The organism is Marinobacter shengliensis (genome assembly GCF_003007715.1).
Classification (GTDB): Bacteria; Pseudomonadota; Gammaproteobacteria; order Pseudomonadales; family Oleiphilaceae; genus Marinobacter; species Marinobacter shengliensis.
The window spans coordinates 1-90,000 of the sequence record NZ_PXNO01000001.1 but is presented as its reverse complement, the minus strand read 5'-3'; the positions used below and the strand labels follow the sequence as shown (position 1 = coordinate 90,000).

General features: G+C 56.9%; 73 protein-coding genes, 1 rRNA gene and 1 pseudogene (1 of these 75 only partly in view). 20 read left to right on the top strand and 55 right to left on the bottom strand.

Annotation, left to right across the window (positions count from 1 at the left end):
• The 7 genes from C7H10_RS00375 to C7H10_RS00345 form a co-directional block, all read right to left on the bottom strand.
• Positions 1-425, bottom strand: a 16S ribosomal RNA gene (locus C7H10_RS00375) (it extends 1,116 nt beyond the left edge of the window).
• A 413-nt stretch (positions 426-838) separates the two neighbouring features.
• Entirely contained in the window at positions 839-1,426 is a 588-nt protein-coding gene (locus C7H10_RS00370) for a protein-methionine-sulfoxide reductase heme-binding subunit MsrQ (RefSeq protein WP_244178146.1), read from the bottom strand.
• 35 nt (positions 1,427-1,461) lie between these two features.
• Positions 1,462-2,433 carry a protein-methionine-sulfoxide reductase catalytic subunit MsrP gene (msrP, locus tag C7H10_RS00365; protein ID WP_106693214.1) on the bottom strand — a complete coding sequence of 324 codons (972 nt, stop codon included), beginning with the start codon at positions 2,431-2,433 and terminating at the stop codon, positions 1,462-1,464.
• Between the two features lie 92 nt (positions 2,434-2,525).
• On the bottom strand, positions 2,526-3,338 hold the full coding sequence (gene pssA, locus C7H10_RS00360; protein ID WP_106693213.1) for a CDP-diacylglycerol--serine O-phosphatidyltransferase: 813 nt from the start codon (positions 3,336-3,338) through the stop codon (positions 2,526-2,528).
• Between the two features lie 90 nt (positions 3,339-3,428).
• The gene (gene ilvC / locus C7H10_RS00355; RefSeq protein WP_061332343.1) at positions 3,429-4,445 is read right to left on the bottom strand and encodes a ketol-acid reductoisomerase; all 1,017 of its coding nucleotides are present in this window, start codon (positions 4,443-4,445) and stop codon (positions 3,429-3,431) included.
• Positions 4,446-4,508: 63 nt separating this feature from the next.
• Positions 4,509-5,000 carry an acetolactate synthase small subunit gene (gene ilvN / locus C7H10_RS00350; RefSeq protein ID WP_058091315.1) on the bottom strand — a complete coding sequence of 164 codons (492 nt, stop codon included), beginning with the start codon at positions 4,998-5,000 and terminating at the stop codon, positions 4,509-4,511.
• Positions 5,001-5,002: 2 nt separating this feature from the next.
• Positions 5,003-6,721: an acetolactate synthase 3 large subunit gene (locus tag C7H10_RS00345; protein WP_061332345.1), complete on the bottom strand. Its 1,719-nt coding sequence runs from the start codon at positions 6,719-6,721 to the stop codon at positions 5,003-5,005.
• Positions 6,722-7,191: 470 nt separating this feature from the next.
• On the opposite strand from C7H10_RS00345, the gene C7H10_RS00340 reads away from it, so the two are divergent.
• Positions 7,192-7,671 (top strand): DUF4124 domain-containing protein, encoded by a 480-nt coding sequence (locus tag C7H10_RS00340; protein ID WP_061332346.1) that lies wholly within the window; start codon positions 7,192-7,194, stop codon positions 7,669-7,671.
• A gap of 74 nt (positions 7,672-7,745) precedes the next feature.
• On the opposite strand, the gene clpB is transcribed toward C7H10_RS00340, so the two are convergent.
• The 3 genes from clpB to rluD all read right to left on the bottom strand — a co-directional run bounded on the left by clpB (position 7,746) and on the right by rluD (position 12,389).
• Positions 7,746-10,322, bottom strand: a complete 2,577-nt coding sequence (gene clpB / locus C7H10_RS00335) for an ATP-dependent chaperone ClpB (RefSeq protein WP_106693212.1) — start codon at positions 10,320-10,322, stop codon at positions 7,746-7,748.
• A gap of 341 nt (positions 10,323-10,663) precedes the next feature.
• Positions 10,664-11,422, bottom strand: a complete 759-nt coding sequence (pgeF, locus tag C7H10_RS00330) for a peptidoglycan editing factor PgeF (RefSeq protein WP_106693211.1) — start codon at positions 11,420-11,422, stop codon at positions 10,664-10,666.
• Positions 11,412-12,389, bottom strand: a complete 978-nt coding sequence (gene rluD, locus C7H10_RS00325) for a 23S rRNA pseudouridine(1911/1915/1917) synthase RluD (protein ID WP_072678289.1) — start codon at positions 12,387-12,389, stop codon at positions 11,412-11,414. The genes pgeF and rluD overlap by 11 nt, the downstream gene beginning before the upstream one ends.
• Positions 12,390-12,452: 63 nt before the next feature.
• On the opposite strand from rluD, the gene C7H10_RS00320 reads away from it, so the two are divergent.
• A complete protein-coding gene (locus tag C7H10_RS00320) occupies positions 12,453-13,286 on the top strand; it encodes an outer membrane protein assembly factor BamD (protein WP_106693210.1) in 834 nt (277 codons plus the stop codon).
• Between the two features lie 66 nt (positions 13,287-13,352).
• On the opposite strand, the gene C7H10_RS00315 is transcribed toward C7H10_RS00320, so the two are convergent.
• The gene (locus tag C7H10_RS00315) at positions 13,353-15,017 is read right to left on the bottom strand and encodes an NAD+ synthase (RefSeq protein ID WP_106693209.1); all 1,665 of its coding nucleotides are present in this window, start codon (positions 15,015-15,017) and stop codon (positions 13,353-13,355) included.
• Positions 15,018-15,110: 93 nt separating this feature from the next.
• Between C7H10_RS00315 and C7H10_RS00310 the strand changes: the two genes are divergently transcribed.
• From C7H10_RS00310 to C7H10_RS00300, 3 genes and pseudogenes are all read left to right on the top strand, one after another.
• Positions 15,111-16,757, top strand: coding sequence for a sensor histidine kinase (locus C7H10_RS00310; protein WP_106693208.1), 1,647 nt, complete (start codon positions 15,111-15,113; stop codon positions 16,755-16,757).
• A gap of 54 nt (positions 16,758-16,811) precedes the next feature.
• A pseudogene (locus tag C7H10_RS00305) lies at positions 16,812-18,192 on the top strand (sigma-54-dependent transcriptional regulator).
• 98 nt (positions 18,193-18,290) lie between these two features.
• Positions 18,291-18,854 carry a GspH/FimT family pseudopilin gene (locus C7H10_RS00300; protein WP_167392860.1) on the top strand — a complete coding sequence of 188 codons (564 nt, stop codon included), beginning with the start codon at positions 18,291-18,293 and terminating at the stop codon, positions 18,852-18,854.
• 2 nt (positions 18,855-18,856) lie between these two features.
• On the opposite strand, the gene C7H10_RS19390 is transcribed toward C7H10_RS00300, so the two are convergent.
• The 12 genes from C7H10_RS19390 to murJ all read right to left on the bottom strand — a co-directional run bounded on the left by C7H10_RS19390 (position 18,857) and on the right by murJ (position 33,348).
• Positions 18,857-19,249: a type IV pilin protein gene (locus C7H10_RS19390; RefSeq protein ID WP_106693206.1), complete on the bottom strand. Its 393-nt coding sequence runs from the start codon at positions 19,247-19,249 to the stop codon at positions 18,857-18,859.
• 45 nt (positions 19,250-19,294) lie between these two features.
• Complete coding sequence (locus C7H10_RS00290; protein WP_106693205.1) at positions 19,295-23,029, bottom strand: pilus assembly protein; 3,735 nt, start codon at positions 23,027-23,029, stop codon at positions 19,295-19,297.
• A 9-nt stretch (positions 23,030-23,038) separates the two neighbouring features.
• Positions 23,039-23,554, bottom strand: a complete 516-nt coding sequence (locus C7H10_RS00285; RefSeq protein WP_106693204.1) for a pilus assembly PilX family protein — start codon at positions 23,552-23,554, stop codon at positions 23,039-23,041.
• A gap of 6 nt (positions 23,555-23,560) precedes the next feature.
• Complete coding sequence (locus C7H10_RS00280) at positions 23,561-24,622, bottom strand: PilW family protein (RefSeq protein WP_106693217.1); 1,062 nt, start codon at positions 24,620-24,622, stop codon at positions 23,561-23,563.
• Positions 24,619-25,017, bottom strand: a complete 399-nt coding sequence (gene pilV / locus C7H10_RS00275; protein WP_106693203.1) for a type IV pilus modification protein PilV — start codon at positions 25,015-25,017, stop codon at positions 24,619-24,621. The genes C7H10_RS00280 and pilV overlap by 4 nt, the downstream gene beginning before the upstream one ends.
• A gap of 26 nt (positions 25,018-25,043) precedes the next feature.
• A complete protein-coding gene (locus C7H10_RS00270) occupies positions 25,044-25,505 on the bottom strand; it encodes a GspH/FimT family pseudopilin (RefSeq protein WP_106693216.1) in 462 nt (153 codons plus the stop codon).
• Between the two features lie 182 nt (positions 25,506-25,687).
• Positions 25,688-26,641: a 4-hydroxy-3-methylbut-2-enyl diphosphate reductase gene (ispH, locus tag C7H10_RS00265; RefSeq protein WP_106693202.1), complete on the bottom strand. Its 954-nt coding sequence runs from the start codon at positions 26,639-26,641 to the stop codon at positions 25,688-25,690.
• A 190-nt stretch (positions 26,642-26,831) separates the two neighbouring features.
• On the bottom strand, positions 26,832-27,284 hold the full coding sequence (gene fkpB / locus C7H10_RS00260; RefSeq protein ID WP_106693201.1) for an FKBP-type peptidyl-prolyl cis-trans isomerase: 453 nt from the start codon (positions 27,282-27,284) through the stop codon (positions 26,832-26,834).
• A gap of 5 nt (positions 27,285-27,289) precedes the next feature.
• Positions 27,290-27,814 (bottom strand): signal peptidase II, encoded by a 525-nt coding sequence (gene lspA / locus C7H10_RS00255; protein WP_106693200.1) that lies wholly within the window; start codon positions 27,812-27,814, stop codon positions 27,290-27,292.
• Positions 27,814-30,633, bottom strand: a complete 2,820-nt coding sequence (gene ileS / locus C7H10_RS00250; protein ID WP_106693199.1) for an isoleucine--tRNA ligase — start codon at positions 30,631-30,633, stop codon at positions 27,814-27,816. The genes lspA and ileS overlap by 1 nt, the downstream gene beginning before the upstream one ends.
• 34 nt (positions 30,634-30,667) lie before the next feature.
• Positions 30,668-31,636, bottom strand: coding sequence for a bifunctional riboflavin kinase/FAD synthetase (gene ribF / locus C7H10_RS00245; protein ID WP_106693198.1), 969 nt, complete (start codon positions 31,634-31,636; stop codon positions 30,668-30,670).
• A gap of 122 nt (positions 31,637-31,758) precedes the next feature.
• Positions 31,759-33,348 carry a murein biosynthesis integral membrane protein MurJ gene (gene murJ / locus C7H10_RS00240; protein ID WP_106693197.1) on the bottom strand — a complete coding sequence of 530 codons (1,590 nt, stop codon included), beginning with the start codon at positions 33,346-33,348 and terminating at the stop codon, positions 31,759-31,761.
• Between the two features lie 270 nt (positions 33,349-33,618).
• Between murJ and rpsT the strand changes: the two genes are divergently transcribed.
• Positions 33,619-33,888, top strand: coding sequence for a 30S ribosomal protein S20 (gene rpsT, locus C7H10_RS00235; RefSeq protein WP_058091292.1), 270 nt, complete (start codon positions 33,619-33,621; stop codon positions 33,886-33,888).
• A gap of 72 nt (positions 33,889-33,960) precedes the next feature.
• Here the strand turns inward: rpsT and proB are convergent, their stop codons facing one another.
• From proB to rplU, 4 genes are all read right to left on the bottom strand, one after another.
• Positions 33,961-35,085: a glutamate 5-kinase gene (gene proB / locus C7H10_RS00230; RefSeq protein ID WP_106693196.1), complete on the bottom strand. Its 1,125-nt coding sequence runs from the start codon at positions 35,083-35,085 to the stop codon at positions 33,961-33,963.
• A gap of 30 nt (positions 35,086-35,115) precedes the next feature.
• The gene (cgtA, locus tag C7H10_RS00225; RefSeq protein WP_106693195.1) at positions 35,116-36,309 is read right to left on the bottom strand and encodes an Obg family GTPase CgtA; all 1,194 of its coding nucleotides are present in this window, start codon (positions 36,307-36,309) and stop codon (positions 35,116-35,118) included.
• A gap of 136 nt (positions 36,310-36,445) precedes the next feature.
• Positions 36,446-36,706 (bottom strand): 50S ribosomal protein L27, encoded by a 261-nt coding sequence (rpmA, locus tag C7H10_RS00220; protein ID WP_022987754.1) that lies wholly within the window; start codon positions 36,704-36,706, stop codon positions 36,446-36,448.
• Between the two features lie 35 nt (positions 36,707-36,741).
• Positions 36,742-37,053 (bottom strand): 50S ribosomal protein L21, encoded by a 312-nt coding sequence (gene rplU / locus C7H10_RS00215; RefSeq protein WP_061332366.1) that lies wholly within the window; start codon positions 37,051-37,053, stop codon positions 36,742-36,744.
• Positions 37,054-37,294: 241 nt separating this feature from the next.
• Here rplU and ispB point away from each other — a divergent pair, with 241 nt between their 5' ends.
• The gene (ispB, locus tag C7H10_RS00210; protein WP_106693194.1) at positions 37,295-38,263 is read left to right on the top strand and encodes an octaprenyl diphosphate synthase; all 969 of its coding nucleotides are present in this window, start codon (positions 37,295-37,297) and stop codon (positions 38,261-38,263) included.
• A 47-nt stretch (positions 38,264-38,310) separates the two neighbouring features.
• On the opposite strand, the gene C7H10_RS00205 is transcribed toward ispB, so the two are convergent.
• Positions 38,311-39,297: a glutathione S-transferase family protein gene (locus C7H10_RS00205; protein WP_106693193.1), complete on the bottom strand. Its 987-nt coding sequence runs from the start codon at positions 39,295-39,297 to the stop codon at positions 38,311-38,313.
• A gap of 189 nt (positions 39,298-39,486) precedes the next feature.
• On the opposite strand from C7H10_RS00205, the gene C7H10_RS00200 reads away from it, so the two are divergent.
• Both C7H10_RS00200 and C7H10_RS00195 read left to right on the top strand, forming a co-directional pair.
• A complete protein-coding gene (locus tag C7H10_RS00200; RefSeq protein WP_106693192.1) occupies positions 39,487-40,401 on the top strand; it encodes a LysR substrate-binding domain-containing protein in 915 nt (304 codons plus the stop codon).
• A 93-nt stretch (positions 40,402-40,494) separates the two neighbouring features.
• On the top strand, positions 40,495-42,021 hold the full coding sequence (locus C7H10_RS00195; RefSeq protein WP_106693191.1) for a WS/DGAT/MGAT family O-acyltransferase: 1,527 nt from the start codon (positions 40,495-40,497) through the stop codon (positions 42,019-42,021).
• 38 nt (positions 42,022-42,059) lie between these two features.
• On the opposite strand, the gene C7H10_RS00190 is transcribed toward C7H10_RS00195, so the two are convergent.
• Positions 42,060-42,710 carry a DUF2057 family protein gene (locus tag C7H10_RS00190; RefSeq protein ID WP_106693190.1) on the bottom strand — a complete coding sequence of 217 codons (651 nt, stop codon included), beginning with the start codon at positions 42,708-42,710 and terminating at the stop codon, positions 42,060-42,062.
• Between the two features lie 262 nt (positions 42,711-42,972).
• Between C7H10_RS00190 and C7H10_RS00185 the strand changes: the two genes are divergently transcribed.
• Positions 42,973-43,176, top strand: coding sequence for a DUF6316 family protein (locus C7H10_RS00185; RefSeq protein ID WP_058091282.1), 204 nt, complete (start codon positions 42,973-42,975; stop codon positions 43,174-43,176).
• A gap of 49 nt (positions 43,177-43,225) precedes the next feature.
• Here the strand turns inward: C7H10_RS00185 and C7H10_RS00180 are convergent, their stop codons facing one another.
• From C7H10_RS00180 to glyA, 8 genes are all read right to left on the bottom strand, one after another.
• The gene (locus tag C7H10_RS00180) at positions 43,226-43,735 is read right to left on the bottom strand and encodes a phosphatidylglycerophosphatase A family protein (protein WP_061332431.1); all 510 of its coding nucleotides are present in this window, start codon (positions 43,733-43,735) and stop codon (positions 43,226-43,228) included.
• Between the two features lie 14 nt (positions 43,736-43,749).
• A complete protein-coding gene (gene thiL, locus C7H10_RS00175) occupies positions 43,750-44,700 on the bottom strand; it encodes a thiamine-phosphate kinase (protein WP_106693189.1) in 951 nt (316 codons plus the stop codon).
• A gap of 3 nt (positions 44,701-44,703) precedes the next feature.
• Positions 44,704-45,180, bottom strand: a complete 477-nt coding sequence (gene nusB / locus C7H10_RS00170) for a transcription antitermination factor NusB (protein ID WP_072678316.1) — start codon at positions 45,178-45,180, stop codon at positions 44,704-44,706.
• A complete protein-coding gene (gene ribH, locus C7H10_RS00165) occupies positions 45,180-45,656 on the bottom strand; it encodes a 6,7-dimethyl-8-ribityllumazine synthase (RefSeq protein WP_106693188.1) in 477 nt (158 codons plus the stop codon). The genes nusB and ribH overlap by 1 nt, the downstream gene beginning before the upstream one ends.
• Before the next feature lie 48 nt (positions 45,657-45,704).
• On the bottom strand, positions 45,705-46,820 hold the full coding sequence (ribBA, locus tag C7H10_RS00160) for a bifunctional 3,4-dihydroxy-2-butanone-4-phosphate synthase/GTP cyclohydrolase II (RefSeq protein WP_072678407.1): 1,116 nt from the start codon (positions 46,818-46,820) through the stop codon (positions 45,705-45,707).
• A gap of 63 nt (positions 46,821-46,883) precedes the next feature.
• Complete coding sequence (gene ribD, locus C7H10_RS00155; protein ID WP_106693187.1) at positions 46,884-47,999, bottom strand: bifunctional diaminohydroxyphosphoribosylaminopyrimidine deaminase/5-amino-6-(5-phosphoribosylamino)uracil reductase RibD; 1,116 nt, start codon at positions 47,997-47,999, stop codon at positions 46,884-46,886.
• Complete coding sequence (gene nrdR / locus C7H10_RS00150; RefSeq protein ID WP_058091276.1) at positions 47,996-48,514, bottom strand: transcriptional regulator NrdR; 519 nt, start codon at positions 48,512-48,514, stop codon at positions 47,996-47,998. Before nrdR ends, ribD begins: the two co-directional genes overlap by 4 nt.
• Positions 48,515-48,587: 73 nt before the next feature.
• Complete coding sequence (gene glyA, locus C7H10_RS00145; RefSeq protein WP_061332376.1) at positions 48,588-49,841, bottom strand: serine hydroxymethyltransferase; 1,254 nt, start codon at positions 49,839-49,841, stop codon at positions 48,588-48,590.
• Between the two features lie 396 nt (positions 49,842-50,237).
• On the opposite strand from glyA, the gene ettA reads away from it, so the two are divergent.
• Both ettA and radA read left to right on the top strand, forming a co-directional pair.
• Positions 50,238-51,899 (top strand): energy-dependent translational throttle protein EttA, encoded by a 1,662-nt coding sequence (gene ettA, locus C7H10_RS00140; protein WP_061332377.1) that lies wholly within the window; start codon positions 50,238-50,240, stop codon positions 51,897-51,899.
• Positions 51,899-53,275 (top strand): DNA repair protein RadA, encoded by a 1,377-nt coding sequence (gene radA / locus C7H10_RS00135; protein WP_061332378.1) that lies wholly within the window; start codon positions 51,899-51,901, stop codon positions 53,273-53,275. The genes ettA and radA overlap by 1 nt, the downstream gene beginning before the upstream one ends.
• A 197-nt stretch (positions 53,276-53,472) precedes the next feature.
• Here radA and C7H10_RS00130 read toward each other — a convergent pair whose 3' ends face one another.
• The 12 genes from C7H10_RS00130 to C7H10_RS00075 all read right to left on the bottom strand — a co-directional run bounded on the left by C7H10_RS00130 (position 53,473) and on the right by C7H10_RS00075 (position 69,672).
• A complete protein-coding gene (locus C7H10_RS00130) occupies positions 53,473-53,841 on the bottom strand; it encodes a PilZ domain-containing protein (RefSeq protein ID WP_106693186.1) in 369 nt (122 codons plus the stop codon).
• A gap of 286 nt (positions 53,842-54,127) precedes the next feature.
• The gene (hemE, locus tag C7H10_RS00125) at positions 54,128-55,192 is read right to left on the bottom strand and encodes a uroporphyrinogen decarboxylase (RefSeq protein ID WP_106693185.1); all 1,065 of its coding nucleotides are present in this window, start codon (positions 55,190-55,192) and stop codon (positions 54,128-54,130) included.
• 125 nt (positions 55,193-55,317) lie between these two features.
• Positions 55,318-56,736 carry an FAD-dependent oxidoreductase gene (locus tag C7H10_RS00120; RefSeq protein WP_106693184.1) on the bottom strand — a complete coding sequence of 473 codons (1,419 nt, stop codon included), beginning with the start codon at positions 56,734-56,736 and terminating at the stop codon, positions 55,318-55,320.
• Between the two features lie 78 nt (positions 56,737-56,814).
• Positions 56,815-61,263 carry a glutamate synthase large subunit gene (gene gltB / locus C7H10_RS00115; protein ID WP_106693183.1) on the bottom strand — a complete coding sequence of 1,483 codons (4,449 nt, stop codon included), beginning with the start codon at positions 61,261-61,263 and terminating at the stop codon, positions 56,815-56,817.
• Positions 61,264-61,441: 178 nt separating this feature from the next.
• Positions 61,442-62,941, bottom strand: a complete 1,500-nt coding sequence (locus C7H10_RS00110) for an AAA family ATPase (protein ID WP_106693182.1) — start codon at positions 62,939-62,941, stop codon at positions 61,442-61,444.
• Positions 62,942-62,984: 43 nt separating this feature from the next.
• Positions 62,985-64,073, bottom strand: a complete 1,089-nt coding sequence (gene aroB, locus C7H10_RS00105; RefSeq protein WP_106693181.1) for a 3-dehydroquinate synthase — start codon at positions 64,071-64,073, stop codon at positions 62,985-62,987.
• Entirely contained in the window at positions 64,048-64,632 is a 585-nt protein-coding gene (gene aroK / locus C7H10_RS00100; protein ID WP_106693180.1) for a shikimate kinase AroK, read from the bottom strand. The genes aroB and aroK overlap by 26 nt, the downstream gene beginning before the upstream one ends.
• Before the next feature lie 123 nt (positions 64,633-64,755).
• Complete coding sequence (locus C7H10_RS00095) at positions 64,756-66,819, bottom strand: type IV pilus secretin PilQ (RefSeq protein ID WP_425269095.1); 2,064 nt, start codon at positions 66,817-66,819, stop codon at positions 64,756-64,758.
• A 69-nt stretch (positions 66,820-66,888) separates the two neighbouring features.
• Positions 66,889-67,431, bottom strand: a complete 543-nt coding sequence (locus tag C7H10_RS00090; RefSeq protein ID WP_061332384.1) for a pilus assembly protein PilP — start codon at positions 67,429-67,431, stop codon at positions 66,889-66,891.
• A gap of 2 nt (positions 67,432-67,433) precedes the next feature.
• Positions 67,434-68,045: a type IV pilus inner membrane component PilO gene (locus C7H10_RS00085; RefSeq protein WP_061332385.1), complete on the bottom strand. Its 612-nt coding sequence runs from the start codon at positions 68,043-68,045 to the stop codon at positions 67,434-67,436.
• Positions 68,045-68,608 carry a PilN domain-containing protein gene (locus C7H10_RS00080; protein WP_106693178.1) on the bottom strand — a complete coding sequence of 188 codons (564 nt, stop codon included), beginning with the start codon at positions 68,606-68,608 and terminating at the stop codon, positions 68,045-68,047. The genes C7H10_RS00085 and C7H10_RS00080 overlap by 1 nt, the downstream gene beginning before the upstream one ends.
• Positions 68,608-69,672 (bottom strand): pilus assembly protein PilM, encoded by a 1,065-nt coding sequence (locus C7H10_RS00075; protein ID WP_106693177.1) that lies wholly within the window; start codon positions 69,670-69,672, stop codon positions 68,608-68,610. The genes C7H10_RS00080 and C7H10_RS00075 overlap by 1 nt, the downstream gene beginning before the upstream one ends.
• Positions 69,673-69,910: 238 nt before the next feature.
• On the opposite strand from C7H10_RS00075, the gene C7H10_RS00070 reads away from it, so the two are divergent.
• Positions 69,911-72,439, top strand: a complete 2,529-nt coding sequence (locus C7H10_RS00070; protein WP_106693176.1) for a penicillin-binding protein 1A — start codon at positions 69,911-69,913, stop codon at positions 72,437-72,439.
• Between the two features lie 90 nt (positions 72,440-72,529).
• On the opposite strand, the gene C7H10_RS00065 is transcribed toward C7H10_RS00070, so the two are convergent.
• On the bottom strand, positions 72,530-73,795 hold the full coding sequence (locus C7H10_RS00065) for a malic enzyme-like NAD(P)-binding protein (protein WP_061332389.1): 1,266 nt from the start codon (positions 73,793-73,795) through the stop codon (positions 72,530-72,532).
• A 216-nt stretch (positions 73,796-74,011) separates the two neighbouring features.
• Positions 74,012-74,233 carry a 50S ribosomal protein L31 gene (rpmE, locus tag C7H10_RS00060; RefSeq protein WP_061332390.1) on the bottom strand — a complete coding sequence of 74 codons (222 nt, stop codon included), beginning with the start codon at positions 74,231-74,233 and terminating at the stop codon, positions 74,012-74,014.
• Positions 74,234-74,465: 232 nt separating this feature from the next.
• On the opposite strand from rpmE, the gene C7H10_RS00055 reads away from it, so the two are divergent.
• The 6 genes from C7H10_RS00055 (at position 74,466) to hslU (ending at position 83,366) form a co-directional block, all read left to right on the top strand.
• Positions 74,466-76,631, top strand: coding sequence for a primosomal protein N' (locus C7H10_RS00055; RefSeq protein WP_106693175.1), 2,166 nt, complete (start codon positions 74,466-74,468; stop codon positions 76,629-76,631).
• A gap of 104 nt (positions 76,632-76,735) precedes the next feature.
• The gene (locus tag C7H10_RS00050; RefSeq protein WP_244178145.1) at positions 76,736-78,673 is read left to right on the top strand and encodes an Ig-like domain-containing protein; all 1,938 of its coding nucleotides are present in this window, start codon (positions 76,736-76,738) and stop codon (positions 78,671-78,673) included.
• 217 nt (positions 78,674-78,890) lie between these two features.
• Entirely contained in the window at positions 78,891-80,576 is a 1,686-nt protein-coding gene (argS, locus tag C7H10_RS00045) for an arginine--tRNA ligase (RefSeq protein ID WP_106693173.1), read from the top strand.
• Between the two features lie 7 nt (positions 80,577-80,583).
• Positions 80,584-81,231, top strand: a complete 648-nt coding sequence (locus C7H10_RS00040) for an SPOR domain-containing protein (RefSeq protein ID WP_106693172.1) — start codon at positions 80,584-80,586, stop codon at positions 81,229-81,231.
• A 261-nt stretch (positions 81,232-81,492) separates the two neighbouring features.
• A complete protein-coding gene (gene hslV / locus C7H10_RS00035; RefSeq protein ID WP_058090075.1) occupies positions 81,493-82,023 on the top strand; it encodes an ATP-dependent protease subunit HslV in 531 nt (176 codons plus the stop codon).
• A gap of 11 nt (positions 82,024-82,034) precedes the next feature.
• Positions 82,035-83,366 carry an HslU--HslV peptidase ATPase subunit gene (gene hslU / locus C7H10_RS00030; RefSeq protein WP_061332394.1) on the top strand — a complete coding sequence of 444 codons (1,332 nt, stop codon included), beginning with the start codon at positions 82,035-82,037 and terminating at the stop codon, positions 83,364-83,366.
• A gap of 72 nt (positions 83,367-83,438) precedes the next feature.
• Here hslU and C7H10_RS00025 read toward each other — a convergent pair whose 3' ends face one another.
• The 3 genes from C7H10_RS00025 to C7H10_RS00015 form a co-directional block, all read right to left on the bottom strand.
• On the bottom strand, positions 83,439-84,680 hold the full coding sequence (locus C7H10_RS00025; protein ID WP_061332395.1) for a patatin-like phospholipase family protein: 1,242 nt from the start codon (positions 84,678-84,680) through the stop codon (positions 83,439-83,441).
• A 90-nt stretch (positions 84,681-84,770) separates the two neighbouring features.
• Positions 84,771-87,077, bottom strand: a complete 2,307-nt coding sequence (ptsP, locus tag C7H10_RS00020; protein ID WP_061332396.1) for a phosphoenolpyruvate--protein phosphotransferase — start codon at positions 87,075-87,077, stop codon at positions 84,771-84,773.
• 12 nt (positions 87,078-87,089) lie between these two features.
• Positions 87,090-87,620: an RNA pyrophosphohydrolase gene (locus tag C7H10_RS00015; RefSeq protein WP_061332397.1), complete on the bottom strand. Its 531-nt coding sequence runs from the start codon at positions 87,618-87,620 to the stop codon at positions 87,090-87,092.
• A 170-nt stretch (positions 87,621-87,790) separates the two neighbouring features.
• On the opposite strand from C7H10_RS00015, the gene C7H10_RS00010 reads away from it, so the two are divergent.
• Positions 87,791-88,447: a histidinol-phosphatase gene (locus C7H10_RS00010; protein ID WP_106693171.1), complete on the top strand. Its 657-nt coding sequence runs from the start codon at positions 87,791-87,793 to the stop codon at positions 88,445-88,447.
• Between the two features lie 218 nt (positions 88,448-88,665).
• On the opposite strand, the gene C7H10_RS00005 is transcribed toward C7H10_RS00010, so the two are convergent.
• A complete protein-coding gene (locus C7H10_RS00005; RefSeq protein ID WP_106693170.1) occupies positions 88,666-89,862 on the bottom strand; it encodes a class I SAM-dependent rRNA methyltransferase in 1,197 nt (398 codons plus the stop codon).
• Between the last annotated feature and the right edge of the window lie 138 nt (positions 89,863-90,000).

The following is a 90,000-nucleotide window of genomic DNA, read 5'->3' as shown; positions in this document are numbered from 1 at the left end:
AACCCGAAAGCCTTCTTCACACACGCGGCATGGCTGGATCAGGGTTGCCCCCATTGTCCAATATTCCCCACTGCTGCCTCCCGTAGGAGTTCGGGCCGTGTCTCAGTCCCGATGTGGCTGATCATCCTCTCAGACCAGCTACGGATCGTCGCCTTGGTAGGCCTTTACCCCACCAACTAGCTAATCCGACTTAGGCTCATCCAGTAGCGCAAGGTCCGAAGATCCCCTGCTTTCTCCCGTAGGACGTATGCGGTATTAATCCGGGTTTCCCCGGGCTATCCCCCACTACTGGGCAGATTCCTAAGCATTACTCACCCGTCCGCCGCTCGTCAGCGGGGTGCAAGCACCCCCTGTTACCGCTCGACTTGCATGTGTTAAGCCTGCCGCCAGCGTTCAATCTGAGCCATGATCAAACTCTTCAGTTTAAATCATACAAGAACTCGAAAGTTCTTAATTCTTGCTCAAGACAAAACTCAATTTCGACGAGTCACTGTCCTGATATTTCGTATCCGAAATACCTCGGCCAGCGCCCACACGAATTACTTGGTTAACTTTTTAAAGAGCGTTTGAGCTGTTGCTCAATCAAGGCCGCGTATTCTACATCGTTCCGCTGCCCTGTCAACCGTTTATTTCGAAGAATCTTCAGATCAAATTTTCGAATACTTTCAAACAGTTGCTTTCGTCTGGGAGGTTGCCGTCAGCGGCTTGTCCCTCAGAAGTGGTGCGCATTCTACAGGCGCCACGAAAACTGTCAACGCCCTTTTTCGAAAAACTTTCCCCTCATTCGGTTTCCACCTATGCCACTGGTCAATACGCCACCAAAATGCTTACTTTCCAATCAAGCTCTGGACTTTCGCAAGGGAACCAACGAAGAAACACCAAACCAGTATGCCCTGATAAACAGCAAAGCCAGAAGCAACAGCCCGTATACCACCATTTCGGTCACATCGCTCCTTGCCTGCCACAAAAAATGCAGCCAGGCGAAAACTGCCGACAGGTAGATCAAGCGGTGGACCGGTTTCCATCGACGACCCATCCGCTTCATCATCGCTTTTGTTGACGTTAATGCGAGAGGAATCATCAGGAGGAAGGCGACTGCCCCCAGGGCGATGTAGGGCCGGCGTGTGAAAGTCGCCCACAAATCGCCCCAACCGAGAATCAGCTGCAAGAACGCAAACACATGCAACACTGCGTAAAAGAAGGCAAACAAACCCAGCATGCGCCGATGGCGTAACCAACCAGGCCAGCCGGTCATTTTCTTCAAAGGCGTTATCAGAAGCGTCACAAGCAATAACTGAAAGGCCGCAATACCCAGCCGCTCTGTTATCTCCTGGCCAGGATCCGGCCCTATTCGGCCAAGCACAACATCGGTCACCAGCCATATCAGCGGCATCAAGGCGACGCAAAAGACGATAACTTTTGCCACAACGCTCGACACCATTCGTTCGGCTGCAGGCAACATCAGTAGAACTTGGCCAGGTCCATCCCTTTGTAGAGATGGGCAACCTGCTCTTCGTAACCATTAAACATCCGGGTTTCCATCCAATTCGGACGGAGTACACCAGAGGGTAAACGCCGCTCTCTCTTCTGACTCCAACGCGGATGATCCACCTCAGGGTTTACGTTGGCATAGAATCCGTACTCACTTGGCGCAAGCAATTCCCAGGTCGTTTTAGGCTGCTCTTCCAGAAACCGAATCCGAACTATCGATTTAATACTCTTGAATCCGTACTTCCAGGGAACCACGAGGCGGATCGGAGCGCCATTCTGATTAGGCAGGGTTTCGCCGTAGAGACCAATCGCCAGGAAAGAAAGCTCGTTCATCGCCTCATCCATACGTAGCCCCTCCCTGTACGGCCAATCTATGGTACTGAACAGGGAGCGCTGCCCTCGCATCTGTTTTGGGTCATGCAGGGTTTCGAAGTACACGTACTTCGCTCGCGAATTCGGCTCCAGGCGGCTTAATACTGTCGCTAACGGCACGCCAACCCAGGGAATCACCATAGACCAAGCCTCAACACAGCGGAGCCGGTAGATTCGCTCTTCATAGTCGTGGGGCTTCAGCAGATCTTCCAGAGCGTAACGACCTGGCCGGGCACACTCGCCATCAACCTCCACAGACCAGGGGTCCACAGACATCTCGTGGGCATACTTGGCAGGGTCGCCCTTGCCGGTGCCAAACTCATAGAAATTATTGTACTTGGCTACTGCATCAAAGGGCGTTTTCTTCTCGTCGGTCGAGTACTCCGGCGCTTCACGGAAGGTCAACGGTGTGGTTGTCGGGCTGCCACCTGCCCGCAAAAGGCCGGGCGCAGCGAGGGCTGCAGCAGAGGCAATAGCTCCGGTCATGAATTTACGTCGGTTCAGATAGACAGACCGGGGAGTGACTTCGGATTCGGGCAAAGACCATGAAGGACGCCGTTTGATGAGCATGGGCTGACTCCAGAGGAAGCGGTTTAAATAAGTGACCGTAGATTCCCGGAGAAATTCCCGCCCGGACTTCCCCGGGCGGGTGCACTATAGCATCAGGCGCGTTTTGCCTTTTGTCTAAACAAGGCGCGCACCGGACCAGACAGTGCATATATCAGGAATGCCGTAAACAATACGGTTGCCGGGTCAAGGGCGATCACCACAAGAATCAGCACTACCAGCAGGATGGCCGCGAATGGCACCCGCCCCCGCATATCGAGATCCTTGAAACTGCGGTAAAGCACATTGCTGACCATCAATAGGCCGGTGCCGCCGACAACGATAATCGAAAGCAGGGTCAACCAGGTGGCTGGCTCATACTGATGGAAGCACCAGACCAGACCCGCCACACACGCTGCAGCTGCCGGGCTTGGCAGCCCCACAAAGTACTTTTTGTCCACCGATCCAATCTGGGTGTTGAAACGAGCGAGGCGCAGGGCAGCTCCGGCAACGTAGATGAATGTAATAGCCCAGCCAACCTTGTCGAGGCCGTTCAGAGCCCAGAAAAAAGCCACCATTCCGGGCGCAACGCCGAACGCCACCATGTCGGCAAGGCTATCGTATTCTTCCCCGAACTTGCTCTGGGTATTGGTCATCCGCGCTACCCGGCCATCAAGGCCGTCGAGAATCATGGAAACAAATATCGCGATGGCGGCATTATCGAAAACACCATTGGCCGCCGAGACAATGGCATAGAACCCCGAAAACAGGGAGGCCGTTGTCAGCGCATTGGGCAGGAGATAGATACCTTTACGGCGCACCTTGGCACCCTCAACCACCTCTTCTTCAACCACTTCACCCGCCGCAATATCTGGCTCGGGACCACCTTGTGACTCGGGCTTGTCGACAGTTTTTTTATCTTCAGTCATTCCATAAACTCCGGAAAGCATTTGGGCGGAGTATATACGAAAAACGCGGCCACTAGGGCCGCGCTTTCAAACCGTACCGGAAATTCCGGATCAGTTCTTTTCTTTGTCTACGATCTTGTTCGCGGAAATCCACGGCATCATGGAGCGCAGCTTCTCGCCTACAGTCTCGATCTCGTGCGCCGCGTTCTGGCGACGACGAGCGGTCATGGACGGATAGTTCAGGGCGCCCTCAGAGATGAACATCTTGGCGTATTCGCCACTCTGAATGCGCTTCAGTGCGTTGCGCATGGCTTCACGGGACTGCTCGTTAATCACCTCCGGGCCGGTTACGTACTCACCGTACTCGGCGTTGTTGGAGATGGAGTAGTTCATGTTGGCGATGCCACCTTCGTACATCAGGTCAACAATCAGCTTCAGCTCGTGTAGACACTCGAAGTAAGCCATTTCCGGAGCGTAGCCTGCCTCAGTCAGGGTTTCGAAGCCAGCTTTAACCAGCTCAACCGCGCCGCCACACAGAACCGCCTGCTCACCGAACAGGTCGGTTTCGGTTTCGTCTTTGAAGGTGGTTTCGATGATACCGGTGCGGCCGCCGCCTACGCCGCTGGCGTAGGACAGAGCAACGTTCTTGGCGTTGCCGGAAGCGTCCTGGAAGATGGCGATCAGATCAGGAATACCACCGCCCTTGGTGAACTCGGTGCGCACCGTGTGGCCCGGTGCCTTCGGGGCAACCATGATCACGTCCAGATCTTTACGGGGAACGATCTGGTTGTAGTGGATCGCGAAGCCGTGAGCGAAGGCCAGGGTAGCGCCCTGCTTCAGGTTCGGCTCGATTTCCTCGCGGTACAGCTGGGCCTGGAACTCATCCGGAGTCAGCACCATGACAACGTCGGCGGAAGCAACGGCCGAAGCCACGTCGCTGGTCTTCAGGCCATAGGCTTCGGCCTTGGCGATGGAGGAAGAGCCGGCGCGCAGGCCAACCACTACGTCAACGCCAGAGTCTTTCAGGTTGCACGCGTGGGCGTGGCCCTGAGAACCGAAACCCAGAATGGCAACTTTCTTGCCCTGGATGATAGAAAGATCACAATCCTTATCGTAATAAACCTGCATGAGAAACCTCTATTATATGTAATGGCCCTGCCGGGCCATGATGTTCAAATTTGCAAAGCAGCCTCAGAGGCTGAGCACCTTTTCGCCACGAGCGATACCTGACACGCCGGTACGCACCACTTCAAGGATTCCGGAGGTACCTACCGCCTGGATAAAGCCATCCAGCTTTTCGCTGTCACCCGCCAACTGCACCGTGTACACGGAACTGGTCACGTCCACGATCTGGCCTCGGAAGATATCCACCGTGCGCTTGATTTCCGCACGCTGGGAGCCGGTCGCCTTGAGCTTCACCAGCATCAGTTCGCGTTCAATGTGCGAACCTTCGGTGAGGTCGACCAGCTTGACCACTTCAATCAGCTTGTTCAGCTGTTTGGTGATCTGTTCGATGACCTTATCAGAGCCGGTGGTGGTGACGGTCAGGCGGGACAGAGTCTCATCCTCCGTCGGGGCCACGGTCAGGGTCTCGATGTTGTAGTTGCGCTGCGAGAACAGACCAACTACCCGAGACAAGGCACCGGGTTCGTTTTCAAGCAAAACAGAAATGATTCGACGCATGATCACACCCTCTCCGTTTTGCTGAGCCACATGTCTTTCATGGAACCACGGGCAACCTGCATAGGGTACACATGCTCGAAGCGGTCAACGTAGATGTCCACAAACACCAGCTTGTCTTTCATCGCCAGAACTTCCTTGAGCTTGGGCTCGAGATCTTCCTTGCGCTCGATGCGAACACCGACATGACCGTAGGCTTCCGCCAGCTTGATGAAATCGGGCAATGACTCCATGTAGGATTCAGCGTGCCGGGACTCATAGTTCATGTCCTGCCATTGCTTGACCATACCCAGTGCCTGGTTGTTCAGGTTGATGATCTTCACAGGCAGATTGTATTGCTTGCAGGTAGACAGCTCCTGAATGTTCATCTGGATACTACCCTCACCGGTGAAGCACAGCACTTCGTCATCCGGGTGAGTCAGCTTGATGCCCATAGCTGCCGGCAAGCCGAAGCCCATGGTGCCAAGGCCCCCGGAGTTGATCCAGCGGTTGGGCTTATCAAACTTGTAATACTGGGCCGCGAACATCTGGTGCTGACCAACATCGCTGGTCACAAAGGCGTCGCCGTTGGTGAGCTTCCAGAGCATCTCAACCACTTCCTGCGGCTTGATGACGTCCGGACTGGTCTCGTAACGCATCCCGTGGAATGCTCGCCACTCTTCAATCTGCTTCCACCAGGCCGCGAGCGCATCCGCATCCGGCTTGTCTTTGGACTCTTTGACCAGTGAGAGCATTTCTTTCAGAACCGCATCCACCGGGCCCACAATCGGCACATCGGCATCAATCGTTTTGGAAATAGACGCGGGGTCAATGTCGATATGGATGATGCGAGCGCCAGGGCAGAATTTCTCGGTGGCATTGGTTACCCGGTCATCAAAACGCGCACCGACGCAGAGAATCAAGTCTGAGTGGTGCATCGCCATGTTGGCTTCGTAGGTGCCGTGCATGCCCAGCCAGCCAAGGTGCTGTTTGTCAGTCGCCGGATAACAACCAATGCCCATCAGGGTATTGGTGATCGGGAATCCCAGTGTCTTGGTCAGCTCAGTCAACTGGCTGGAGGCCTTACCCAGAATCACCCCACCACCGGCGTAAATCATCGGGCGCTTGGCTGCCATCAGCATATCCACGGCTTTCTTGATCTGGCCTGCGTGGCCACGAACCGCCGGGTTATAGGAGCGCAGTTTCACTTTCTTGGGATAGGAATACTCATAGCGCTCGTTCGGGGTGGTCATATCCTTGGGGATATCCACCACCACCGGGCCTGGGCGGCCGGTCGCGGCAATGTAGTAAGCCTTGCGAATGACTTCGGGAATCTCTTCCGGATGGCGCACACTGAGGTTGTGCTTAACCACCGGGCGGGAAACACCCATCATATCGGTTTCCTGGAAAGCATCTTCACCAATCAGGGTGGATGCAACCTGGCCGCACAGAACCACCATGGGGATGGAATCCATAAAGGCGGTGGCAATGCCGGTAATAGTGTTGGTGGCTCCAGGACCCGAGGTCACCAGTACGGTACCTGGTTTTCCGGTTGCACGGGCGTAGCCGTCGGCCATGTGGACCGCCGCCTGCTCGTGCCGAACCAGAATATGCTTGACTTTGTCCTGCCTGAACAGCGCATCATAAATATGAAGGGCTGCACCACCCGGATAGCCGTATATGTATTCGATCCCTTCATCTTGCAGGGAGCGGATCAGCATATCGGCGCCAGACAATAACTCCACGATTTTCTACCCTCTTCTACGAGTGAATGAGCCGGGTTTCGCCCCGGTTGCCTGGATTTTCGGTTTCCCTGCTTCTTTTGAAAGCGGAACCGGCACTCCTCCACACCATGAATAAGAGGTTGTCTCCTGGCCAGCCGCCCTCCTGAGGGTTGCGGAGAACGACCAATCAACGGGTTGCACGTAAGCAACAACCAGCGCCCGCCAGCGCGTGGCGAACTCAGTGTGGTGATTAACGGGGGATACTCGCTCGGGATTGCCTGCCGTATTGACCCCAGTCTTCAGGCAATCGGTAATTCTGACAGCGGGAAACTCACTGTCAATAGGCGCTGTGGCTTAATTGCGACCATTTTCCTCTACACTCTGCCATACTGACCGGATATAACGTGCAAGAGATTTGAACCAGGCAAGGGAAAATCCATCGTTTCGGTGGCATGATATCCCCAGGCAGTAGACAAGAAACGGGCAGAGACATGAATCGAAAAATCCTGATGCTGACACTTCTGATGGCGATGACACCGGGCCTTGTGGCCGGCGCTTCAGTGTATAAATGGACAGATGAGAACGGGGTAACCCACTTTGGCGACCGCCAGCCAACGGGCGCGAACTCGGAGCAGGTGAATGTCCGCTCCGGCACGACCAGCAGAAGCCAGTCCGGCCAGCGCCAAAGTGCCCAGGAACAGCTGGGAGAACTGCAGGAGCAGCAGCGCTCCCAGGAACAGCGCCGTCAGGAGACCGCTGTTGAGGAAGCGCGCCGCAAGCAGCGGGAAGCCAATTGTGCCACCGCCCGGTCAAACCTGGACGTGCTGAACAGCAACGCGCGGATCCGGGTTGAGGAGAACGGCGAGATGCGCTACCTGGCGCCGGACGAAATCGAAGAGCAACGTCGCCGGTTCCGGGAGATTATGGAAGAAAACTGCGGGCCGGAAGGCTCTGCACCCGCCCAACGCTAGTTTTCTCACCACAAAAAGGCCGGGCAACCACGTTTGGTTGCCCGGCCTTTTTTATTGGCTGACGCCCGGCTTTGTCAGGCCTTCGAGAACACCAACTGGTCGTTCTCTACAGCGGCACGAATAGTGTCGCCGGGCACAAAGCCGCCCTGCAGTAGCTTCTGCGCCAACGGGTTTTCAATCATCCGCTGAATCGCCCGCTTGAGAGGACGTGCACCGTAGACCGGGTCGTAGCCCACTTCCGCCAGCAGTTGCATAACCGCATCGTCCAGTTCAAGCTTCATATCCTGATCTTTCAGTCGCCGCGCCAGATTCTCGATCTGGATACGGGCAATACCTTGAATCTGGCTTTCCGCCAGCGGATGGAACACCACCACTTCGTCTACCCGGTTGATGAACTCAGGGCGGAAGTGCGTTCCAACCTCCTCCATGACTGCCGCCTTCATGGCGTCGTAGTTTTCCTCACCCGCCTTTTCCTGAATGATGTGAGAGCCCAGGTTTGAGGTCATCACGATCACGGTATTCCGGAAGTCGACCGTACGGCCCTGGCCGTCGGTCAGGCGACCATCATCCAGCACCTGCAGCAGGATATTGAACACATCAGGATGGGCCTTTTCGACCTCATCCAGCAGCAGCACCGAATACGGCCGGCGGCGCACCGCCTCGGTCAAGTATCCACCCTCTTCGTAGCCCACGTAACCGGGAGGCGCACCGATCAGACGAGCGACGGAGTGCTTCTCCATGAACTCGGACATATCGATCCGCACCATAGCCTCTTCGGTATCAAACAGGAACGATGCCAGGGCCTTACACAGCTCGGTCTTGCCCACACCGGTCGGCCCGAGGAACAGGAACGAGCCATTCGGCCGGTTGGGATCAGACAACCCGGCCCGGGACCTACGCACCGCATTGGAGACCGCCTCGACCGCTTCATGCTGGCCGATCACCCGGTCATGGAGGGCGTCTTCCATCCGCATCAGTTTATCCCGCTCGCCCTCAAGCATCTTCGATACCGGAATGCCGGTCCACTTGGAGACAATTTCGGCAATTTCCTCGTCGGTTACCCGGTTGCGCAGCAACTTCATTTCCATCATTTCAGCCTGGCTGGCCATATCCAGCTGGCGCTCCAGTTCCGGGATGGTGCCATACTGAAGCTCGGACATTTTGCCCAGATCGCCAGCGCGGCGGGCGTTTTCCAGGTCAATCCGGGCCTGCTCCAGCTGGCTCTTGATCTTCTGGGAGCCGTGGAGTGCCGCTTTCTCGGTATTCCAGACTTCTTCCAGATCGGCGTATTCACGTTCGACATTGCCGATCACCGAGGACAACTCTTCCAACCGCTTTTTGGAGGCCGCATCGGTTTCTTTCTTCAGGGCCTCACGTTCGATCTTGAGCTGAATCAGGCGGCGCTCCAGACGATCCAACGCCTCGGGTTTGGAATCCATTTCCATGCGAATCTGGCTGGCTGCTTCATCCACCAGGTCAATGGCCTTGTCCGGCAGCTGGCGATCGGTGATGTAACGGTGGGACAGTTTCGCGGCGGCGATGATCGCGCCATCGGTCACTTCCACACCGTGGTGAACTTCGTAACGCTCTTTCAGGCCACGAAGAATCGCAATGGTGTCTTCCTCACTGGGCTCGGTCACCAGTACTTTCTGGAAACGGCGCTCGAGCGCTGCGTCTTTCTCGATGTTTTCCCGGTATTCGTTCAGGGTGGTGGCACCTACACAGTGCAACTCTCCCCGTGCCAGCGCGGGCTTGAGCATGTTGCCGGCGTCCATGGAGCCTTCGGCTTTGCCGGCGCCGACCATGGTATGGATCTCATCGATGAACAGGATGATCTGACCTTCCTGTTTGGACAGTTCGTTAAGCACGGCTTTCAGGCGCTCCTCGAACTCACCGCGGAACTTGGCGCCGGCGATGAGTGAACCCATGTCCAGAGACAGCACCTTTTTATCCTTGAGGCCGTCCGGCACTTCACCGTTGACGATGCGTTGGGCCAGGCCTTCAACGATGGCAGTTTTACCCACACCCGGCTCACCAATCAGCACGGGGTTGTTCTTGCGGCGGCGCTGGAGTACCTGGATGGTGCGGCGGATTTCGTCATCGCGGCCGATGACCGGGTCCAGTTTGCCGGCTTCGGCGCGCTCGGTGAGGTCGATGGTGTATTTGGACAACGCCTGACGATTTTCTTCGGCACTGGCGTCGTTGACGGTTTCGCCGCCGCGCACGGCATCAATGGCTTTTTCCAGGGCAGCCTTGTCCACGCCCTGTTCTCTCAGCACACGGCCGAGGGAGCCGCGGTCTTCGACGGCTGCCAGCAGAATCAGCTCACTGGAAATGAACTGGTCGCCGCGCTTCTGGGCCAGTTTGTCGGCCATGTTGAACAGCCGGCCCATGTCGTTTGACATGGACACGTCGCCGGCGTTGCCCTGCACTTCCGGCAGGTTTTCAATTTCTTTGGCGATGGCCTGGCGCACGCGGCCGGGCTCTACACTTACCTGCTGAAGGAGGGGTTTGATCGAGCCACCCTGCTGGTCGAGCAGGGCCTGCATCAGGTGGACGGGCTCGATGAAGTTGTGGTCTTTGCCGACGGCAATGGACTGGGCATCGGCCAGGGCGCTTTGCAGTTTGCTGGTGAGTTTGTCGATTCTCATGTGTTCGTTTCCCCGAATTTTGTGCGAATACCGGTTGGTGGTTGGTGAAGGGTATTCGTGTTGCTTTGAGAATTAATGTAGGGGCAACCTGGGGGACTTCAAGTTGGCTTGGGGCTATTTCGTCAGAAATTTGACGGCGGTCAGTCTTGGCGTGGAGTTTGGTTCGTTACGGGCATGCTATTACGTCGTCGGGGCTGGAACAGGGAGCGCTTTCCAGAACACGCCGTAAATACTTCCCTGTAGGCTTGACTGCAGCATCCCTGCTGCAGACAGTTCTGGAAAGCGCTCCCTGCCCCAGCCCGATGCTTCGGAGTTTTTCGCCCGAGACGTCTTGGGTTTGATTATGATTTCATCCAGATCAACGTCGCCATTCTTCCGGTTTCACCGTCTCTTCGATACGAGAAGAACCAGTCGCTGTCGTTGACGGTGCACAAACTGCCGCCTGAGATGGACGTAACGCCGGCTGCTTTCAAACGCTGACTTGCGAGTTGGTAGATGTTAGCCAAGTAGTGGCCGGGGCGTTGTTTGGAGGGGGTGAATGCCTGATCGGCTTCAGGGTTGTGGTCGAGGAAGGCCTGCCGGACTTCGGGGCCGACTTCGAAGCTGTCGGGGCCTATGGCGGGGCCGAGCCAGGCCTGGAGGTTGGATGGGGGTACGGCCATGGCGGTGATCAGGTTTTCGAGTACGCCACCGCACAGGCTGCGCCAGCCGGCGTGGGCGGCGCCTATGATGGTGCCGTCGGTGTCTGTCAGGATGACGGGCAGGCAGTCAGCGGTGAGTATGGCGCAGGCGATGCCGGGGTGGCGGGTGTAGCTGGCATCGGCTTCGGGTATTGAATCTACGTTGTCTGGCGTGAGTTCTAGCACACCGGTGCCATGAACCTGGTTGAGCCAGCCGATGTTGGTGGCATCCAGACCGGTGAAGGCGGCCAGGCGGTTGCGGTTTTCCGCTACGTGGTCCGGGTTGTCGTTGACGTGCCCGCCCAGGTTCAGGGCTTCCCAGGGCGGCAGGCTTATGCCACCTTTTCGGGTTGTGCACAGGGCCCGCACATGAGCTGGCGCGCGCCAGCTCGGGGTCAGGGTGTTGTTATCAGAAATCACTGTTTTCCAGCTCCCGGGCGTGTTTGCGCAGGGCTTCGATGAGTTGGACCATATCGTCCGGCAAGGGCACTTCCCAACTGAGGGTTTCGCCGGTTGCCGGATGTTCCAGAGTCAGCCTTCTGGCATGCAGGGCCTGTCGGTTGAATGCTGCCAGGGCCTGGCGAAGCTCTTCCGTGGTGCCTTTGGGCAGGCGCAGGCGACCGCCGTAGGCAGGGTCACCCACCAGAGGGTGGCGCACGTGGGTCATGTGCACGCGGATCTGGTGGGTTCGGCCGCTTTCCAGTTTGCACTGGATATGGGTGTGGGCGGCGAAACGTTCCAGCAAACGGTAATGGGTAACTGCCGGTTTACCGGAGGAAACCACCGCCATGCGCTTGCGGTCCTGGGGGTGCCGGCCGATGGGTGCGTCTACGGTGGCGCCGCCGGTCAATGAGCCGACCACAACCGCTTCGTACTCCCGCCCCATCGTGCGGGTTTGCAGCTGGTCCACCAGGGAGGTGTGAGCAATCAGGCTTCGGGCCACCACCATGATGCCGGAAGTGTCCTTATCCAGGCGGTGAACAATGCCGGCCCGGGGCAGGTTCTCTACTTCTGGCGCATGATTGAGCAGTGCGTTGACCAGGGTGCCATCGGCGTGGCCGGCGGCAGGATGTACTACCAGGCCCGCGGGCTTGTTGATCACCAGCAGGTGCTCATCTTCGTAGACAATGTCCAGACTGATGGGCTCAGCTTCCCAGGTCACCTGTACTTCCGGTTCAGCGTCCAGGTCGAGAACGTCATCCAGCATCACCTTGTCTCTGGGCTTGCGAACGGTGCCGTTAACGGTCAAGGCGCCGCTTTTGATCCAGGACTGCAGGCGCGAGCGGGAATGCTCGGGCATCAACTCGGCGGCGGCCTGGTCCAGGCGCTTGTCGCTGAGCTGCGGGGGTACTATGTAATGTCCGGTAATCCGGTTATTGGAAGACATTCAGCCTCTTTTTGCTACAATGCGAAATTCATTCAAGTTGTGACCATTATACGGGATTCCGGCATGAGATCAGTTGTCCGATTACTGCTACTTTCCACAATGATAGCGCTGGCCACGGGCTGCGCTTCCAAAAAAGACGTGGAAGTGCTGCCGGAGAAGACCTATTACGACAATGCCCGCAAGGCGATGAACTCCGGCAACTTCAATGAAGCCGAGCAGAACCTGGATGCCCTGGAAACCTACTACCCGTTCGGCCGCTATGCCGAGCAGGCCCAGTTGGACCTGATCTACGCCCGTTACCAGAATCTTGATCTTGAGGGGTCCCGGGCAGCGGCGGATCGTTTCATGCGGTTGAATCCGCAGAGCGAGCACCTGGACTACGCCCTCTACATGCGTGGCCTTGCTTCCTATAATCTCGATATCGGTCTGGCGGCGCGATACTTCGCCATTGATGTTGCCGCCCGAAACCCTGGCGAGCAACTGCAGGCCTTCCGGGATTTTTCTCAGCTTCTGAACCGCTACCCGGACAGCGAATACGCCCCGGATGCCCGCCAACGTATGATCGCTGTGCGCAACCGGATGGCGGAACTGGAACTGCACGCTGCCCGCTATTACATCAAGCGTGAGGCATACATCGCGGCAAACAACCGGGCCCGCTATGTTGTCGAGAATTACCCGTCTTCACCGTCCGTGGAAGAAGCGTTGATTCTACTGGCCGATACCTTCCGGTTAATGGACCTGAAAAAAGGCGCCAGCGACGCCATAGCCACCCTGCGCACCAACTTTCCCAACAGCGAGGCGTTTGATGAGAACGGCGAATTCCAGTCTGACCGCCTGCGCCGCCAGAATCGTTCGCTCACCAATGTGGTCACCTTTGGCCTGATTGGCGACGAATAACCATCCAGATGTCAAAAGGGCCGGGAGCATTCGCCACCGGCCCTTATTTCTTTCAAGGGGAAGCAATCAGAAACCAAGCTTCCATCCATTGGTGATCGGATAGCGACGATCCTTACCGAAACCCCGCTCGGTAATACGCACGCCAATCGGCGCCTGGCGCCGCTTATACTCATTGATATCCACCAGGCGCACCACCCGCTCTACATCCGCACGGGCAAACCCCTCCGCGACAATCGCCTCGGCACTGTAATCCCGCTCCACGTAAAAATGCAGAATCTGGTCAAGGATGTCGTAGCCGGGCAAGCTGTCTTCGTCTTTCTGGTCGGGCGCCAGTTCGGCCGACGGCGGACGGGTAATCACCCGCTCGGGAATAACCGGTGCCAAGCTGTTGCGGTACCAGGCCAGGCGGAACACCAGTGTTTTCGGCACGTCTTTCAGCACATCGAAGCCGCCGGCCATATCGCCATAGAGCGTGGAGTAGCCCACCGCCATCTCACTCTTGTTACCGGTGGTCAGTACCAGAGAGCCAAACTTGTTGGACAGGGACATCAGCAACACGCCGCGCAGGCGAGCCTGGAGGTTTTCTTCCGTGGTGTCTGAAAGTGTACCTTCAAAGGGTTTCGCCAGAGTCGCCATAAAGGTGTCGTACATGGGCTCAATGGAGAACACATCGTACTGAACGCCCATAGCCCTCGCCTGAGCTTCCGCGTCTTCCAGGCTGGCGCTTGACGTATAACGGAATGGCATCATCACCGCCCGCACCCGCTCCTTGCCCAGGGCATCCGCCGCCACTGCGAGAGTGACCGCAGAATCAATGCCGCCGGACAAGCCAAGTACCACAGACTTGAAACCGTTTTTATTAACGTAGTCCCGAACACCGGTGACTAGCGCGTTGTAGACATTCGCTTCCAGTGACGGCTCCGGAGGTAGTGGCTGAGACACCGGCTGGCAGTGGTGTTCACACAGAAAATCCACCGGAAACAGGCCGTTGGTGAACTGGGGAATCTCTACTTTTAAGGTGCCGGAGTGGTCATAAACCATCGAACCTCCATCAAACACCAGTTCGTCCTGCCCACCCACCAGGTTGACATAAACGATACTGACACGATTTTCCGTGGCTTTGCGCTCCAGCAACGCCTTGCGACGGGCCTGCTTGTCGATGTCGTAGGGAGACGCGTTCAGGTTCAGGACCAACTGGGCGCCAGCGGCCGCCGCATCTTCCAGGGGGCCATCTTTCCAGAGGTCTTCACACACGGTGATACCCACCGGAACTCCTTTGATGTCGACCACCAGGGTCTGCGAACCTTCGGCAAAGTAGCGCTTCTCATCGAACACCTGGTAGTTCGGTGGGCAGCGTTTGAAATACCGGCCCCGGGTTTCCCCGGCCTCGATGATCACTGCCGCGTTATAGAGCAAGCCCGCCGAGCGGAGAGGCGCACCAATGATCATGGCTGGGGCCAGGTTCGCCTGCTTCAAACGCTCAAGCGCTTCTTGCACTCGCAAATCCAGGCTCGGCCGAAGCAACAGGTCTTCCGGCGGGTACCCTGTCAGGCAAAGCTCTGGAAACAGCACGATATCGGCCTGATGCTGCTCCTCTGCCTCACGGGTGGCCTGAACGATCAAGTCGGTATTGCCAGGAATATCCCCCACCAGAAAATCCAGCTGGGCCATCACCACCCGTAGCTTACGGGGCGCAGCAGTGTCTGCGGTGGTTGTACCGGTTACCGTCATGATCAGGGCTCCTGTAACTTATTGCCGTTAAAAGGCTATTATAACCCTCCATAGACAAGGATTTCTCCTGACCAAAGGCAGATAACCATACCCATGGTAACCGACGCATCTTCAGCCACAGCCGCGCGCTCTCCTTTCGGGCCACGAGCACACCATCAGCAGGTGAGGCTGTTCCGCATCTACAATCATTACCGGCTGGTGATCAGCCTGATGCTGGTCGGCCTGCTGTTTGTGGACCCATTCACCACCGATTCCAAATTTCGCTGGCTGGATTATTACCAGGCAGGCGCGGTGTCTTATCTCGCCATCAACGCCTTTGTTGGTCTAATGCTGCTGGCCGGGCTGCAGCCACGGCAGCGGCACATTACCCTGTCTATTCTGATCGATATCCTGATAATGCATGGGCTGTTGCTGGCCAGCACCGGCATCACCAACGGCCTTGCCAATCTGGTCATTGTCTCCGTTGCCGCTGGGAACATCCTCAATCCCAGCCGCATGGGCACTTTCTACGCTGCGCTCGCAGCCATCTGTTCCCTGGGCATCTCCGGCTGGGCGGTGCTGGTGATCAACGAATCCGCGGACGATATTGTTCGCGCCGGCTCACTGGGCATCCTCTATTTTGCCGCTGCCTTCGTTTTGCAAGGCATCTCGAAGCGTATGATGCGCAGCGAGGCGCTTGCCACCAGCCGGGCCCGAAGCATTGCGGAGCTGGAGCAGATCAACCAGCAGATCATCCAGCGCATGCGAACGGGCATTCTGGTACTGGACCGTTTTGGCCAGGTCCGACTGGCTAACGCAGCGGCGGAGGAGCTGCTTTTCGGTTCGGTCACCAGCCAAAGTAGCGCAGAGCACCACAACCGATTACTGCCCAAACCGTTGCGCAAAGGTTTGGAGACCTGGCTGAAAAACCCCAACATGCGCATCGAACCGTTTCAGGCGTCGCCCACCTCCCCCCTGCTACAGGCCAACTTTACCCAACTGGATCAGGAGCGGGGTGACCAGATTCTGGTGTTCATCGAGGATATGAGCAAAGTCACCCAGCAAGCCCAGCAAATGAAGCTGGCGTCGCTAGGGCGCCTGACCGCCGGCATCGCCCATGAGATCCGCAACCCCCTCGGGGCCATCAGCCACGCAGCACAACTGATGGAGGAGTCGCCCAACCTGGACAAAGGCGACAAACAGATGCTGGATATCATTCGCCGACACTCGAAGCGGGTGAACGGCATTATTGAGAACGTGCTCGACCTGTCCCGGCGCAGGGCCGCCAACTCAGAGCAAGTGAACGTGAGGGACTGGCTTAGCGAATTCACCCAGGACTTTCAACAAACCCGAGACGACGGCTCCAAAGCCATTATTGAGTTACTGGCAGACGACGCGGTGCCGCCCGCTCGCTTTGACAAGAGCCAGATTGAGCAGGTCATGGTGAATCTGTGTGACAATGGTTTGCGCTACAGCAAACAGCAGACCGGCCAAAACAGGATACAATTAGTGGTTGGCGCCACCGCCGATGGCGAGCGGGCTTACGTGGATGTCCGGGATTTCGGCCCCGGCATTGCACGGGAACACCGACACTCGGTATTTGAGCCCTTCTTCACCACCGACAAGAGCGGCACCGGCCTTGGCCTGTACCTGGCCCGGGAACTTTGCGAGGCCAACCAGGCGCATTTGTCGCTGGTGGAGAATGAACAGCCGGGCTGTCGCTTTCGCATTACCTTCGCGCATCCCGGGCGGATGATCTGAACCGGGCGCGGGGCATCGGGCGTTTGAAATTCAACAGGGAACCGAACACAAATAATGACACACCAAACAGCGCTGATTGTTGACGACGAACCGGATATCCGGGACTTGCTGGAAATCACCCTCACCCGCATGGGGATTACCACCTACACCGCACCTGACCACAGCCCGGGCCTTACTTGAACAACACAAGCCCCAACTGTGCCTCACCGACATGAACCTGCCCGATGGCAACGGTATAGACCTCGTGCATTGGATTCAGCAGCACACACCCTGCACGCCGGTGGCGGTGATCACCGCTTACGGCAATATGGACACGGCTATCGAATCCCTGAAAGCCGGCGCTTTCGACTTTGTCTCAAAACCCGTGGAACTGCCCCGCTTGAGGGAACTGGTGAACAGTGCCCTGAAGCTGAGTGAACCGAAAATCCAGGACACTGCAGATGCCGATGAACCCGGCCTTCTGCTCGGCGAGTCCCCACAAATTCGCAAGCTGCGAAACCAGACCCGAAAACTGGCCCGAAGCCAGGCACCGGTGTTTATCAGCGGCGAATCCGGCAGTGGTAAAGAGCTGGTCGCCCGCATGATCCACATGCAGGGGCCAAGGGCCGATGGCCCCTTTATTGCCGTTAACTGCGGCGCCATCCCTTCGGAACTGATGGAAAGCGAGTTCTTTGGCCACAAGAAAGGCAGCTTTACCGGTGCGGTCGAAAACAAGGAGGGCCTGTTCCGAAGCGCCAACGGCGGCACCCTGTTCCTGGACGAAGTCGCCGACCTGCCCCTGGCCATGCAGGTAAAGCTGCTGCGCGCCATTCAGGAAAAAGCCGTGCGACCCGTGGGCGACACCAAGGAAGTGCCGGTGGATATCCGCGTACTCAGCGCCACCCACAAAAACCTGCCGGAACTGGTGCAGGAAGGCAGCTTCCGCCAGGATCTGTTCTACCGGATTAACGTGATTGAACTGGCAGTACCGCCTCTGCGCGAGCGAGCGGAAGACATTTCCCTGCTGGCCGACCATATTCTGCAGCGCATCGCCCGAGAGTACGAATGCGATCCGGCCAAACTAACGCCAGCCGCAATAGATCGCCTGCAGGGATACGATTTCCCGGGCAACGTGCGGGAACTGGAAAATATTTTGGAGCGGGCGTTTACGCTGTGTGATGAAGATTTGATTGATGCGGCTGATTTGCATCTAGGAGGTGGTGCTATCCCCGGAACCCCGGTATCGGAGCGCAGCTCTGACACCGGCACATCGGAGGCTCCTGCTCCTGTGCCCGAGGGGGAGATAGACCTGGAGGGCTTCCTGGAGAACATCGAGCGGCAGGCGATTGAGAAGGCGCTGGAGGCAACCCGATGGAACAAGACGGCGGCGGCTAAGAGATTGGGGATCAGTTTTCGGGCGTTGCGGTATCGGTTGAAGAAGTTGGGGATGGAGTGACAGAAATGTGGCCCGATTATCAGAATCCCGACTGATAACCCGTAAACTTGCTCACGCTGCGGCCAGGACGGCCGCATATCAACATGAAAGGAATCACTATGACTGCCCGACGCAATCAGTCAGGGGTGACGCTACTCGAGCTCCTGATTACCTTAGCTATCCTATCCATCATCGCAGCTTTTGCCGTTCCATCTTTAAACTCTCTGGTTACACGCTCAGCACACCAAAGCAATCAAATGGATCTGCTGGGAATCATCAACCTAGCACGAACAACAGCGATTATGGAGAGCACGAACGTTACGCTTTGCCCCCTAGATGAAAACGGAAAATGCAGCAAGGACTGGAGCCTTGACCTTGTGGCCTTCAGGGATCCCAAGCGCGCCAGACAACTGGTTGACTCGTCCCAGGTGATTAGAGTGTTACAAGCCAAGAATAATGGCAAACTCAAAGGGAATGCCGGAATCCGAAGCTACTTCGGCTTCCGGCCCAGTGGCGCTGCCCGGGAAGCTATCGGCAACATAATCTGGTGCCCCAATAGCAATGACCCCAGAGATGCCTTTCAGATCAGGATCAACATGGGTGGGCGGCCTATGGTGGCCAAGGACACCAATGAACATGAGATTGTCAAAGGCGCGGATGGACGCGCTATTTCCTGCTCATGACCTCATTGCCAGTTAGTTCGCAACCCGGTCGAGTCCAAACTGATGTTGCCTCCCCCTTGTCCGTTTTTGGGAACCGCTCGCAACTCATAAGCCGTAACGGTGGCTGAGACTATTTCTAGATCATAAAACTTATTGTTACCGTCGAGAGGTGCCTCAGCTGGGAAAATTCCACCTGCGCCAACGGTAGCCCCATCGTAGGTGCCATTCTGAGTGTGGAACCGCTCCATTGCGTTAGCCAACGACATCAGGGCTGCTTGAGCATCCCCAGCTCTCGTTCGCTCAACGTGACCCTGATAAGACGGCAGCGCAATCGCGGCGATGATTGCAATGATCGCAACCACAATCATCAGCTCAATCAACGTGAAGCCCACCTGTTTTCTCTGCATAGATAGCATGGTTACTCCTCGTAATGCGGCTGCAATACAGCCGCACCCATAACATTAATCGTAAATTTCTTGCCAACTTACCCGACCAGTCCGACCACCAGGACCAAGATCAATTTCATCTTCCATGAAAGTATTGTCGGAAAGCGGCGTAATCATGTAATCGCCAATGAAACCACTCACGTTTGGCATGCTACCCTCAACACGGTAACCGACGACGGGCTCGCCAAATCTGGTAAACACCGCACGATCTGGGGTTCGTCCATCCAGGCCGAAGGCCATTATCCAACCGTCACCACCCGCAGCACAGGGATCTGATGTCGGTATGGTCGAGTTTACAAATGCATACTTACCGCGAATCCGAGTACGCTGCACGATACGCTCTCCTACGTCAGACGCACGGTCAAAGTCCACGTACCAACCTGCCTCGCTTGTCCACTCAGTCCCACTAGATTCGCGAACTTTATAATCCACCCCGTCAACATTTACATCACTATGGCTCAGGGTCCTCGGTAAAAGATCATCTCGAGTAAGTGTAGTATTCCGCCGCCCCTGATCAGTAATACCGTAATAAGACTGGATCGCAGTTCTGAACGGGTCATCGGATGTCAAATACTGACCGGTCCCGAACAATACAAGAAGGTTTGGCTCATTGCCTGGCTGGGGGCTTCGAACGACAGCGGGCGGAACCGTTATCGGTTGCACGACGCCATCTCTAACTGCAGTAAATAGGGCGCGCGGCGAAGTCCCCTGGCGAACGATAGAACTCCAGGAATTACTTGAGTATTCCGCACCCCACATATTGCCTTTGAGATCTCCGCCGTAAATTCTATCTACGATGCGATTCCCCGTGAGGTCAACGGCTGTCACGGCAGACAAGCCGGTCCCGCCAGAATTCTCAAAATTGATAAAGCGATAATCTGTGCCTGATGTCCAGGAACCGTCCAAACCACCTTCAAGATCAATCATGAAGATCCCAGTTTTACCAGACCCGGAGTTGTAGCCATTTCCTACCAGAGCAGTCCACCGGTAATCACCATTACCCCACGGAGCCATTACGATCAGAGGAGGTTCAGTGATGTATCCCAAGTCGGGGTGCGTAAATTCCCAGAGAACCATATTGGACGCATTGGTCTCGGAGAAATTGGTAGGGTTTGTTACGTCCAAGGCAAATAGTCCCCGCGCTCCGGCTCTCGATCCACCGATTAAGACGGTACGCCATGCACGAGACGCCCCTCCGGTGCCACTGATATAAACATCAGAGGTGGCGGGAGTTAAATCAACATAATACTTATGCGTATAGTTTGGGTCCGTTAGATAATGCAACCCGCTCTGAGCTTGGTCAGAGAAGACGAAGCTCGGTATATATGCAAATAGCTCCTGGCCTCCGCCACTCGCAACCAACTCTTCTGCAGAGAACGCGTGTAACATGCCATCATTAGCACCTACGTATACTACTGGATCACGATTGGCCTGATTCGCTTTAAAACTGTTGTAAGTGGACCCCGAAACCCCAAACGGCTCGCCATTCGGCCAGTTAAGGGCCGGCTTACCCACATATATCGGAGAAGAGTTCACAATATCTCCAAGACGCGAAGTACGAGATCTCATTCCCGCTATATCTTCACCCCTTAAATAGGCGATACGCTCCGCCGCAAGATCAGAATCTCCTCCGTATGAAAGATCAGCACGCTGCGTTGCATTCAGCATATTGAATTCAGCTGTTGTAAAAGGCAATCCGTCGCTGCCGTTAAAGGTAATTATCTGGCGCGGGTTAGAAATCAAGTCACGATTTGTTAGCAGGCGTCCCGCTTCCCAAATATCAGCGCCATCAACGCTCGGCACTCCCTGGGCATCTCGCGTTAAGCCACGGGCGAAAAATTCACCACTCCAGTTCGTTGAGTCAAACCGAGCGCCAAACAAAAGACTGTCCGTCTCCAGCGATGTGGTGTTGAAGCTGACACTGGTTGAGGAACCCCGAGATATTTCCGAGCCGGCAGCTTCAAATGCAGATTCCAGTGCCCGAATCATTTGAGCGGCCTCCCCGGCCAAAAAGTAATTGTCTGGTCTCGGGAAGGTACTACCAGAATTCGGCGTTAAGATCTCGCCATTTGTATGCCATTGATCAAGGGTAAGTCCTGTCATTGTGTCAGGGTCAAAACCCTCGGGTTTAACAAATCCACCATACTTAGTCGCCAGGTAATACTGGTTCCGCGCAACCCGTTCCAGGACTCGGTTTTCCAGAACGTCGACCCAATAAGTCGAAGCCGTCTGTACCCCTGCGAGATCCGATCTCATGTCACGCGTGTGATTGTGGAACGCCAGGCCCGCGAGGTAAGCCGAGTTACTACGACCGGAAAATGCGTTTGTGTTGGCTATATCACCAAGCCCCTCGAAACCTCCAATTCGGTTAGTTTCTGTCAAAACATTTACAGTATTGTCAGCCGCGACCTCCGCCGGCATGCTTGGTTCATTGGATCTGTAAGCGTCGTTACCAGGGAGGTTTTTATCTCTGTGGGTGTTTGCGTCTCCAATCCCTAACAAAACGTTGGGCTGGCACTCATATTGGATGGGGTCATCCCAGTCTTCTATCACGGGAAAAAAGTCACGCCAGCGTGCCGCAGTAGTCGCGTCGGCATTCCCCATAGCACTGTACGCTGCAACATTCCCTTGATTCTTCAGGTACCGGGTAGCTGCGTAATAGAGCTCACTCACAGGGTCGATTGACTTAAGGTTACCGGTACCCAGTTGGCCGAACTTGTTGATGTAGTTGATTACGCCACTATTCTGGATGCTCGAATGAGTGGCCGCTGCATCGTCTGCGTCGGGGTTCTGCAAAAACACACCCGTACTTGGGTTCCACTCCTTTCTCGGATTATCTACGAAGCCTTGGCCTTCCACATAACGTCTTGGTCCCACGTATTTTTGCCGGGCCCTCAAAACGCCGCCGTCACGGAGGCCATCACTATCATTTAAATAACCGAATACGCTAAAACGAATCTGTTCTGCATTTTTCTGAATCACCCCCTCCGGTTTGTAGTTACTCCCATACGCTACACAGTTATCCTCCGGGAACTGGGGATCACAAACCTTGACCCGCACATGAACGTTATAGGCTCCCGAATTCCAGTCGGTAGAGGTTGAAGATGGATTATAAGATGTACCGCTCTCTCCAAGAGAGCCGTCATCAAGCCGGAAGCGCATTTGCACCCCTAAACCATTTATTCTGGTCCTGACGCTGCTTGCTGAATTAAAGGGAGTTGCCCCGGCCACTTCAGAGCCAGACACTTGTCTATCAGGAAATAGACTACCTTCACCACTCTGGCGAGCTTTCTCCAACCAGGTTTCCGTTACAGTGTCACGATAACGGTATCCACCGGTGAGCACCTTTCGGAATGGGTCAATCGTTTGCGTGGTTGCCCAGTTGAGATAGTTCCCGCTCCATTGACCAGGACCAGTACAGCGACGGTTATTGGTCGTCGCGGTAGGATAAAAGTGGCGCTCGGCCGAACTCGCGTCGTAGTTGTAGACGTAACACTTACCCGGATCGAAATACCCTTCAAAAGTGTTGTCACTCGAATAATTGTTGCTGAGGTTCGCCACACTGTTAACGGTTGGATATTCCACAGATGGCACCAATACCATATTTCCAGGCACATCTCCGCCACCGAGGAAAAGTGGCTGGGTAGCCAATTCTCCCGGGGCACTATACCCTTGCGTTGGCAAAATCAGACTTAATGAAATTCCGATGTTCCGGGCAGCTCGCTTAAAGCCGTTAGTTACATTTTTCATAACAAATCCTCAAAAGCCCTGCCGAATATAAAAAGATTCAATAACCCGCTGGGATTCCCCGGATACACCGGGACTCCAAGCCACGATTCGAAATGCCTGGGCATCCTGCGGAGGCGGCGCACCATAACCATCTCCGATCATGATGTCTTCCGCTTGTCTGGCTTCGCCCTCATGGACGATGAAGTAACGAGGAGTTACGCCAACTCCAGTTACAACATCTCCCTCTACCACGCCGGTTCCCGACCAGGTATCAGGATCAATGGGGTCTGGCCCGGCTTCACCAATAGGATATAAACCGTTCGTTCCGTTGAACCCCGCAAGACTGGTAAGGGCGTCAATAAATATCTCAGCATCTCGGATTGCGGACTCTGCAATCTCAAGGGAGATCATTCCCTCTCGTTCCGCTGAGACCATCCGCTCCTGCAGAACGGTGTTCTGCATACTGGAAATAGCCAACAGCGTCAGGACCAGCAGGAGGAGTAAAGATAGAATTAACGCTGCGCCACGTTGGTAATAATTCATCATGTGCCCTTACCCCCCCACTCTATTGCGCAGAGACGTTGTAGTGGTGTAGACCCGATAGAGAAAAGTGTCTGCTGCAGTAGTCAGCAGTGAGGCATCATCTTCGCAATCAAGCCACCCAGGAAAGCAAAATGATTGAGAACCATCGGTAAGACCGTCCCGATCGGAACGAATCAGGAAACTTGTCCTTATCGCAATCGCCCTATCTGCTTGCTGGCGACCGGCGGCAGTCAAACCAATTGGGTCTTCCCACACATTGACTCGCCCATTCCCATTTGTGTCGACACCAAACTGCAGCTGAAAATTCACGACATTTGACATAAGCGCGGAAGCGCCCGTAATGGTTCCAGAGGTAGCTCCAGCCCTCACGTTTACACCGTCGGTAATCAGCTCGCGACGCCCATCAGTTGCATTATCAACAAGATAAAAACGTTGCTGCCTGGGCCTAAAGATGCCACCACCTCCAGGGTCTTGATTGTAATCAAGACTCAGAGTCTGGGTTGCGTTGCCTGGCCCGCCCGATGAAACAGTTCCCGTGTTGTGTACAACCTGAACCGATGAACTGGACGACGGCCCGGTCATCTGAAAAATGTCGCCCGCTTTACAGTTGGTGACTATCAGGATATCTCCAACTGTCAATGATGATGAGTCATCTACAGCCATGGTCGCAGCTCCAGGGCTAGGAACGAAGGTGACCTTTGCTTCAGCGCCTCCAGCAACGCCTCCCAGATACAACATATCCGAGCCACCGGGTCCGACATTATTCTCCGCGTCCACTCCTCTCATTAACGCTTCAACATTGAACGATGAACCCGTATTCAACATATTATTCAAATCGGAAGTATCCTGAAGACACCCCCAGTAATCAGCGTTTCGGATCTCTCTGGACAGTATGCCGAGGGCCATGCGTCCACTTTCCTGAATTCTGGAGCTCGCTTCGGCCAAACGAAAACTTTGGCTGTTTGAAGTAAAAATGTGCACCAACCCCAATGTCAGTATCAAAGACAGCGTCAAAGCAACCATTATTTCGATAAGCGACAAACCACTTTGTCGACGTATGAGCTTTCTCATTGACTTAACCTCGCCCTAAAAGTGAAGACTTGGGCAGCTGCCTCAGCTCCATATTCCCGCTCCGTCCAGGAAACTTCTATATCAACAAAGCCATCGTCTGTCGAAATGTCAGCAGTTGCCCCTGGCACCGCTCGGTTTAGTGTTGCCAACCAATGCGCCTCGTCGTCAGCCCCCACCAGCTGACCATTATTGGCCCTGATCATCTCAACCATTTCTGCAGCGTGGTGATTAACTTGAGAGCGCAAGTTTGCATTGCTCACTTGCTGAAGCGACAGTAGCTGGGTACTCGCGACACCTAACAAACCTATCAGCAGAATCAATAGTGCAATCAGCACTTCTATCAGGGTATAACCCCGTGCAGTTTTGTGTTTTGGAACAGCTATAGTTCTTTTCATGCAAACTTCCTGACGATCAACCATAACTAGCAATCCACCTCAATGGTTGAGGTTTTACCCGCTCGCTCCACTGAAATTCGACGCCCTTCAGCACCAGAACATACGGTAAAAGTCACTGGTGCCGCGGCCAAACCCAACGTCGTCAATCCACTAGCACGGAACGTCACGGTCGCATTCGAAATGGTGGTATTCCCCGAGGAAGGCTCGATTCGCCGGAGGATGGTTGCATCTGACGCCAGCTCGGCGGTCATGACGTTTCCATCGGCTTTAACCGTTACAGACTGCCCTCTACGGACAGCCTCACTTCGTCCAAAATTTACCAAGCCAACCGCCGAGTTAGTTGTGGAAACAACCCGATTATTTTCAATTAGCCGTGTAAAGCTGGGAACCGCGATACCAGCAATGACCGCAATCAACGCAATCACGATCATCAACTCAATTAGCGTAAAACCTTTTGAAGACTGCATAGGGCGATCATCTACATCCATTAACGTAGTTTCATAATAGAAAAGCCGGCGGTTAAACTCTCCGCATCGACGACGAGTGGTCTCGAATCATGGATTAGTGGCCATACACGCTAAAAAAACGTGATGGCCATCAGGAAATGGGAGTTTTGAGAGCTGAAGGAGGGAATAAAAAACGATGCTCCGCATGAGGTGAAACTGGAGAATTACGTCACCTCAACCACATCAATCCGCAATTCCTTAGGCATGGAAAACACAATATTCTCCTCCCTGCCCGCCACTTCCTGCGGCTCTTCCCCACCCAGCTCCTTCAGCCGGCTGATTACATCCGCTACCAGCACTTCCGGGGCAGAAGCACCCGCCGTTACACCGACGGCCTGTTTACCTTCCAGCCATTGCGGATCAATCTGGGCAGCTTCGTCGATCAGGTAGGCTGGGGTACCCATGCGTTCGGCCAGTTCCCGCAGGCGGTTGGAGTTGGAGCTGTTCGGTGAACCGACAACCAGCATCAGGTCGCAGTCGCCGGCCAGTTGTTTGACGGCATCCTGGCGGTTCTGAGTTGCGTAGCAGATGTCGTCTTTGCGGGGGCCTTCGATTTCCGGAAATTTGGCGCGCAGGGCGTCGATGACACGGGCGGTGTCGTCCATGGAAAGGGTGGTCTGGGTGACGTAGGCGAGGCGGCTGGGGTCTTTCACTTCCAGCTTTTGTACGTCCGCTTCGTCTTCTACCAGGTAGATGTCGCCGCCGTTGCTGTGGTCGTACTGGCCCATGGTTCCTTCGACTTCCGGGTGGCCATGGTGGCCGATGAGGATGCACTCGCGGCCGTCGCGGCTGTAGCGCATGACTTCCATGTGGACTTTGGTGACCAGTGGGCAGGTGGCGTCGAAGACCTTCAGGCCACGGCGGGCGGCTTCGTTCTGTACTGCCTGGGACACGCCGTGGGCGCTGAAGATGACCAACTTGTCGTCTGGCACTTCGTGCAGTTCGTCGACAAAGATCGCCCCGCGGTTGCGGAGGTTGTCGACGACGAATTTGTTGTGGACGACTTCGTGGCGCACGTAGATGGGGGCGCCGAATACGTCGAGGGCGCGGTTTACGATTTCTATGGCGCGGTCTACGCCGGCACAGAAGCCACGGGGGTTAGCGAGTCGGATTTGCATCATCTTGCCTTTGGAGTTTCCGCCTGGTGGAGTTGGTCGCCCGCGTGCTGCGGGGAGGAGCTTTCAGGGACACGCTGTGAATACGTCCGTGTACGCTTGACTGCAGCACCCCTGCTGCAGACAGTCCCTGAAAGTACCTCCCCGCACCCCGCTATATTCGGATCAGGTGTTCAAGGCTCAATTCGAGCCTTCAATGAGTCGGGCCGGCCGGCTCCACGTCAATAATCTTCACTTCAAAGCTCAGTGTATGCCCTGCCAGCGGGTGATTAAAGTCCACATCCACTTGATCACCTTCCACCCGTTTGATCACACCGGGCAGCTCCTGCTGGCGCGCATCGGCGAAAGACACCACCACGCCGGGCTCCAGCACCATGTCGGCGCTGAATTCGTGGCGTTTGAAGGTCTGTACGTTGCTGGGGTTGTGCTGGCCGAAGGCTTTTTCCGGTGGCACCTGGAAGGTTTGGTGGTCGCCGGCTTTCAGGCCCATTAAATAGGCCTCGAAGTTTTCCGGCAGGTTTTCGTCGCCGATTTCCAGGGTGGCCGGTTCTTTATCGAAGGTGGAGTCCACGGTTTCGCCATCCTCAAATTTGAGGGCGAAGTGGAGTTTTACGCGGGTTCCCTTGTCGATAGGTAGGTCTTTCATGGGAATCAGTTGCTCCGGTTGGCATCGCCGCTGTCGTCAGCGGGTTTGCGGAATGCGTCGAGTATCATCATGGCGGCACCGATGGTGATGGCGGTGTCGGCCAGGTTGAAGGCCGGGAAATGCCAGTCCTGCCAGTAGAAGTGCAGGAAGTCCACCACGTAGCCATGCACTACCCGGTCGTAGACGTTACCAAGGGCGCCACCGAGGATGAGTACGATGGCGATGGCCATCCAGGTTTCGTGGCTCTGGAGTTTTCTGAGCCAGCCTACCAGTACCACGCTGACCACGATGGCCAGGGTTACGAAGAACCAGCGCTGCCAGCCGGCGGCATCCGCCAGGAAGCTGAAAGCAGCGCCCGTGTTGTGCAGCAGGGTCAGGTTGAAGCTGGGCATCACCGGTACGGGGTTGCCGTAGGTGAGCATGGCGGTGGCGAGGGCTTTGGTGCCCAGGTCCAGGGCTATCACCAGCACCGCCAGCCACAACCATTTTAACTTGCTACCCACACGGGCTTCAGTCATCACAGCGTCCATCAGGCGTAGGCGCGGGTTTCGCCCGGGCCTTCCACGTTGGTAACGCAGCGGCCGCACAGGTCGCTGTGCTGCTCATTGGCACCCACATCTTCGCGGTGGTGCCAGCAGCGTTCGCACTTGGCGTGGGCAGCCGGCTGCACTTTCACCAGCAGGCCTTCCAGGTTGGTTTGCTCGGCGCCCGCCGCTTCGCTCACCGGTTTCACGGTAGCTTCTGAGGTAATCAGCACAAAGCGCAACTCTTCGCCCAGGTGGTTCAGGCGCTCAGCCAGGCTACCTTCACAGTACAAAGTGACTTCCGCACTGAGGGAGCCTTTGATTTCGCCACGAGCACGGGCTTCTTCCAGGCATTTGTTGACGGCTTCTTTCACCGCGTAGATCTCGCGCCAGTAATCGCGGCCTAGCTTGAAGTCGTCCGGCAGTGCGGTCAGGCCTTCGTACCAGGTTTCGTAGAACACGGTGTCGCCGCGCTTGCCTGGCAGGTGCTGCCAGATTTCATCGGCGGTGAAGCTCAGGATCGGCGCAATCCAGCGCACCAGCGCTTCGGCCACATGATAGAGCGCCGTCTGGCAGGATCGCCGGGCCAGGCTGTCGGCCTGGGTGGTGTACTGGCGGTCTTTGATGATGTCCAGGTAGAAACCGCCCAGGGTGGCCTCACAGAAGTTGTACACTTTCTGGTAAATTTTCAGGAAGGCGTAGTTGCCGTAGTCTTCGTGCAGTTCGTTCTGCAGCTGCAGGGCACGGTCCACCATCCAGCGGTCCAGGGCAATCATGTCTTCCGGCGCTACCATGTGCTGCTCCGGATCAAACCCGGTCAGGTTGCTCAGCAGGAAGCGGGCGGTGTTACGGATACGGCGATAGCCGTCTGCCGTCTGGCGCAGGATGTCCTTAGAGACGCTCATCTCACCGCTGTAGTCGGTGGCGGATACCCACAAGCGCAGGATGTCGGCACCCAGTTCGTTCATCACTTCCTGTGGCGCGATCACGTTGCCCATGGATTTGGACATCTTGTAACCTTTGGCGTCCACGGTGAAGCCGTGGGTCAGCACCTGCTTGTACGGGGCCACGCCGTTCATGGCGATGGAGGTTTTCAGGGACGACTGGAACCAGCCACGGTGCTGGTCAGAGCCTTCCAGGTACATATCGGCAGGGAACTGGCCCAGCTCTTCACGTACCCGCAAAACCGAGTCGTGGGTGACGCCAGAATCGAACCATACGTCCAGGGTATCCAGCACCTTCTCGTACTGGTCGGCGTCTGCGCCCAGCAGTTCGCTCTGATCCAACTCGTACCAGGCGTCGATGCCGCCGGCCTCAACCGCCTGAGCGACTTTCTCGAACAGTTCCTGGGTGTTGGGGTGCAGTTCCTGGGTTTCCTTGTGGATAAACAGGGTAATCGGCACCCCCCAGGTACGCTGACGGGAGATACACCAGTCGGGGCTCTGCTCGAACATGGCTTCAATGCGATTCTGGCCCCAGCCCGGAACCCAGCGGACGCCTTTGATGGCCTCCAGGGCATCGGCACGCAGGTTGAGCTTGTCCATGCTGATGAACCACTGGGGCGTGGCCCGGTAGATCAGCGGGGTTTTGGTACGCCAGCAGTGCGGGTAGCTGTGGCGGAATTTCTCCGAACGTACCAGCTTACCTTCACGCTCCAGCGCGCTGCACACTGGCTCGTCGGCCTTGTATACGTGTACACCGGCAAACTCGCCAGCAGCTTCGGTGTAGGTGCCGTCGGCTTTAACCAGATTGATGGTGCCAATGCCGTAGGCTTTGCCTACTTCAAAGTCTTCCATGCCGTGGTCTGGTGCGGTGTGCACAGCACCGGTACCGGCATCCAGGGAAACGTGGTCACCCAGTAGCACCGGAACCTGTTTGTCATACACCGGATGGTGCAACAGCTGGTTTTCCAACGCGGCACCGGCCACGTTGGCCAGCACCTGATAATCTTCCACGCCCCAGCGGGCCATGATGCCCTGCACCATGTCGGTGGCCAGGATCATGCGCTCCGGGCCGTTGCCGGCATCCAGCTGCACCAGGGCATATTCCAGGTCCGCACCGATGGACACCGCCTGGTTGGCGGGAATGGTCCAGGGAGTAGTGGTCCAGATCACCAGGGATACATCACCCTGGCCGCCGTCGGTTCCGAAGGCTTTGAGGACTGCGTCCTGATCCACGGCGGTGAAGCGCACGTCGATCTGGGTCGAGGTTTTATCCTGGTATTCAACTTCGGCTTCTGCCAGTGCGGACTGACCAACCACACTCCAGTAAACCGGCTTGAACCCACGCACCAGATGGCCCTTGGCGACGATTTTGCCCAGCGCCCGCACAATGCCCGCTTCGACTTTCGGGTCCATGGTCAGGTAAGGCTTATCCCATTCGCCCATCACACCCAGACGAATAAAATCGGCTTTCTGGCCTTCAACCTGCTTGATCGCGTAATCGCGACAGGCCTGGCGGAAGGTTTTGTAATCCACCTTCACGCCGGCCTTGCCGATTTCCTGCTCCACCTTGTGTTCAATGGGCAGGCCATGGCAATCCCAGCCGGGCACGTAGGGTGCGTCATAGCCCATGAAACTGCGGGATTTCACGATCATGTCTTTCAGGATCTTGTTGACCGCATGCCCGATGTGAATGCTGCCGTTGGCGTAGGGAGGGCCATCGTGCAGGATGAACTTTTCCCGGCCTTCACGCTGCTTGCGCAGGTTGCCATAGACGTTCAGGTCCTGCCAGTGCTTGAGCATCTCCGGCTCGCGCTTGGCCAGGTTGCCGCGCATGGGGAACGCGGTTTCCGGCAGATTCAGGGTATGCTTGTAGTCGCTCATGTTTGTGTGCGTACTCTTTGGTTGGTCAGTTGAATCAGGTTTCCGGCGTGGCGGGGTTATTCGCCAGCCAGGCCCGGGCATGCTCAAAATCCCGGGCGATCTGTTGCCGAAGTTCGTCAACAGAGTCGAATTTCACTTCGTCCCGCAGGCCATGGCGGAACACCACTTCCAGGTGCTGGCCATAAAGTGTGCCAGCAAAGTCGAACAGGTGCACTTCCAGTGACGGCCGCTTGCCGTCTACCGTGGGGCGCAGGCCGATATTGGCCACGCCATCGCGCCATTCACCGGTTTCAAGCCGGGCCCGCACCACGTACACGCCACGCAGTGCCGGCATCTTATGCAGCAGAATGTTGGCTGTGGGGGCGCCGATCTGGCGCCCCAGCTGGCGCCCGTAAACAATCCGGCCGTGAATGCGATAAGGGTGCCCGAGCAAACGTTCCGCTTCCTTAAGGCCGTTCACATTCAGGGCATTGCGCACGCGGGTACTGCTGACCCGCTCGCCATCTACCGTCACAGTGCGGGTGTTTTCGACGCTAAAATCATGCTCTTGGCCCACCTGCTCCAGCAATCTGAAGTCCCCGGCCCGGTCGCAGCCAAAACGGAAGTCATCGCCCACCACAAGATGGCGCACCGCCAGGCCCTGGATGAGCACATCTTCCACAAAGCCCATGGCAGAGTAACTGCGGAATCGCTCGTCGAAACGGATGCACAGCACCACATCCACGCCCTCTGCCAACAATGCTTCGAATTTCTGGCGGAACGGCATCAGTCTTGGTGGCGCGTCAGCACCCTGAAAAAACTCCCGGGGCTGAGGCTCAAAAATCATCACCACCGAGGGCACATCCAGCTCAGCGGCTTTCTGCTTTACCTGATCAATAATGGTTTTGTGGCCCAGGTGCACGCCATCAAAGTTGCCGATGGTCGCCACACAGCCATCGGCGAGCGGCGAATCCGCTTGCCCGGACAGGCGCTTAAGATTGGTCAGGCCTCGAATCAGACGCATGTACTGCGAACCTTAACTTGCCAGCTGGCTTTGTGGCGCACCTGCCCGAGAAGCGAGATGCGCTGGTGAGAAAACGCGCGATTATACCTCATGCTGGGGTGCGGTAGAAATCTTGAGGCTGCTTACTTCTGGCGGAACTGGCGAACCCGCACACCTACCAGGGCCAGAGCCACAAAATAGGCCGCCACCCCGGCAACCACCAGAATCCCCATATCGATGGCCCGCTGCAGACCACTGGCGGCAAGCCAGTCTGCCACCGGGGCATTCAGCCAGAACACCACCGCCGCCAGGGCGGCATTGGCCACCAACAACTGAATCAGGAACCTGGGCCAGCCCGGCTGGCTTTTCCAGACGCCCTCTTTGCGCAATCCGCGCCAGAGTAGGTAGCCGTTCAGCCAGGCCGAAATGGAAGTCGCCAGCGCCAGGCCAGCATGAGCCAGCGGCACAATCAACGCCAGGTTGAAGGCCATATTGGCAACCATGGCAATTACGCCGATCTTGACCGGCGTTTTGGTGTCTTCCCGGGAGAAAAAGCCCGGCGCCAGCACCTTAATCAGCATGAACGCCAGCAGACCGGCGGAATAAGCCCGGAGACTCTGGGCCGACATGGTCACATCACGATCGGTCACCTCACCGTAATGGAACAGGGTGGCAATCAGCGGTTCCGCCAACAGCGCCAGTGCCAGCGCTGCCGGCACACCAATCAACAGCACCGCGCGCACGGCCCAGTCCAGGGTAGCGGCAAACTGATCTTTGGACGCCGCCGCATGCTTGCGCGACAGGCTAGGCAGAATCACCGTGGCAATTGCGATACCGAACACCCCAAGCGGCAATTCAGACAAACGATCAGAGTAGTACAACCAGGACACGCTGCCCGTTTGCAGGAAAGAGGCCAGCACGGTATCCAGCAGCAGGTTGATCTGACTTACCGACACGCCGAACAGCGCCGGCGCCATCAATTTCAGTATTCGGCTGACGCCCTCATGCTTGTAATCCACCCTCGGCCTTGGCAGCAGCCCCAGGCGCATCAGGAAGGGCAACTGGAAAAACAACTGCAGGGCTCCGGCAATAAACACCCCCCAGGCCAGCGCCATCACAGGTTCATCCATCACAGGCGCCAGGAAGATGGCTGCGCCGATCATGGCCAGATTCAGCAACACCGGTGTAAACGCAGGAATCGCGAACCGGTCATAACTGTTCAGAATGCCACCGGCGAACGCCGTGAGAGAGATCAGCAGCAGGTAAGGAAACGTGATGCGCAGCATATCGCTGGCCAAAGCGAACTTGACGTCATCGCCCAGAAAGCCTGGCGCGAAAATAGTAGTTAGCACCGGAGCCCCGAGCATGGCGACCAGCGTAACCGCCAGCAGCACCAGGCCAAGAGAGCCAGCCACCGCATCCACCAGGCGCTTGACCTCGGAGATGTCGCGTTTTTCCCGGTAAGACGACAGCACCGGCACGAAGGCCTGAGAGAAGGCGCCTTCAGCAAACAGGCGGCGCAGGAAGTTGGGAATCTTGAACGCCACGAAGAAGGCATCCGCTGCGGTGCCGGCCCCGAAATAGCGAGCAATCACCATATCCCGCACCAACCCCAGCACCCGCGAGAGCATAGTCATCACGCCAACCACCCCGGACGAACGCAGCAAGCCGGGCGCTTTCGGCGGCTCCTGAACTGGGTGCTGAGAATCTATTGGTCGAGGTTCCGATGACATGGTTATGGGCGTCCAGAAATCCAGGGTTCAGGCCGGAACGGCGTTTCGGTAATCCGCAAGGTGCCAGCCACAGCCGGATCAGGCCCCATGCAGGCGATGCGGGAGTGTATCACAGGCCTTTTCAACACGGGGATTACTGAGCCGCGGGCCTTGACATTTGGGGCTTTCGGCGGCATAGTTCCGCGTCATTTATTCCGACGCGCTGGTTTTGGCGCGCCTGCGATGTAAACATATTCAGTAGTTACAGCAACGAATTTCAGGAGTTTTACGGTGGCAAATTCCCCGCAAGCCAAGAAGCGCGCTCGTCAGAACGAGAAAAACCGCAAGCACAACGCCAGCCTGCGTTCCATGGCACGCACTTACATGAAGAAAGTAGACGCCCAGATCAAAGCTGGCAGCTACGAAGGCGCTCAAGAAGCCCTGAAGACCGCTCAGCCGATTCTGGACAGCATGGTCAACAAAGGCATCTTCGCCAAGAACAAGGTTGCTCGTCATAAGAGCCGCCTGAACGCCAAGATCAAGGCTCTGAAAGCTGCCTAAATCTTGCGCTCATAAAAAACCGGCTTCGTGCCGGTTTTTTTGTGCCTGAAATTTACCTGCTATACGAACAACTCAGACCACAACCAGATTATCCCGATGAATCATCTCTTCGTCGGAGACATAACCCAGCACATCGGCAATGCGATCGCTTGAGCGGCCGGCAATGGCCCTTGCTTCGTCCGCATCGTAATTGACCAGCCCACGGGCAATCTCTTTACCATTCAGATCAACACAAGACACCATCTCGCCCCGCCGGAACTGGCCGGCTATGGCCTTTACGCCTACCGGCAACAGACTGCGGCCGCCCTGGCGCAACACCTTTACCGCACCATCATCCAGCGTCAACTTACCCCGGGTTTGCAGATGGCTGGCAATCCACTGTTTGCGAGCCGCCATTCTGCCCTGCTCTGGAAGCAACAACGTGCCAATCACATCACCCTGCCGCAGGCGAGAAATCGCATGCTCAATACGCCCACCGACAATCACCGTGAAAGCTCCGGAACGGGCGGCCAACCGGGCGGCCCGAAGTTTGGTCAGCATACCGCCACGGCCGAGCGCCCCGGCGCCACCGCCGGCCATCGCATCCAAATCACGATCCTCGGCTCTACGCTCGGTAACCAGCTCGGCGTCCTGGTGCTTACGGGGGTCCTTGTTAAACAACCCCAACTGATCGGTCAGGATGATCAGACCATCGGCTTCGATCAGATTGGCAACCAGCGCCCCAAGCGTATCGTTGTCGCCAAAACGAATCTCATCGGTCACCACCGTATCGTTTTCATTGACGATGGGCACCACACCGTAATCCAGAAGGGTGCGCAACGTGCTACGGCCGTTCAGGTAACGCTTGCGATCCGAGAGGTCATCGTGGGTGAGCAGGATCTGGGCGGTGTGAATATCATGGCGCTTGAACTGCGCCTCCCAGGTTTGCACCAGGCCCATTTGACCAACTGCCGCAGCGGCCTGCAACTCGTGCAAATGCTGGGGCCGCGAGCTCCAGCCCAGTCGACTCATGCCTTCAGCCACCGAACCCGAGGACACCACCACCACTTCCACGCCTTCGGCAATCAGCTCCGCAATCTGGTCTACCCACAACCCGAGGGCCGCGACATCCAGCCCCTTGCCATCATCGGTAAGCAAGGCACTACCAATTTTGATAACCAGACGTCGAGCCTTTCGGAGCTGGAGGCGTTCACTCATGATTGTGATTCTGTCCCTTGGGGTTGCAGTTTACTCAGGGGCGTAGACGACTTCGACGTCGTAATCGTCGTCGTCAAAGTCATCATCGTCATCGGCTTCTCGCGCAGCCCTGCGAGCCTGTCGATCAGCTTCAATTCTGGCGCGTGCCTCTTCGTCCATCCGGCGGCGACGAGCGGCCTCCTGCTCGGCAACTTCTGGGTTCTCAGCTTCCTGCTCCGCTTGCTCTTCAATCCAGCGCATCACCGCCTGAACCAACGGCTTGGTGCCTTCACCACTCAATGCCGAGATGCGGAATACCGGACCTTCCCAGCCAAGCTCATCCACGATGGCCTGGCAACGGGCTTCACGATCTTCTTCTGGCACCATATCGACCTTGTTCAGCACCAGCCAGCGGGGGCGGCTCGCCAGGGTTTCACTGAACTTCTCCAACTCGTGAGCAATGGCCTTTACCGCCTCCACGGGGGACGAACCATCGTAAGGCGCCACATCCACCAAGTGCAGCAACAGGCGGGTACGCACCAGATGTTTAAGGAAGCGGATACCCAGCCCTGCGCCCTCGGCAGCGCCTTCGATCAACCCCGGAATGTCAGCAATAACAAAGCTCTGGTGGGCCTGAACACTAACCACACCCAGATTTGGTACCAACGTGGTAAACGGGTAGTCAGCCACCTTTGGTTTTGCCGCAGATACCGAACGAATGAAAGTAGATTTGCCGGCATTGGGCATACCCAGCAAACCGACATCCGCCAGAACCTTCAGCTCCAGGCGCAAATTACGGGTCTCACCTTCCGAGCCTTTGCTGGTCTGTCGTGGGGCACGATTGACTGATGACTTGAAACGGGTATTCCCCAGGCCATGAAAACCACCTTGCGCCACTTTCAGGCGCTGACCTTCTTTGGTGAGATCGCCCAGCACTTCGTGGGTATCCATATCGACAACGGTGGTTCCCACCGGTACCGGCAGAACAAGGTCTTCACCCTTGTTACCCGTGCAGTTACGGCCAGCACCCGGCTCGCCATTCTGGGCCTTGTGTTTGCGCTGGAAGCGGTAATCGATGAGCGTGTTCAGAGCGCTGTCTGCCTCCAGATAGACGGAACCGCCATCCCCGCCGTCACCGCCGTCGGGACCACCCTTGGGTACATACTTTTCCCGCCGGAAACTCAAGCAGCCATGGCCGCCTTTACCGGCTTCAACAATGATGGTGGCTTCGTCTACAAATTTCATACGCCTGATGCCTTTGCATAAACTAAAAAGCCCCGCAGCCTCATGGAAGCTTTGCGGGGCTCCGGATTCACCTGAGGGCTGATCAGATCAGCATATCAGGCTCATCCAAGGTTCGACAGAACCGGATCGCCGCTGCTTACGCAGCCGGAACGATGCTCACGAACTTGCGGTTCTGCGGGCCTTTGGTCTCGAACTTCACCTGACCTTCCGCTTTCGCGAACAGGGTGTGGTCCTTGCCAATGCCTACGTTGCTGCCAGCGTGGAAACGGGTGCCACGCTGACGAATGATGATGCTGCCTGCAGTGACAGTCTCACCGCCGTAGCGCTTGACACCAAGTCGTTTCGACTCGGAATCGCGACCGTTACGGGTACTACCTGCTGCCTTTTTATGAGCCATTACCAGCCTCCTTCATTAAGGGGTTATTCGAGGGCTTAGCCCTGGATACCCGTGATCTTGACTTCAGTAAACCACTGACGGTGGCCCTGACGCTTCATGTGATGCTTACGACGACGGAACTTGATGATGTTGATCTTGTCGTGACGACCATGGCTAACCACTTCAGCGGTCACCTTGGCGCCATCAACTACCGGGGCACCGACTTTAACGTCGTCGCCGTTGGCAACCAGAAGAACACGATCGAACTCAACAGAGCCGCCGGTTTCAACTTCCAGCTTTTCAAGCTTCAGAGTTTCGCCTTCTTTTACACGGTGCTGCTTACCACCGCTAACAATAACTGCGTACATTCATAGTCTCCGCGATTGACCCATCCCTGCTCTTATCCACCTGGTTCTAAGGGAGGCGCTCTGGCGACCCTATTGCAGGGAGCGCAGGTTGGGATGAGTTGGGCGCGTGATTGTACGAAAAGCCGCCGGGCAATACAAGTCAGATTCCCGGGCAAGTTGACACTGTAGGCAGCAATACCTAGCATTGCCGCGTCCTGCCCGAAAACTCAACGAAAACACCAGCAAGGGACGTACCAGCCCGATGACAGCCCAGCGTATCCACGACACCGTGGCGGAAGACTTCAGCCGCGTCAATGACCTGATAATCCAGCGGCTTGCCTCTGACGTCCCGATGGTTGAGAAGATCGCCCAGTACATCATTGAAAGCGGCGGCAAACGCCTGCGGCCGCTACTGGTGCTGCTGTCCAGCCGGGCTGCAGGCTACAGCGAAAGCGAACACCTGAAACTGGCTGCCGTCATTGAGTTCCTGCACACCGCCACCCTGCTCCACGACGATGTTGTCGATACCTCTGACATGCGTCGGGGCCGGAGTACCGCCAACGCCAAATGGGGCAATGCCCCCAGTGTATTGGTAGGTGATTTCCTCTACGCCCGAGCCTTCGAGATGATGGTGGAACTGGAAAGTCTGCCGATCATGAACGTGCTGTCCCACGCCACGGCGGTGATTGCCGAAGGCGAAGTAATGCAGCTAATGAATGTAAAAAACCCGGATCTTACCGAAGAGCAGTACATGGTCGTCATTCACAACAAGACCGCCATGCTGTTCGAGGCGTCCTCCCATACCGGCGCGCTGCTGGCGGGTGCCGATGACACACAGGAAGCTGCACTGAAAGACTACGGCAAGCACCTGGGCCTGGCGTTCCAGCTGGTGGACGACGTTCTCGATTATCTGGGCGACGCCGAAACCATGGGCAAAAACGTGGGCGACGACCTGGCCGAAGGCAAAACCACTCTGCCCCTGATTTACGCCATGGCCAACGGCAGCGACGAAGAGCGACAACTGATTCGACAGGCCATCCGCAAGGGCGGTCTGGACGACCTGCCCAAGGTACTGGAGATTGTCAAAGCCTCCGGCGCCATTGAATACACCATGGCCAAGGCAAAGGAACAGGCACAGATCGCCTGCAACCTGCTCAACTCCCTGCCCGAGTCTGAGCACCGGAAGGCCTTGGAGTTGCTGACTGAAGTGGCGGTAGCCCGAGTCAGCTGACTATCGAGCCGGGCGGCAAACCATCAGGCGCCGCCCGTTCTAGTGCCTTAGCCAACCTGCTCGCGGCCATGGGGCGCATCGAAGTCCAGATCTGGCCCAACCGGCACCACCTGTGTCGGGTTGATGGTGCGCTGGCTGACATAGTAATGCTGCTTGATCTGCCGAATATCCACGGTCTCGGCCACTCCGGGCACCTGGTACAGCTCCCGCACATAACCCGACAGGTTCGGATAATCCCTGATCTGCTGTCGATTGCACTTGAAATGGCTGTAATACACGGCATCAAACCGAACCAACGTGGTGAACAAGCGCCAGTCTGCCTCGGTAAGCTGGCTGCCGGTCAGATAGCGCTTCCCCGCCAGGATCTGCTCAAGCCAGTCCAGAGAATCAAACAGCGCGCTGTAGGCTTCTTCGTATTTGTCTTGCGCAGTCGCGAAGCCGGCTTTGTAAACACCATTGTTAACAGTGTCATAAACCCGCTCGTTCACCGAATCGATCTGCTGGCGCAACTGCTCCGGGTATAGGTCCAGACCGGAACTCACACCTTCCAGGCCATTAAACGCGGAATTGAACATCCGGATAATATCGGCAGATTCATTGCTGACAATGGTTTCCCGCCGCTTATCCCACAACACCGGTACGGTCACCCGCCCGGAATAGTCTGGCGCGGCCCGTGTGTAAATCTGATGCATAAACTGCGACTGGTAGAGGTGATCATGGTGAGCCGGGTCATCCTCCCGGAACTCCCAGCCATTCTCCACCATATCCGGATGCACAACCGACACCCCAATGTGTTGCTCAAGCCCCTTAAGCTTCCGGAAAATCAGTGTCCGGTGCGCCCAGGGGCAGGCCATCGACACATACAGGTGGTAGCGCCCACTCTCCGCTGCAAAACCGCCCTCACCCGCCGGGCCGGGCGAGCCGTCCGCGGTCACCCAGTTACGGAACCGCGCCGCTTCCCGCTCAAACTTACCACCGGTTTTCTCGGTGTCGTACCACTCATCGTGCCACTGACCATCAACCAACAAACCCATAAAACCTCCCCTGGGGTCAGACCCCTGTGAATAACTGCGGACTTATCAACAGGGGTCTGACCCCAATTTATTTGTCCACACAAATTCACAGGGGTCTGACCCCGTTTACAAATGTTGGAGACAGGTTACCGGGTGGGCTGGTAGGCTGATAGCAAGCATTTCTGGCAAACACTTTCAGATAATTCGAACATGCATACCGCCATTACGATTGACGCACTTAAAGTGCTGGACGCCATTGACCGCAAGGGCAGTTTTGCCGGGGCTGCCTCGGAGCTGTTCCGGGTGCCTTCGGCCATCAGTTACACGGTTCAGAAGCTCGAAGAAGATCTGAACGTCAGTATCTTTGACAGGAGCGGCCACAAGGCTGTGTTGACCTCGGCCGGGCGGTATCTGCTTGAGGAGGGGCGTTCACTGCTGGAAGCCGCTGAGAACCTTGCCCATACCACGCGGCAGGTGGCCCAGGGCTGGGAAACCCGGCTGCGTATTGGCTTTAACTCGCTGCTGCCGGCTGAATGCCTGTTTCCGGCCATTCGGGATTTTCATCAGCTCGGGGTTCCGGTTGATGTGCAGATTATCGAAGAAGTCTTCGCCGGTGCCTGGGATGCCCTGCAAAGCCGTCGCGTTGATATGGTTGTCGGGGCTGACCTGCTGAGCAAACCTGCCGGAGCTTTCGCCACCAAATCACTGGGGGAGGTACCGTTTGTGTTTGCCGTAGGCGCAGAACACCCTCTCGCCAGTGTAACCGGCCCGCTGGCCGAAGCGGATATTGCGCCATATCCGGCAGCGGTAGCGGCGGATACGTCGCGCTCGCTGCCACCCGGCCATGCGGGAATATTCCGGCGCCAGAGAACCCTCACCGTCAGCAACATTGACCAAAAGATTCTGGCCCAGGAGGCAGGTCTGGGCGTTGGCTGGCTCCCCTACCCGCGTATCCGGGAACAGCTTGCCCGGGGCTCGCTGATTGCCAAAGAGACGAGTGAACCCCGCGCCGCCATCAGCGTACATCTGGCCCGCCACAGCGAAGACAAAGGCAAGGCACTGATGTGGTTCTGGGACAGACTCAGCAACGATGAGACCATCCACAAATGGCTTCAACCGGAATAAAATCGGGGCACCGGGGCCAATAGGCCCGATCATGTCATGGGCTATACTCCAAGGCCCGCAACCTTAACCGTGACACACAAGGGAGTGCGCTGGATGCGTCAGCTGTCGGAACTGGATGCCTCGTTTCTCTACCTGGAGTCAGAAACCACCCCCATGCACATTGGCGGTGTGTACCTGTTCGACGCCAGCGGCCTGAGCGATCCCCTGGCCTTCAGCACGTTTGTGTCATACCTGCGCAGCCGCCTGCACGTGGTGCCCCTGTTCCGGCAAAAACTCAAGGAAATCCCCCTGCGCCTGGGTCGCCCCTACTGGATCGATGACCCCGGCTTCAGTATTGAGCGGCACCTGGCCTACGTTAACCTGGGCGAGCACGGTAAACAGGCAAGTCTGATGTCTTTGGCGTCAAAAATCATGGAGGAGCCGCTCAAACGTGACCGGCCCCTTTGGCACATCACGTTTGTCGACGGCTTTCGCATTGACGACCCGGAAGGCGATAAACAAGGATTTGCGCTGATCGTCAAACTGCACCATGCCGCCATTGATGCCTTCAGTGGCGAGGAGATCATGGGCAAGTTACTGGAATACACGCCGGAGCCCCGCCCCATCGCACCGCCACGACCCTGGCTGGCGCGACCGGAGCCTTCCGAGGAGCGTGTATTCCTTCAGGCCAGCGCCAACATGCTCAAGACCCCCATGCAGGTTGCCTCACTCGCCTACAACGCAGCAGAAGCCACCGCCCGGGGCCTGGTCAAGAAACAGCTACAGAAACTGCCGGTACCCTTCCCCCTGTTCACCGCTCCCCACAGCCCGTTTAACCGGCAGATCACCGCCAACCGACGCATTGTCTCCGCCAGTGTCAGCCTGTCCCGGCTCAAGGCAATCAAGGCCAGCCTCGGGGATGTCACCCTGAACGACGTGGTGCTCGGATTATGCGCTGAGACCCTGCACCGTTACCTCGAACAACAGGGGGGCGACACAGCCAAATCACTGGTGGCGATGACACCGATTTCCGTGCGCTCCAGCAGCCTGCGCAAAGCCACCGGCAACCAGATGTCTGCGATGCTGCTGGATCTTGCCACTAACGAACCCAATCCCGCGGCCCGGATCCGGCGAATCCATCAGAACGCGGTGGAGTCTGAACCCTACCGAGAAGCCATTGCGGCCGACCGGCTGACAGAACTGCTGCCATCCACCCTGCTGGCGCTGTCTGCCCGGCTATATTCCGAACTGCAGGTGGCGCAGCGTTATCACCCGCTCTTCAACTTGCCGATCACCAATGTACCCGGACCACAGGTTCCGCTGTTCCTGCAAGGCGCGCGACTGATCCGGCAATACAACACGGCCCCGCTGTTCGATAGCCTTGGTCTGGTCATTGTGGCGGTGAGCTATCAGGGGCAACTGACTTTGAACTTTACCCTGTGCCCGGACGTGGTTCCCGATGGAGACAGCCTGAAAGACCTGATTGAGGATAGCCTGACCGGGATCGAGGAATGCCTGCATGACCTCGGCCCCGATCAGGGCCTGGAGACTCCGCACGGCAGCGGCCAAAACCTGACCGATGAGGTACTAGGGGCGCTTGAAAACATGATCAAGGGCGGGCTTCAGCGCTTTCGCCGATAGCTCGGGCCGGGCACCAAACGCCCGGCCCGCCGACAATACTACTCAAACGCCCAGCGAAGGAAGGTTCGCTTCTCTTCCTCGGTAGCGTCTTCCCACAGAGCTTTCAGGCGCTCCAGCGTGGTCGAGCCAGGTTCGCTGCCGGCGCTACCGCCAGATGCCGCCAACGGCGTGCGAGAAGCGCTGCCCTGAGACGCCCCATCCCACTTGCTGGATTCAGCCACCAGCGCCCCATTACTGTCGATAATGGCTGCGGAAAAGCCCGTCATCATGGCTTCAGCCTGCTGCCGCGACGACGGCTTGTCAAAACGGAAGCGATACTCTGCGCCCGGCTGGGCGTCGAAGCGCACCACTTGTTGCTCGCTTTCAACGGTATGCACTTTGGATTCGCCATCACGCACCACCCCGGTTCGGGCCCATATGGTCTTGTAGGTAAAGACGACCTCGGTTTCGCCGGGCAACAAGCCGTAGTCCAGAGCCAGATCGTCCAACATGAAGCGGGTCATGCTTCTGCCGTTGATGGCAGCTACCTGGATTTCACCCGGGGCTTTCAACACCGCCGGGTTCGCCGCCCCCTCGGGGTCGCCCTGCCAGGCATCCACTCGCGTCAGTGATGATGCACAACCTACCAAGGTAACGCTCAGCATCAGGGCAACCAACTTGAAAACCCTGGAAACGTGACACATACTCATTTCATCTCCTTTTCCTTGAGAGGCCTGGGCGGCCATGACGGGATCACACGCTCTCGCATTCTGACCATCCAGGCCATGGGGAGCAAGCAAAGCTTTGATATGCGGGTGCCAAGCACCGGAGATTTTTACCGGGCTCATGCAACGCCGATCACAAGAATGTAAAAAATTGTTGAATTAAGCGGCAATTGGATTAATTTTAATCAGGTCGGCAAACAAAACGCGTTGCCCGAGAAGAAAAGAATAAGCGGGCTCAGGAGCAACCATGGACACTCAGCGCAGGACCGGGGAACAAGGCCCGGCACCCTTTCGCAGCAGTCGTTTTTTCTGTGTAGGCAGCAAATGGTATTTCACCACCCGGGAAGGCTTTGACAGCGGTCCCTTTGCGTCCCGGGAACGTGCAGAGATCGGCCTCAAGCGATTTCTGCACGTGGTCAGGATGCTACCGGAAGAACAGCAACTCCATTAAACCTGGCCGAACGGAAGCTCCGGCTGGCCCATCCGCCGGGTAATGTTCTTCAGATGATGAAGGGCATTACCCAAACATCGATACCCCACAAGCAGACCAGGGCCATGAATCCGGCCACCACATCATCCACCATGATCCCCAGCCCTCCTGGCATCCGGGCATCCAGCCAACTGATGGGCCAGGGCTTGACCACATCGAACAGCCGGAACAGCAGAAACGCCATCAATACACCGTAGATCTGGTCCGGGAACAGGCCAAGGGCTATCCACATGCCTACAAACTCGTCCCAGACGATACCTCCATGGTCATGCACCTTGAGCGCGTCTGCGGTTTTCCCACACAACCAGATACCCACCAGGAAAGCCGCCAGAACCACCAGCCAATAGGCAACCGGGGGCAACCAGGCGAAGGTGTACCATACCGGTATCGCCGCCAGGCTCCCCCAGGTGCCGGGCGCCTTTGGCATGGCGCCACTGCCGAAGCCAAAGGCCAGAAAATGCACTGGGTGTCGCAAAAAGCCCGGTGGCAGTATAGCCGTTGGACTGTCTGGTTCATGCATCAGATCTTCGTCCTTCAAACCGATCTCCCAAAATGATCAAATCCGGCGGGTGATTCCGTCATGTCCGCTCCCGTCACGCGCAGCCCCGACGCCTGCTGAATACGCCCTATAATAATCAACCCACCCTGCACCTCCGGTGCCAGGGCAGCGTATTGATCAGGCGCGATGGCCACGCACAATTCATAGTCGTCGCCTGCGGTCAACGCCAGACTGAGCGCCGCAACCCCTTTAAGTCGGCGCAACTCCGGCAACATTGGAATGCTACTGGCGTCCAGCTCAGCACCCACACCGGACTGCTCGAGAATGTGCTCAAGATCCGCCAGCAAGCCATCGGAGATATCGATCGCCGCTGAAGCCCTGCCAATCAGCTGTTGGCCAAGCGCCAGCCTGGGCTCAGGAAAATGGTAGCGAGCCAGCACGGCTTTCTCGTCGGAAGCTGGGGCGGTTGCCTCCAGAAATTCGAGTGCGGCGCCGGCGGCACCCAATGGTCCGGACACGCAGATAAGATCACCCGGGCGGGCGCCAGAGCGCCGGATAGCAGAGCCTTGTGTCACCGTACCGTGTACCTGGATGGAGACCGCCAACGGCCCCCGGGTAGTATCGCCACCGGCCAGAGCAATTCCGAAATTATCACTGGCCTTAGCAAGCCCTTGGGAAAAATCCGCCAACCATTCAGGCTTCGCCTCAGGCAATGTCAGTGCAAGGGTAAAGCAAACAGGTGTAGCGCCCATGGCAGCCAAATCACTGGTGGCTACCGCCAGCGCTCGCCATCCCAGACAGAAAGGGGAATAGTTAGCAGGAAAATGAACGCCTTCAACCAGCGTATCGACTGAGAAGACCAGATCCCGACCCTCGGGAACACGCTGGATAGCGCAATCATCCCCGGGGCCGAGCACAAGCTGATCTGTCATGGCCTTGTTGGCCAGGGGCACAAAGAAGCGACGGATCAGCTCGAATTCACCCATGAATCAACGCGGGCGAGTCTCTGCCAGGCGCAGGCGCTGGCTCAGTTTATCCAGAATACTGTTCACAAACTTGTGGCCTTCGGTACCGCCAAAACGCTTGGCCATCTCGATGCCTTCGTTAATCACCACCTTGTAGGGCACATCAATCCGATGCTTCAGCTCATAGGTGCCCAGGCGGACAATCGCCAGCTCAACCGGATCCACCTCTTTCAGGGGCCGATCAAGGAAAGGCTCGATCAGTTTATCCAGCTCGGCCTGTTCCCGATGGATGCCCCGCAACAAATCCCGGAAATACATGATGTCTACTTTGCTCATGTCATTATCGACCATGAACTCCGCTTCAATGTCAGAGATCGGCGTTTTGCTGAAGTGCCGCTGGTACAGGCCCTGCATGGCAAGGGCCCGTGCCCTGCGCCGATCACCAGCCTTGGGCTGGCCGGTTTTCCCCGGCTGGGGGGAGGTATCACCCGCTTCGTTCATTACTCACCCAACTTTTTGAACAGACTGACCATTTCCAGGGCAGTAATGGCCGCTTCCGCGCCTTTGTTGCCGGCCTTGGTGCCTGAGCGCTCAATGGCCTGTTCGATCGAATCGACGGTCAATACGCCAAAGGTAACCGGAACGTCGGTTTCCAGGCTGACCGCGCCCAAACCACTGGAGGCTTCGCCGGCGACGTATTCGAAGTGCGGCGTGCCACCACGAATAACCGCGCCCAGGGCGATGATGGCATCGTAGTCGGAGGTTTCGGCTACGCGCTTGACTGCCAGCGGCATTTCATAGGCACCCGGTACCCGGATGATGGTGATGTCGTCTTTGGAAATACCGTGGCGCAACAGGGTATCTACAGCCCCATCTACAAGACTTTCAACCACAAAACCGTTAAACCGGCCAACCACCAGCGCGTAACGGCCGCTGCACTGGGTAAAATCACCTTCAATTACTTTGATATCTGCCATCTTGGGCTCCTTCGCGAGCTGCGGCACTCAGAGCCGCAGCCGGGTTTATCATTCGGGGGTGTAGGGTACGTATTCCACAACTTCCAGATCGAAACCGGAAATAGCAGAGAATTTTACCGGCGGGCTCAACAAGCGCATTTTGCCTACGCCGATATCCCGCAGAATCTGGGAACCGGTTCCGACGGTGAAGTACACGCCAGAACTGCCCTTCCCGGCAGATGCTGTGCCCTCGTCGTAGAATTCCTGGATTCGATCTTCCAGGTTATAGCTGTCTTCAGCGCTGTTCAGCAGAACCACAACGCCACGCCCTTCCTCAGCCACTTTTTCAAGGGCATGATGCAATGGCCAACTGCGCGAGTCCTTTCGGCGTGCACCCAGCAGATCCCGAAGGGTATCGGTGATGTGTACACGCACAAACACAGGCTCTTCAGGAGCAATATCTCCCATCACCATGGCCAGGTGGGTAGCACCCTGAATGTTGTCTCGGTAGGTACGTAACTTGAAAAGACCATACTCGGTATCCAGGTCGTGCTCTTCCACGCACTCCACGGTTTTTTCATTCATGGTGCGGTAGTGGATCAGATCTGCGATGGTGCCAATTTTCAGGTCATGCTCTTCAGCGAATCTTTCCAGGTCTTCACGGCGCGCCATGGAACCGTCGTCATTCATGATTTCACAGATCACGCCGGCAGGCTCGCAACCGGCAAGAGCCGCCAGGTCACAGGAGGCTTCGGTGTGCCCGGCCCGGCTCAACACCCCACCAGGATCCGACATCAAGGGGAAAATATGGCCCGGCTGAACCAGGTCTGACGCCTTGGCATTGCGGGCAACCGCCGCTTGTACCGTGCGGGCGCGATCAGCCGCAGAGATACCGGTGGTCACGCCTTCACGCGCCTCGATAGACAGCGTGAACTTGGTGCCGAAGCCGGAAGCATTCTGCTGCACCATCAACGGCAAGCCCAGCTGTTCGCACCGGTCGCGGGTCATCGGCATACAGATCAGGCCCCGGCCGAAGCGAGCCATGAAATTGATCGCTTCCGGCGTGCAATGTTCTGCAGCCATTACCAGATCGCCTTCGTTCTCGCGATCCTCATCGTCCATCAGGATCACCATTTTGCCCTGGCGGATGTCTTCGATGATGTCTTCAATGCTGTTCAGTGCCATACGGTTCTGCACCCTGTCACCCTGGCCGCATCTTGCTGCGACCGAAGGGAATGAATTGAATGATTAGCTGCGGGCCAGGATCAGCCTCTGATCCTCACCCACCTGACGCCGATCCAGCACTTTCCATTGCACTTTATCAGCCATTGTTTCAAGCGGCAGATGAGCGGTTGGTCGCCCGGTGCTGCCCAGAAATACCGGCGCCTGATACAACCAGAGTTCATCCACAAGGTTTTCCCGAATGAACGTTCCGGCCAGTGTTGGCCCCGCCTCTACCAATAATTCGTTGATGCCAAGTTCGCCCAGGGCATCCAGCAGCTCAGCAAGGTCAACACCATTATCTTTCCAGGCCACACCGGTCAGGCTAACGCCCAGCGCGGCCAGATCCTGCGCCGGCGCCGATGCCAGTGCCGAACTGGCGCAGAACACCTGAACATTGCCCCCCTGGAGAATACGCGCCGTCGCCGGTGTGCGGGCGTCCCGGTCTGCAATAACCCGCAGAGGCTGGCGTGAGGGGTCCGTGGCATCACCAATCTCCCCCATTTCATCCCGACGCACCGTCAACGATGGATCATCCGCCAGAACGGTACCTACTCCCGTCAGGATAGCATCGCTGATGGCGCGCAGCCGCTGCACGTCCCTCCGGGCTTCGGTCCCGGTGATCCACTGGCTTTCGCCAGAGGCCATGGCAGTACGGCCATCCAGGCTGGCGGCCATTTTCAGGCGAACCCAGGGCCGGCCAGTATTCATGCGCTTCATAAAACCGGGGTTCAAGCGAACCGCTTCATCGGCCATCAACCCCTCGGTCACCTTGATGCCGGCATCCCGGAGCATGTCCAGCCCCCGGCCAGACACTGACGGATTAGGATCTTTGGTTGCGGCAAATACCTGCGCCACGCCAGCATCGATCAGCGCTCTGGCACAGGGCGGCGTTCGGCCATAATGGCTGCAGGGCTCCAGGGTGACATACGCGGTCGCCCCACGGGCATCCTGGCCTGCCTGACTCAGAGCGCGAACTTCTGCGTGAGCCTCTCCGGCACGTTCGTGCCAGCCTTCCCCGACGATGCGGTTGCCCTTGGCAATCACGCAGCCAACCCGGGGGTTGGGGTGGGTAGAATAGCGACCACGCCAGGCCAAGTGAATGGCCCGGGCCATCATCGCCCGGTCACGGTCTGCAATCATGCCTTGCCTTTTCCGGACTGCTTGTCGGCCAACGCCCTTGCCACATCAGCCGCGGTTTCACCATTGCCCTGAGACAATCGTTCAATCTCTTCCTTGAACTCGTTGATGTCCTGAAAGCTGCGATAAACAGAGGCAAAGCGAACGTAGGCCACCTTGTCGAGCTGGCGCAGCTCTGTCATCACTTCCTCACCGAGCTGCATCGACTTTACTTCACGCTCGCCAGTGGAACGCAGGCGGTACTTGATGCGGTTCAGGGCAGCGTCGATTTCCTCGATGCTGACCGGCCGCTTTTCCAGCGCCTTCATCAGGCCTGCCCGAAGCTTTTCTTCATCGAATGGCTGCCGGGTGCCATCCTGCTTGACCACGCGCGGCATCACCAGCTCGGCGTTTTCGAACGTAGTGAACCGCTCGCGGCAGGACAAACACTCCCTGCGGCGGCGAACCTGATCACCTTCAGCCACCAGGCGCGAATCAATCACCTTGGTATCGGCTTCACCACAGAAAGGACAATGCATAATTCAGATGCTCCGGAAAGGAAGAGCCCGGGGCTCCGTTAGGAACACCCGGGCAGTCTTGTTACGCTATCACTTAGCCATAGACCGGGAAGCGGGCACACACCGCTTCTACCTGCTCACGCACGCGGCTGATGGTTGCTTCGTCTTCGAGGTTGTCGAGGATGTCACACATCCAGCCCGCCAGATCACGACACTCCCCTTCCTTGAAACCACGAGTGGTGACTGCGGGGGTACCAATGCGCAGACCAGAGGTCACAAACGGCGAGCGCGGGTCATTCGGGACGGCGTTCTTGTTCACGGTGATGTGCGCTTTGCCAAGCGCGGCGTCGGCGTCTTTACCAGTAATGTCCTGCTTGATCAGGCTGACCAGGAACAGATGGTTCTTGGTGCCACCGGAAACCACGTCAAAACCACGCTCAACAAACACTTCAGCCATGGCTGCAGCATTCTTGACCACTTGCTTCTGGTAAGCCTTGAACTCATCGCTCATGGCTTCCTTGAAGCACACAGCCTTGGCAGCGATCACGTGCATCAGCGGGCCGCCCTGGCCACCCGGGAATACGGCAGAGTTCAGTTTCTTCTGCAGATCTTCATCATCACAGGCCAGGATCAGGCCACCACGGGGGCCGCGCAGGGTCTTGTGAGTGGTGGTTGCAACCACGTGGGCGTGTGGCACCGGGTCCGGATACACGCCCGCAGCAACCAGGCCAGCCACATGAGCCATGTCCACAAACAGGTAGGCGCCAACCTTGTCGGCGATGGCACGGAAGCGGGCAAAGTCCAATTCCTGGGAATATGCTGAGAAGCCGGCAATGATCATCTTCGGCTTGTGCTCAACGGCCAGTGCCTCGATTTCGTCGTAGTCCAGCAAGCCGGTGTCGGTGTTGATACCGTACTGAACGGCGTTATAGATCTTGCCGGAGAAGTTGACGCTGGCACCGTGGGTCAGGTGGCCACCGTGGGCCAGGCTCATGCCCAGAACGGTATCGCCGGGTTTGAGCAGGGCCATGAACACGGCAGAGTTGGCCTGGGAGCCAGAATGGGGCTGCACATTGGCGTAAGCGGCACCAAACAGCTCCTTGGCACGGGCAATGGCCAGGTCTTCGGCAATATCAACAAACTCACAGCCGCCGTAGTAACGCTTGCCGGGATAACCTTCGGCGTATTTGTTGGTCAGCACACTGCCCTGGGCTTCCATCACCCGCGGGCTGGTGTAGTTTTCAGACGCGATCAGTTCGATGTGCGCTTCCTGACGCTTCTCTTCCGCCTGCATGGCGTTCCACAGTTCGTCATCGAAACCGGCGATTTTCATATCACGATTAAACATGGATGTGCTGCCCCTGTCTGTATGGCTGGCCCGGCGCTGCCTCTGTGCATGCCGTAACCCCTGAAAAATTGGGCCGCTATTCTATCCCGAAAGCGGGTTAAAAATCATCCTTTATGCCGTCCGCAGATACCGGCACACCGAGGATCCCGATTTTCACTCAATTGCTATCCCGGATAGGTTTAGATACCTTAGCCGATCAACATTCAATGGTGTCGACTTTGGCAGTGACGGCCTTCGGGGTGGGCGATTCGGGATACGCTGTGAATACGTCCCTGTACGCTCCGCAAAAACATCCCTGTTTTTGAGGATCCCGAATCGCCCACCCCGAAGGCCTTAGCCAGACACCTGTCGTGTTTTCTGTTATCTACGCGAATTTCGGATAAGGATTCTGCCAATATGGCCCAGTACGTATACACCATGAACCGCGTGGGCAAGGTGGTACCACCCAAGCGGGAGATTCTGAAAGACATTTCCCTGAGCTTCTTCCCGGGCGCCAAAATCGGCGTTCTCGGCCTTAACGGCTCCGGTAAATCCACCCTGCTCCGTATTATGGCGGGTGTCGACCAGGATTACATCGGCGAAGCCCGGCCACAGCCCGGCATCAATGTAGGCTACCTGCCACAGGAGCCGGAGCTGGACGAAGAGAAAACCGTCAAGGAAATCGTCGACGAGTCCGTCGCCCACGTACACAACGCCCTGGCCGAACTGGACCAGGTATACGCCGCATACGCCGAGCCGGATGCCGATTTCGACGCCCTGGCCAAAAAGCAGGGCGAACTGGAAGCCATCATCCAGGCCACCGACGGCCACGATATCGAACGCAAAATGGAAGTGGCCGCCGACGCTCTTCGCCTGCCGGCCTGGGATCAGAAAGTCAAAGTACTGTCCGGCGGTGAACGCCGCCGTGTCGCCCTATGCCGCCTGCTGCTGTCCGGCCCGGACATGCTGCTGCTGGACGAGCCCACCAACCACCTGGATGCGGAATCCGTGGCCTGGCTGGAGCGCTTCCTGCACGACTACGATGGCACTGTGGTCGCCATTACCCACGACCGCTACTTCCTCGACAATGTGGCCGGCTGGATCCTGGAACTGGACCGTGGCCACGGCATTCCGTTCGAAGGCAACTACAGCCAGTGGCTGGAGAACAAAGAGAAGCGCCTGGAAATGGAATCCAAACAGGAAGCCTCGCACCAGAAAGCCATCAAGCAGGAGCTTGAGTGGGTGCGTTCCAACGCCAAGGGCCGCCAGTCCAAGAGCAAGGCCCGCCTGGCCCGCTTCGAAGAGATGAGTTCACAGGAATTCCAGAAGCGCAACGAAACCAACGAACTGTATATCCCGCCCGGACCGCGCCTGGGCGGCAAAGTGATCGAAGTGGAAGGCATCAGCAAGGCCTTCGATGATCGCCTGCTTTATGAAAACGTGTCTTTCAGCGTACCGCCGGGCGCCATTGTTGGCATTATCGGTGGTAACGGCGCGGGTAAATCCACGCTGTTCAAAATGATTGCCGGCATGGACCAACCAAACTCCGGCACCATTACCGTGGGCGAAACCGTGGAACTGGCCTACGTAGACCAGATGCGCGACCTGGACGGCAGCAAGACCGTGTGGGAAGAACTGTCCGACGGCAACGACATCATCAAGGTAGGTAACTACGAAACACCTTCCCGCGCTTATGTGGGCCGCTTTAACTTCAAGGGCACCGACCAGCAAAAACGGGTAGGCGACCTGTCCGGCGGTGAGCGTAACCGCCTGCATCTGGCCAAGCTGTTAAAGCAAGGTGGCAACGTGTTGCTGCTGGACGAACCTACCAACGATCTGGACGTGGAGACCCTGCGCGCCCTGGAAGAAGCCATCCTGAACTTCCCCGGCTCCGCACTGATCATCTCGCACGACCGCTGGTTCCTGGACCGCGTCGCCAGCCACATCCTGGCGTTCGAAGATGACGGCGAGGTGGTGTATTTTGAAGGCAACTTCACCGACTACGACGCCGACTTCAAGAAGCGCAAGGGCGAATCAGCGATGCAGCCCAAGCGCATGAAGTACAAGAAGCTGGCCTGATGGCAAAAGCAAAAACTGCCTATGTCTGCACCGAATGCGGTGCAGACTATTCCAAGTGGCAAGGCCAGTGCACGGCTTGCCAGGCCTGGAATACCATCAGCGAAGTACGCGGCGTTTCCGGCCCCGGCAAGGGCGCCCGCAGCGCCCGTTTTGAGGGCTACGCGGGCAGCCTCTCCGAGGTCAAAAGCCTGGACGAAGTCAGCCTGGCCGAACAGGCCCGCATCAGTACCGGCATGCAGGAGTTCGACCGGGTACTGGGCGGCGGGTTAGTGGAAGGCTCGGCAGTCTTGATGGGCGGCCACCCCGGCGCGGGCAAAAGCACCCTGCTACTTCAGGCGGTCTGCCAGTTGGCCGAGCAACACTCAGCCCTGTATGTCACTGGCGAGGAATCCCTGCAACAGGTCGCCATGCGCGCCAAACGCCTTGGTTTGCCCACCAAAGACCTGAAAATGCTCTCGGAAACCTCCGTGGAGCGGTTGATGCAGGTGGCGGAAATGGAGAAGCCGCGCATTCTGGTGATCGACAGTATCCAGGTGATGCACGTGGCCGATATCGAATCAGCCCCGGGTTCGGTTTCTCAAGTCCGGGAAAGCGCCGCCTTCCTCACCCGTTTCGCCAAACAAACCGGCACGATTTTGCTTCTGGTCGGCCACGTTACCAAAGACGGCAGCCTGGCCGGTCCGAAGGTGCTGGAGCACATGATCGATTGCTCCATCCTGCTGGAAGGCTCCAGCGACAGCCGCTACCGCACCCTGCGGGGCATCAAGAACCGTTTCGGCGCGGTAAACGAGCTGGGCGTGTTTGCGATGCTGGAACAAGGCCTGAAGGAAGTAAAAAACCCCAGCGCCATTTTCCTGAACCGGGGCGAAGAGGCGGCTCCCGGCAGTGTGGTGATGGTGGTCTGGGAAGGCACCCGGCCGATGCTGGTGGAAATCCAGGCACTGGTGGATATGGCTCAGGGCAGCTATCCGAGGCGGGTAGCCGTGGGTACCGACCAGAACCGGTTGGCGATGCTTCTGGCGGTGTTACATCGTCATGGCGGTATGCATGTGGCCGATCAGGATGTGTTCGTGAACGTGGTAGCGGGTGTGAAGGTCAACGAAACCAGCGCGGACCTTGCTCTGCTGTCAGCGGTGGTGTCATCGTTCCGGAATCGGGCGTTGCCCCAGGATCTGGTGATTTTTGGGGAAGTGGGACTGTCCGGCGAGATCCGGCCGGTGCCGAATGGTCAGGAGCGGATATACGAGGCAGCCAAGCACGGCTTCACTCGGGCTTTGGTTCCCAAGGCTAACGTTCCGCGCAAGCCTGTGGAAGGCATGAAGGTCATTCCGGTGACCAAGCTTTCCGATGCCCTTTCGGCTTTGGAGGAGCTTTAGTTTACGGCCCCGAGCCTTCTGGCTCCAGAGTTAGGGCAGTGTTGGAGCGCCTTTCAAAAAAACGCTACGAGCACATCCATGTGCGCTTCGCTCCGGCCATCCATGGCCTCCGAGATTTTTTGAAAGGCGCTCCAACACTGCCCTTTCTATCCTCAGTGCAATCCGCACTTCAAACGAAAAGCCTCAGCGCGCCATCGTCAGTCAATCAGATGCGCAAACTCCCGCTCCAAAAGCGCCTGATCCCCAAGATTTAACTCAACCAGCCGCTTCAAATGCGTGGCACTTTCAAGATCAATATACTGACACCGAAATCCCAACCGATGATCCTCCACGTGCTTCAACTCCACCGCCATCACAATCGCGGCTTCATGCTCATTCAGATGAATCACCACCTCACAAGGCTTGTTCAGCGGAACCTTCCAACCTACCGGCCGCTGGACCAAAACGCCCTTCAGGGAAATATCCAACACCTCGGTTGACCACACCTGGTCCTGACAATGCAGCTCACAGGGCGCATCGAAACTGATTCGATGGAAACGGCGTTTTTCGGAAGTTTTGGTAGACAAGGGGCAGCTCCGGCTCGACGGTCATTACTCTCTATGACTATAGACCGGACATAAAAGGGAGTACAGCGTGGAGTGGTTAACGAGAGCTTCGCTCCCGAGGGCTTAAGGTATTCCCGAAACGTTGGACTGCAGGGTGGCGATAGAGCCTCCAAAAAATCTCGGAGGCCATGGATGGCCGGAGCGAAGCGCTCAGGGATGAGCTCGTAGCGTTTTTTTGGAGGCCCTATCGCCACCCTGCCTACTCCACAGCCCGCAGGCTAGGAGTAAACAAAGCACAAACTCGAACCTATTGGTGATACTGCCCGCTAAGCTCAACAACCGCCTCAATGAAGGCCCCGGCATGCTCCGGATCCACATCCGGCGTAATCCCATGCCCCAGGTTGAAGATATGCCCGGAACCCGAGCCATAACGCTTCAGGATATCCGCCACTTCCTGGCGAATCCGCGCCTTCGGCGCATACAACATGGCCGGGTCCATATTGCCCTGCAACGCCACCTTATCGCCAACGCGAGCGCGGGCATTGCCGATGTCCGTCGTCCAGTCCAGGCCCACGGCGTCGGCGCCACAGTCGGCAATGGACTCCAGCCACTGACCACCGTTCTTGGTGAACACAATCACCGGCACACGGCGACCCTCGCTCTCGCGAATCAGACCATCCACAATCTTCTTCATGTAGCGCAGAGAAAACTCCTCGTAGGCCCAGCTGCTCAGCACGCCACCCCAGGTATCAAAAATCTGTACCGCCTGGGCACCGGCCTTGATCTGACCGTTCAGGTAATCAATCACCGAGTCTGCCAGATGGTCCAGCAAGCGGTGCATCACTTCCGGCTGGCCGTACATCAGCTTCTTGGCTTCAGAGAAGGTCTTGGAGGAACCACCTTCAATCATGTACGTGGCCAGGGTCCAGGGGCTGCCGGAGAAACCGATCAGCGGTACCCGGCCGTTGAGTTCGCGGCGGATGGTGGAGACGGCGTTCATCACGTAGTCCAGATCCGACTCAGCGTTCATTTTCGGCAACGCGTCTACATCCGCTTCTGAGCGAATCACCTTGCGGAACTTCGGGCCTTCGCCGGTTTCGAAGTACAGACCAAGACCCAGCGCATCAGGAATGGTCAGGATATCCGAGAACAGGATGGCAGCGTCCAGCGGATAGCGCTCGAGCGGCTGCAGGGTAACTTCGCAGGCCAGCGGCGTGTTCTTGCACAGGCTGAGAAAATCACCGGCTTTTGCCCGGGTTGCGCGGTACTCCGGCAGGTAGCGGCCCGCCTGGCGCATCATCCACACCGGGGTGCGGTCTACAGGCTGGCGTATCAGGGCGCGCAGGAAGCGGTCATTCTTCAGCTCGGTCATATGGTATCCCGTTCTCGTCGGTAAATGGTCAGAGATAATGGGGAGCAATGATACCCCGTTTATACGAATAAAAAAGGGCGGCTTACCCGTAGCAAGCCGCCCTTCTGACTCTGATCAACTCAGAGTTATACGTCGAGGTAGTCCAGAATGCCTTCCGCAGCCTGGCGACCTTCCCAGATGGCAGTGACCACAAGATCTGAGCCGCGCACCATATCGCCACCGGCGAAGATCTTCGGGTTGCTAGTCTGGAACGGGAACTCGGCTTCCTCCGGCGCTGCAACACGACCGGAATCATCGGTGCTCACCTTGTGTTCACCGAACCAGTCAGCGGGGCTCGGCCGGAAACCAAACGCCACCAGCACCGCATCCGCAGGAATGACTTCCTCACTGCCCGGCACGACTTCAGGGCGGCGACGGCCATTTTCGTCCGGTTCTCCCAACTGGGTAGACACAACCTTGACGCCCTCAACACGGTCTTCACCGATGATGGCGATAGGCTGCCGGTTAAACAGGAACTTCACACCTTCTTCCTTGGCGTTTGCGACTTCCCGGCGCGACCCCGGCATGTTGGCTTCATCCCGACGGTAGGCACAGGTGACGCTCTCCGCCTGCTGACGAATGGAGGTCCGGTTGCAGTCCATGGCGGTATCACCACCACCCAGCACCACCACGCGCTTGCCCTTCATATCGATGAAGTCTGACGCTTTTTTCTCGAACCCAAGACGGCGATTCACGTTGGAAATCAGGAACGGCAGAGCATCATAAACACCCGGCAATTCTTCTCCCGGGAAGCCGCCTTTCATGTAGGTGTAGGTTCCCATGCCCATGAACACCGCATCGAATTCTTCCATGATGCTCTTCAACTGGACGTCTTTACCCACCTCGGTGTTCAGACGGAATTCCACGCCCATCTCCTCAAAAACCTTACGGCGCCGGGACATCACGGACTTTTCCAGTTTGAACTCGGGAATACCGAAGGTCAGCAGGCCGCCAATTTCAGGGTAACGATCGAAAACCACCGCCTTGACGCCATTACGCACCAGGATATCGGCACAGCCGAGGCCAGCGGGGCCGGCGCCGATAACGGCAACTTTTTTGTCTGTCCATTTCACATTGGACATATCAGGCTTCCAACCCAGCGCGAAGGCCGTGTCGGTAATGTATTTTTCCACCGAACCGATGGTTACCGCACCGTAGCCATCGTTCAGGGTACAGGCACCTTCACACAGGCGATCCTGTGGGCACACCCGGCCGCACACTTCCGGCAGGGAGTTCGTCTGGTGGCACAACTCCACGGCCTTCATGATGTTGCCCTCAGACACCAGCTTCAGCCAGTTCGGAATATAGTTGTGTACCGGGCATTTCCACTCGCAATAGGGGTTACCGCAAGCCAGGCAGCGGTGAGACTGAGATGCCGCATGGGTTTCGGTAAACGGGTGATAGATCTCACCGAATTCTTTCTTCCGCTTTTTGGCAGGCACCTTCTTTGGGTCTACCCGCCCAACTTCCACAAACTGAAAGTCATTGTTGAGACGTTCTTTCATGTTGCTACTCTCATCAGCTCAATTTCGACGGGGGCTGCGCCCGTTGGCGCAGCCCATCAACCTTTGCGTTGCCCAGCCTTATTCCGGGCGGGCACGGGTGCTGGCCAGCAGGCTGCGCAGGTTCGCAGCCTTTGGCTTCACCAGCCAGAAGCGGCCGATGTAATCGTCGAAATCTTCAAGTAGGTGCTCCGCCCAGGCGCTTCCGGTTTCGGAAATATGCTCCCGGATCACACCACGCAGGTGGTTCCGGTAGGCTTCCATGTCTTCCCGCGAAATGCGCTGGATCTCAACCAGTTCATGGTTGTACTTGTCCACGAAGGTGTTGTCCAGATCCAGCACATAGGCGAAGCCGCCGGTCATGCCGGCACCGAAGTTGTAGCCGGTGGAACCGAGAACGGTCACCAGGCCGCCGGTCATGTATTCACAACAGTGGTCCCCGGCCCCTTCTACAACCGCATGGGCACCAGAGTTACGAACGGCAAAGCGTTCACCGGCTGTGCCAGCGGCAAACAGCTTGCCCCCTGTCGCGCCGTACAGGCAGGTATTACCCACGATGGATGTTTCCTGGGTTTTGAAGTCGCTGCCGCGGGGCGGTTTAACAACCAGCTTGCCGCCAGTCATACCCTTGCCCACATAGTCGTTGGCATCGCCTTCAAGAATCAGGTTCAGACCACCCACGTTCCACACACCAAAGCTCTGGCCTGCGGTCCCGGTAAGATCCAGAGTGATCGGTGCATCCACCATTCCCTGGTTACCGTACTGCGCTGCAATTTCGCCAGACAGCCGCGCACCAATGGAGCGATCGCAGTTGGTAACCTTGTAGCTCCAGGCGCCGCCGGACTTCTCTGCGATAGCTGCAGCGGTGTCTTTCACCATCTGCTCCGCCAGGCGGCCTTCGTCGAACGGATGGTTGCGCTCAACCTGACAAGTCTGGGGCTTGTCCGCCGGGATGTGGTCATTCTGCAGCAGACGCGTCAGGTCCAGCTTTTTCTGGCGCTCGGTATTGCCCGGCAGGCGCTCAAGCAGATCGACACGGCCAACCAGTTCCTCAAGACTGCGAACACCCAGCTTGGCCATCCACTCGCGGGTTTCTTCCGCGACAAAACGGAAGAAATTCATGGCCATCTCAACGGTGCCCTTGAAGTGCTCTTCCCGCAGGTAATCGTTCTGGGTAGCAACACCGGTGGCACAGTTATTCAGGTGACAGATACGCAGGTATTTACAACCCAGGGCCACCATTGGCGTAGTGCCGAAGCCGAAGCTTTCAGCGCCCAGAATGGCTGCTTTAACAACATCCAAGCCAGTCTTGATACCACCGTCAGTCTGCAGGCGAATCTTGCCCCGCAGGTCGTTTGCTCTCAGTGCCTGCTGGGTTTCGGTCAGACCCAACTCCCATGGCGAGCCGGCATAGCGAATCGACGTCAACGGGCTGGCCGCGGTACCGCCATCGTAACCAGATACAGTAATCAGGTCGGCATAGGCCTTTGCCACACCGGCGGCGATAGTACCCACTCCAGGTTCGGACACCAGCTTCACCGACACCAGGGCTTCCGGGTTCACCTGCTTCAGATCGAAAATCAGCTGCGCCAGATCCTCGATAGAATAGATATCGTGGTGCGGTGGTGGCGAAATCAGGGTCACACCCGGCACGGAATAACGCAGGCGAGCGATCAGATCATTCACCTTGCCACCAGGCAACTGGCCGCCCTCACCGGGCTTGGCACCCTGGGCGACTTTAATCTGCATGACATCGGCGCTTCGCAGGTATTCTGCGGTTACACCGAATCGGCCAGAGGCAACCTGCTTGATCTTCGAACGGCGATTGGTGCCATGGCGGGCAGGGTCTTCACCACCCTCACCAGAGTTAGAACGGCCACCCAGAGTATTCATGGCTACTGCCAGCGCCTCGTGGGCCTCGGGAGACAAAGCGCCCAACGACATGGCCGCCGAATCAAACCGGGGGAAGATATTCTCAACCGGCTCAACCTCGGAGATATCAATCGGCTTGAGATCTTTCTTGAATACCAGGAGGTCACGCAGAGTGGCCACCGGGCGCTCGTTCACCAGGCCAGCATATTCCTGGTAATGGCCGTAATCACCACTGATAACCGCATCCTGGAGCTTGGCAACCACGTCCGGGTTAAAAGCGTGATATTCCTGGCCGTGAACGTACTTGAGCAAGCCACCTTGAGACAGCGGCTTACGGGGCTTCCAGGCAACGGCTGCGAGCTGCTCCTGATCCTGCTGGAAGTCGAAGAAGTCCGCGCCTTGAATACGGCTGGGCACACCCTTGAAGCAGAGATCCACAACGTTATCGGCCAGACCGATGGCTTCAAACAGCTGGGCACCGCGGTAGGAGGTGATGGTGGAGATCCCCATCTTCGACAGGATCTTCAGCAAGCCTTTGTTGATGCCCTTACGGTAGTTGTTCTTGGCTTCAATTGGATCCATCAGCAACTCGCCGGTCCGGATCAGATCGTTAAGGACCTGATAGGCCAGGTACGGATAAACCGCAGTGGCACCAAAGCCGAACAGTACGGCGAAGTGATGGGGATCCCGGGCCCAGCCGGTTTCCACAATGATGTTGGAATCGCAGCGCAGACCCCGCTCAACCAGGTGGTGGTGCACAGCACCGGTCACCATCATGGCGTTGACAGGCAACTCGCCTTCCACCAGGTCCTTGTCGCTTAGAATCAGCAGTACCTTACCGTCGCGGACCGACTTTTCAGCCTCATCGCACATCCGGCGAACCGCCTCCTGAAGGCCTTCCTCCGGGCGGTAGCTCATGGCAATTCTGGCCACTTCAAAGCCCGGGCGATCGTTATTGCTGAGCTTGAGGAACTTGGCCGGCGACAACACCGGGGTTGTCAGAATAATCCGGTTGGCGTGTTCCGGGGTCTCCTCAAAGACGTTTTGCTCCGCACCCAAGCAGGTTTCCAGCGACATCACGATGGTTTCGCGCAGCGGGTCGATAGGCGGGTTGGTGACCTGGGCAAACTTCTGGCGGAAATAATCCGCCACATGCCGCACCTTGCTGGACAGCACGGCCATCGGCGTATCGTCACCCATGGAACCCACAGCTTCTTGCGCGCTTTCAGCCAGCGGACGCAACACCTGGTCGCGCTCTTCAAAGGAGATATTGAACATCTTCTGATGAACCAGAAGTTCGTCCGGCTCCATCAGTTTGAACTCAGGGGTGGCCTGGTTCAGCGTGGTTTCTACCCGCAAGGCGTTGTCTTTCAACCAGCGCTTATAAGGCTGCGCGGTTTTCAGGCGCTGATCGATATCCGCTGTGTGCAACACCTCCCCTGACTCGGTATCGATGGCCAGCATCTGCCCGGGCCCCACACGGCCCTTGGCAACCACATCGTCGGGCGAGTAGCCGTAGGTGCCCACTTCCGACGCCAGGGTGATGAAGTCGTCCTTGGTGATGACCCAGCGAGCCGGGCGCAAGCCGTTACGGTCGAGCATACACAGAGCGTAACGACCATCAGACATAACCAGGCCGGCAGGGCCATCCCAGGGCTCCATGTGCATGGAGTTGTATTCATAGAACGCCCGCAACTGGGAATCCATGGTGTCTACATTCTGCCAGGCCGGTGGGATCATCATCCGAACGGCACGGAAAAGGTCAACTCCACCGGCCAGCAATATCTCCAGCATGTTATCCATGCTGGATGAATCCGAACCGGTCAGGTTAACCAGCGGCTGCAGGGTTTGCAGGTCTGGCAGGTCCGGTGAACTGAACTTGGCCGCGCGGGCGATCGCCCAGTTACGGTTGCCGTCGATGGTGTTGATCTCACCGTTATGGGCCAGGAACCGGAACGGCTGGGCCAGCGGCCACTTCGGCATGGTGTTGGTGGAAAACCGCTGGTGGAACACACAGATGGCGGTTTGCAGATCCGGGTCACCCAGATCCTTATAAAAGTTGGCGAGATCCGCCGGCATCATCAGGCCTTTGTATGCCAGGGTGCGATGCGACAAGCTGCAGATGTAAAACTCAGAGTCGTCCGACATCTCCCGCTCAGCATGGCGGCGGCCAACAAACAGCGCAACGGCAAACTCCTGCTCGGTTTTTCCGCCCGGCTCAACAAAAACCTGCTCAATCCTGGGCAGACAATCCAGGGCCATCGGCCCCAGGCAACTGTCGTCCACAGGCACTTCTCGCCAGCCCACGATTTCCAGCCCCTGATCGACGAGATTTTTCTCAACCGCAGCGCGACCGGCGGCCGCCTGGCTTTCGTCCCGGGCTAAAAAAACCTGGCCGACTGCAAATAAGTCTCCAGGTTTTTTCCCGAACGCCGCCTGAGCAGCTTTGTAGAGGAAGGCCTTGGGACTTTGAATAAGAAGCCCACAACCATCACCGGTTTTGCCATCGGCTGCGATGCCTCCACGGTGGGTCATGCAAGTCAATGACTCGATGGCCGTTTGCAACAGCTTATGGCTCGCCTCGCCCTTCATGTGGGCAATCAGGCCAAAACCACAGTTGTCCCTGAACTCATCGGGATGATACAAGCCTGTTGTCATAAGCGTTCTCTCGCGTGTAAATGCTTTCTCGCCAGCCCGAAGCGCACCAAATTAGTGCGCAAAACGTACTGACACCGAAAAAAAGGGGGAAGCGATTTTACACACGTGAAACTACGTATACAATTTTTTTCGCTGTTTTACCGCTAGAACAGGACGAAAATGCACCATAACGGTGCACCTAGTAACTTTCGAAGGATCGCACCCAAGGCTCAGATATCCCGAGCGCGGCGGGCAATTGTCCGGCTGCCTCCCGGGCGGATTCGAGGCTGGGATACTGGCCATACACCAGCATAAACCAAGGCTGCCCCTGGCGCTCTCCGACGGTATAGCTCAACTGAGGGTTATCTGGCTGGCGATCAATAACGCTCAGAATCGTACGCTCCTGATTACCAGCCACGAGCTGGAGCGTCCAACCTTTACGTTGTTTCAGTTGCGCCAAAGCCACAAAGTTCTCCGGTCTTGCCGGAGCGAAGGCTGGTTCTGGCTCTGGTTCTGGTTCTGGTTCTGGTTCTGGTTCTGGTTCTGGTTCTGGTTCTGGTTCTGGCTCTGGCTCTGGCTCTGGCTCTGGCTCTGGCTCTGGCTCTGGCTCTGGCTCTGGCTCAGCTTCGGTCACCGCATCCAGGTCCGTCAACGTGGGGTTTTCCGGTTCCTGCTGGCGTGCCAACTCCGGCGACGGCAGTGCATCAACGGGAAGTGTTTCACCCGCCCCTCGCCCTGCCTCAGGCCCGACGGTAATGCTCCTTCGAACAGTCTCTCTCGGGGTCTCCATACCCGCAGAACCAGCGACCGAGTCATCGTATTGCCGCGCCACGAACCACCATGACACCAGCAATATCACCAGTGCCAAGGCGGGCCAACGCATTGAAGCAAGGGGTGGCCAGCTACGGGCTGCGGCTCGGCTTTGTGGCGCAACCATGTCGAGCCAGATACCTGGTGCAACGCGTTTCAGTCGGCCGAAACTGCCCTGACTCAAAGCATGAAGCTGCTTTAGCCGTGATGAAGAAAGCAACTCTTCCTTTCGGCCACCAGCGCGGTGAACCCGGGGCTCAAGGAAGGCGAAAATCTCGTCTCGGCTTAACGAGGGAAGGCTGATGTGGTGGATGTGAACGGCAAGATCTTCCGCCCGAAACTGATCCTGCAAACCTTCGGCACCAGAGAACACCAAAGCAGCGGCCAGCGACCGGTCAGCCGCAAGAAATCCGGAGAGTAAAAGATTCAATAACTCCGGAGCTACCCGATCAGCATCATCCAGAATCAACACCAGCCGCTGCCCACGTTGAGCACGCGCCTGGGACCACCGGAAAAATTGGTAAACCAGCTCTCGAGGCTCCGAGTCCGCCGGTACACCTGAACGGGCGATTTTACGGAGATCCCTGGCCAATGCCTGGGCACTCGTCAGAGCTGCCGTGGGGATACGATGAAAATCGAGCCGGGATGATTCGCTGCGAACCAACTCCGTGAGTATCCGCGTTTTGCCAGCACCTGGCGCACCCGTTACCAGCAGCGCCATATCCCCGAAACCGCAGAGATGACGCAGTGACTCCAGTGCATGGTGGCGCATGGCGTCCGGGAAGAACGGCGTCTCCATGTCCAGCGGATTATCGCGCAAGCCGTAGCGTTGCTGGAGGCGGGAAAACAATCCGCCACTGTCTATCGCGTTCAGGTTATCCTGGGTCACAACTCATCCCTGCCCGTTGCTCAATCACTGCGTGATACGACGCTTAATCGATAAATTCCAATAAGGTCTTTCTGAGGTTGTCCGGCTGGGCGTCAGCGGTTACAAAAGCATCCCCCAAGGCCCGCATCAACACCAGCCGGAGCTTGCCATCCACATTCTTCTTATCAACGGCCATCAGAGACATGAAATCATCGGGCGTCATGCCTTTGGGGGCCCGCTCCGGTAGCCCAGCCCGGCGAATCAAGGCCAACGCTCTCTTATGATCGTCGGCACTGATCATACCTTCTCTCAAAGACAAGTCAGATGCCATCATCATCCCGGTTCCAACCGCCTCGCCGTGGAGCCAGTTGCCGTAACCCGCGTAGGTTTCGATCGCATGACCAAAGGTATGGCCAAGATTCAGGATGGCCCGCAAGCCCCCTTCCCTCTCATCGACGGCCACAACGTCTGCCTTGCACTGGCAGGAACGAAAAATGGCCTCTCCTATTGCTTCGGGCTCCAGCCGGACCAACGCATCCATGTTAGCTTCCAGCCACTCCAGAAAAGGCACGTCACGAATCAGGCCGTACTTGATAACTTCCGCAAGCCCAGCCGACACCTCCCTGGGGGGAAGTGTGGTCAGGGAATCGGTATCAATCAGGACGATGTTCGGCTGATGAAAAGCGCCAACCATGTTCTTGCCCAATGGATGATTGATTCCGGTTTTACCACCAACGGATGAATCCACCTGGGAAAGCAGGGTTGTGGGCATCTGGATAAATGGTACGCCCCGCTGATAGCAGGCCGCTGCAAACCCCGCCATATCCCCGATGACGCCGCCGCCCAGGGCAGCAAGCGTTGTTTTTCTGGAGTGCCGGCGCTCCAGCAGCCGGTCGAAAATCAGGTTAAGGGTCTGCCAATCCTTGAACTTCTCGCCATCCGGAAGCGTGACCACATCAACCGATTTTCCAGGGAAGCAAGCCTTCGCGCGCTCAAGATATAAAGGTGCAACCGTCTCGTTGGTGACAATCATCACCTGACTGCCGGAGACCCAGGGTGTCAGATCATAAGCCCCCAGCAACCCCTGACCAATAACGATGGGATAGCTGCGGTCACCCAGCTCTACTTTAAGCTCTTTGAGTACCTGGTACATGTTGACGACCTTCTTTACGTCTCTGCCGTTTGTGTCTTGGGGTTTTGGGATTGATTCGATTCACCAGCTGGCGCACCACCAATCGTGGACTCTTGCGATCGGTGAACATCACGATATCAGCGAGCTTGGTGTATAGCGGGTCCCGGACTGCGAACAGCCTTCTCAACACACCCTCGGGGTCATCGTTCTGAAGCAGGGGGCGATTTCGATCTTTTCGGGTGCGCTCTACCTGCTGCTCAATCGACGTTTTGAGATAGATCACCACTGCATTTTTCCGCAACAATGCATGGTTTTCCGGGCGCATGACCGCACCACCTCCGGTCGCCAATACCGTTCTCTGCGTTTCTGAAAGCTCATCCAGCATGGCGGTTTCGCGCTGCCGGAATCCGTCTTCTCCCTCGACATCGAATATCCAGGGAATATTGGCTCCGCACCGCTCTTCGATTATCCGGTCTGAATCAAGAAAACGATAACCCAGCTCTTTGGCGAGCATACGGCCAATCGTACTTTTTCCGGCTCCCATAGGGCCGACCAGGACAACACGTTCGGGCAAAGACATAATTTCCGCTCAACAGGGTTCAAGCGCGTGAGAATAGCACAGGGCAAGACATTCCATAAGCCGGAGGCCGATACAAAGAAAAAAGCCGCCGGGGTTAGCGGCGGCTTTTTATGTGCGGAGCGATTACTGAATCAGATCGTTTTTGATGATCTTGGGTGTGATGAAGATCAGCAACTCGCTGCGCTCATCAATGTGTACTGTTCGCTTGAACAAGCGCCCAAGGTAAGGAATGTCCCCCAGGAATGGAGTTTTGGTGGTTTGAGTCGCCACTTCAGACTGGAAGATACCGCCCAACACCACGGTCTCCCCATTGGCTACCAGAACCTGAGTCGTAACAGAGTTGGTATTGATGGACGGAATACCAGCTGTTACCTCACCCCGGGAATCCTGGTTTACCACCAGATCCATGATGATCTTGTCATCCGGAGTGATCTGCGGAGTTACTTCCAGAGACAGAACCGCTTCCTTGAACTCAACGTTTGTCGCACCGCTTGAGGTTGCTTCCTGGTAGGGAATTTCCTCACCGGACTTAATGGAGGCACTCTGGCGATCCGCTGTCACCACGCGCGGCTGAGACACAACCTCGGCACGACCATCGGTTTCAAGAGCAGAAAGCTCAAGGTCGATCAGGAAGTCGTCACTACCCCAGCCAATCGCAAAGGATGATGCGCCGTCTCCTGAAACACCCATATCGACACCCAGAGCACCGGGGAAGGAAATGGCGCCACTGCCGCCCGCCGCAGCGTCACGAGCTTCCTGGAGTGTACCCAGGGAACCACCAATACTGATGACATCGTTACCACTGACGTTATATGCGGCGCCGCCCCAACGAACCCCGAGACTCTCCGCAACGTTGGTCTGGGCGCGGACAATACGGGCCTCAATGGACACCTGACGGACCGGTACATCCCAGGTACCCACAAGTCGACGAATCTCTTCCAGCTTCTGCTGCGTCTCACGAACGCTGATCGTGTTGGTGCGGACGTCTGAAGAGACAAAGCCACGAGAGGATATCAACTCTTCATCCGCACGAATCAGCGCCACAATATCTGCCGCTTTCGCGTAGTTCACCTGAATAATATCCAGGCGCACCGGCGCCAGTTCGGCGATTTGCTTACTGGTCTCGAGCTCAAGCTTTTCGCGGGCGGCGATTTCCTCTGCCGGAGCCACCAGCAGAACGTTGCCAATTTGACGCTTGTCCAGCCCCTTGGTCTTCAGAATAAGGTCAAGCGCCTGATCCCAGGGTACATTCTGCAACCGCAGGGTAATGCTGCCACCAACGGTGTCACTGGCCACCAGGTTCAGGCCGGTAAAGTCGGCAATCAACTGGAGAACCGAACGTACTTCGATGTCCTGGAAGTTCAAGGACAGCTTGTCGCCGGTGTACGGGAATTTCTCTTCGCGACGGGTCTCCGCCTCTTCTTCAGTAAGTTTCTCAACGCTAACGGTAAACTCGCGACCTGACTGATAGGCAATATAGTCATAATTGCCTTCCGGGCGAATCTCAACCACCGCGTTGCCGTCCTCAACGAATGTATCGATCCGGGTAACAGGAGTGGCAAAGTCTGTAACATCAAGACGACGACGAAGATCTGAAGGGACATCCAGCCCCGGCATGGTCAGCCGGATGCGACCAGCCTGCTCAGACAGATTCACCGCCGCAGAGGCACTTCCAAGATCAACGATGACGCGCCCCTCGCCTTCCTTGCTCCGGCGGAAGTCCACGCCTGCAAGGGCATTGGAGGAGGCAGCGGCCGTCGATCCTGACTGGCGCTGCTGGGAAGCTGCCGCAGTGGCCGTAGCTCCACTGGCGCCGCCAATAGTCATGACCAGCGAATTGTTTTGACGAACTGTCTCGTGGGGAGTCAATTCCACCAGATTGAAGATCAGCCGAGTGCGATCTTTGGTTTCCACCACGGTCACGCTTTGCGCATTGCCGGACCCAAGCGGAATACTCCGCTGGTTAAGCCCACTGGTGGTGTCCTTGAGGTCCACAGCGATGCGCGCCGGGCGCTCAATCGTGTACCCGGTAGGCTCGGGCGGTGGCCCATCGAATTTCATGGTCACTTCCAGGCGTTCTCCCGGCAGCGACGAAAACGACACGTCTTCCAGCGTGACCGCGCTGGCCAGGCTGCTCCATAACCCGATGGCGATCACGCCCACGCAGACATTGAGTTTTTTGAACATCGCTAGCCTCGACCTTAAACCATTTTGTTCGTGCATGTTTTTTTCATTCATCCTTTATCGCTCCCGGCCTTATCCTTCATCCAAAGACAGGGAACGCGGGCGCTCGACCCAGCCACCCCGGCCATTTGGAACGATTTCAATCAATTCAATGCGAGTTTCACTGATACCGACAATCCGGCCGTAGTTCTGACCCATATAATTTCCGCTTCGCACCCGATGGATGCCGCCACTGCCATCACGAATCAATGCAAACAATCCGCCGCCTACACCCTGAAGCGTACCAACCATGGTCAGAGATTTAAGATCGAAGTTCTCAAGAACCTCTCTCGGCCTGTCCAGGTCCGGCTCGACATCACTGATCGGCTGTTCGTCCACCATGGTCAACTGAACGTCGACGGGCGGCTCAAAGGGGGCCCGGCGATCTGCCGCTGAATAACTGAACGCCTCGTAGGCCTTGAATTCTGGCAGGGGCTCCACGTGCCCCCGGGGCTTCGCCCGGGTATCGGCCATGAACTTGTCCAGATCCGAGAAACCGTTGCCCTGGGAACAAGCCGTCAGCAAAGACGCCAGACACACACCCAGCCAGGCTTTTCCCGCATGCTTTCCTGTCATGCTCACTCTCCAGCCCGGTAGCGGTAGGTACGTGCAACAACTTGCATATCAAGCCGCTCACCATCTCCGCCAATTGGTTTTATGGTTAAATCGTGCAATGTCACAATCCGCGGCAGACTTGCCACACTGCTAACAAACGTCGCAAGTTCGTGATACGCACCGGATACCCGGATATTGATCGGCAACTCCGAGTAAAAATCCCGCCGCTGCTCAGGCTGTAGCGCCACTTGCTGCAGAGACAGACCACTACCCAATGCGGTATTGGTGATATCCTCCAACAACCCCGGCACCTCAGTCTCACTGGGCAACTGGCGTACCAACGCGCCAAACGTCTCTTCCATCTCAGCCATTTGAGCTTTGAACACGTCAAGGTTAGCCACCTGATAGGCCTTACGCTCATATTGTTGCTTGAGCTCCTGCTCGGTGCGCTCGACCCTGTCCAGCTGGGCATACTGATCCTTGATAAAGAACCAGTATCCGCCGCCAAGAATCAGGCCAAAGATAATCAGAGCAACAATTGCTTTTATCGGTGCAGGCCAGATACCGGCGTTATTGATATCGAGGTCGTTGATATCAAATTCGTTCAAGCTCTTGAGTGAGTCCGCGAGGCTCATTAATTATCCTCCCCTTCGGGCTCTGGTGTCTGCTGCTGAACAGACAGGTTGAACTGGCTGTAACCTGCACGACGAGCGTCGGCTGCAGCCACATTGGTGAGATTGGGATTGGTGAACCAGTCAGAGTCATCAAACTGACGCATCAGATTGGAAATGCGGCTGTTCGACTCCGCCATACCCACGATTTCGATGCGTTCTCCCGTCCGCTTCAGATCGGTGTAGAAGAGGCCATCAGGCAAGGTGCGAACCAACTCATCAAACACCCGAACGATGACCGGACGTGTGCCCTGGAGATCTTGGATTACCTGCATCCGAGCCAACAACTCATCGCGCTGGCGCTTGAGGTTCTCGATCTCTCTGATCTGCTGATCAAGCTGTTTTGCAGCGGTTTCAATATAGGCGTTTCGGGATTGCTGATAAGCAATCCGGCTGTCCATATCCGACTTCCAGAGGAATGCCAGGCCAGCCGCCACAATAGCTGCGCCAAGGATCATGACCACGAACTGCTTCTGCTTCTCAGCTCGCAGTTCCTCACGCCATGGTCTGAGGTTAATCTTTGCCATCAGTCGAAACTCCTCATTGCCAGGCCGCAGGCAATCATCAACGATGGAGCATCATTGCTCAGGGCTGATGCATTCACCCTGGAACCCACGGCCATGTCGGCGAATGGATTCGCAACCAGGGTTGGCGTACCGGTCTTCTCCTCCACCATCTCGGTCAGGCCCTGAATGGATGCCGTACCGCCTGCAAGAACGACGTAATCAACAGCGTTGTACTGGCTGGCACCAAAGAAGAACTGGAGAGCGCGTGCAACTTGCTGCACAACCGCTTCACGGAAGGGGGTAAGGACCTCCGGCTCATAGTCGTCCGGAAGCCCGCCCTGTTTCTTCGCGAGACCGGCTTCTTCAAGTGATAAGCCGTAGCGGCGCTGAATTTCCTCGGTAAGCTGCTTGCCCCCGAAAATCTGCTCACGGGTATAAACTGTCTTACCCTCAGCCAGCACACTCAGCGTGGTCATGGTTGCGCCGATATCGACGATGGCAACCACCAGCTCTTCGCCCTGGGACTCCAACTGGGGCTCGATCAGTTTGTACGCCCTTTCCAGTGCATAGGCCTCGACATCGACAATCTTGGTGGTCAGGCCGGCGATCTCGAGAGCGTCCTCACGGATATCCACGTTCTCTTTTCTGCACGCAGCCAGCAGCACGTCGACCTGGTCCGGATTCGACTCAGACGGACCCTGCACCTCAAAATCGATGGCTACTTCATCCAGCGGATACGGGATGTACTGATCGGCCTCGAGGGTGATCTGGTCTTCCATCTCGAATTCGTTGAGGCCGCCATCCATCTGGATGACCTTGGTGATAACCGCAGAACCTGACACAGCCACGGCAACCTGCTTAACGCTGGTACGGGATTTAGAGGCCACTCGCTTGAGCACCTCACCCACCGCTTCTACATCAGTGATGTTTTTCTCGACAACTGCGTTGGCCGGCAACGGCTCAACCGCATAGCTTTCAACCTTGTAACGGTCGCCATGCCTTGACAGTTCCAGAAGTTTGACCGAGCTGGAGCTGACATCCACGCCCAGCACTGCACTGGATTTTTTTCCTAGCAATCCGAACACGCGCTCACCCTATACCTGGTTTAATGCACCCGGCTAAGGCGCCTCTGAACCAATCCCTGATACGGCAATCATGACAGAGACGCTTTATGTGTTTTTTATGTAAGAGAATTCTTCAAGTTTTCCGTCTACAATGCAGGCTCTTTGTTATTCAAGAGATCTTGCATTCAGTGAAGCAACTCAACCTTCCTAAAGCAATTTCTCAAATAATAGACCTATATCCAACTGTTGTCAGAAAAAAATGTCTCATTTGCTGCGCACATCTCGTGTTTTCGCCTGGTTCCTGCTCACCGGCCTGAGTGTCGCCATTATTATCGCCTCGGCCTTCTATTTATACCTTCGGCCCAGTCTGCCTCCTGTTCACCAACTGCTGGACGTAAAACTTCAGACGCCGCTTCGGGTATACAGTGCAGACAACAGATTAATAGCAGAATTCGGCGAAAAGAGAAGGGCACCGATCACAATCGAACAGATCCCTACAATTCAGTTACAAGCCTTTCTGGCCGCGGAAGACGCCCGATTCCACGACCATTTCGGAGTCGACATCAAAGGGTTGACGCGGGCTGCCATCGAACTGGTGTCCACCGGCAGCATCCAGTCCGGCGGTAGCACTATCACCATGCAGGTTGCAAAAAATTACTTTTTGTCACGCGACCGCACCTTTATTCGTAAGTTCAACGAGATACTTCTGGCTCTTCAGATCGAACGTGAACTTGATAAAGACAAGATCCTGGAGCTGTACCTGAACAAGATCTACCTGGGCAACCGCGCCTACGGCATCGCCGCAGCCGCCCAGGTCTATTACGACAAACCCGTCGACGAGCTCACCCTTGCGCAGATGGCCATGCTGGCTGGACTGCCAAAGGCGCCTTCTGCCTACAACCCTCTGGCCAACCCTGAGCGAGCACTGATACGCCGAAACTGGATTCTTGGAAGAATGCGGGATCTCGGCTACATCACACAGGAAGACTGGTCAGAAGCAACCAAAGCCCCGCTCACCGCCACCTATAACATGCGGGAAGCTGAGGTAGACGCCGATTACGTCGCCGAGATGGCACGAACGGAGATGGTTCGCCGTTTTGGTGAAGCTGCCTACAATGATGGCTACAGCGTGACGCTGACCGTTGACGGAACCAAACAACAAGCGGCAACGGAAGCCCTTCGCACCGGCCTTGAAAACTACGATCGGCGTCACGGCTTCCGTGGCCCCATCGGCCAGTTTGACGTTGCCGGTATGTCTACAGCAGAGCTGTCCAATCAGCTACTCAACTACCCGAGGGTAGAAGGCCTCATCCCTGCAGTGATCACCTCAGTCAACGATGATGAGGGCGCAGCAAGGGTTCACACCCGCCACCTCGGTCCGGGAAAAATGGACTTCGAAACCATGACCTGGGCTAAGCGATACCGCACAGAGAACCTGACAGGACCAACCCCGGAGAAGCCATCCGATGTCGTTAATGTCGGCGACGTGGTCTATGTGAAGGTAACGCAACTGCCGCAAATTCAGGAGCAACCCCCTGAAACCGACGGCAACGAGCCTCGGCTTGAACTGCAGGTTGCGCTCTCTCAGGCCCCAAGAGTGGAAGGCGCAGTGATTTCCCTGTCGGCAAAAACCGGCGCCATTGAGGCCCTTGCCGGCGGCTACAGCTTTAGCCAGAGCAAATACAACCGGGCAACCCAGGCTAACCGCCAGCCGGGTTCTACGTTCAAGCCTTTCCTGTACCTCTCTGCCCTGGAGAACGGCCGCACACCGGCAACCATTTACAATGATGCACCCATCGTATTTGAGGACTCAGAACTCGAAGGCGCCTGGCGCCCCCAGAATTCATCGGGCCAGTTTTATGGCCCAACGACACTCAGGGAAGGCCTCTATCGCTCGCGCAACCTGGTTTCAATCCGGCTGCTGAGAGATCTAGGCATTCGCCAAACACTGAACTATCTGGATCAATTGAAGATCCCGACCGCCAACATGCCAGCCAACTTGTCTCTCTCCCTGGGGGCAGGCCAGCTCACGCCAATGGAGCTGGCGCGCGGCTTCGCCGTTATCGCCAACGGCGGCTATGACGTGGAACCGTATCTGATTAAAACCATCCAGGAACCGGATGGCACCGTTGTCTACGAGGCACCTGAAACCGTACTTTGCGACAGCGACTGCGAACAGCAACTAACAGATAACGCCAGTGAAGGCCCGCTCACAGAGAGCAACAGCGACACACCGGAAACGGATGGCATTCTGTTGCCGGCAAGCGCTCAGCAGTCTGCGGAAAAACGCGTGATGAAACGCCTGGCCGACGAACGCTCGGTTTATATCATGCACACGATTCTTCAGGACGTGGTCCGTCGCGGCACCGGTCGCCGCGCACTGGCGCTGAACCGCAAAGACCTGGCCGGTAAAACCGGCACCACAAACGAACAGAAAGACACCTGGTTTGCCGGCTTCAATCACGACGTGGCAACAACCGTATGGGTGGGCTTCGACCAGCCAGCCCCCCTCGGCCGACGGGAATTTGGCGCAAGCACAGCCCTGCCAATCTGGGTTGACTACATGAAAACCGCCATGCAAGGCGCACCCGAATCTACCATGGCAAGACCCAACGGGATTGTGAACATCCGCATTAACCCCAGAACCGGCGAACGGGCGCGCCCTGGAGAAGATGGCACGTTTGAAATCTTCAAAGAGGAAGATGCCCCAGCGCCGCTATCACAGGACACCAACGGCAACGGGTCTGGCGCCAACGACTCTGACAGCCTGCCCGGACAGATTTTCTGATCCGGCGCAGCCGAGCCCAGCAATGGGCAGACACAAAAAAACCGGCGGGATCTCCGCCGGTTTTTTTGAGGCCCAACAACTACATCCAGATCAGATGATGTCGTCCATGGACTTCAGCGGGTAGTGCGCCGGGTAAGGATTGCGCGCCACACCAGAGTCTACGGCAGCACGGGCAACCGCAGCAGGCACTACGTCAAGCAGACGAACGTCCATCGGCTTGGGAATAATGTATTCCTTACCGAACTCCAGGCTGTCGACACCGTAAGCGGCGCAGATTTCCTGGGGCACGGGCTCTTTAGCCAGTTCACGAATAGCATGAACCGCTGCCACTTTCATTTCCTCGTTGATGGCGGTTGCACGAACGTCCAGCGCGCCACGGAAAATGAACGGGAAGCCCAGAACGTTGTTCACCTGGTTCGGATAGTCCGAACGGCCGGTTGCCATGATCAGATCATCGCGGGTAGCCAGAGCCACTTCCGGACTGATTTCCGGATCCGGGTTGGAGCACGCGAATACGATCGGGTTCGGAGCCATCTTCGCCAGCTGCTCAGCACTCAACAGGTCCGGACCAGACAGACCCAGGAACACGTCGGCGCCGTCAATGGCGTCATCCAGTGTGCGCTTGTCTGTCTCGTTGGCGAACATCGCTTTGTACTGGTTCAGATCGTCACGACCAGAGTGGATCACACCCTTGCGGTCGAGCATGAAAATGTTTTCAGAGCGAATACCGCAGCTGATCAACAACTTCATGCAGGCAATGGCAGCCGCACCGGCGCCCAGACAAACCACCTTTGCCTCTTCAATTTTCTTACCCTGCAGCTCAAGGGCATTGATCATGCCAGCTGCAGTCACGATGGCAGTACCGTGCTGGTCATCATGGAAGATGGGCACGTTGCACTTTTCGATCAGCGCACGCTCAATCTCGAAGCACTCCGGTGCCTTGATGTCTTCGAGGTTGATACCACCGAAGGTATCCGCGATACGCTCTACAGTTTCAATAAACGCTTGCGGGCTTTCGGAATTGACTTCGATATCGAACACGTCAATACCAGCAAAGCGCTTGAACAGTACGCCCTTGCCTTCCATTACCGGCTTGCTTGCCAGGGGGCCGAGATTACCCAGACCCAGGATCGCAGTACCATCAGAAATCACAGCTACCAGGTTGCCCTTGGCCGTGTACTTGTATGCGTTCTCGGGGTCCTTCGCGATCTCGCGGACCGGTTCGGCAACCCCGGGGCTGTACGCCAGGGAAAGGTCGCGGGAAGTTTGGGTTGGCTTGGTGATTTCAACACTCAGCTTACCCGGCCGCGGTTTGGCGTGATATTCAAGGGCTGCTTCTTTCAGATCTTGAGACATTGCCACTGTTCCGTTTGTCACGTTTAAAGGTATTAACCGCCGGGGCTCGCCCAACGGAGCGCGACATTATGGCGCGACCGCCCCGAAACGACAAGCCAAACCCGAATATTTTATGACCAGTCAATAGTGCATTTTGCGTATAAGACATCGAAAAAACCGACGTCCAGACACAAAAAAAGCGCCCTGAGGCGCTTTTTTGCAACATTTCGGTGCAGATCAGGCTTTCTTGCCGCCGATACGGCTGCCGAAACGCTTCTGGAACCGATCAATACGACCGCCGGTGTCCATAACCTTCTGCTTGCCAGTGTAGAACGGGTGGCACTGGGAGCATACGTCCAGCTGCAGGTCGTGGCCTACAGTGGAGCGAGTCTTGATCACGTTACCGCATGAACAGGTGGCGGTAATGTCTTCGTACTTCGGGTGAATACCTTCTTTCATGGCGAACCTCTGTCGGTCATGCCGCTACCTGATCACCCGCCGAAAACGGCCTACATGCCAGGCACCGCATGTTTGAATCAATTGGAAAGACCGTGCACAATCATGCCCGGCCATAAACAGACCGCGAATCTTACTGACAAACCCGGCCACAGGCAAGTATCTTGACTCCTCACAAGACTCCAGAACACAACGCCCGGCGCCAGAAGGCCCGCCATCAGGATACGCAGATACCGTGACACGGCCAGCTATCGCCCGCATCGCCCTGAACCGTCCCCTGAGGCGCCTGTTTGACTACCTGATTCCCGACAGCCTTGAGCTCGCACCTGGCCAGCGGGTTACCGTGCCTTTCGGGCGCCAGACTTTGACTGGCCTGGTAGTAGAGATTGGCGTTGAGCCCCCGCCCGGCGTCAACCTGAAGGCTATCAAAGGCACACTGGAAGCCTGGCCAGCCCTGCCAGACAACACCTTTAACCTGCTCACCTGGGCCAGCGATTATTACCAGCATCCGCTGGGAGAATGCCTGTTTACCGCCCTCCCCCCGGCCTTGCGACGGGGTCGGCCCGCTCAGGAGAAAGCCGATGAAAGCTGGCACCCGGCAGCAACAGAGGCCGTCTTACCAGCCAACGCACACCGGCAAGTCGCCCTGTTCAATGCCATCAAGGAATCACCCGGCATTAGCTCCAGCGCGTTGGTGAAATCCGGCTTCAGCCGGGCCCAGATTCGCAATCTGCAACAGAAAGATCTGATCACCGAGGGCGCCAAAGCCATAACTGCGCCGGCCACCAAAGACCTGCCGGCCCCGACCCTGTCCGCCGCCCAACAGGCAGCGTCAGCTCAGATGCCGGAGCACACACACGAATTCTCTGCCACCCTGCTCTATGGAATAACCGGTAGCGGTAAAACCGAACTTTACCTTCATTATTTAAAAACGCACCTCAACGCGAACGAGCAGGCACTGGTACTGGTACCCGAGATCAACCTGACACCACAAACACTCGCCCGCTTTCGCCGCTACTTCGGCAACCGCATTCAGGTATGGCACTCTGCCCTGAATGACGGTGAGCGCCTGAGCACCTGGCTGAAAATCCGCAATGGCGAACCGGTGATCCTGATAGGCACCCGCTCGGCAGTACTGCTTCCTTTTAGCCACCTTCGCACCATCATCGTCGATGAGGAGCACGACAGCTCCTACAAACAGGGCGAAGGTTTCCGGTATTCCGGGCGGGATGTTGCCGTCTACCGCGCTCACCTGAACCGGTGCCCGGTGATTCTCGGCTCGGCCACACCGGCCCTGGAATCCTGGCATAACGCGCAACAGGGCAAATACCAACTGATTCGACTGGAAGAACGGGCCGGCAACGCGAAGCCACCCCAGCTTGAATTACTGGACATCCGAAGCCGGCCACTTGAAGCGGGACTGTCCCGCCCAACCCTGAATACGATCAAAGAAACGCTTGCGAGGGGCGAGCAAGCACTGGTCTTCGTCAACAGACGGGGATTTGCCCCGGTAATGATGTGCTTTGATTGCGGCCACTTAGAAGAATGCCCACGCTGCGACACCCGACTGACCTACCACCGCCGCGACCACGCCATGCGCTGCCACCACTGTGACTTCCAGATGGCGGCCAGCCACACCTGCCCAAAATGCCAGAGCGAAAACTACAAACCCGTTGGCCAGGGCACCGAGCGCACCGAAGACACCCTTGCCGAGCAATTTCCGGACACGCCCATCGTGCGGGTAGACAGGGACAGCACCCAGCGCAAAGGCAGTATCCAAGCCATCCTGAAAAGGGTGAATACCGGCGAGCCCTGCATTCTTGTGGGCACCCAGATGCTGGCCAAGGGCCACGACTTCCCCAACGTGACCCTGGTGTGCGTAGTAAACGCCGACGGCGGCCTGTTCAGTGTTGATTTCCGGGCACCGGAACAGATGATCCAGACTCTGCTACAAGTCAGTGGCCGCGCCGGTCGGGGCGACAAACCGGGAAAAGTGCTGATCCAGACCTGCCACAGCGACCACCCGCTTCTCACCAACTTGTGCCAGGGTAACTACGCTGCGATCGCCGACCAGCTCCTGGCCGAGCGAGAAACCGGCGCCCTGCCACCCTACCGCGCTATGGCGATCGTACGAGCCGAAGCCGACACCATGCAGAACAGCCTGCAACTTCTGGACACCCTGAAACCCATGGCGCAAAGCCCCGGCATCGAAATCTGGGGCCCGTTACCTGCCGTTATCGCCCGCAAAGCCGACCGCCACCGGGCCCAACTGATTCTGTGCAGCGATAGCCGTGGCCACCTCAATCGCGTGCTGACACAGCTATGCCAATACCTAGACCAAGCCAGGCTGCCCTCCAGTACCCGATGGGTGGTTGATGTAGATCCGCAGGAAACCGGCTAACCTGATCAGCCAACAAAAATGTGACGCAGTCGATAACCTGCAAATCGTTACAATCTTTTGCAGAAATCGGCACCCGTAAGCATTGCGTTCGCGCCGACTGTGCTATGATTTTCAGCAAACTACCTAATAAAGCTGTAACAACACCTGAGGTTGCGGTTCTCAAGCAGGGAATGCGCAGCGAAAAGGCTTTTGCTGTAACGAAAACTGGAGATATAAAAATGTCAGGGAAATTCCTTGCGCGTGCGTCAGCGTTGTCGCTGGCTTTTATTTTGGCGGCCTGTGGAGGGGATGATAGCTCTACTCCGCTTGCAGGAAGCGGCGGCAATACGGGGGGAGGATCAGATACCCCTACTAACCCAACAGTGAGTGTTGGCTCCGTTCAGCTGCTCACAAGCGCGCCAACAATTGGCTCTTCAGGCCAGGACAAGGCTCTTATTACAGCTCTTGTTCGCGACCAAAATGGCGTTCTTACACCCGACGTTCCGGTCAAGTTTGAAGCATCAAATAACGGCTCACTGGTAGTCACGACTCCAACCACGTCTGAAGCCGGCCAGGCCAGCGCCGAATTGTCCTCCCAAGGTGATGCCCGAAATAGAACAATTGCCGTTACAGCATCCGCTGGCTCTCAAACTAATTCGGTAAACATTGCAGTAACCGGCACCAACCTAAGCCTCACCGGCCCGACTGCTATCAGTAATGGAGCCTCAGCGAACTTCGAAGCACGCCTGCTTGACTCTGCAGGTGGAGGCATCGGAAACACTGTCGTAAACATATCAAGCCAGAACAACACCGTCTCAAGCTCAAGCATGAACACAGATTCTTCAGGACGAGTTAGATTCTCGCTCAACGCGAACAGTGGTGGCACAGACACGCTCTCGGTTAGTGCATTTGAAGGTGATTCTGGCATTTCCACCCAAATCAACGTGAACGTATCTGCTGACAGCTTCATTTTCGACGAAATTGACGTAAGCGAAGTGGAAATAGGCGCTTCTCAAAACGTATCTGTGACTTGGACTCAAAATGGAAACCCTGTAGTGGGACAAGAGGTCCGTTTTGCTACAACCCGCGGAACTCTTGCTTCCAACACCGCAATAACAGACGGTAATGGCGCAGCTGTTGCCAGCATCAGCTCAACAAATGTCGGCATTGCCGAAATCACTGCCACAGCAGAGAGCTCTGAGGGCAGTCAGATTCAGACAAGCCAGGCCCTTGAATTCGTGTCTTCTAACCCACACGACATAAATATCCGAGCTTCAAAGACGCAGGTTTCAACTAACGATGAGGCAAGCATAATCGCTACGGTCCGGGACGAAAACGGCAACCTCGTAAAGAATGCGCAAGTAGAGTTCACATTGACTGATCCGACGGGCGGCACACTTTCACCAGGAAGCGTGAGAACAGATAGTCAAGGGCGCGCGATTTCGACCTATACCTCCACAAGTAGTATCAGTGAGAAAGATGGCGTTCAGATAACCGCACAGATCCAGCGCAGCGACGGCACTACCGAGCAAAAGACTATCTTGCTTACCGTGGCTGGGCGGGCGCTGACCTTGATCCTCGGCACTGGCAATACAATTTCCGCCCCAGACCAAACCACTTATGAAATGCCGTGGAGCGTGCTTGTGACCGACGCCAACGGTAACGCAAGCACCGACCAGCCGGTACAACTTAGCGTCCTTCCAGTTGAATTCGCCAAGGGATCTTATAGCTGGAATGGTGACAAATGGGTATTGCCGGACAACCCTACAACGTGCCAGACAAACCACTCCGATCCTGTGAATGGAACTGAGATTGGGACCCCCGCTGCAGCCCCTCGGTCAGTAACGACTGATGACTCCGGTGCAATCCAATTTGATATTAAGTACACCAAAGACCAGTGCAATTGGGTAAAGGTTAGATTAACTGCAACCTCGAATGTTGAGGGCTTCACGAGCTCTAACTCTAGGACATTCATTCTACCCTGTGTCGCTGATGACCTAAGTGACGAGGGAGTCAGCCCTCCGGGAGAGCAAAGCCCTTATAACGAAACAGCCTGCAACTGATCAAGGCTACTGGACAAGCTGGGCTTTCTTCATCGGAAAGCCCAGCTCTTTAATATTAGTTGGTATACCTCCATCCGTTACTGCCGACTTTCGACCAAAAATTCAATCTGTCAGCAATTTTGCTTGATATCCAACTTTCCGCGATAATACGCCTCTTCTGATTTCAACGGGCGCCCAGCCCTGCACCCATTCTCCTGAAAACCGAGTCATCTGACGCATGAAAGAGACCGTATCCGAGCTTCTCCAGTCCGCACTGGCTGCCCTGCAGTCTGAAGGCACTCTGCCGGCTGACCAGACCTTTACCCCCCAGGTTGGCAACACCAAGGACAAATCCCACGGCGATTACGCCTGCAACATTGCCCTGATGGCCGCCAAGGCGGCTGGCTGCCCGCCGCGAAAGCTGGCCGAGGCCCTGGTGGCGGCGTTGCCGGAGAGTTCAGCGGTGGAGAAGGTGGAGATTGCCGGGCCGGGCTTTATTAACTTTTTCATGAGCACCGCCAGCGCGTTCGGAATAGTGAATACCATCCTGGGCGAAGCGGAACAGTTTGGCCGTAACAACTCGGGCAAAGGTGAGAAGGTTCAGGTGGAGTTTGTGTCGGCCAACCCCACCGGCCCCCTGCACGTGGGCCATGGCCGCGGCGCCGCTATTGGCGACTGCCTGTGTCGCCTACTGGAAGCCAACGGTTACGACGTTACCCGTGAGTTTTATTACAACGACGCCGGCGCCCAGATCAACAATCTGGCGCGGTCGGTTCAGTCCCGCGTGAAGGGCCTGACCCCGGAGCATGAAAGCTGGCCGGAAGACGGCTACCGGGGCGACTATATTGTCGACGTGGCCAACGCCTATATGGCCGGCGAAACGGTGATTGCCGATGACCGGAAAGTGACCGCCAAGGCCGACCCGGACGACCAGGACGCCATCCGCGACTTTGCCGTGGCCTACCTGCGCCGGGAGCAGGACCTGGACCTGAAAGCCTTTGACGTTCAGTTTGATGTGTATTTCCTGGAATCTTCCCTGTACGAGGACGGCAAGGTGGAGGCCACCGTTGAGCGCCTGAAGGCCAACGGCTACACCTATGAGCAAGACGGCGCCATGTGGCTGAAAACCACCGAGTTTGGCGATGACAAAGACCGGGTTATGCGTAAAAAGGATGGCGGCTACACCTACTTCCTGCCGGATGTGGCCTATCACCTGGACAAGTGGCAGCGTGGCTTTACCACCGTGATCAACGAACAGGGTGCAGACCACCACTCCACCGTGACCCGCGTGCGCGCCGGCCTGCAGGCACTGAAAGCCGACATCCCACAGGGCTGGCCGGACTACGTTCTGCACCAGATGGTGATGGTGACCCGCTCCGGCCAGGAAGTGAAAATCTCCAAGCGGGCCGGCAGCTACGTAACCGTACGGGACCTGATCGACGAAGTCGGCCGCGATGCCACCCGTTTCTTCCTGGCCGCGCGCCGTGTCGACTCCCAGTTGACCTTCGATATCGACCTGGCCCGCTCCCAGACCAATGAAAACCCGGTGTATTACATCCAGTATGCCCATGCCCGTATTTGCAGCGTGCTGCGTAAGCTCGCAGCCGAGGGTGTAAAGCGGGGCATGAACGAATGTGTTGGCGACCTGAGCCTGTTAACCCTGGACGAAGAGAAAGAACTGGCCAATCAGCTGGCCAAGTATCCGGAGCTGATTGCCAACTCCGCCACCCAGCGGGAGCCGCACCACCTCACCCATTACCTGCGTGAGCTGGCCGGCCAGTTCCACACCTATTACAACGCCCACAAGGTGTTGATTGAAGACACCGCCCTGCGGGATGCCCGTGTCAGCCTTTATCTGGCCGTGCGCCAGGTGATTGCCAACGGCCTGGATTTGCTGGGCGTTAGTGCGCCAGAGGAGATGTAAAAAGACCATGGCCAGAGACTACGCCAAGAAAGACCGGCCTGCGGGAAAAGGAGCGGCTTCGTCCAGAAAGCCAGCGCCGAAGCCCCGTAAAGCTTCCCCCGCTAAGCGGAGTGCGCCATCGCACTCCCAGCACGGGGCGCTGTCGTTCAAATGGATTCTGTCTCTGGCTGCGGTAGGTGGTTTTGTCGGTTTTATCGTGTACCTCAACACACTACCAACGGGCCAGGAATCCGCCAGGCCGAGCCAACCCGCACAGCAGTCTGCCCAGCCCAAAACACCCGCGCCCAGCACCGCCAAGCAGGAGCCAAGCCGGCCACGGGAGCAGAATTTCCGGTTCTACGATATGTTGCCGGAATCAGAAGTGGTGCCCCCCAAGGTTCAGGAGTACTCCCCCAACCCTGCTCAGCAGGACTTCAATTATATCGTCCAGTCCGGCTCTTTCCGCAGCCAGGCGGATGCCGAACGGCAGCGGGCTCAGATCGCGTTCCAGGGTTTGCGAGCGCAGGTTCAGCGCATTGATCTGGAAAGTGGCAGTGTGTGGTATCGGGTGAATGTGGGGCCATTTGAGTCTCGCAGCCAGATGAATGCGGCGGTGGATAAGCTGGTTTCTATTAATATTCAGCCGCTGGTTCGGAAAATTCCGCGCGAAGGTTAAATTTCTTGTAAGCCCGCCGACTCTGGAATCACTCGAAAAGATAACCGCGCCGGAGATTGGGACAGGTTTGCGGGGGTGCTTTTCAAAACCTTGCGGAGCCATGGATGGCGGAGCAGAGCGTACAGGGACGTATTCACAGCGTGTTTTGAAAAGCACCCCCGCAAAGCTGGCCTCCCCCCCCCCAAGCCGGCCCTCTTGAATTCCCGCCAGAAGCCTCCATAAAGCTCCAAGACACTTTCATATCAGGCAACTGGAGCCAAAATGACTACCATAGTTTCCGTCCGCCGGGACGATGAAGTCGCCATGGGCGGCGATGGCCAGGTTTCTCTGGGCAACACCGTCATGAAAGGCAATGCCCGTAAGGTTCGCAGGCTCTATAACGGCCAGGTGATTGCCGGGTTTGCCGGCGGCACCGCCGATGCGTTCACTTTGTTTGAACGTTTTGAAGCCCAGTTGGAGAAGCACCAGGGTAATCTTACCCGGGCTGCGGTAGAGCTTGCCAAAGACTGGCGTACCGATCGCGCTCTGCGAAAGCTGGAGGCCCTGCTGGCCGTGGCCGACAAAACCGCCTCGCTGATCATTACCGGTAACGGGGATGTCATCGAGCCTGAACAAGGGCTGATTGCCATTGGCTCCGGTGGCCCGTTTGCCCAGGCCTCGGCTCGTGCGCTGCTTGAAAATACCGACCTGAGTGCACACGAAATCGCCGAAAAGGCGCTCGAGATCGCCGGTGATATCTGCATTTACACCAATCAGAACCGCACTCTGGAAGTGCTGTCCTTCAAAGACTGACCGGAGCGACCATGTCTGCAATGACTCCCCGTGAGATTGTCCACGAGCTCAATAAACACATCGTGGGTCAGGATGAAGCCAAGCGTGCCGTAGCCATTGCCCTGCGTAACCGCTGGCGCCGCATGCAGCTGGACAGCAGCCTGCGTGACGAAATCACTCCCAAGAACATTTTGATGATTGGCCCCACCGGTGTGGGTAAAACCGAGATCGCCCGGCGCCTGGCCAAGTTGGCGGATGCGCCCTTCCTGAAGGTGGAAGCCACCAAGTTCACCGAGGTGGGCTATGTGGGCCGGGATGTGGAATCCATTATCCGGGACCTGGCGGATATGGCGGTGAAACTGCTCCGCGAGAAGGAGATGAAACGCCACGAGAACCGTGCCCTGGATGCCGCCGAGGACCGTATTCTGGATGCCTTGCTGCCACCAGCCCGGGATTTCAACGAAGACAGCCAGCGCGCCAGTAACGATTCCGCCACTCGCCAGATGTTCCGCAAAAAGCTGCGGGAAGGCGAGCTGGATGACAAGGAAATCGAGATTGACGTTCGCAGTGGCGGCGCCGGCGTTGAAATCATGGCTCCTCCTGGCATGGAGGAGATGACCAACCAGCTTCAGAGCATGTTCTCCAACCTGTCATCTGACAAGCGTAAGACCCGCAAGATGAAAGTGGCGGACGCCATGAAGCAGGTGAAAGACGAGGAAGCCGCCAAACTGGTGAACGAGGAAGAGATCAAGCACAAGGCCATTGATGCGGTTGAGCAGAATGGCATTGTGTTCATTGATGAGATCGACAAAGTCGCCAAGCGCTCGGAGAACACCTCATCGGATGTCTCCCGCGAGGGCGTGCAGCGGGATTTGCTGCCGTTGATTGAAGGCAGCACCGTCAGCACCAAGTATGGCGCGGTGCGCACCGATCACATTCTGTTTATCGCCTCCGGCGCCTTCCACCTGTCCAAGCCGTCAGACCTGATCCCGGAACTGCAGGGGCGTTTGCCGATCCGGGTAGAACTCCAGGCGCTGACACCGGAGGACTTCAAACGCATCCTGACCGAACCAGACGCCTCCCTGGTGCAGCAATACGAAGCCCTGATGGGCACCGAAGGCGTGAAGCTCAACTTCAGCGAAGATGCCATTGCGCGGATCGCAGAGGTGGCTTTCAAGGTGAACGAAACCACCGAGAACATCGGTGCCCGTCGCCTGCATACGGTGCTGGAACGCTTGCTTGAAAGCCTGTCGTTCGATGCCGGTGATAAGGTAACGGATGGCTTCGAGATTACTGCGGAGTACGTCGATGAGAAGCTGGGCGAGTTGTCTGAAGACGAGGACCTGAGCCGGTATATTCTGTAACCGGCTTCGCCCGACACTGAAATGGCCGGATGTGTTTAACGCATCCGGCCTTTTTTGTACCCTGGCGCTTTTTTACTGGGCTTTCGAGAACAAATGAGTGACGTTACCGATACTTGCGGCTAACTTGCCCTTCTCCGCCTGCTTCTTGCGCCCCTTGGCCACATACAAGGGCAGCATTTCGCCATACAGGCTGGTGCTGATGGTGCGTTGTTCGTCTTCCAGGCGATCCCGACGCAGTTTGATGCCGTACTTGAGCAGTTTTGGCTCCAGTTCATCGGCCCGGTTCAGCAGATCTCTACGCGTCATTTGATAGGCGTGTTCGCACACCATCCGCCGGCTCTGGAAGCTGAACACGTTGGAGAAGAACAGCTTGGCGTCGTCCCGGGTGGGCTCGAACAGCAGGATGTCTTTGTCCGGGTAGTCACGACCATACTGGGCAATACCGGACTGCATCCGTGAGTAGACCATGGTGCGGAACGTCTGGGACAACAGGTTGGGCATGCCTGAGCGCGTGAGGTCGCCAGGCTTCATGGTGCCTGCACGCACCGCTGCGCTGGCGTCGATAGGCACCTGAGGGTTCACCGCCAGCACCAGATCGGCGCCGTCTTCGAAGGCGACCGAGGCATGCAACCCCTTACGCAAGGTGCCGTCCACATAGTAACGACCATCGATGTCGACCGGCACATACAGCCCCGGCGAAGCCGTGCTGGCCTGGACCGCCTTGGAAATGGGCACGTGGTCATACCCCGGGGCACCAAAGCATACCGCTTCCGTGCTCTCCACATCCGCAGCCACCACGTACAGGCTACGCTTTAGCTGACGGAAATCGTTGGTGCGGCCCAGCATGGTAAACGCCCGCCGCAGGTATTCGTGCAGCCCCTCGTTATCAAACAACCCGGCTGGCGCGGCCTGGGCCAGAATGGTCAAGGCTTCCAGAAGGCTCTGGTCGTAGGGGTTATTGATAAAACGGCTGACAGCCGAAGACAACAAACCGGGAACCGCCAGCAAGCGACTACCAATCTCCCGGAATGCAGGGCGATAGAATACTTCCGGGTGGAACGGGTGAACCTCGGCTTCATTGCGCACGAAGATACGACACAACTGGGCCGTGGTCATCTGATTGGCCAGGTTAGCCGCCACAAAGGAGCCAGAGTTAACCCCGACATAAACATCGATGTTGTTGAAATCCAAGCCATCCAGGGCTTCGTCCAGCGCCCTTAGCGCTCCGATCTCATAAATGCCACCCAGTGGCCCACCGCCCCCAAGGGCGAGGCCAATGCGCGGTGCTGGCTTGAGCTCGGTCGCTTTGGTCATAGCCTGTCCTTCGTAGGTACTGCAGTAAGAATTACGTTACTAACCTATCAACGGATTTTAGAGTAAGCACCCTATTACTGTCACAGTCGGTCAGGAAACCGCCTGCTCTGCCATCGCAGCGCTGGAGGATTTCACCGGTCGCAAATACCGGCCAAACCCGGCATTACGCAGGGCCAGGTCGACACAGCTCTTGATGACGTGGGGGGAATCCAGCAGCAGAACATCTTCCAGCAACTGGATAGCCCACTCCCGATCAATGCTGCGGATAACGGATTTCACCTTCGGCAGACTGGCCGCGTTCATCGACAGGGAATCATAGCCCATCGCCATTAACAGCAACGCGCCACCCGGGTCGCCGGCCAGCTCGCCACAGATGCCCACCGGCTTACCCACGGAGTGGGCATCCTGGGCAATGCGCACCAATGCCTGTAAAACGGCCGGATGATAGGAATGGTAAAGCTGGGCAACACGCGGGTTGTTGCGATCTACCGCCAACAGGTATTGGGTCAGGTCGTTGGAACCCACCGAGAGAAAGTCCACGCGCTCAGCCAGTTCACGAATCTGGTAAACGGCAGCCGGCACTTCCACCATCACACCCACTTTGGGCATGTGGATGTCGTAGCCTTCTTCGCGCACTTCGTGATAAACCCGGTAAATCAGGTGCAGGGATTCCTCCACCTCGGAAATGTTGCTGATCATCGGCAGCATGATCTGCAGGTTGTTCAAGCCTTCGCTGGCCTTCAGCATGGCCCGCACCTGAACAAGAAAGATCTCGGGGTGATCCAGGGTAACCCGGATGCCCCGCCAACCAAGAAAGGGGTTTTCCTCCTCAATCGGGAAATAGGTCAGGGCTTTGTCACCACCGATGTCCAGAGTACGCATGGTCACCGGATTAGGCGCAAAGGCTTCCAGTTGTTCCCGGTAATACTCCCGCTGCTCCTGCTCAGACGGAAAGCGGTCCTTGATCATGAACGGGACTTCGGTGCGATACAGCCCAATGCCTTCGGCCCCGTGAGACAGCGAGCGCACCACATCCGTCATCAGGCCGGTATTTACCAGCAGCGACACCCGATGGCCATCGGTGGTTTCGCAGGGCTTGTCCCGCAGCACCTCAAGCCCACGGATCAGCTCGTCTTCTTCCTCACAGATGGCCTGGTAGAAAGCGCGAAGATCCGATGACGGCGAGGCAAAAATCTGCCCTTCAAAGCCGTCCACCACCAGTTCGCGGCCGTCCAGCTGGTTGACCGGAATATCCACCAGCCCCATCACCGTGGGCACACCCATGGCGCGGGCCAGTATGGCCACATGGGAGTTACTGGACCCTTTGACGGACACAAGGCCAACCAGTTGCCCTTTCGGCACTTCGCCCAGCATGGCTGGCGTCAGTTCTTCACTGACCAGTACCGTGTGCTCCGGGTATTCCTGAAGCTTTTGCTCGCCTTCCTGCATATGGGACAGCAGCCGCCGGCCGAGATCCCGGATATCCACCACCCGCTCTTGCAGGTAAAGATCATCCATCATCTCGAAATGACGGATGTACTGCTGCACCACCTGTTTCAAAGCACCCTGAGCCCAGATGCCTTCGCGAATTTTGATCGCAACTTCGCCTGGCAGGGCACCGTCATCCAGCATCCGCAGGTAAACGTCAAACAGGGCCTGTTCTTCGGGGCGAAGTTGCGAGGCCAGGCGGTTCGCTACCCGCTCGATGTCTTCCCGAACGGCCTGCACGGCAGACTGGAACAGCTCCAGTTCCTGCTCGATGTTCTCGGTCGGTTTCTCCGGCACCACGTCCAGATCGGCGGACGGATACACCACCACACCAGTACCAATCGCGACACCAGGGGAGCCCGGCACACCATTGAAACTGACATCCTGGGTTTCTTCCCCGGTCAACGACAAGCCGCTTATGGCCCCGGTGGCCTCGCTGTGGGCAATGACACCCGCCAACTGGGCAGAGACCGTGACCAGGAACGCCTCTTCGCCCTCATCAAAACAACGGGAGCTCTCCCGTTGCTGAACCACCAGCACGCCCAGTACTCGGCGATGGTGAATGATGGGCACGCCCAGGAATGAACGGAAGCGTTCCTCACCCGTCTCCGGGAAGTAACGATAGCGGGGATGGGCAGGGGCGTCTTCAAGATTGATAGGCTCCTCACGGGAGCCTACCAGGCCCACCAGGCCCTCAGAATAAGCAAGACTGACCTTTCCAACAGAGTCTTTGTAAAGACCCTCGGTAGCCATCAGGATGTAACGGTTGGATGCCGGATCTAAAAGATAGACGGAGCAGACCTCGGTATTCATGGCCTTTTGCACCCGCGAGACAATGATATCCAGCGCCTCCTGCAAATCGCGGGCGCTGTTTACCTCTTGTACTAGACTTCGCAGGATGCTCAGCATGGAGTCAGTCCGTCATTTCTGGTGTTCCTTCAAACGCCGGTTCTGCTCACTCCGTTGCCACTGTTCCATGTTGTGGAACAGCCTGGGAGCCAGTTCTCTCAGCGCGCGCCTATACACTTCTCTCTTGAATGAAACTACTTGTCCTAACGGATACCAGTAGCTTACCCACTGCCACCCGTCGAATTCCGGTGAATCGGTACCATCCACGCGCACATGCGCGTCTGGCGACATCATCCTCAGCAGGAACCATTTCTGTTTTTGCCCCACACAAACGGGGTGCGAGTTATGGCGTACCATCCTCCTCGGAAGCCGGTAACGCAGCCAGCCCCGGGTGCAGCTGATGATTTCCACATCGCTGGCACTCAGGCCGATTTCCTCTCCAAGCTCCCGATAAAGCGCATCCTCCGGTGATTCGTCGTGCTTGATACCACCTTGTGGAAACTGCCAGGAGTCCTGCCCTATTCGCCTTGCCCAGAGAACCTCTCCCCTGTGGTTGGCCAGAATGATTCCGACGTTGGGTCTGAAACCGTCTGAGTCGATCACGGCACAGTCCTCATTAAAGTCGGCACCGGTTAAGTTTTAACCGGCGAAAATTGTCCAAGTTGCTCTCATTCTTACAGAATCCCAAGGCTTCGGCAAACGGAGCCGTTAGCGGCAGGTCATGGTAGACTGTGGCTCCTGCTTCAGAGCCTGTCACAATGGGAGGAAACGGCTTGACGCTCGCAATATTTGATCTGGACAACACCTTGCTGAACGGTGACAGCGACCATGCCTGGGGTGAGTTTCTGGTGGAAGAGGGCATGGTGGATGCCGAAGAGTACAAGCGCGCCAATGACCGCTTTTACGAAGAGTATCTGAACGGAGAGCTCGACGTATTCCACTATCAGCGCTTTGTCCTGGCACCACTGACCCGGCACAACATGGACGAACTGGAACGCTGGCGCGAAGCCTTCATGGCCAAGAAAGTACAGCCCATGATGCAGGATAAGGCGGCGAAGCTACTGGCCGACCACCGCGAACAGGGCCATACCCTGATGATTATCACCGCCACCAACCGATTCATTACCGAGCCAATTGCTGAACTAATGGGCATTGAGCACCTGATCGCCACCGAACCCGAGCTGGTCAACGGCAAATTCACCGGTGAAGTGGCTGGCACACCAAGTTTTCAGGAAGGCAAAGTGGAACGGCTGAACGACTGGCTGGCCACCCACGGTGAGAGCCTTGAGGGCGCCTGGTTCTACAGCGACTCACACAATGACTTGCCGCTGTTGCGGAGGGTGGAGAACCCTGTGGCGGTTGATCCGGACCCGACGCTGGAGAAGACGGCTGTGGAGAATGGTTGGCGGGTTATGTCGCTTCGGGTCTGACCCCGAACGGGGTCTGACCCACTTTTGCCCGTCTTCGGCACCCAGATCGAACCTTGGTACTGGAGTCCAAGATGGGTCAGTCCCCATGCGGGGACAGACCCTTAAACACTGGTGCTGGAGTCCAAAATGGGTCAGTCCCCGTTCGGGGACAGACCCCTAGACAATGGTACTGGATTCCAAGATGGGTCAGTCCCCATTCGGGGACAGACCCTTAAAACCTAGAAAAACCCGGTCAGCGAACGCACAAAGCAGGACTTGATGTAGTCCGTCTCCGGAATCCCCGGCACGATGGGATGGTCCGGCGCCTGGTGACCTTGCTCCAGCAGCTGCACAAACCGGTCAATCTTGCGGCCACTGCCACGAATAATGTCGATCAGCTTTTCCTGGGACAGATGCATGGAGCAAGATGCTGACACCAGCAATCCATCACGCTCCAGCAGCCTGAGCCCCAATTGATTCAGCCGGGCATAGGCCTGCTCCCCAGCTTTCTGGTCACGGCGACGGGGAATCAGCGCGGGTGGGTCCAGTACCACAATGTCGAACTTTTCTTTCTCATCCGCCAGAGCTTTCAGGGCATCAAAGGCGTCGCCTTCAATAGTGTCCACATTCTCCAGCCCGTTCAGCTTGGCGTTGTGGTGCACCGCATCCACCGCCGATGAGGACGCGTCCACACAGGTCACCTGGGATGCCCCGGCACAAGCGGCCTGAATACCCCAACCGCCCACGTAACTGAACACATCCAGCACTTTCTTACCCGGCGCATAGGCCTGCAGGCGTTGCCGATTCATACGATGATCATAGAACCAGCCGGTTTTCTGACCACCGGCCAACGGCACCTCAAAGCGAGCACCGTTCTCCTCCACCAGCACCGTATCCGCTTCCGGCCCATGGGAAAACTCCACATAGGTGTCCAGCCCCTCAACCTTGCGCATCTTGCCATCGTTCTTCAGCACGATAATCCGGGCATGAGCCAACCGCTGAACGGCACGCACAATGGCATCCTTCATCTGCTCCATGCCCGCGGTGGAAATCTGCACCACCACCACATCATCAAACCGGTCCACCACCAAGCCAGACAGCCCATCACTGTCACCAAACACCCAACGGTAAAAAGGCTTATCAAACAAACGCTCCCGAAGACTCAGCGCCGCCTCCATCCGATCCGTCAACCGCTTAGGCGTCATGCCATGGTCCGCATCCCGACTGATCAGCCGGCCGCAAATCAATGCGTGAGGGTTCACAAACGCCACACCCATCGGCTTGTCATTCGATGCACGCACCTGAACCTGCGTGCCGGGCTCAAACCCTGGCAGCGGGCTACGCTGGGTATCCACCTCATTGCTGTAAACCCACAAGTGGCCGGCACGGAGACGGCGTTCTGCGCCCTTGCGCAGGTAGAGAACAGGAAAATCCATTAAATAATCACCTAAATTGGCAGAATCGTGCTTGAGGGCAGCACTGCGTTTGGGGCGCGGTTCCGGGGGCGCTTCCCGAAACCTTGCGGAGCCATGGATGGCGGAGCAGAGCGTACAGGGACGTATTCACAGCGTGTT

Coding starts and splice junctions, on each gene's coding strand:
- C7H10_RS00310 (WP_106693208.1), top strand. CDS start 15,111: ATGGTAACCGACGCATCTTCAGCCACAGCCGCGCGCTCTCCTTTCGGG.
- thiL (WP_106693189.1), bottom strand. CDS start 44,700: ATGGGTGAATTCGAGCTGATCCGTCGCTTCTTTGTGCCCCTGGCCAAC.
- C7H10_RS00090 (WP_061332384.1), bottom strand. CDS start 67,431: ATGACAGGAAAGCATGCGGGAAAAGCCTGGCTGGGTGTGTGTCTGGCG.
- C7H10_RS00285 (WP_106693204.1), bottom strand. CDS start 23,554: ATGATGAATTATTACCAACGTGGCGCAGCGTTAATTCTATCTTTACTC.
- ribH (WP_106693188.1), bottom strand. CDS start 45,656: ATGGCAGATATCAAAGTAATTGAAGGTGATTTTACCCAGTGCAGCGGC.
- ileS (WP_106693199.1), bottom strand. CDS start 30,633: ATGAGCGACTACAAGCATACCCTGAATCTGCCGGAAACCGCGTTCCCC.
- rpmE (WP_061332390.1), bottom strand. CDS start 74,233: ATGAAAGAAGGTATTCACCCGAAGTACGAAGACATTACCGCCACCTGT.
- C7H10_RS00120 (WP_106693184.1), bottom strand. CDS start 56,736: ATGAAAGAACGTCTCAACAATGACTTTCAGTTTGTGGAAGTTGGGCGG.
- hemE (WP_106693185.1), bottom strand. CDS start 55,192: ATGACCGAGCTGAAGAATGACCGCTTCCTGCGCGCCCTGATACGCCAG.
- pssA (WP_106693213.1), bottom strand. CDS start 3,338: ATGACTGAAGATAAAAAAACTGTCGACAAGCCCGAGTCACAAGGTGGT.
- ettA (WP_061332377.1), top strand. CDS start 50,238: ATGGCCCAGTACGTATACACCATGAACCGCGTGGGCAAGGTGGTACCA.
- radA (WP_061332378.1), top strand. CDS start 51,899: ATGGCAAAAGCAAAAACTGCCTATGTCTGCACCGAATGCGGTGCAGAC.
- C7H10_RS00320 (WP_106693210.1), top strand. CDS start 12,453: ATGAGATCAGTTGTCCGATTACTGCTACTTTCCACAATGATAGCGCTG.
- C7H10_RS00050 (WP_244178145.1), top strand. CDS start 76,736: ATGATTTTCAGCAAACTACCTAATAAAGCTGTAACAACACCTGAGGTT.
- cgtA (WP_106693195.1), bottom strand. CDS start 36,309: ATGAAATTTGTAGACGAAGCCACCATCATTGTTGAAGCCGGTAAAGGC.
- msrP (WP_106693214.1), bottom strand. CDS start 2,433: ATGCTCATCAAACGGCGTCCTTCATGGTCTTTGCCCGAATCCGAAGTC.
- C7H10_RS00315 (WP_106693209.1), bottom strand. CDS start 15,017: ATGACGGTAACCGGTACAACCACCGCAGACACTGCTGCGCCCCGTAAG.
- C7H10_RS00080 (WP_106693178.1), bottom strand. CDS start 68,608: ATGGCAAAGATTAACCTCAGACCATGGCGTGAGGAACTGCGAGCTGAG.
- C7H10_RS00040 (WP_106693172.1), top strand. CDS start 80,584: ATGGCCAGAGACTACGCCAAGAAAGACCGGCCTGCGGGAAAAGGAGCG.
- aroK (WP_106693180.1), bottom strand. CDS start 64,632: ATGTCTTTGCCCGAACGTGTTGTCCTGGTCGGCCCTATGGGAGCCGGA.
- C7H10_RS19390 (WP_106693206.1), bottom strand. CDS start 19,249: ATGCTATCTATGCAGAGAAAACAGGTGGGCTTCACGTTGATTGAGCTG.
- proB (WP_106693196.1), bottom strand. CDS start 35,085: ATGAGTGAACGCCTCCAGCTCCGAAAGGCTCGACGTCTGGTTATCAAA.
- nrdR (WP_058091276.1), bottom strand. CDS start 48,514: ATGCATTGTCCTTTCTGTGGTGAAGCCGATACCAAGGTGATTGATTCG.
- C7H10_RS00180 (WP_061332431.1), bottom strand. CDS start 43,735: ATGCATGAACCAGACAGTCCAACGGCTATACTGCCACCGGGCTTTTTG.
- rplU (WP_061332366.1), bottom strand. CDS start 37,053: ATGTACGCAGTTATTGTTAGCGGTGGTAAGCAGCACCGTGTAAAAGAA.
- C7H10_RS00270 (WP_106693216.1), bottom strand. CDS start 25,505: ATGGATGTAGATGATCGCCCTATGCAGTCTTCAAAAGGTTTTACGCTA.
- hslV (WP_058090075.1), top strand. CDS start 81,493: ATGACTACCATAGTTTCCGTCCGCCGGGACGATGAAGTCGCCATGGGC.
- C7H10_RS00085 (WP_061332385.1), bottom strand. CDS start 68,045: ATGAGCCTCGCGGACTCACTCAAGAGCTTGAACGAATTTGATATCAAC.
- C7H10_RS00280 (WP_106693217.1), bottom strand. CDS start 24,622: ATGAGAAAGCTCATACGTCGACAAAGTGGTTTGTCGCTTATCGAAATA.
- C7H10_RS00195 (WP_106693191.1), top strand. CDS start 40,495: ATGCGTCAGCTGTCGGAACTGGATGCCTCGTTTCTCTACCTGGAGTCA.
- C7H10_RS00290 (WP_106693205.1), bottom strand. CDS start 23,029: ATGAAAAATGTAACTAACGGCTTTAAGCGAGCTGCCCGGAACATCGGA.
- ispB (WP_106693194.1), top strand. CDS start 37,295: ATGACAGCCCAGCGTATCCACGACACCGTGGCGGAAGACTTCAGCCGC.
- hslU (WP_061332394.1), top strand. CDS start 82,035: ATGTCTGCAATGACTCCCCGTGAGATTGTCCACGAGCTCAATAAACAC.
- C7H10_RS00005 (WP_106693170.1), bottom strand. CDS start 89,862: ATGGATTTTCCTGTTCTCTACCTGCGCAAGGGCGCAGAACGCCGTCTC.
- C7H10_RS00025 (WP_061332395.1), bottom strand. CDS start 84,680: ATGACCAAAGCGACCGAGCTCAAGCCAGCACCGCGCATTGGCCTCGCC.
- rpmA (WP_022987754.1), bottom strand. CDS start 36,706: ATGGCTCATAAAAAGGCAGCAGGTAGTACCCGTAACGGTCGCGATTCC.
- ribD (WP_106693187.1), bottom strand. CDS start 47,999: ATGATTGCAGACCGTGACCGGGCGATGATGGCCCGGGCCATTCACTTG.
- ribBA (WP_072678407.1), bottom strand. CDS start 46,820: ATGGCACTGAACAGCATTGAAGACATCATCGAAGACATCCGCCAGGGC.
- C7H10_RS00190 (WP_106693190.1), bottom strand. CDS start 42,710: ATGAGTATGTGTCACGTTTCCAGGGTTTTCAAGTTGGTTGCCCTGATG.
- C7H10_RS00205 (WP_106693193.1), bottom strand. CDS start 39,297: ATGGGTTTGTTGGTTGATGGTCAGTGGCACGATGAGTGGTACGACACC.
- pilV (WP_106693203.1), bottom strand. CDS start 25,017: ATGAAAAGAACTATAGCTGTTCCAAAACACAAAACTGCACGGGGTTAT.
- aroB (WP_106693181.1), bottom strand. CDS start 64,073: ATGTACCAGGTACTCAAAGAGCTTAAAGTAGAGCTGGGTGACCGCAGC.
- ilvN (WP_058091315.1), bottom strand. CDS start 5,000: ATGCGTCGAATCATTTCTGTTTTGCTTGAAAACGAACCCGGTGCCTTG.
- nusB (WP_072678316.1), bottom strand. CDS start 45,180: ATGAACGAAGCGGGTGATACCTCCCCCCAGCCGGGGAAAACCGGCCAG.
- C7H10_RS00065 (WP_061332389.1), bottom strand. CDS start 73,795: ATGTCTCAAGATCTGAAAGAAGCAGCCCTTGAATATCACGCCAAACCG.
- gltB (WP_106693183.1), bottom strand. CDS start 61,263: ATGACAACAGGCTTGTATCATCCCGATGAGTTCAGGGACAACTGTGGT.
- ilvC (WP_061332343.1), bottom strand. CDS start 4,445: ATGCAGGTTTATTACGATAAGGATTGTGATCTTTCTATCATCCAGGGC.
- C7H10_RS00340 (WP_061332346.1), top strand. CDS start 7,192: ATGAATCGAAAAATCCTGATGCTGACACTTCTGATGGCGATGACACCG.
- murJ (WP_106693197.1), bottom strand. CDS start 33,348: ATGTCATCGGAACCTCGACCAATAGATTCTCAGCACCCAGTTCAGGAG.
- C7H10_RS00095 (WP_425269095.1), bottom strand. CDS start 66,819: ATGTTCAAAAAACTCAATGTCTGCGTGGGCGTGATCGCCATCGGGTTA.
- lspA (WP_106693200.1), bottom strand. CDS start 27,814: ATGGACGCTGTGATGACTGAAGCCCGTGTGGGTAGCAAGTTAAAATGG.
- ispH (WP_106693202.1), bottom strand. CDS start 26,641: ATGCAAATCCGACTCGCTAACCCCCGTGGCTTCTGTGCCGGCGTAGAC.
- ribF (WP_106693198.1), bottom strand. CDS start 31,636: ATGCGTCTGATTCGAGGCCTGACCAATCTTAAGCGCCTGTCCGGGCAA.
- C7H10_RS00300 (WP_167392860.1), top strand. CDS start 18,291: ATGACTGCCCGACGCAATCAGTCAGGGGTGACGCTACTCGAGCTCCTG.
- glyA (WP_061332376.1), bottom strand. CDS start 49,841: ATGTTTAATCGTGATATGAAAATCGCCGGTTTCGATGACGAACTGTGG.
- C7H10_RS00070 (WP_106693176.1), top strand. CDS start 69,911: ATGTCTCATTTGCTGCGCACATCTCGTGTTTTCGCCTGGTTCCTGCTC.
- ptsP (WP_061332396.1), bottom strand. CDS start 87,077: ATGCTGAGCATCCTGCGAAGTCTAGTACAAGAGGTAAACAGCGCCCGC.
- clpB (WP_106693212.1), bottom strand. CDS start 10,322: ATGAGAATCGACAAACTCACCAGCAAACTGCAAAGCGCCCTGGCCGAT.
- rluD (WP_072678289.1), bottom strand. CDS start 12,389: ATGTCTTCCAATAACCGGATTACCGGACATTACATAGTACCCCCGCAG.
- C7H10_RS00185 (WP_058091282.1), top strand. CDS start 42,973: ATGGACACTCAGCGCAGGACCGGGGAACAAGGCCCGGCACCCTTTCGC.
- argS (WP_106693173.1), top strand. CDS start 78,891: ATGAAAGAGACCGTATCCGAGCTTCTCCAGTCCGCACTGGCTGCCCTG.
- C7H10_RS00200 (WP_106693192.1), top strand. CDS start 39,487: ATGCATACCGCCATTACGATTGACGCACTTAAAGTGCTGGACGCCATT.
- fkpB (WP_106693201.1), bottom strand. CDS start 27,284: ATGAAAGACCTACCTATCGACAAGGGAACCCGCGTAAAACTCCACTTC.